General features: G+C 54.3%; 88 protein-coding genes, 3 pseudogenes and 1 riboswitch. Of the genes and pseudogenes, 14 read left to right on the top strand and 77 right to left on the bottom strand.

Going from position 1 to position 87,062, the window contains the following annotated elements:
* Positions 1–48 precede the first annotated feature (48 nt).
* The gene (locus tag CCE92_RS04960) at positions 49–687 is read right to left on the bottom strand and encodes a lytic transglycosylase domain-containing protein (protein ID WP_088006418.1); all 639 of its coding nucleotides are present in this window, start codon (positions 685–687) and stop codon (positions 49–51) included.
* Between the two features lie 99 nt (positions 688–786).
* On the opposite strand from CCE92_RS04960, the gene mscL reads away from it, so the two are divergent.
* Positions 787–1,185, top strand: a complete 399-nt coding sequence (gene mscL, locus CCE92_RS04955) for a large conductance mechanosensitive channel protein MscL (protein ID WP_088006417.1) — start codon at positions 787–789, stop codon at positions 1,183–1,185.
* Positions 1,186–1,218: 33 nt separating this feature from the next.
* On the opposite strand, the gene CCE92_RS04950 is transcribed toward mscL, so the two are convergent.
* The 4 genes from CCE92_RS04950 to CCE92_RS04935 form a co-directional block, all read right to left on the bottom strand.
* Positions 1,219–1,809, bottom strand: a complete 591-nt coding sequence (locus CCE92_RS04950; protein ID WP_088006416.1) for an SCO family protein — start codon at positions 1,807–1,809, stop codon at positions 1,219–1,221.
* A gap of 94 nt (positions 1,810–1,903) precedes the next feature.
* Positions 1,904–2,032, bottom strand: coding sequence for a YvrJ family protein (locus tag CCE92_RS04945; RefSeq protein WP_088006415.1), 129 nt, complete (start codon positions 2,030–2,032; stop codon positions 1,904–1,906).
* Between the two features lie 72 nt (positions 2,033–2,104).
* Positions 2,105–2,320, bottom strand: a complete 216-nt coding sequence (locus tag CCE92_RS04940; protein ID WP_088006414.1) for a DUF2922 domain-containing protein — start codon at positions 2,318–2,320, stop codon at positions 2,105–2,107.
* 20 nt (positions 2,321–2,340) lie between these two features.
* Entirely contained in the window at positions 2,341–2,559 is a 219-nt protein-coding gene (locus tag CCE92_RS04935; protein WP_162287812.1) for a DUF1659 domain-containing protein, read from the bottom strand.
* A gap of 118 nt (positions 2,560–2,677) precedes the next feature.
* On the opposite strand from CCE92_RS04935, the gene CCE92_RS04930 reads away from it, so the two are divergent.
* Entirely contained in the window at positions 2,678–3,112 is a 435-nt protein-coding gene (locus CCE92_RS04930) for a DUF2621 domain-containing protein (RefSeq protein ID WP_088006412.1), read from the top strand.
* Between the two features lie 15 nt (positions 3,113–3,127).
* Here the strand turns inward: CCE92_RS04930 and CCE92_RS04925 are convergent, their stop codons facing one another.
* The 9 genes from CCE92_RS04925 to CCE92_RS04885 form a co-directional block, all read right to left on the bottom strand.
* On the bottom strand, positions 3,128–3,628 hold the full coding sequence (locus tag CCE92_RS04925) for a CcdC family protein (protein ID WP_088006411.1): 501 nt from the start codon (positions 3,626–3,628) through the stop codon (positions 3,128–3,130).
* 27 nt (positions 3,629–3,655) lie between these two features.
* Positions 3,656–4,366, bottom strand: coding sequence for a cytochrome c biogenesis CcdA family protein (locus CCE92_RS04920; RefSeq protein WP_088006410.1), 711 nt, complete (start codon positions 4,364–4,366; stop codon positions 3,656–3,658).
* Positions 4,367–4,505: 139 nt separating this feature from the next.
* Positions 4,506–6,287, bottom strand: a complete 1,782-nt coding sequence (locus CCE92_RS04915; protein ID WP_088006409.1) for an ABC transporter ATP-binding protein — start codon at positions 6,285–6,287, stop codon at positions 4,506–4,508.
* Complete coding sequence (locus tag CCE92_RS04910; RefSeq protein ID WP_088006408.1) at positions 6,287–8,041, bottom strand: ABC transporter ATP-binding protein; 1,755 nt, start codon at positions 8,039–8,041, stop codon at positions 6,287–6,289. Before CCE92_RS04910 ends, CCE92_RS04915 begins: the two co-directional genes overlap by 1 nt.
* 140 nt (positions 8,042–8,181) lie before the next feature.
* The gene (argH, locus tag CCE92_RS04905) at positions 8,182–9,564 is read right to left on the bottom strand and encodes an argininosuccinate lyase (protein WP_088006407.1); all 1,383 of its coding nucleotides are present in this window, start codon (positions 9,562–9,564) and stop codon (positions 8,182–8,184) included.
* The gene (locus tag CCE92_RS04900) at positions 9,561–10,766 is read right to left on the bottom strand and encodes an argininosuccinate synthase (RefSeq protein ID WP_088006406.1); all 1,206 of its coding nucleotides are present in this window, start codon (positions 10,764–10,766) and stop codon (positions 9,561–9,563) included. Before CCE92_RS04900 ends, argH begins: the two co-directional genes overlap by 4 nt.
* Positions 10,767–10,939: 173 nt before the next feature.
* Positions 10,940–11,584: a hypothetical protein gene (locus CCE92_RS04895; protein WP_088006405.1), complete on the bottom strand. Its 645-nt coding sequence runs from the start codon at positions 11,582–11,584 to the stop codon at positions 10,940–10,942.
* A gap of 15 nt (positions 11,585–11,599) precedes the next feature.
* Positions 11,600–12,340 carry an SDR family NAD(P)-dependent oxidoreductase gene (locus CCE92_RS04890; protein ID WP_088006404.1) on the bottom strand — a complete coding sequence of 247 codons (741 nt, stop codon included), beginning with the start codon at positions 12,338–12,340 and terminating at the stop codon, positions 11,600–11,602.
* Complete coding sequence (locus CCE92_RS04885) at positions 12,327–13,274, bottom strand: MBL fold metallo-hydrolase (RefSeq protein ID WP_088006403.1); 948 nt, start codon at positions 13,272–13,274, stop codon at positions 12,327–12,329. Before CCE92_RS04885 ends, CCE92_RS04890 begins: the two co-directional genes overlap by 14 nt.
* Before the next feature lie 204 nt (positions 13,275–13,478).
* On the opposite strand from CCE92_RS04885, the gene proC reads away from it, so the two are divergent.
* Together proC and namA are read left to right on the top strand one after the other, a co-directional pair.
* Positions 13,479–14,282 (top strand): pyrroline-5-carboxylate reductase, encoded by an 804-nt coding sequence (gene proC, locus CCE92_RS04880; protein WP_088006423.1) that lies wholly within the window; start codon positions 13,479–13,481, stop codon positions 14,280–14,282.
* A gap of 1 nt (position 14,283) precedes the next feature.
* Complete coding sequence (namA, locus tag CCE92_RS04875; protein WP_088006402.1) at positions 14,284–15,300, top strand: NADPH dehydrogenase NamA; 1,017 nt, start codon at positions 14,284–14,286, stop codon at positions 15,298–15,300.
* A 50-nt stretch (positions 15,301–15,350) separates the two neighbouring features.
* Here the strand turns inward: namA and rnz are convergent, their stop codons facing one another.
* The 5 genes and pseudogenes from rnz to mce form a co-directional block, all read right to left on the bottom strand.
* Positions 15,351–16,301, bottom strand: coding sequence for a ribonuclease Z (gene rnz / locus CCE92_RS04870; RefSeq protein WP_088006401.1), 951 nt, complete (start codon positions 16,299–16,301; stop codon positions 15,351–15,353).
* Positions 16,302–16,308: 7 nt separating this feature from the next.
* Positions 16,309–17,544 carry a DNA polymerase IV gene (locus CCE92_RS04865; protein ID WP_088006400.1) on the bottom strand — a complete coding sequence of 412 codons (1,236 nt, stop codon included), beginning with the start codon at positions 17,542–17,544 and terminating at the stop codon, positions 16,309–16,311.
* A gap of 90 nt (positions 17,545–17,634) precedes the next feature.
* Positions 17,635–18,750: a M20/M25/M40 family metallo-hydrolase gene (locus tag CCE92_RS04860; RefSeq protein WP_088006399.1), complete on the bottom strand. Its 1,116-nt coding sequence runs from the start codon at positions 18,748–18,750 to the stop codon at positions 17,635–17,637.
* Between the two features lie 21 nt (positions 18,751–18,771).
* A pseudogene (locus CCE92_RS04855) lies at positions 18,772–20,312 on the bottom strand (acyl-CoA carboxylase subunit beta).
* A gap of 5 nt (positions 20,313–20,317) precedes the next feature.
* A complete protein-coding gene (mce, locus tag CCE92_RS04850) occupies positions 20,318–20,728 on the bottom strand; it encodes a methylmalonyl-CoA epimerase (RefSeq protein ID WP_088006398.1) in 411 nt (136 codons plus the stop codon).
* A gap of 137 nt (positions 20,729–20,865) precedes the next feature.
* On the opposite strand from mce, the gene prli42 reads away from it, so the two are divergent.
* Positions 20,866–20,961, top strand: coding sequence for a stressosome-associated protein Prli42 (gene prli42 / locus CCE92_RS15810; RefSeq protein ID WP_155522826.1), 96 nt, complete (start codon positions 20,866–20,868; stop codon positions 20,959–20,961).
* A 77-nt stretch (positions 20,962–21,038) separates the two neighbouring features.
* Positions 21,039–22,916 (top strand): MASE3 domain-containing protein, encoded by a 1,878-nt coding sequence (locus CCE92_RS04845; protein ID WP_088006397.1) that lies wholly within the window; start codon positions 21,039–21,041, stop codon positions 22,914–22,916.
* Between the two features lie 107 nt (positions 22,917–23,023).
* Here CCE92_RS04845 and CCE92_RS04840 read toward each other — a convergent pair whose 3' ends face one another.
* From CCE92_RS04840 to CCE92_RS04780, 13 genes are all read right to left on the bottom strand, one after another.
* Complete coding sequence (locus CCE92_RS04840) at positions 23,024–23,992, bottom strand: aromatic acid exporter family protein (protein ID WP_088006396.1); 969 nt, start codon at positions 23,990–23,992, stop codon at positions 23,024–23,026.
* A gap of 54 nt (positions 23,993–24,046) precedes the next feature.
* The gene (locus tag CCE92_RS04835; RefSeq protein WP_088006395.1) at positions 24,047–24,487 is read right to left on the bottom strand and encodes a BrxA/BrxB family bacilliredoxin; all 441 of its coding nucleotides are present in this window, start codon (positions 24,485–24,487) and stop codon (positions 24,047–24,049) included.
* 78 nt (positions 24,488–24,565) lie between these two features.
* On the bottom strand, positions 24,566–25,639 hold the full coding sequence (gene meaB / locus CCE92_RS04830) for a methylmalonyl Co-A mutase-associated GTPase MeaB (protein ID WP_088006394.1): 1,074 nt from the start codon (positions 25,637–25,639) through the stop codon (positions 24,566–24,568).
* Complete coding sequence (scpA, locus tag CCE92_RS04825; protein WP_088006393.1) at positions 25,639–27,786, bottom strand: methylmalonyl-CoA mutase; 2,148 nt, start codon at positions 27,784–27,786, stop codon at positions 25,639–25,641. The genes meaB and scpA overlap by 1 nt, the downstream gene beginning before the upstream one ends.
* Positions 27,779–29,470 carry a methylmalonyl-CoA mutase family protein gene (locus tag CCE92_RS04820; protein ID WP_088006392.1) on the bottom strand — a complete coding sequence of 564 codons (1,692 nt, stop codon included), beginning with the start codon at positions 29,468–29,470 and terminating at the stop codon, positions 27,779–27,781. The genes scpA and CCE92_RS04820 overlap by 8 nt, the downstream gene beginning before the upstream one ends.
* Positions 29,471–29,829: 359 nt before the next feature.
* Positions 29,830–31,179, bottom strand: a complete 1,350-nt coding sequence (locus tag CCE92_RS04815; protein ID WP_088006391.1) for a dihydrolipoamide acetyltransferase family protein — start codon at positions 31,177–31,179, stop codon at positions 29,830–29,832.
* A 77-nt stretch (positions 31,180–31,256) separates the two neighbouring features.
* Entirely contained in the window at positions 31,257–32,240 is a 984-nt protein-coding gene (locus CCE92_RS04810) for an alpha-ketoacid dehydrogenase subunit beta (RefSeq protein WP_088006390.1), read from the bottom strand.
* Positions 32,240–33,241: a thiamine pyrophosphate-dependent dehydrogenase E1 component subunit alpha gene (locus tag CCE92_RS04805; protein WP_088006389.1), complete on the bottom strand. Its 1,002-nt coding sequence runs from the start codon at positions 33,239–33,241 to the stop codon at positions 32,240–32,242. Before CCE92_RS04805 ends, CCE92_RS04810 begins: the two co-directional genes overlap by 1 nt.
* Before the next feature lie 17 nt (positions 33,242–33,258).
* Positions 33,259–34,686 carry a dihydrolipoyl dehydrogenase gene (lpdA, locus tag CCE92_RS04800; protein WP_088006388.1) on the bottom strand — a complete coding sequence of 476 codons (1,428 nt, stop codon included), beginning with the start codon at positions 34,684–34,686 and terminating at the stop codon, positions 33,259–33,261.
* A 21-nt stretch (positions 34,687–34,707) separates the two neighbouring features.
* A complete protein-coding gene (gene buk, locus CCE92_RS04795; protein ID WP_088006387.1) occupies positions 34,708–35,793 on the bottom strand; it encodes a butyrate kinase in 1,086 nt (361 codons plus the stop codon).
* A gap of 23 nt (positions 35,794–35,816) precedes the next feature.
* Complete coding sequence (gene bcd, locus CCE92_RS04790) at positions 35,817–36,911, bottom strand: branched-chain amino acid dehydrogenase (protein ID WP_088006386.1); 1,095 nt, start codon at positions 36,909–36,911, stop codon at positions 35,817–35,819.
* A 20-nt stretch (positions 36,912–36,931) separates the two neighbouring features.
* On the bottom strand, positions 36,932–37,834 hold the full coding sequence (gene yqiS / locus CCE92_RS04785) for a phosphate butyryltransferase (protein WP_088006422.1): 903 nt from the start codon (positions 37,832–37,834) through the stop codon (positions 36,932–36,934).
* Between the two features lie 137 nt (positions 37,835–37,971).
* Positions 37,972–40,023: a sigma 54-interacting transcriptional regulator gene (locus tag CCE92_RS04780; RefSeq protein ID WP_088006385.1), complete on the bottom strand. Its 2,052-nt coding sequence runs from the start codon at positions 40,021–40,023 to the stop codon at positions 37,972–37,974.
* Positions 40,024–40,146: 123 nt separating this feature from the next.
* Here CCE92_RS04780 and CCE92_RS04775 point away from each other — a divergent pair, with 123 nt between their 5' ends.
* On the top strand, positions 40,147–40,380 hold the full coding sequence (locus tag CCE92_RS04775) for a DUF2627 domain-containing protein (protein ID WP_088006384.1): 234 nt from the start codon (positions 40,147–40,149) through the stop codon (positions 40,378–40,380).
* Between the two features lie 64 nt (positions 40,381–40,444).
* Here CCE92_RS04775 and CCE92_RS04770 read toward each other — a convergent pair whose 3' ends face one another.
* The 19 genes and pseudogenes from CCE92_RS04770 to CCE92_RS04680 form a co-directional block, all read right to left on the bottom strand.
* Positions 40,445–40,807, bottom strand: a complete 363-nt coding sequence (locus CCE92_RS04770) for a DUF2500 domain-containing protein (protein ID WP_088006383.1) — start codon at positions 40,805–40,807, stop codon at positions 40,445–40,447.
* A 145-nt stretch (positions 40,808–40,952) separates the two neighbouring features.
* Entirely contained in the window at positions 40,953–41,714 is a 762-nt protein-coding gene (gene spo0A, locus CCE92_RS04765; protein ID WP_088006382.1) for a sporulation transcription factor Spo0A, read from the bottom strand.
* 15 nt (positions 41,715–41,729) lie between these two features.
* Entirely contained in the window at positions 41,730–43,442 is a 1,713-nt protein-coding gene (gene recN / locus CCE92_RS04760) for a DNA repair protein RecN (protein ID WP_088006381.1), read from the bottom strand.
* A 26-nt stretch (positions 43,443–43,468) separates the two neighbouring features.
* Entirely contained in the window at positions 43,469–43,918 is a 450-nt protein-coding gene (gene ahrC / locus CCE92_RS04755) for a transcriptional regulator AhrC/ArgR (RefSeq protein WP_088006380.1), read from the bottom strand.
* 95 nt (positions 43,919–44,013) lie between these two features.
* Entirely contained in the window at positions 44,014–44,820 is an 807-nt protein-coding gene (locus CCE92_RS04750; RefSeq protein WP_088006379.1) for a TlyA family RNA methyltransferase, read from the bottom strand.
* Entirely contained in the window at positions 44,817–46,721 is a 1,905-nt protein-coding gene (dxs, locus tag CCE92_RS04745) for a 1-deoxy-D-xylulose-5-phosphate synthase (protein WP_088006378.1), read from the bottom strand. The genes CCE92_RS04750 and dxs overlap by 4 nt, the downstream gene beginning before the upstream one ends.
* Before the next feature lie 89 nt (positions 46,722–46,810).
* Complete coding sequence (locus tag CCE92_RS04740) at positions 46,811–47,689, bottom strand: polyprenyl synthetase family protein (RefSeq protein WP_088006377.1); 879 nt, start codon at positions 47,687–47,689, stop codon at positions 46,811–46,813.
* Complete coding sequence (gene xseB, locus CCE92_RS04735) at positions 47,686–47,922, bottom strand: exodeoxyribonuclease VII small subunit (RefSeq protein ID WP_088006376.1); 237 nt, start codon at positions 47,920–47,922, stop codon at positions 47,686–47,688. Before xseB ends, CCE92_RS04740 begins: the two co-directional genes overlap by 4 nt.
* Positions 47,915–49,276 (bottom strand): exodeoxyribonuclease VII large subunit, encoded by a 1,362-nt coding sequence (gene xseA, locus CCE92_RS04730; protein WP_088006375.1) that lies wholly within the window; start codon positions 49,274–49,276, stop codon positions 47,915–47,917. The genes xseB and xseA overlap by 8 nt, the downstream gene beginning before the upstream one ends.
* A gap of 74 nt (positions 49,277–49,350) precedes the next feature.
* Positions 49,351–50,226 carry a bifunctional methylenetetrahydrofolate dehydrogenase/methenyltetrahydrofolate cyclohydrolase FolD gene (folD, locus tag CCE92_RS04725; protein WP_088006374.1) on the bottom strand — a complete coding sequence of 292 codons (876 nt, stop codon included), beginning with the start codon at positions 50,224–50,226 and terminating at the stop codon, positions 49,351–49,353.
* A 109-nt stretch (positions 50,227–50,335) separates the two neighbouring features.
* Positions 50,336–50,725 carry a transcription antitermination factor NusB gene (gene nusB / locus CCE92_RS04720; protein WP_088006373.1) on the bottom strand — a complete coding sequence of 130 codons (390 nt, stop codon included), beginning with the start codon at positions 50,723–50,725 and terminating at the stop codon, positions 50,336–50,338.
* A 119-nt stretch (positions 50,726–50,844) separates the two neighbouring features.
* Positions 50,845–51,243, bottom strand: coding sequence for an Asp23/Gls24 family envelope stress response protein (locus tag CCE92_RS04715; protein WP_088006372.1), 399 nt, complete (start codon positions 51,241–51,243; stop codon positions 50,845–50,847).
* 13 nt (positions 51,244–51,256) lie between these two features.
* Positions 51,257–52,609, bottom strand: coding sequence for an acetyl-CoA carboxylase biotin carboxylase subunit (gene accC, locus CCE92_RS04710; RefSeq protein WP_088006371.1), 1,353 nt, complete (start codon positions 52,607–52,609; stop codon positions 51,257–51,259).
* A 14-nt stretch (positions 52,610–52,623) separates the two neighbouring features.
* On the bottom strand, positions 52,624–53,130 hold the full coding sequence (gene accB, locus CCE92_RS04705; protein ID WP_277621514.1) for an acetyl-CoA carboxylase biotin carboxyl carrier protein: 507 nt from the start codon (positions 53,128–53,130) through the stop codon (positions 52,624–52,626).
* Between the two features lie 44 nt (positions 53,131–53,174).
* Positions 53,175–53,732, bottom strand: a complete 558-nt coding sequence (gene efp / locus CCE92_RS04700; RefSeq protein ID WP_088006370.1) for an elongation factor P — start codon at positions 53,730–53,732, stop codon at positions 53,175–53,177.
* Positions 53,733–53,750: 18 nt separating this feature from the next.
* A complete protein-coding gene (locus CCE92_RS04695) occupies positions 53,751–54,809 on the bottom strand; it encodes a M24 family metallopeptidase (RefSeq protein WP_088006369.1) in 1,059 nt (352 codons plus the stop codon).
* Positions 54,806–55,252 carry a type II 3-dehydroquinate dehydratase gene (gene aroQ, locus CCE92_RS04690; RefSeq protein WP_088006368.1) on the bottom strand — a complete coding sequence of 149 codons (447 nt, stop codon included), beginning with the start codon at positions 55,250–55,252 and terminating at the stop codon, positions 54,806–54,808. Before aroQ ends, CCE92_RS04695 begins: the two co-directional genes overlap by 4 nt.
* Before the next feature lie 170 nt (positions 55,253–55,422).
* Positions 55,423–57,162: pseudogene (locus CCE92_RS04685) on the bottom strand (vitamin B12-dependent ribonucleotide reductase); the annotation flags it as partial.
* A gap of 331 nt (positions 57,163–57,493) precedes the next feature.
* Positions 57,494–58,315 (bottom strand): annotated as a pseudogene (locus CCE92_RS04680) (ribonucleotide reductase barrel domain-containing protein); the annotation flags it as partial.
* A 295-nt stretch (positions 58,316–58,610) separates the two neighbouring features.
* Here CCE92_RS04680 and CCE92_RS04675 point away from each other — a divergent pair.
* Positions 58,611–58,991 (top strand): rhodanese-like domain-containing protein, encoded by a 381-nt coding sequence (locus CCE92_RS04675; RefSeq protein WP_088006365.1) that lies wholly within the window; start codon positions 58,611–58,613, stop codon positions 58,989–58,991.
* A gap of 141 nt (positions 58,992–59,132) precedes the next feature.
* Here the strand turns inward: CCE92_RS04675 and CCE92_RS04670 are convergent, their stop codons facing one another.
* The 12 genes from CCE92_RS04670 to comGA all read right to left on the bottom strand — a co-directional run bounded on the left by CCE92_RS04670 (position 59,133) and on the right by comGA (position 68,440).
* Positions 59,133–59,582, bottom strand: coding sequence for a GNAT family N-acetyltransferase (locus tag CCE92_RS04670; protein WP_088006364.1), 450 nt, complete (start codon positions 59,580–59,582; stop codon positions 59,133–59,135).
* A gap of 295 nt (positions 59,583–59,877) precedes the next feature.
* Complete coding sequence (gcvPB, locus tag CCE92_RS04665; protein ID WP_088006363.1) at positions 59,878–61,350, bottom strand: aminomethyl-transferring glycine dehydrogenase subunit GcvPB; 1,473 nt, start codon at positions 61,348–61,350, stop codon at positions 59,878–59,880.
* Positions 61,343–62,710: an aminomethyl-transferring glycine dehydrogenase subunit GcvPA gene (gcvPA, locus tag CCE92_RS04660; protein ID WP_088006362.1), complete on the bottom strand. Its 1,368-nt coding sequence runs from the start codon at positions 62,708–62,710 to the stop codon at positions 61,343–61,345. The genes gcvPB and gcvPA overlap by 8 nt, the downstream gene beginning before the upstream one ends.
* Positions 62,711–62,724: 14 nt before the next feature.
* Positions 62,725–63,831 (bottom strand): glycine cleavage system aminomethyltransferase GcvT, encoded by a 1,107-nt coding sequence (gene gcvT / locus CCE92_RS04655; RefSeq protein ID WP_088006361.1) that lies wholly within the window; start codon positions 63,829–63,831, stop codon positions 62,725–62,727.
* Between the two features lie 145 nt (positions 63,832–63,976).
* Positions 63,977–64,074, bottom strand: a riboswitch (glycine riboswitch).
* 138 nt (positions 64,075–64,212) lie between these two features.
* Complete coding sequence (locus CCE92_RS04650; RefSeq protein WP_088006360.1) at positions 64,213–64,725, bottom strand: shikimate kinase; 513 nt, start codon at positions 64,723–64,725, stop codon at positions 64,213–64,215.
* The gene (locus CCE92_RS15930; protein WP_162287810.1) at positions 64,634–64,951 is read right to left on the bottom strand and encodes a hypothetical protein; all 318 of its coding nucleotides are present in this window, start codon (positions 64,949–64,951) and stop codon (positions 64,634–64,636) included. Before CCE92_RS15930 ends, CCE92_RS04650 begins: the two co-directional genes overlap by 92 nt.
* Positions 64,926–65,378 (bottom strand): competence type IV pilus minor pilin ComGF, encoded by a 453-nt coding sequence (gene comGF / locus CCE92_RS04645; protein ID WP_088006359.1) that lies wholly within the window; start codon positions 65,376–65,378, stop codon positions 64,926–64,928. Before comGF ends, CCE92_RS15930 begins: the two co-directional genes overlap by 26 nt.
* Positions 65,366–65,611, bottom strand: a complete 246-nt coding sequence (locus tag CCE92_RS04640; protein WP_088006358.1) for a hypothetical protein — start codon at positions 65,609–65,611, stop codon at positions 65,366–65,368. The genes comGF and CCE92_RS04640 overlap by 13 nt, the downstream gene beginning before the upstream one ends.
* Positions 65,612–65,651: 40 nt before the next feature.
* Positions 65,652–66,089, bottom strand: a complete 438-nt coding sequence (locus CCE92_RS04635; RefSeq protein ID WP_162287811.1) for a GspH/FimT family protein — start codon at positions 66,087–66,089, stop codon at positions 65,652–65,654.
* On the bottom strand, positions 66,067–66,393 hold the full coding sequence (gene comGC, locus CCE92_RS04630) for a competence type IV pilus major pilin ComGC (RefSeq protein WP_088006356.1): 327 nt from the start codon (positions 66,391–66,393) through the stop codon (positions 66,067–66,069). The genes CCE92_RS04635 and comGC overlap by 23 nt, the downstream gene beginning before the upstream one ends.
* A 12-nt stretch (positions 66,394–66,405) precedes the next feature.
* On the bottom strand, positions 66,406–67,446 hold the full coding sequence (comGB, locus tag CCE92_RS04625) for a competence type IV pilus assembly protein ComGB (RefSeq protein WP_088006355.1): 1,041 nt from the start codon (positions 67,444–67,446) through the stop codon (positions 66,406–66,408).
* A complete protein-coding gene (gene comGA / locus CCE92_RS04620) occupies positions 67,418–68,440 on the bottom strand; it encodes a competence type IV pilus ATPase ComGA (RefSeq protein ID WP_088006354.1) in 1,023 nt (340 codons plus the stop codon). Before comGA ends, comGB begins: the two co-directional genes overlap by 29 nt.
* A gap of 303 nt (positions 68,441–68,743) precedes the next feature.
* On the opposite strand from comGA, the gene CCE92_RS04615 reads away from it, so the two are divergent.
* Positions 68,744–68,986, top strand: coding sequence for a DUF2626 domain-containing protein (locus CCE92_RS04615; RefSeq protein ID WP_088006353.1), 243 nt, complete (start codon positions 68,744–68,746; stop codon positions 68,984–68,986).
* 146 nt (positions 68,987–69,132) lie between these two features.
* On the opposite strand, the gene CCE92_RS04610 is transcribed toward CCE92_RS04615, so the two are convergent.
* Positions 69,133–69,765, bottom strand: coding sequence for an MBL fold metallo-hydrolase (locus CCE92_RS04610; RefSeq protein WP_088006352.1), 633 nt, complete (start codon positions 69,763–69,765; stop codon positions 69,133–69,135).
* Positions 69,766–69,904: 139 nt separating this feature from the next.
* Between CCE92_RS04610 and CCE92_RS04605 the strand changes: the two genes are divergently transcribed.
* Positions 69,905–70,084 (top strand): DUF2759 domain-containing protein, encoded by a 180-nt coding sequence (locus CCE92_RS04605; RefSeq protein WP_175578066.1) that lies wholly within the window; start codon positions 69,905–69,907, stop codon positions 70,082–70,084.
* A gap of 115 nt (positions 70,085–70,199) precedes the next feature.
* On the opposite strand, the gene CCE92_RS04600 is transcribed toward CCE92_RS04605, so the two are convergent.
* The 8 genes from CCE92_RS04600 to CCE92_RS04565 form a co-directional block, all read right to left on the bottom strand.
* Positions 70,200–72,089 carry an LTA synthase family protein gene (locus CCE92_RS04600; protein ID WP_088006351.1) on the bottom strand — a complete coding sequence of 630 codons (1,890 nt, stop codon included), beginning with the start codon at positions 72,087–72,089 and terminating at the stop codon, positions 70,200–70,202.
* 103 nt (positions 72,090–72,192) lie between these two features.
* Positions 72,193–72,360, bottom strand: coding sequence for a YqgQ family protein (locus CCE92_RS04595; protein ID WP_338152458.1), 168 nt, complete (start codon positions 72,358–72,360; stop codon positions 72,193–72,195).
* A 17-nt stretch (positions 72,361–72,377) separates the two neighbouring features.
* Positions 72,378–72,950: a 5-formyltetrahydrofolate cyclo-ligase gene (locus tag CCE92_RS04590; RefSeq protein WP_088006349.1), complete on the bottom strand. Its 573-nt coding sequence runs from the start codon at positions 72,948–72,950 to the stop codon at positions 72,378–72,380.
* A gap of 60 nt (positions 72,951–73,010) precedes the next feature.
* A complete protein-coding gene (rpmG, locus tag CCE92_RS04585) occupies positions 73,011–73,160 on the bottom strand; it encodes a 50S ribosomal protein L33 (RefSeq protein ID WP_088006348.1) in 150 nt (49 codons plus the stop codon).
* 183 nt (positions 73,161–73,343) lie between these two features.
* Complete coding sequence (locus CCE92_RS04580) at positions 73,344–75,512, bottom strand: peptidoglycan D,D-transpeptidase FtsI family protein (RefSeq protein ID WP_088006347.1); 2,169 nt, start codon at positions 75,510–75,512, stop codon at positions 73,344–73,346.
* A gap of 115 nt (positions 75,513–75,627) precedes the next feature.
* Positions 75,628–76,233: a superoxide dismutase gene (locus CCE92_RS04575; protein WP_088006346.1), complete on the bottom strand. Its 606-nt coding sequence runs from the start codon at positions 76,231–76,233 to the stop codon at positions 75,628–75,630.
* 106 nt (positions 76,234–76,339) lie between these two features.
* Positions 76,340–76,819 carry a DUF456 domain-containing protein gene (locus CCE92_RS04570; protein ID WP_088006345.1) on the bottom strand — a complete coding sequence of 160 codons (480 nt, stop codon included), beginning with the start codon at positions 76,817–76,819 and terminating at the stop codon, positions 76,340–76,342.
* A gap of 472 nt (positions 76,820–77,291) precedes the next feature.
* Entirely contained in the window at positions 77,292–78,923 is a 1,632-nt protein-coding gene (locus tag CCE92_RS04565) for a Na/Pi cotransporter family protein (protein WP_088006344.1), read from the bottom strand.
* A 177-nt stretch (positions 78,924–79,100) separates the two neighbouring features.
* Between CCE92_RS04565 and CCE92_RS04560 the strand changes: the two genes are divergently transcribed.
* The 3 genes from CCE92_RS04560 (at position 79,101) to CCE92_RS04550 (ending at position 81,427) form a co-directional block, all read left to right on the top strand.
* A complete protein-coding gene (locus tag CCE92_RS04560; RefSeq protein ID WP_088006343.1) occupies positions 79,101–79,628 on the top strand; it encodes a DUF1189 family protein in 528 nt (175 codons plus the stop codon).
* A 92-nt stretch (positions 79,629–79,720) separates the two neighbouring features.
* Positions 79,721–80,833 carry a flavodoxin-dependent (E)-4-hydroxy-3-methylbut-2-enyl-diphosphate synthase gene (gene ispG / locus CCE92_RS04555; protein ID WP_175578067.1) on the top strand — a complete coding sequence of 371 codons (1,113 nt, stop codon included), beginning with the start codon at positions 79,721–79,723 and terminating at the stop codon, positions 80,831–80,833.
* A 15-nt stretch (positions 80,834–80,848) separates the two neighbouring features.
* Complete coding sequence (locus tag CCE92_RS04550) at positions 80,849–81,427, top strand: 5' nucleotidase, NT5C type (RefSeq protein ID WP_088006419.1); 579 nt, start codon at positions 80,849–80,851, stop codon at positions 81,425–81,427.
* 33 nt (positions 81,428–81,460) lie between these two features.
* Here CCE92_RS04550 and CCE92_RS04545 read toward each other — a convergent pair whose 3' ends face one another.
* The 5 genes from CCE92_RS04545 to CCE92_RS04525 all read right to left on the bottom strand — a co-directional run bounded on the left by CCE92_RS04545 (position 81,461) and on the right by CCE92_RS04525 (position 85,814).
* Positions 81,461–81,871 (bottom strand): Fur family transcriptional regulator, encoded by a 411-nt coding sequence (locus CCE92_RS04545; RefSeq protein WP_088006341.1) that lies wholly within the window; start codon positions 81,869–81,871, stop codon positions 81,461–81,463.
* Positions 81,868–82,722: a metal ABC transporter permease gene (locus CCE92_RS04540; protein ID WP_088006340.1), complete on the bottom strand. Its 855-nt coding sequence runs from the start codon at positions 82,720–82,722 to the stop codon at positions 81,868–81,870. Before CCE92_RS04540 ends, CCE92_RS04545 begins: the two co-directional genes overlap by 4 nt.
* Positions 82,719–83,483 carry a metal ABC transporter ATP-binding protein gene (locus CCE92_RS04535; RefSeq protein ID WP_088006339.1) on the bottom strand — a complete coding sequence of 255 codons (765 nt, stop codon included), beginning with the start codon at positions 83,481–83,483 and terminating at the stop codon, positions 82,719–82,721. The genes CCE92_RS04540 and CCE92_RS04535 overlap by 4 nt, the downstream gene beginning before the upstream one ends.
* A gap of 124 nt (positions 83,484–83,607) precedes the next feature.
* On the bottom strand, positions 83,608–84,504 hold the full coding sequence (locus tag CCE92_RS04530; protein ID WP_088006338.1) for a deoxyribonuclease IV: 897 nt from the start codon (positions 84,502–84,504) through the stop codon (positions 83,608–83,610).
* Positions 84,505–84,518: 14 nt separating this feature from the next.
* Positions 84,519–85,814, bottom strand: a complete 1,296-nt coding sequence (locus tag CCE92_RS04525) for a DEAD/DEAH box helicase (RefSeq protein WP_088006337.1) — start codon at positions 85,812–85,814, stop codon at positions 84,519–84,521.
* Positions 85,815–85,943: 129 nt separating this feature from the next.
* Between CCE92_RS04525 and CCE92_RS04520 the strand changes: the two genes are divergently transcribed.
* Positions 85,944–86,921: a 4-hydroxy-3-methylbut-2-enyl diphosphate reductase gene (locus CCE92_RS04520; RefSeq protein WP_088006336.1), complete on the top strand. Its 978-nt coding sequence runs from the start codon at positions 85,944–85,946 to the stop codon at positions 86,919–86,921.
* Positions 86,922–87,062 lie beyond the last annotated feature (141 nt).

The following is an 87,062-nucleotide window of genomic DNA, read 5'->3' as shown; positions in this document are numbered from 1 at the left end:
CCATTAATTTAGGTTAGCCCAGTCCTGCTGCAGGACTGGCGGGTTTTTTCAACTGTTCAGCTGCTCTTCGTATTTCCGGTAGAATTTCATCACTTGTTCCACGTATTCTTTGCTGTGGTTATAGCGGAAAACAGCCTGCTCCAATTCCCCTTCCGCAGCGCCGTTTGCAGCGAGGTAATTCGCAGCGCTGTACAGGGCGTCCCGGAGATTGAATGGATCGGCTTTGCCGTCACCGTTGCCGTCGACTCCGTAGCCCCCATACTTTTCAATGACGGCGGGATCTGTTTTTTCTTGGTCGCTGATATCTCCTTCACCCAGTCCGCTGCACGTCGGGTGGCTCCATCCCACGAATGTACAGGGCATGAATTGGAGATGCCCTTCCGCCCCGACCGGCGAGACGAGGGGGTCCATAGTAGAGAATTTAGTCTCCACCCGGTGGTGGGCGGCAAGCAGTGTCCAGGGGATGCCATAGGCATCTGCCGCTTCTTTATACAGCGGAATGTAATCATCAGGAACAGACAGGCCGAAAAATTCCTGTGTCCGCTCTCCGATTTTTTGAGGAATTTCCAGTTTATCGGCAAGCAGGATCATCAGGAGTGTCAGCACCACGAATGTGACGGGCGCAAGCAGCAGCGCTGTCCAGATCCTTGACCGATTAACGCGCCTCTTCTTTTTTTTCTTACCCATATCGCCACTCCGATGCATAATCTTTTTCATTAGTTTACCACAGACTCGCTATTTTTACGCACGCGGCTCCGTTACAATGGAAAACGGAGGTGAAATGATTTGTGGAATGATTTCAAGAAATTCGCCGTTAAAGGCAATGTGCTGGACTTGGCCATCGCTGTTGTGATCGGCGCGGCGTTCGGGAAAATCGTTACATCGCTTGTCGAGGACATCATCATGCCGGTTGCGGGTATCCTGCTGGGCGGATACAGCGTGGCCGGACTTGTTTATACATACGGGGAAACGGTCCTCAGGTACGGTGAATTCCTTCAGGCGGTGATCGACTTTTTCATTATCGCTTTTTCGATATTCCTGGTCATCCGGCTGTTCACGAAGTTCAAGCGGAAAGAGGAAACGCCCGCCGAACCGCAAGCGGAAGAAAAAGCGGTGCTCGACACGAAAGAAGAGCTCCTCACGGAAATCCGTGATCTGCTGGCAAAACAAAAACCCGGTTCCTGACCGGGTTTTACTTATTTATTCGGAAAATCATGTTCAGCCCTGCTCTTCGATCAGCGTCTCTACATCCACTGCAATCATATCGACCGGGACATCCTGATAACCCGGGTAATCTTTTACGACTGTCCCTTCCCCGTCCACAAGATAAAAGGTCGTGCCGTGAATCACTTGATCACTGTTCGGGTCATCCTGTATCAGCGTTTTGAACGAATCCGCAGCTAACCCCTTGACCTCTTCCTGTGTGTACCCTGTCAGTAAATGCCATTTGGACTCGTCGGGCACCGGATATTCCGATAAATAGGATTGAAGCTGTTCCGGGGTATCGTTTTCCGGGTCAGCGCTGAATGCGACGATTTTGTAATCTTCCAGTCCTTTCGCTTCCAGTTCTTTCTGAATATCAGTCAGATTGTACGTCATCGGCGGACAGACGGTCTCGCAGTTCGTGAAGATGAACGCGGCGATCCACGGTGTGCCTTGAAGGCTCTCAAGGGATACTTCTTCACCGCGCTGGTCCATATAGGAGAAATCGTTCACTTCCCAATCCATTTCCGCTTCCAATGCGCTGTCCGAACAGCCTGCCAGAAGCGCTGCCGCTCCGATGGCAAACATCAGCATCAGCTGTTTCATTTCATTCTCCTCCAGTCGTTGCTGACTTCATCTTAGCGAAACGGTGTCCGGAGTACAACCGCCCCGCCGCGGAGTTTGTCACAACTTTGTGAAGTCACGGAGCCTGCAGCCCCAGAAGCGCATCATGGATTGCCTGGAGTTTCGTTTCCACTCTGTGCATCAAATAAAAAGATACAAAGATCGGAAACCCGACTTCCTGGATCAGTCTCATCCACTCTTCCATCTTTCAGCCCCCTCCCATCGCAATCAGATTCTTCAGCAAAAGCCCTCCGGGTTGCCGGAGGGCTCGCTGTCATCAGATCTCGTATTCTGTTACGTTGCGTTCGACAATCCGCGCGCCTTTCGCTGCCGCGAATAGTGAGCCTTCCACCGCAAATGCGCCGAGCGCAATGATGGAATCCATCCCTGTTTTCAGCTCAAGTGCGGTCAGATCCGCTCTCGGAGCATCCACTGTGAATGTCGCTTCTTTGCCAAGCGCCGATTCAAAAGTCAATTCCAGTGTCTGTGCCATCAGTCATTTCCTCCTTCCGCTTATGCGTAAATGTTATGCACTGTCTGTTTCTCTACAGAAATCAGCGGCTTCGTACCGAATCCGGCCAATAACTGGGCGGATTGGGACATGCTGTCGGGTGTCGCTGTTTCACTCGCATGCCGGTACGCCTTCACTTTCTTTTTCTGCTTGCCGTTTTCATCCACTCCGTCATCAAGCGTTACGCGGAGGACGGCTTCACTGAATTCGCTTACTGCCATGTCAATCACCTCCTTCATCCGCTATATAGAAAGAGGGAGAAAAAAAGGATACATTTCCCGTGAATTTTCTCAGCGGAGCTTCTATAATAAGGACAGTTGATGAAATGAGGTGAAGACGATGGCGCTGGAAGGATTTTTTCTTTGGTTCATTCTTTTCTGGGTCGTGGTGTTGGCCGGGTCGTTCGCCATCGGCGGCTTTTTTATGTTCCGCAAGTTCCTGAAACAGATGCCGAAAGAAGACGGTAAATCCGATATGGACTGGGAAGAGTATTATGTGGAGAAAACCATCCATTTATGGGGTGAAGATGATAAAGAGCTGCTGAACGAATTGGTCCAGCCGGTCCCCGACCTGTTCCGTCCGGTCGCCAAACAGAAAATCGCGGGCAGGATCGGCGAGCTCGTGCTCAACGAAAACGCGAAATCAGTCGAGCAGGAGCACATCATCAGGGGCTATATTCTCGCTACACCGAAGCGGGACCATAAGTTCCTCCGAAAAAAACTCGCGGAAATGCAGATTGATGTCGGACCGTATGAAAACCTGTTCGAAAAATGAAAGCGCCGTCCCCGTTTAATCGGGGACAGCGCTTTTTGTTTCGTTCTGGAGTTTTTTAAATTGGATAAACATCGCAATCCGCCATGGAACGATCATGCCGAACGCCAAAATCCAGAACATGCCGCTCAGTTCCCCCACATCCACCGATGTACCGATGATCGCTTTCAGAATCAGCCGGAACAGCAGGAGTCCGATCAGAATGAACAGGAATGCCTTTGACTGTTTCATGTATACCGCATCTCCGCGGACTTCGAACTTCGTCGTCACGATCAGCACGACTGAAAACAGCATGCCGACTGCGAAAGCCTCGACGATCTGTGTGAAACCGACGCGGAAAAACGGGACCGTGAACATCAGCGCACCGGTCGACATGAAAAGCGGCGGCAGGATGATTTTCTTTGCGGTCACCGGGTACTTTGCGGCTTTCGAACGGACAAAAACGAGTAGCGATCCCATGAACAAGGCAATCACCGACGTAGCGACCAGCAGGAATCCCGGCGGTATTTGTTCAAACATCATTTTCCTCCTCTGTCTTCTCCGTTATCACAGACCTTGGAATCCGCCGAAGAACGGACTCACAGCCCGGATAAGGTACGACATTCCATCGAAGAACAGCAGTACGCCCACCGCCACCATAACGGTTCCGCCGGCTTTCATGATCATGCCGCTGCGCCGTTTGATCCAATCCATGCGGGTAATGAAGAAAGACAGGACAAAGAACGGAATGGCAAAGCCGAGAACATAGGCGAGCATATACCAGATGCCCGCGCCGGGATTCGTCGCTGCCAGGCTGTAGACAGCTCCTGTAATCGGCCCTGTGCAGGGTGTCCAGCCGGCGGCAAATGCGATGCCGATGACGAACGTGCCAAGGTAACCGGATGGCCTGTTCCGGAAGGTGATCTTCTTGTCCTGCATCAGGAAGCCGGGTGTGAAAATCCCCAGGATGACCAGACCGAAAAAGACAATGAAAATCGCGCCGACTTGGCGGATCAAATCATCGTACATGACGAACCAATCGCTCACCAAGGATGTGCTGAACCCGAGCGCGATGAATATCGCGGAAAAGCCGGCCAGGAAAAACACGGTATGCAGCACCGCCCGCTGCTGCATCATTCCCCGTTCATTCTTCAGCTCATTGACGCTCATGCCGGTTATATAAGATAAAAAGGCCGGATACAGCGGAAGGCAGCAGGGGGAAATGAAACTCAGAAACCCTGCGCCGAACGCCAGAAACAAAGATAATTCCGCACCCAAAGCCGTCACTCCTTCATTTTTCCTCTCCTCATCGTACCAAATATCCGCCTAAAAGACTCCCTCCTTGTTTGTGAAATCTTTTTGACGGATATCGTCCGCGGGCTCAGGAATCCCGGTGCAGCGAAATAGGTGAATTTTGCTAGGCCTGCTCCGCCACATGGTTCTGGAGAAGGTTCATTTTGTGGTACAGGCCTCCTGTTGCAAGGAGTTCCTGGTGCGTCCCCCGCTCCACGATCTCGCCGTGGTGAAGGACGAGGATCTGGTCGGCATCCTGTATGGTGGACAGGCGGTGCGCAATCGCAATGGTCGTCCGCCCTTTCCTCATTCTTTCGAGGCTGGACTGAATCGCGATTTCAGTCTCGGTGTCGATGTTCGCGGTCGCTTCATCCAGGACCAGGATGCGCGGGTCCGCAGCGATTGTCCGGGCGAATGCAATCAGCTGACGCTGGCCGCTCGAGAACGTCGCGCCTCTTTCGGTCACTTTTTGGTCATAGCCGTGCGGCAGTGAACGGATGAATGGATCCGCCTGCACGAATTCCGCTGCCGCCCTCACTTCCGAATCGGTCATTTCTTTGTTATGGAGGCGAATGTTGCTTTCAATGGTTCCATAAAACAGGAAGGGATCCTGGAGAACGAGACCGGTTTTATTGCGGAATTCTGCCGCTTCAAAATCCCGGACGGACTGGCCGTCGATTTTGATCTCGCCCCGTTCGAACTCATAAAAGCGCATCAGCAGATTGATGATCGAACTTTTTCCGCTTCCGGTATGGCCGACGAGCGCGATCGTCTCTCCCGGTTCGGCGGTGAAGGTGATGTTCTTCAATACGTCCGTCCGGCCGTCGTATGAAAACGAAACATTTCGGAATTCGATTTTCCCTTCAGTGATTTCAGCGCGCTTGCCGCCCTGGCGGGGGACGGTTTCACTGTCGTCGAGCACAGTGAAGACCCGGGATGCCGCCACGATCGCCTGCTGGAACAGAGAAAGGCGGCGCATGACCTGATTGACCGGTTCAAAAAAGCGGTCGATGTATGTCACGAATGCGTAAATGGTACCGGCTTCCACTGCCGTGCCGAAAGATGTGATGCCGAAGTAGCTGAGGAGCAGGATGATCGCCCCTGCATAGATGAGGTCGATTGCCGGATGCAGCATCAGACTGTCCAGCCGGATGTTCCGCCGGCCCGCCCGGTAATGTTCTTTGTTGATCGCTTCAAACTCTTCCTGAAGCCGTTCTTCTTGACGGAACGCCTGGATCATGCCCATTCCCTGCAGAGATTCGGATAATTTTGCATTAAGCTGGCTGAGACGCTCCCGCAGATCCTGATAAAATACCGAACTGTATTTCCGATAGGCGGCCACGATCCAGATCATGACAGGCAGCAGCAGAAGCACAATGAGTGCCAGCCGCCAATTCAGCAGGAACATGGCGATATAGACCCCGGTCACCAGGAAAGCGCTCTGCACGAATCCGGTCAGGACACCGACGAACATTTCCTTGATCGCTTCCGTATCATTCGTCACCCGTGATACCGTACTGCCGGCCGGTGTCCGGTCAAAGTAGCGCATGCCGAGGTGATGGACTTTTGAAAAAACATCAATCCGGAGCTCCCGGATGACATTCAAGGCGACTTCCTGGAACTTCAGCAGCTGGAAATAGCTGACGAATACGCTGATGACCACGATTCCGGCATATGCGGCGGCCAGCCCGATCACTCCAGTGCGGGGGAAATGGCCTGTCGCCAGGTGCCGGTCGATGAACGTCTTGATGATCAGCGGGCCGAGCACATCCCCCGCGACAGTCAGCGCAAGCAGGAAGAGTGCGCCCGCGAGCGCTTTTTTGTGAGGCTTCAAGTATGTAAGGAGCCGTTTGAAAACTTGCCACTGTTCTTTGCCGGTAAGTTTCGGCTGCTGTTCTTGTTCCATTACAATACGCCTCCCTGCTCAACGAGCGCTTCAAGCTGTTGCAGATCATACATTTCACGGTAACGGCCGCCGAGCATCATCAGTTCTTCGTGGGTTCCCGCTTCTTCCACTGTCCCCTCATGCATGACCAAAATGAGATGCGCATGCTGAATGGCGCTCAGCCGGTGAGAAGTGATGATGGTCGTCTCCCCTGTCCGCGCTTTTTTCAGCGATTCGAGGATCGCTTCCTCCGTCCTCGCATCGACAGCGGACAGCGAATCGTCCAAAATCAGGAGCTCCGGTTCCGAAATCAGCGCTCGCGCGATGGAAACCCGCTGTTTCTGGCCACCCGACAAGGAAACTCCGCGTTCTCCGACAACCGTGTCATACCCTTTCGGAAACAGGAGGATATCTTCGTGGATATGCGCCAGTTTCGCAGCTTCCATCACTTCGCTGTCCGTCGCTTCCGGACGGGCGAATGCGATATTATCCCGGATGCTCATCGAAAACAGGAAATGATCCTGCGGCACATAGCCGATCGCTTCCCGCAGCCGCTGTTTCCGAAAATCGGGCAGCGGGACCTTGCCGTAGGTGATTTCGCCTTCATAGCCTTCGAATTCCCGAAGAAGCAGCCGGAGGATCGCGGTCTTGCCGGATCCCGTTTTACCTGCGATTCCGAGCGTTTCCCCTTCTTTCAATTCAAAACGGACATCCCGGAGTACCGGCTCTTCTTCCGGTTCAAACCTGAACGATCCGATATTGAATGAAAGATCGCCAGCCGGCAGCCGATCGATCGCTCCTTCCCGATCTTCGATATCCGGACGGACTGCCAGCAGCTGCCGGATGCGATCATAAGAGGCCCTGCCCCGCTCCACGATATTGAACAGCCAGCCGAACGCAAGCATCGGCCAGACAAGGAGGCCGAGGTATGCAGTGAACGCAATCAAGTCCCCCACGGTCATACCGCCATTAATGACAAAGTAAGAACCGAACCCGATTGTCAGGAGGTAACAGATCCCGATGATCGCTGAAATTGTCGGATCGAACAGCGAATCGATTTTGGCCACCCGGATGTTTTTCTCAACGACATCGGCTGACATCTGCTTGAAATCATCGATATCTTCCTGTTCCTGACCGAATGTTTTCAGCACTTTCACTCCTGAAATGCTTTCTTGCGTTTTATCATTCAAATCCGAGAAAGCTTCCTGTGCTCCGTGGAACCGTTCGTGGAGGAGCCGTCCGTACCAGCTCGTAAGGATGATCATAACCGGAAAAGGCAGAATCACAATCAAAGTTAATTTCCAGTTGATTGTGATGGCCATGGCGGCAATGACGAATCCTCCCGTAACGATGGAATCAACCAGCGTCAGCACACCGGAGCTCGCTGTCTGCTGAACAGCCTGAAGATCGTTCGTTGCGTGCGCCATCAAGTCACCTACACGCCGTTTTTGATAAAACGAAGGAGACATCTGAGTAAAATGCCTGTACAAATCTTTCCGCAAATTCCGCGCAAGGACCAGTGCCGAGCCGAAAATCATTTGCCGCCACCAGTACCGCAGGACGTACATGCCGACAGCTGCAGCTGCCAGAATCCCAAGCCACTTCAGCAGAAATCCTGCCGTCAGCGTGCCCGCCCCGATCGCATCCACTACGAAGCCGATGATTTTCGGCGGCAGCAGCTGAAGAAGCGCAACGAGCAGCAACATAATGACACCGACCGCATACTGCTTTTTCCGTTCCTTAAAAAACCAGCTTAGGTCAAAGAAAACGCGCATAATCAGTCTCCCTCTTTCGGATTTTCCAACTCCCTTATTTTAGCAGAGGGTATCCTGTCCGTCTCTTGTTTCTTTTGTGGTCTTTTGCTTTACCTTGTGTAATTTTTTACTTTAAATTCCCCCTTTAAAAAACGCACCGTTTAATCTCCAGCGGTGCGTTTTTTTGCTTCTTCGATTTGAATTTTCACTTGCCTGAACCCGGTCCCGCCTTCTGAATCCCGTCTTGCGACGGCATTGTACGGATCGAGCGCTTCATATATATCCTCTTCGATCAGCGGACTGGCTTCCTTCAGCTCGGAAAGCGGAAGATCCCGTAAATAAATCCCGCGCTGGATGCAGGCGAACACCAGCCGCCCTGTCACATCATGTGCTTCCCTGAATGGAAGCCCTTTGGCCGCCAAGTAATCGGCAAGTTCCGTCGCATTGGAATAGTCCGACTGGACCGCCTGCGACAGACGGTTTTCTTTTACAGTCATCGTCCGGATCATCCCTTCAAAGATCCGGATAGAGCCTTTGAGCGTGGTGACGGTATCGAACATCCCTTCCTTGTCTTCCTGCATGTCCTTGTTGTAGGCGAGCGGCAGGCCTTTCAAGGTGGTCAGCAGGCTCACGAGGTGTCCGTATACCCGGCCGGTCTTGCCCCGGATAAGTTCTGCCATATCAGGATTCTTTTTCTGCGGCATAATGCTCGAGCCTGTCGAAAATGCGTCATCGAGTTCGATGAAGCCGAATTCCTCGCTTGACCAAAGGATGATTTCTTCAGCGAAGCGGGACAAGTGCATCATCAGAATGGAAGCACCGGAAAGGAATTCAGCGATGAAGTCCCGGTCGCTGACCGCATCGATGCTGTTTTCATAGACGGCAGAAAACCCGAGCAGTTCCGCGGTCTGGCGGCGGTCGATCGGAAACGTCGTCCCGGCCATCGCACCGGCTCCGAGCGGCGATATGTCGATGCGTTTCAACGAATCCTCAAAGCGCTGCCGGTCCCGTTCAAGCATCCAGAAATACGCCATCAGGTGGTGGGCGAATGACACGGGCTGTGCCCGCTGAAGGTGCGTATAGCCGGGAGCGAGCGTGTCGATATGGGCTTCCGCCTTACCGATGATCGCCTCCTGGAAAAGCGTGAGCAATCCGGTGATTTCCTGGACATTCCGTTTTAAGTACAGATGCATATCCGTCGCCACCTGGTCGTTCCGGCTCCGGCCGGTGTGGAGTTTTCCACCTGCCGGGCCGATTGCATCTGTCAGGTGCTTTTCAAGATTCAGATGGATATCTTCGAGTTCCGCAGAGTAGTCGAGCTGACCGGCTGCCGCTTTTTCCTTCAGCTGTTCCAGTCCGGCCAAGATGCTGTCTGCATCCTGTTCCGGCAGGATCCCCTGCGACTTCAGCATCGTGACATGAGCCATGCTCCCTTGAAGATCTTCCTGAACCAGTTCTTTGTCGAATGAAATGGAAGCGCCGAATTCGTCCACCCACTGCTCAGCCGGTTTCTGGAATCGTCCGCCCCAAAGTTTATCCGTCATGCTTTCACCTTATCCTTCGAGTGGACACTGGAATGCACAACGGTCGGCAGGCCCCACAGTTCAATGAAACCTGGAGCGGCATCATGGCTGAACATATCTCCGGCCGAATAAGTCGCAAGTTTTTCATTGTACAGGGAATTCGGCGATTTGCGCCCTTCCGCGATTGCATGCCCTTTGAACAGTTTCACGCGCACAGTGCCATTCACATATTGCTGCGTCTCCTCAAGGAATGCCTTCAAGGCTGGCGTCAATGCAGAAAACCAAAGGCCTTCATAAATCACTTCCGTCAGTTTTTTCTCGATGACCGGCTTGAAATGGGCAAGTTCCTTCACGAGTGTCAGATCCTCAAGTTCCTTATGCGCAGTCAGCAGTGTGACCGCCCCTGGGCATTCATAAATTTCGCGGGACTTAATACCGATGAGACGGTTCTCCACGTGGTCGATTCGCCCGATTCCATGCTTCCCGGCCACACCGTTCAGCGCATGGATCATATCCGACAGACTGTAGGCGATCCCGTTCAATGTAACGGGCACCCCTTTTTCAAAACCGATTTCCACCACATCGGCTTCATCCGGCGTTTCCTCGAGAGGGGCTGTCAGTGCATACGCTTCCTCCGGCGGAGCTGTCCACGGATTCTCAAGGACGCCGCATTCATTGGAACGGCCCCAAAGATTCATATCGATCGAAAACGGGCTGTCGAGATTAATCGGAATCGGAATGCCCTTCTGTTTCGCATATTCGATTTCTTCATCTCTTGTCCATCCCCACTCACGGACAGGCGCCAGCACTTCCAGCGAAGGATTGAGCGCTTTGATGGAGACTTCGAATCTTACTTGGTCGTTCCCTTTCCCTGTACAGCCATGGGCCACCGCGTCAGCGCCATACTCCTCTGCGATTTCGACCAGCTTTTTGGAGATGAGCGGGCGTGACAGTGCGGATACGAGCGGGTACTTCCCTTCGTATAGCGTGTGCGCCTGAAGGGCGATGAGCGCGAACTGTTCTGCGAACTCATCCCGCGCATCGATCATCAGGCTTTCAGATGCGCCGATCCCATAAGCTTTTTCTTTTACTGCGTCCAGGTCCTTCCCTTCCCCTACATCGAGACATACCGCTATCACTTCATACCCTTTCTCGATCAGCCATGGAATCGCCACCGATGTATCAAGGCCGCCCGAGTAGGCCAGCACCGCTTTCTTTTTCATGAATATACAACTCCTTTGGATTTTTATTCATATTCCAGCAATGAAAGCAGTATATCACGGTATATTTAATTATTCAACAGTATAACCATGCGTTTTTCATGTAAGCCTTTTCATAGAAAAAACACCCCCGATACCGGCGCAGGCCGATATCGGAAGTGCTGCTTTTGCTGATCTTATTCCGTTGCTTCCGCTGCTGCAGGTGCTTCCCCGTCGATCGTATATTCATGGGTTTCCAAGTCGATCTGTACTTCACGGATTTCACCGGATTCCATATCCGTGTAAATGAAGCCAAGCATGCCGTCCTGGACGATCGGCCGGCCCAAAATGGACAGATCCCCGAGTTCTTCACTTTCGATGAAAGCGGCGATCGCATCCGCCTGCTCCTGTGCTTCAGCGTTGTTCAGAATCGTCACCGTCCCGGCTTCCGCTTCCAGCGGATACTGTCCGGTCGGCTCGCCTTCATACGATACAACCACTTTCTGTCCGGCCGCGATTTCGCTGATCGTTCCTTCTGCTCCATCTTCGTAAACGACTTCCGTGCCGTCACCGACTGAGAATAAAATACCGTTGACGAGGAAACCTTCCGACTGTACTTGGGAAATGAAGCCTTCCTCCTCGTAGACAGTGGCATCTGCCGGTTCTGCCGGTTCTTCAGCTACTTCCTCTTCCGCCTCGGGTTCCGTCACTTCTTCCGTCTCTTCAGCCGGCACTTCTTCCGTCACTTCCTCCACCGGCGTTTCCTCTTCTGCCGGTTCCGCTTCTTCTGCACACGAAGCCAAGAACACGGCAGAAGCCGCAAGTATTGCCCATTTTTTCATATCGAATCCTTCCTTTCATTTTTTATTGAAAAACCGTTTTCCCGCCCTCTCTATCAGCGAAGGGAGAAGGGCGTGGAGTTTGTGCCCCGCATTCAGTATACGGGGCATATTCACTTCCCGGACCGGCCGGCCGAGCACTTCCATGATTTTCTCCGCGACAGCGTCCGGCTGGAGCAGCATCCGGCCGGCGGAACGGCGATAATTTCCGGTGCTGTCTGCCAGGTCCAGGAATTCCGTATCCACCGGCCCTGTATTGACGACCGTCACTTCCGCTTTCCCGGCAGTCTCCATCCGGACGGCATTGGCATAGCCGAGAAGCGCATGCTTCGTCGCAGCGTAGACGGAAGCTTTGGGCGTCGCCACTTTCCCCGCCATCGACACGACATAGACGAGGTGGAGGCCAGGGCTGCTGTTCAGAAGATGGCGGGTCACTTCCATGACCGAAAGGACATTCACCTCGAACATCTCCCGCATCTCATCGGATGACTGCTCCCCTGCCGGTCTGAAAAATCCGATTCCCGCCGCGAATACCGCAGCATCGACCGGCGGCAGCTGGCCCATGAACCGCTCCGTGTCTTGCCGATGCCGGAAATCCGCTTGGATGGCAACGGCGCCGCGTTCTTCCAGTTCAGCGAGTTTCCCGGTGTTCCGTCCAGCAGCGATGACGCGGTGGCCGTCATTGAGAAGACGGAGGACGAGCAGCCGGCCGATGCCCCCTGTCGCGCCGGTCACAAGGACCGTCTTACGTCCGTTCATAATAAAAGACGCCCCGCCCGTCCGCAAGTTCAGTGATCAGTCCGTCTTCAAGAAGGTAATCAAGCTGGCCGATCGTTTCCGATAAGGTAAGGCCCAATTCCTTTTCGAATTTATGCGGGAACAGCTTCTTGGTCGTTTCGTAAACAGTCAGCGGGCCCTGTTCCAGCATGCCGTAAACTTTCATCGCCCGCTCATGCTGGCTGGCCAGTCTGGCGCCGATCAGCCGGTGCACATTCCGGACATCGATTCCGTGTCCGCTGTAAATGACATCGACCGGCATTTCCAAAAGACGCTTCAGGTTGCCGTTATACTGGATGAGGGATTTCGGCCGTCCGTCCTCGGGATCCAGCGGCGGCTCGATGAGCGGATTCGATGAAACTGTCGCCAAAAGCAGATCGCCTCCGATCATCTCGCCGGTCGCTTCGTTCCAGAACGCCAGATGGCTCTGCGCATGGCCGAGCGTCTCCATCACTTCCCATTCTTCGTGGCCCGGCAGCTTGTCTTCTTCATGAAGAAAAACATCGAGCGGTCTGCTGCCGATCAGCCGGACCGGCCGCTTCATTTTTTCCACCCAATGGAAGGCATCTTCCGGCACACCTTCCTCTTCGAGTCTTGCCCGGTAAAAGGCATCATGGTACGCCAGAAATGCATCATCCCGCTTAAGCCAGACGTCATTGTAGACATGACCGAGGATTTTGGCGTCCGGAAATCCATCGACCCATCCCGCATGGTCAGGGTGATGATGCGTGAGGACCACCTGTTCCACATCTTCCGGCCGGTACCCTGCACTTTCTATTCCCTTTTTCAGGGCAATCCATGCATCCGGGGTTTTCGGTCCCGCATCGAACAGCGTCAGGACGTCCCCATCCATGAGATAAGTATTGACGTCCCCCACTGCAAAAGGTGTCGGGAGAGTGATTTTATGTATAGTCATTGGATCGTCCCCTTTCAGACTGAATGCTTATTCATTCAGTTTACAGTCCGCGGGGCCGTTTGACAATGCAACTGGAAGTCCGTATAATTTTTGTGTCGAAACAATTACGGTGAAACAACTAGAAAAAAGCGGAAACAGAGCGTTTTCGTCCTTGCCAGCAACATGGACGGAACCGCTTTTTATTTTGAAGGAGTGATGGAAAGAATGAAAATTGTTTGTATCGGTGCAGGATCGATGGCGGAAGCGATGATCAACGGCTGGATCCGGAAGCGGATTCTGCGACCAGGTGATATCGCGGTCATGAATAAATCGGACGAGGACCGCCTCGATTACCTCGAACACGAATACGGCGTGCGGAAAGTCGATGACGACCTGTCTGCCATATCCGAAGCGAAGTTCCTCCTGTTGGCGGTGAAACCGAAGGATGTCGGTGTCGCTTTGGCTTCTGTCCGGGAATTCATCCGGAAAGATGTCGTCATCCTCTCGGTCGTCGCAGGTGTGTCGATCGATGCCATCCAGAAAGCGGCGGGCGACCACGCAGTAGCGCGGGCTATGCCGAACACCTCCGCACACGTCGGCAAATCTGCGACCGGTGTCGTCTGGAGTAAGGCGGTCACGAAAGAACAGCAGTATGAAGTCCGCGACCTCCTCAATTCGATCGGCAGCGTGACTGTCGTCGGGGAAGATAAACTCCACGGCGTCACCGGCGTGGCCGGCAGCGGGCCCGCTTACTTGTACTTGATGGCCGAAGCGATGGTCGAAGCCGGGATGGAAGAAGGGCTGGAACACATGGATGCCATGCGCCTTGTCCGCCAGACGTTCCTCGGCGCGGCCGACATGATGCAGCACGACGATTTCAGCGTCCTGCGGAAAAAGATCACCAGCCCGAACGGAACGACACAGGCCGGGCTCAACGCGCTGATCGAGAATGGTTTCAAGGAAGCGGTCCATGAAGGCGTGAAAAGCGCGGCTGCCCGTTCGAAAGAGCTCGGCAAGGAGTTCAGCTGACATGGCGCGGCTATTTGAACCGTTCACACTGCGCGGCGTGACATTCAAAAACCGGATTGTCATGGCGCCGATGTGCATGTATGAAGTCCATAAAGAAGACGGGATCGCCACAGATTGGCACCGGGTCCATTACGCCTCACGGGCGGTCGGACAGGCTGGGCTGATCATTCTTGAAGCGACCGCCGTCCAGCCGAAAGGCCGCATTTCCGCACAGGATTTGGGCATCTGGGATGACCGGCATACCGCTGGTTTAAAGGATGTGGTCAAGCTTATCCAGAACAATGGCTCAAAGGCCGGCATCCAGCTGGCGCACGCCGGACGGAAAGCGACTGTTGACGGGACGATTTATTCATCATCCGCCGCTCCGTTCAGCGAAAAATACAAAACACCCGAAGCGATGACCGCGGCAGACATCCGGGAAACGGTTGATGCATTCAAGGCAGCCGCCGAGCGGTCTTCGAAAGCCGGATTCGATGTTATCGAACTCCACGCGGCGCATGGTTACTTGATTAATCAATTTCTGTCGCCGCTCGTCAATGATCGGACGGATGAATACGGCGGAACGGCCGAAAACCGGTACCGGTTCCTCCGGGAGATCATCGATGCCGTCCGTACCGTTTGGGAAGGTCCGCTGTTTGTGCGGATTTCAGCATCGGACTGGACGGAGAATGGCATGACGCCGGAAAGCTATATTGAAATGACCCGCTGGATGAAGGAGCAGGGCGCCGATTTGATCGACGTGTCGTCCGGAGCGGTCGTGCCGGCGAAGATTGATGTTTATCCGGGCTACCAGGTGCCGTTTTCCGAAACAATCCGTCAGCGGACGCCGATTGCCACGGGTGCGGTCGGCCTGATCACCGAAGGGGTCCAGGCGGAAGAGATTCTTCGGAACGGCCGTGCCGATCTGATTTTCCTCGCCCGCGAGCTGCTGCGGGATCCTTACTGGCCCTACCGTGCAGCGAAACAGCTCGGAATTGAAATCGATGTGCCAAAGCCGTACGAACGCGGCTGGATCTGAATCCGGCAACATGTCGTCAGCATATAAAAAGACTGAATCCGACGCTGGATTCAGTCTTTTTCATTTGACGGAAAGAGACGCTCTCTGTTCCAGGTGAATTCTCTGAAATCTTCGGCAATATAGACCGGACTGAAGACCGATTCCGCTTCATCCAAGAGAAGCCGGTGCTCCGAAGGAAGAAATCGGGCGCTCAAGTGATTGATGATCAGCGCTTTCGCTCCGGCCTCCTTCGCTGTCCGCGCCGCCTCTTCTGCTGTTGAATGCCCGTAAGGCCCTGCGAGATCCGCCGTCCCCTTATTGAACGTCCCTTCGTGGACGAGACAGTCGGCGTCGGTCGCCAGCCGGACAGCCGCTTCCGTAAATCGGGTATCCCCCAGGATCGCGAGAGTAAAGCCGGGCGCGCCCGGTGCCGTGACATCCGCACTCCGGACGACCGTACCGTCTTCAAGGACGATATCTTGCCCGTTTTTCAGCTTCCCGAGGAGCGGCCCTTTCGGCACTCCGAAAGACGCCGCCTTTTCCGGCAGCAGCACAGGCGGCAGCGGCTGCTGGTTGATCCGGTAGCCGAATGTTGGAATGACGTGATCGAGCAGCCGGGCGTCGACCCGGAACTCTCCGTCATCAAAAATCGTCCCCTCATTTATTTCATGGATTTCCAGCGGATACGTCAGATGCGTCCGGCTCAGCCGGAGCGTCGTCTCAATCCATTCTTTCAACCCCGGTGGGCCGTAAATGGCGAGCGGATCGGTACCGCCTAGGAAGGAACGGGAGCCGAGCAGACCGGGCAGACCGAAAATATGGTCGCCGTGCATATGGGTGATGAAGATTTTTTCGATTTTCCGCGGCTTTAGCGTGGTCCGCAAAATTTGGTGCTGCGTCGCTTCCCCGCAGTCGAACAGCCACACTGTCCCCCGCTCTTCCAGCAATTTCAGTGCAAGCGAGCTCGTATTGCGTTCTTTGGAAGGCATCCCTCCGCCAGTCCCTAAAAACAAAAGCTGCATTTCCTACCTACTCCCTCTCATGGTCATCCAGAAAATCCTTGCTGAAGCTTGTTTCCGACACTGATTCGATGCGCCTCCGGCCTGTCCCTTTCCGGAGCACTTGTTTACCATATTTCGATTCAAGCTTGTCCATAAGGCGCAGCACCGGCTCATCTTTTGCATGCTTTTCGAAATCAAACAGGGAAAGCTGCTCAGCGGCCTCCTGCTTTTCGATGACGTTCGAGACTGTGACGCCGACGAGGCGCAGCGGCGTGCCATCCCAGTGGCGGTCAAAAAGGGTGATGGCGGCATCGGCGATCTCCTCTTTCCGGTAAATCGGATTGCGGAGGGTGGCGCTTCTCGACCGGTTCTGCCAGTCGAACGTCCGCATCTGGATGGTGACCGTCGGACCTGACAGTGCTTTCGCCTCTAGCCGGCGGGCCACTTTTGCACTCAGCGACCGGAACGCCTCGTGGAGTTTCCGGTCATCCGTCTCATCGGCGGGCAGTGTCGTGGAAGCACCGATGCTCTTCGTATCGTATACCGAATCAGGATCCACGAGGCGTTCATCTTCCCCATTCGCCCGTTTCCGGAGACGGATCCCGTATTTGCCGAGTCCGCTCTTGATTGTTCCTTCGTCCGCCTGTGCCAGCTCCCCGATCGTCCGGATATTGAGCGATTTTAATTTCCTTGCTGTACTTTCGCCGATTCCGTGCATTTCCAGCACTTCAAGGGGCCAGAGCCTTTCCCGGATATCCCGTTTCCGGAGAACAGTGATACCCATCGGTTTTTTCATATCCGAAGCGGTCTTCGCCAAAAACTTGTTCGGCGCGATACCGATGGAACATGGAAGATCCAATTCATTCCGGATCCGGAGCTGGATCTCCTCGGCGATCCCGATGGCATCCCGTTCCTTCGACAGCGCCGTGACATCCATATACCCTTCATCGATCGATACGGGCTCCACCAGATCGGTGTATGTCCGAAGCAGATCGAACATCGCTTTGGAAGCGGCGCGGTACCGATCGAAATTCGGCGGAAGGATCACCAGGGCCGGCAGTTTCCGTTTCGCTTCGAAGACGGGCATCGTCGTGTAGATGCCATGAGCCCGCGCTTCATAAGAACACGTGACGATGATGCCGCGGCGTTCTTTCGGATTCCCTGCGATGGCCAGCGCCTTCCCTTTCAGTGATGGATCATGTGACTGTTCGACCGACGCATAAAAACTGTTCATATCAATATGGAATATTACCCGTCCCGCCATCGGAATCGCTCCAATGCTCATTTTCTCCAGTTTACCAGAAATGTCCGCCCATTGAAAAAAGAGCAGGTGGCAAGGCACCCGCCCTTTCTGTCATTTTGCCGCTTCCCGGACCACCTCAACAAGCAGTTCCGCCAGTTTTTCCAGCTCCTCCACCGGCATCCGTTCGGATTTCGTGTGGATGTCTTCATATCCGACACACAGGTTGACGGTCGGTATTCCGAATCCGGCAATGATATTCGCATCGCTTCCTCCGCCGCTTGTCAGAATCGGGGATGGCCGGCCGATGCTGGCCGCCGCCCGCTTCGCCACTTCCACCACCCGGTCCCCTTCTTCAAAGCGGAACCCCGGATACATCAACTCCACTTCCGTTTCCGCGCTTCCGCCATGTTTTTCGGCTGTTTCGCGGAATGTATCCACCATGTGCTCCGTCTGCCGGTCGAGCTTTTCCTTGACGATCGACCGGGCTTCCGAAAGGATGAAGGCTTCTTCTGTGACGATGTTTGTCGCCTTTCCCCCTTCGAACCGGCCGATATTCGCCGTCGTCTCGCTGTCGATCCGGCCCAGTTTCATCGCTGCAATCCCTTTTGCAGCAAGCGTGATGGCCGAAATCCCTTTTTCAGGCGCCACACCGGCATGAGCGGTTTTGCCTGTGATCGTCGTATGGAGCTTTGCCTGAAAAGGCGCGGCGGTGACGATTCCGCCGACTTTCCCGTCACTGTCCACCGCATAGCCATAATCCGCGTCCAAAAGCGAGCGGTCCAGTTCCCGTGCGCCGGCCAGTCCGCTTTCTTCTCCTGCGGTGATCACAAACTGGATCTGGCCGTGCGGAATGTTTTGTTCCTTCAGATTCCGCGCCATTTCGAACAATGCCGCGATCCCGGCTTTGTCGTCGGCGCCGAGAATGGTCGTGCCATCCGTCACGACATAGCCGTCTTTGACGGATGGTTTGACGCCTTCCCCCGGCACGACGGTATCCATATGCACCGTGAAGTAGATGGAATCCGTATCTTCCTTCGTTGCCGGCAGCGTCGCGATCAGATTGCCGGATCCGTGACCGTTGCGGCTTGCCGCGTCATCTTCCTGCACAGTGAAACCGAGCGAGCCGAGTTTCTGCTGGAGCACTTTCGAAATCTCCTCTTCATGCTTTGTTTCCGAATCGATCTGCACCAATTCCAGGAATTCCTGGAGCAGCCGTTCCTTATTCACATAATCACCTCTTCTGAAAAGTTAAAGTGGGATGTTGCCGTGTTTTTTATACGGACGTTCTTCTTTTTTATTGCGCATCATTTCGAGCCCTTGAATCAGTTTGATCCGCGTTTCCCTTGGATCGATGACGTCGTCGACCATGCCGCGGGAAGCAGCCACGTACGGATTGGCGAATTTCTCGCGGTACTCCTCGATTTTCTGTGCGCGTGTCGCTTCCGGATCATCACTTCCGGCGATTTCCCGGGCAAAAATGATATTCGCCGCGCCATTCGGCCCCATGACCGCGATTTCGGCGTTCGGCCATGAAAAGACGAGGTCCGCGCCGATCGATTTCGAGTTCAGCGCGACGTAAGCTCCCCCGTATGCTTTTCGGAGAATGACCGTCATTTTCGGTACAGTCGCTTCCGAGTACGCGTACAGGATTTTCGCTCCATGCCGGATGATGCCGCCGTGTTCCTGTTTGATCCCCGGGAAGAATCCGGTCACATCTTCGAACGTGATGATCGGCACATTGAATGAATCACAGAATCGGATGAATCGGGCTGCTTTGTCTGAAGAATCGATGTCCAATCCGCCGGCCATCACTTTCGGCTGATTGCAGACGAGCCCGACTGTCTCCCCTTTGATGCGGGCGAACCCGACTACGATGTTGCGGGCGAACTCCGGCTGCACTTCCAAGAAAGAGCCGCTGTCCGCCACTTCTTCGATCACTTTCCGGACGTCATACGGCCGTGTCGCTTCAAAAGGAACGATGTCCGCAAGGTCCGGCCGGTAATCGTCCCGGTCGCCGCTGTCCAGTCTCGGCGGTTTTTCTTCGTTGTTTTGGGGCAGGTAGCCGATAAGCCGGCGAACCTGCTCCAGCACTTCTTCTTCCGATTCGGCACGGAAATGCGCGTTACCGCTGATCGAATTATGTACTTTTGAACCGCCCAGATCTTCGGAGGAAATTTTTTCTCCGGTCACCGTCCCGATCACTTTCGGTCCGGTGATGAACATCTGGCTTGTCTTATCCACCATGAAAACGAAATCCGTAATGGCCGGTGAATAAACCGCGCCGCCCGCACAAGGCCCCATGATGACCGAGATCTGCGGGATGACGCCGGAATAGATGGCGTTGCGGTAAAAGATATGGCCGTACCCGTCAAGCGACAGGACGCCTTCTTGGATCCGGGCCCCGCCAGAGTCGTTCAGGCCGATGAACGGCGCGCCGTTTTTCGCCGCCAGATCCATGACATTGGCAATCTTCTGCGCGTGCATTTCGCCGAGGGCGCCGCCGAAGACGGTGAAATCTTGTGAAAACAGATAGATCGGCCGGCGTCCACTTTGCCGTAACCGGTCACCACTCCTTCTCCCGGCCCTTCGCCCAGTCCGAAATCGGTCGTCCGGTGCTCGACAAACGGATTCAGTTCGATGAATGAACCTTCATCGACGAGCAGATCGATCCGCTCCCGGGCAGTCAGTTTCCCTTTGTCGTGCTGTTTTTCAATCCGGTCATCACCGCCGCCGAGTTCAATTTTTGTTTTTCGGTCATACAGTTCATTGATCTTCTCGTAAATGTCCATTCCTTCTACTCCTTTTTACCGCTTTTGTCGCACAATTCATATAGCACGCCGTACGAGGATTTGGGATGCAAAAAAGCGACTTGTGCACCGCCCGCCCCGGGTTTCGGTTCCTCGTTCAGAAGCCGGACGCCGTGTTCCCGGAGGTCGGCCATCCGTTCTTCGATCCCGGAAACGCCGAATGCGATGTGATGGATGCCTTCGCCTTTTTTATCAATGAACTTCCGGATGGCACTGTCTTCCTGCATCGGTTCCAGGAGTTCCAGTTTAATGTTGCCGGCATCGATAAAGGCGACCCGTACGCCCTGAGAAGGCACTTCTTCCACTTTCATGAGCGGACAGCCGAGTGTTTCCGTATAATACGGGAGGGTCCGTTCGAGACTCTCCACTGCGATGCCGATATGATCGACCCGTTCCATAATCACTTGCACCTCCTGCTGTTGTCTTCTTTCATTGTACTGATTCCCTCGGCACTTCGCCACTGCCGCTTTCCCAAACGGGTTTTTAATGCTATCATTCTAGTTAGTAAACCGAGCGCAAAGGAGAAAATCATATTATGAGAAACAAGAACTTCCGCACATTCATCGTTTATATGATGATCGGCATCATGGTTCTGTCGAGCCTGCTGTTTGGAATCAGCTTCATCCTATAAATCAATCACGTATAGTCTAAAGGCAGCGGCGCTATCATGCCACTGCCTTTCAATTCGACTGCCAATGGGAGGATCAGATGCAATTGCTCATGCACCGCCTGTCAGCTTTCCGGACGGCTGGCGCAATCCTGCTCCTGTCCGTCCTGTTCTTTCTCATTTTGTTTGTTCCGCAGCTTTTTGAACCGGCGTTCCTATTGATCAAGGACAGCTTCATTTCCATCCACCTGCTGTTCGAGATGGCTGCGATCTTCACATCGCTGAGCATAGCGCTGTACGGGTGGGTGTCGCTCAGGCACGGAAGCCAGGAAGTGCCGGCGCTGCTGCCCGCTTTTTTTCTCTCAGTCGCTGTGTTCGATCTGCTCCATGTCACCACGTTCCCGGGAATGCCTGAGTTCTTCGGACTCGTCTCCATCCAAAAAGCCGTCTGGTTCTGGTCAGCAGCCCGCCTGACTGAAGGATTCATTTTCCTGCTGAGCGCATTTCTGCTGAATAAAGCGGCAAAACGGTTCCGGCGGGAGCTTTTCTTCGTGGCTGCCGCCTTTGCCGCATCCGTTTCCGCTCTCGTCATATCCGATTCCTTTATCCTGCCGCCGCTCATCAGCGGCAGTTCGCCGAACGGGCTGAAGGTCACGATCGAAACGGCGGTCGTCATCCTGCATCTTACAGCGATCACCGTTCTCCTTTGGGAGAGGAAAGACAGGGACAGTCACGTGCCTGGTGAATTTTTTGTGGCCTCTGTCGCCATCATTTTCGCCTCGGTCTTCTTCATGGCCTACAGTACGCCGACCGATATGATTAGCTTGGCAGGGCACGTATTCAAAGCAGCAGGGTACTTGGCGATTCTGCGCCTCGTCTATTTACGGAACATCGAAGCGCCGTTCCTGAAAATCAAGCTGCTTCATGACCGGAATCGGTCGATGCTGAATACCGTTGACATCGGTATGCTCGAAACCGATTCGGGGGGAATCATCCGGTTCATGAACATCCCGGCCCGGCTTGCCCTACTTTCGCCAAATGAAAACGGAGTGGGCCAGTCGATTTATTCCTTCCGTTCTGAAGAAGGGGAAGGCCATGACTTCTCGGAAATGAAACGGACGAATGGCGATACCTTCCCGGCGGAGGTCGAACGGTTTCCTCTTATGGAAAAAGGCATGATCACCGGGTATGTCTACACGATGCGGGACCTTACGGAAGCGATCCGGCAGGAAAAAATGGAAAAAGAGCAGCAGCAGCTGGATTTTGAATTGAAAGCGGCGGCGAATGTCCAGAAATCGCTGCTGCAGTCAAGCAACAACAGCGCCCATCCCCATATCGGCGTCATCAGCATCCCGTACCGGCAGCTGAATGGGGACTTCTACGATATCAGTGTCACTGATGAATTCACGCTGTTTTCGGTGGCGGATATCAGCGGAAAAGGGATTCCGGCCGCCATTCAGATGTCGATGATCACGTATGCCATGGGGCAGAGCGATCCGCTGACCGAGAAACCGCACGAAATTCTGGCTTCGCTCAACCGGTTCGTCAATCGGTATACCGCTGACACGAACTTCATCACGATGTTCATCTGTTTTTTCAATGAACGGAACGGAGAGCTTCTGTACAGTTCAGGCGGCCACGAGCCGGCACTCGTCTACCGGGCGGCAACCGGTGAGATCGAAGAGCTCCGGACAAAAGGGGCGGGGCTTGGGTTCATTATGGAGTCCACTTACGAAACCCGCCGGACAGTGCTGGCAGACGGAGATTTCGCAGTGCTGTACACGGACGGCATCTCGGAAGACCGCGGCCGCGAAGATGTGGATTCACCGGATACGCTCAAAGCCGCCATGCTGCAAGCCGATCCGGGCCGGACTGCTGAACAGATGGCCCGGCAACTGCTGGAGTATGTCCAGAAGCACAAGATCATAGAGGCCACCGATGATCAGACCATCGCGGTGCTGAAGAAAAACCCGAACTGAAGAAAAGAGCGGCAGCCTGTCATGAGGCTGCCGCTCTTTTACTTTTTTGGTTTTTGGCACGTTCCGGATCGGCGTCCGGAATCCGCATCGCCGGATCTTTCGGCCGTTCATTTATGCCGGAATCCCTTGTAGCTTTGTTTGATTTCCAAATACTCTTCCATTTCGCCGATAAACTGATAAAGCGCCGCCATTGACCGGAATTTCTCATGATTGTCCGGCAGCGGCATGTCCGCAAACTCCTGCTTGACCCGATCCAGTTTTCCTAAATAATGGCCAGCGGTGTTTCCGGAATGGACATGGTCCGCCAAATCCTCAAGGAATTCAGCGATAAGGCCCGATTGATTTACCGTTACGGGAAGCGCGGTAATTTGCGGCAGCACCCGCTCGATGATCTCGAATTGCCGTTCCCGCATATCAAAGTACTGATAATAGCGGTTTTCCTTCCGGGCGAGGTGATTCTCAACGTCCTGATAGGCGAGCGCTTTCGCTTTCGGCAGCAGCTGAGCGGCTTCCGTCAGTTCCCGGCCGGTCCAATCCGATTCCCCTTTTCTCAAGTAGCTGGCCACTTCCTTGAAAATGGCTGATATGCACTGTTCCAGGCGGACCCGGTATTCATCAAGTCTCCGGTCGATGCTCGGCATATAGACATTCACTAGAAGCGCCGTTCCGAAGCCGACGGTCATCAGAAGCAATTCATTGAAGAAAAATCCCCAAGTCAGCATGCCATAGTCCAATATATGGAGAAGGATGACCGTACTGGAAACGAACCCGTCGGTGAGCCGGAAGGAAACAAGTACCGGAATGAACAGAATCAGCACGAAACCGAGGACCGCCGGCTCATATGTGAATCCTTCAAAAAATGCGAACGCGAACAAAATGGCGATGAGGGACGCCACAAATCTGGAAAAGGCCGCTCTGACCGATTTCCGTTTCGTCGGCTGTATGCACAAAATCGTGAGGATCCCCGCGGAAACATAGTAATCGAGGTCCAGCAGCAGGGCGAGGTAAATGGCCACCGGGGCACCGATGGCTGTCTTCAGCGTCCGGTAACCGATTGAAAAGCGTCTGAACTTCATATTAACTCCCTTCCGGACACAAAAAATGCCCCTCGGAAAGGGGCATTCGCTCTGTTAAATCTCTTCGCAGTGTTCTTCCATCAGCGACTGGAGATGCGTAATGACAGACATCGGATCATGTCCTTCAATCTCGTGGCGGCCGACTTCAGCCACAAGCTGTCCGTCCTTGAGAAGGGCGAACGAAGGCGATGACGGGAGGTGATCTTCACCGAACAGATCCCGCGCCTGCGCTGTCGCTTCTTTATCCTGGCCGGCGAACACCGTATACAGATGGTCTGGCCGCTTGTCATAGTGGAGAGCATGGAGCGCAGCGGGACGGGCGATGCCACCTGCGCAGCCGCACACCGAATTGATCATGACGAGGCTGGTGCCTTTTTCAGAAAAAGCATTCTGCACTTCTTCCGGTGTCCGGAGTTCTTTATAGCCGCCGTTCACGAGTTCCTGACGCGCGTTTGTCACCAGGTCGTTCATGAACAGATCGAAATTCATATTCATTTTTGTCACTCCTTAGGATTTCATGAGTTCATCATACCAGTTCATGGGAGTTTTCGCAAAGCAGCCGACCAGGTTTTTTCAGTCACTTGGGAACAGCTGTTCAACCGCCTGTGCGACGGTCAGCCGGTCCGCCAGCAGTTCCTGCTCGAGGTTTTTCACTTCAGCAAGCCTGCCTTCTTCGGAATAAAACCTGCGCTCCAGTTCATTCTGGATCATGGAATGGAACCATTCTTTCGTCTGGCGTTTCCTTCTCTCAAAAAAGCTTCCGTTCTCTTTGCCCGCCTCGCAAAACTGCAGCGCCAGCTCGCGGATCTCCCGAATCCCTTTTCCGGTCACTGAAGAGGCGGCAAGCGCCCGTGTCTCCCAACCGGGAGTCGCCGGCTGGAGCAGCTTTAGCATTTGCTTGTATTCCGCCACGGTTTTTTTCGCTGTTTTTTCGTTGTCTCCGTCCGCCTTATGGACAATGAGGGCATCCGACAATTCCATAATGCCTTTTTTCATTCCCTGCAGTTCATCCCCAGCGCCGGTGAGGACGAGGAGAAGGAACAGATCCACCATTCCCCGGACGATCGTTTCGCTCTGCCCGACCCCGACTGTTTCGACCAGGATGACATCATATCCTGCCGCTTCACACAAAAGCATCGTTTCACGCGTCTTTTTGTGGACGCCTCCGAGCGTGCCGGCGGTCGGTGACGGCCGGATGAACGCCTTCGGGTTACGGGCGAGCTCTTCCATCCGGGTTTTGTCGCCAAGGATGCTGCCGCCGGTGACCGTCGAACTCGGATCGATGGCCAGGACAGCCACACGGTGGCCTTCTTTCGTCAGCAAGGTGCCGAATGTCTCGATGAATGTGCTTTTGCCGGCTCCCGGCACGCCGGTTATGCCGATTCGGATGCTGTTGCCGGTTTCGGGAAGGAGACGGTTCAGCAGCTCTTGGCTTGTCCGCTGGTGCCCAGGATTCGCGCTTTCAATGAGTGTGATCGCCCGGCTCAGCTCCTGCCTGGAACCGGCCAGCACGCCCTGTGCCAGCTCCTCCGCGGAATAAGAACGGGCTTCCGGTTTTCGGAACCGGCGGCGGGGACGCGCGCCCATGCCGTCATGCGCGTCGCTGACCCCTTTCATCACCTGTCGTGAACCGTTCCTCTTTTCCATCAGCCCTCCACTTCCTCGTATCCGAGTTTTTCATAGATCTCTTCGATCACTTTCTGCGCGGCCACCGGGATGACCGTTCCCGGACCGAAAATGGCCGATGCGCCGTTCGTCCGGAGAAACTCGTAATCCTGCGCGGGTATAACACCCCCGACGACAATCAGAATGTCACTCCGCCCGATTTTATCCAGTTCTTCACGCAGTTCCGGAACGAGCGTTTTATGACCCGCTGCCAGCGAGCTGACACCGATGACATGGACATCATTCTCGGCCGCCTGCTGCGCCGTTTCTGCCGGTGTCTGGAACAGCGGTCCGATGTCGACATCGAAGCCCAGATCCGCAAATGCCGTTGAAATGACTTTCGCCCCCCGGTCGTGCCCGTCCTGCCCCATTTTGGCGATCAGGATCCGCGGGCGCCGCCCTTCGTTTTCAAGGAATTCTTCCGCCATTTCCTTGACTGTCCGGATTTCTTCCTGATTCGAGAAGTTCGAGCTGTAGACGCCGCTCACAGAGCGGATCACCGCCTTATGCCGGCCCGAAGCCGCTTCGATGGCATCCGAGATTTCCCCGAGTGTCGCCCGGTGTCTCGCCGCTTCCACTGCCCGTTCCAGCAGATTTTCCTCCGTTCCTGAAGCGGCCTGCGTCAATTTCGCCAGCGCTTCCTTCACTTTCTCATCGTCCCGCCCGGTGCGGGTCATTTCGATCCGTTCGATTTGTTTCCGGCGGACTTCAGTGTTGTCGATGTTCAATATCTCGATCGGATCTTCTTCATCCAATCTGTACCGGTTGATTCCGATGATGGTCTCTTTACCGGAATCGATCTGTGCCTGGCGCTTCGCTGCCGCTTCCTCAATGCGCATTTTCGGCAGGCCGGTTTCGATCGCTTTCGCCATTCCGCCGAGGTTTTCCACTTCTTCGATGAGTTTCCACGCTTTCTCGGTCAGCTCCTCAGTGAGGGTTTCCACGTAATAGGAGCCGCCCCATGGGTCAATGACTTCAGTCATGCCGGTCTCTTCCTGGAGGAAGAGCTGCGTATTGCGGGCGATGCGCGCCGAAAAGTCAGTCGGAAGCGCAATCGCTTCATCGAGCGCGTTCGTGTGGAGTGATTGGGTGTGGCCCATGGCCGCAGCATTCGCTTCAATCAGTGTCCGTGTCACATTATTGAATGGGTCCTGCTCAGTCAGGCTCCAGCCGGACGTCTGCGAATGGGTCCGGAGCGCCAGCGATTTAGGATTTTCCGGTTCGAAGGAAGCCATCATCTTCGCCCAAATGCCGCGGGCAGCCCTCATCTTCGCGATTTCCATGAAATAATTCATTCCGACTGCCCAGAAAAAAGACAATCGCGGCGCAAATGCATCGATCCCGATTCCGGCGGCGAGTCCCGTGCGCACATATTCCAGCCCGTCCGCAAGCGTATAGGCCAGTTCGATGTCAGCGGTCGCACCGGCTTCCTGCATATGGTAACCGGAAATCGAAATGGAGTTGAACTTCGGCATACGGCGTGAAGTAAAGTCGAATATATCCGCGATGATCCGCATCGACATTTCCGGCGGGTAAATATACGTATTGCGGACCATATATTCTTTTAGTATGTCATTCTGAATCGTTCCGGCGAGTTTTTCCGGCGCTACCCCTTGCTCTTCCGCAGCGACGATATAGAACGCCATCACAGGAATGACCGCTCCGTTCATCGTCATCGAGACGGACATCCGGTCGAGCGGGATGCCATCGAACAAAATTTTCATGTCTTCCACAGAGTCGATGGCGACGCCCGCCTTGCCGACATCCCCTTTTACGCGGGGATGGTCGGAGTCATAACCTCGGTGGGTCGCCAAGTCGAATGCAACGGACAGCCCTTTTTGACCCATCGCCAGATTCCGGCGGTAAAAAGCGTTCGATTCTTCCGCTGTCGAAAAACCGGCATACTGGCGGACCGTCCATGGACGGGTCGCATACATGGTGGGATAAGGGCCGCGGACATTCGGTGCGCTCCCCGGCATTCCCGTGTCCGGCTGGCCAGCCGGGTATTTATCGTAGTGTCGGGCGATGTCGATTCCTTCGTTCGTCCGGAAACTTCCTTCTTGCTTTAGTCCAGGGACCGTGACGGGGAAATCTGATAAATTTACGTTTCTGAAGTCCGGTTTAGCCATTGTTTCCCCCTCCTTCCACTGCCTTTGAAAGCCATTCCAGCTTTTCCAGGATATTCTGTCCGGCATGCACAGTGCCGGACAGGCCGGATCTTCTCCATTTGGACAGCTGTTCTTCATCATGCCTGCCGGCCGCGTCGATTACCGTATCGGTCTCCGCGAGATCCGGCAGGGCAGCTGAAATGCTGTCGGGATTCCCGACGAGGACAGCGTACTGGACGCCATGCCGGCGAATAAATTCCGCAGCTTTTTCCGGGCGGAGTTCACCGCTCTGTTCCGGGATAAGACCGCCTACAGCCAATAATCCGCTGACAAAATCGGATGCGGGCTTCACTTCTTTGAGCGGACCGAACTGAAGAATCGCCGTGGTCACACCTTTGGCCGTGAGCTCTTGGCGGATCTGCTCGAACGGTTCCGCCAGCCGTTTCGCCGCCATGACTTCCGCCCGCTCGTTCAACTCGGAAGGCAGTTTTTCTGCGGGATCCGCATAAATGTTCGTCCCGATCAGTTTCTTCTTCCGGACAGCCGCATCCGCCGCCCGTTTCTGCCACGCCGTCTGCAGTTCGTCGGCAAGCCAGCCGTTCCGGACCACTTCCGAGTAGCCGCCCGCTTCTTCAATGGCAAGGAAGAACGACCATGCCGCTTTTGTGTATTCGTGTGTCAGCTGCTCGATAAAATAAGAGCCGGCGGAAGGATCGGTCACATGGCGCACATGAGTTTCTTCTTTTATGACAAGCGACACATTGCGCGCAATCCGCCTGCCGGAAGGCGTGGTTCCGCTCAGTACATTATGAGGCAGCACGGTATGTACGTCTGTCCCTCCCAGCACAGCAGAAAATGACGCGTTTCCCGCCCTCAGCAAATTCACGTAAGGATCGGCTTTCGAATAAGAGCGGAGAGACGTTTCCGTATAAACGGGCACTTCCGGTATATCCTCGCCGTAAGCTGAACAAAACGCGCGCCATAGCGTCCGGAATGCCCGGATTTTGGCGATTTCCGGAAAGAAGGCTGTATCGACTGCGAACCGGACCCAGAATTTCTCCGCCTTGCTGGCAAACTGATCAGTATCCGCCTGTTCGGCAAAATAACTTAAGGCGACGCCCAATTCATGGACAGCTGTTCCGCCCGCCAGATGGACCGGCACTGTATCGGCACAAATCGTCCGGACACCCGCCGGCGCGTCCGTCGGGGTTTCCGATAAAATTGCGCCGCTGACTTTCTCCAGCTGTTCCGGCGACATCCGGCTGAAGACGTTCTGGATGCCGGTTTTTCCGGCATGGAGTTTGAAAATGAATGGATTCCCGGACAGGATTTCCGCCAGTTCATCAAGCTCAGAACCGGTCCATTCCGGCTCCCCGCTTTCCCTGTAGACAAAAATTTCGTTGCCCCGGTTCAGCCCATCCCGCGCATCATCGAGGATTTCCCGGGCCGATTTCCCTTCCGCTTCCTGCGCGACAGCGAAAGCGCTTCCGTTCCGGCTGCTGTTCGCCCGGATCTGTCTTTCCAAGGCATCCCCCAGCTTCTCCAATGTTTCTTCTGTGTAGAGCGGCTGCAGGACGATGCCTTCCGCTGTCTCTTTCAGGAGACTGTCGAACGGCTTCCCTTTCAGTGTGTCCTCGGCATGCTGCTTCCATTCTTCGTAAGAGACCGTTTTAAAATGCTGCTGTCTCATCGGCTGTGCTGTCATGTGGACCCCCCTCAGTATCGCTTTCCATTCTGATTCATTCCATTCTATTTTATCCGAATACTCTGCCTGATGAAAGGATTAGAGGACCGGCAACCGTCGGCATCTGTTTCGCTCCGGACCTGCTCGCTTGCTCCTGCGGTTACTCGTCGCATTAAAACACTTGCTCCTGTTCAAGCTCGTCGCAGTTAAAACCATTTGCGCGGGCCCGCAGGATGCGGGTCTTGCGGAAAGGGTCGGGTTCCCCCTTTTCTGGACCGGCAGATTTTCCTGAAAACCAGGCAGAATTGAGGATGTAAAACAGTCATTGCTTCATTCTCGACAATTAGAGGACCGGCGGCTGCCGGTCCTCTCGTTTGTCATCAGTATACGGATGTGTTTTCTTTTGATATGTTTTCCAAAATCTCTTTGACCCGGGCGAGGAAACGGCCGCAAACGAGGCCGTCCAGTACGCGGTGGTCAAGAGACAGACACAGGTTGACCATGTCGCGCGGCGCCATCATGCCGCCTTCGAGGATGACCGGGCGCTTCACAATCGACTCAACCTGCAGGATCGCCGCCTGCGGATAGTTGATGATGCCCATCGACTGGACCGAACCGAATGAACCAGTATTGTTGACAGTGAATGTGCCGCCTTTCATCTCATCGGATGTCAGCTTTCCGCTGCGCACTTTCGCTGCAAGCTCATTGATTTCGCGGGCGATGCCTTTTACGGATTTATCATCCGCATTTTTGATCACCGGCACGAAAAGCGCATCTTCTGTCGCTACCGCAATTGAAATGTTGATGTCCTTTTTCTGGATGATCTTATCTCCGGCCCACATGGAATTCATCATCGGGAACTCTTTCAGCGCCTGGGAAATCGCCTTCACAAAAAACGCGAAGTACGTGAGGTTAAACCCTTCCCGTTCCTTGAATTCTTTTTTCAGCGAATCCCGGTACTGGACGAGGTTCGTCACGTCGACTTCCACCATTGTCCATGCGTGCGGAGCTTCCTGTTTGCTTTTCAGCATATTGGCCGCAATGGCTCTCCGGACACCGGTGACCGGAATTTCTTTATCGCCTGGAGCGGCTTCTGCCGGCGGCGCTTCTTTCCGTTCAGCGGATTTCGGTGCCGGCTGCGGAGTTCCCTGGGCACCTGCCTCAGGTTCCGAAGCCGGCTGTGATGCGGCGGGTGCAGTGCCTTCTTTCGGAATGGATCCGCTGTCGATCAGCTGCTGGAGGTCTTTCCGGGTGATTCTGCCGTCACGGCCGGATCCTTCCACCTGATTCAAATCAATTTCGTGTTCCTGCGCGAGTCGCAGCACTGCCGGTGAGTATCGCCCTTTTGCCCCTTTTTGGGCAGCAGGTTTCGCTGAGCCTTGTGTCCCGCTCAGTTCCATTTCATTCTGGCTTCCGGCAACCGGCGACTTGTTCGCTTCTTCGCCTGCCGCCGGTTTTGCCTCTTCCACAGCCTCTCCGCCGCCTGCGCCTTCGGTTTCGATCGTGCAGACGAGGTCACCGACAGACAGCGTGTCGCCTTCTTCCGCTTTCAGTTCTTTGATCGTGCCGGTGAAAGACGAAGGCACTTCCGCCGTCACTTTGTCCGTATTGACTTCGGCCAGGGGATCATACTTGTTGACGTGGTCACCCGGTTTGACAAGCCATTTCTCGATCGTGCCCTCTGTAACGCTCTCACCGAGCTGGGGCATGGTGATATTTTCAATCGCCAAAGGATTCGCCTCCCTGTCTTAGTGAAATGTATGCCGGCCGCTCTGCCGGAGCAGTGCAGCCGGGTTTATTCAATCCATTAGAATTCCGCAAGATCGCGCATCGCTTTTTCAACCTTATCCGGGTTGATCATGAAGAACTTCTCCATAGTCGGGGCATAAGGCATCGCCGGCACATCCGGTCCGGCCAGGCGCTGGATCGGCGCATCAAGGTCGAACAGGCAGTTCTCTGCGATGATGGCCGCCACTTCACCGATGATGCTGCCTTCTTTATTATCCTCCGTCACAAGGAGAACTTTGCCGGTTTTCTTGGCGGCTTCGATGATCGCTTCCTTGTCGAGCGGGTAAATGGTCCGGAGGTCGAGCACATGTACCGAGATCCCGTCTTCAGCGAGCCGTTCCGCTGCCTGAAGCGCGAAGTGGACAGCCAGTCCGTAGGTGATGACCGTGATGTCTTCCCCTTCCCGTTTCACGTCGGCTTTGCCGATCTCCACCGTATAGTCATCTTCAGGAACTTCACCTTTGATCAGGCGGTAAGCCCGTTTATGTTCGAAAAACATGACCGGATCCGGGTCGCGGACCGCGGCTTTCAAAAGGCCCTTCGCATCGTAAGGCGTCGACGGAATCACGATTTTCAAGCCGGGCTGGTTCGCGAAAACCGCTTCCACCGACTGGGAGTGATACAGTGCGCCGTGGACACCGCCGCCGAATGGAGCCCGGAAGACGATCGGACAGGACCAGTCGTTGTTCGAGCGGTAGCGGATCCGTGAGGCTTCCGAGATGATCTGATTGACCGCCGGCATGATAAAGTCGGCAAACTGGAACTCGGCGATCGGCTTCATGCCGTACATGGCGGCACCGATACCGACTCCGGCGATGGCAGATTCGGCAAGCGGGGTGTCGATGACCCGGTTTTCGCCGAACTGGTCATACAGACCCGCGGTCGCCTTAAAGACGCCGCCTTTCTTTCCGACATCTTCCCCAAGTACGAACACTTTTTCATCCCGTTCCATTTCTTCCTTCATGGCAAGCGTGATGGCGTTGATATAGGACATCACCGGCATTATTCTTCTCCTCCTTCCGCATAGACGTATTTCAGCGCAGATTCCGGATCTGCATAAGGCGCGTTCTCCGCATAGTCCGTCGCTTCATTGACGATTTCCATGACGCGGTCGTTGATTTCCTTTTCCAGGTCATCATTCAGCACGCCGTTTTCTTTCAGATAAGCACCGAACGTCAGGATCGGGTCCGTCGATTTTTGCGCTTCCAGTTCATCCGCCGACCGGTACGCCCGGTGGTCATCATCGGATGAATGCGCTGTCATCCGGGATGAGACGGCTTCGATCAGGCTCGGCCCTTCCCCGTTGCGCGCCCGGTCAGCGGCTTCTTTCACCGCTTTGTATACTTCGAGCGGATCATTGCCATCCACCGTCACTCCTGGCATCCCGTAAGATGCCGCGCGGTCGGAGACCTGCTTGGCTGCGACTTGCCGGTCCAGCGGGACAGAAATGGCGTATTTATTGTTTTCGACGACTGTAATGACCGGCAATTTATGGACGCCTGCGAAGTTGAGCCCTTCATGGAAATCCCCCTGGTTTGAGGAGCCTTCCCCAAGCGTAGTGAACGTGATGAAGTCTTCCCCGGACATCTTGCCTGCCAGCGCGACGCCCACAGCGTGAGGAAGCTGGGTGGTGACGGGTGATGAGCCGGTCAGGATCCGGTTTTTCTTCTGCCCGAAGTGGCCCGGCATCTGTCGGCCGCCCGAATTCGGATCTTCCGCTTTTGCGAACGCCGAGAGCATGAGTTCTTTCGGTGTCATGCCGAAATGGAGGACGACCCCTAAATCCCGGTAGTACGGGGCGATGTAGTCTTTCGTGTTATCCAGCGCGAATGCGGCGCCGATCTGCGTCGCTTCCTGTCCCTGACAGGAAATGACGAACGGGATTTTGCCCGCCCGGTTCAGAAGCCACATCCGTTCGTCCACCCGACGCGCCATCAGCATCGTTTCGTACATGTTCAGCAGATCATCATTTGTCAGGCCCAGTTTCTTGTGGCGGTTTGCCATAGCATTTCCTCCTTTATTTACATATGGATCGCTTTGCCGTCGACTGCCAGCGCGGCTTCACCGATCACTTCCGTGAGTGTCGGATGCGGATGGATCGTTTCCGCGATTTCCCATGGCGTCGCATCCAGCACCATCGCGAGACCCGCTTCTGAAATCATGTCGGTGACGTGCGGGCCGATCATGTGGATGCCCAGAATATCGTCTGTCTTTTTATCAGCCACGATTTTAACGAAGCCGTCCGATTCCCCGTATACGAGCGCTTTGCCGATCGCAGCGAACGGGAACTTGCCGACCTTCACGTCAAAGCCGCGCTCTTTCGCCTGCTGTTCAGTGATTCCGACACTCGAAGCTTCGGGGCTGGAATAAATGCAGCGTGAAACTTTTTCGTAATCGATCGGATGGACGTTACCGCTGTGGATGTGCTCGACTGCGGCAATCCCTTCATGGGAAGCGACATGGGCCAGCTGGAGGCCGCCGATAACATCACCGATCGCATAAATATGGGATTCCTTCGTCTGGAAGGTCTTCGAAACTTGGATGAATCCGTTTTCCTTCTGGATGTCGGTATTCTCGAGCCCGATATTCTCGACATTCGCCTGACGCCCTACTGACACAAGCATCTTTTCCGCTTGGAATTTTTCCGTCTTCCCGCCGAGTTCCGCTTTAACCGAAATGCCTTTATCTTCTTTTTCCAGCGTATCGCCAAGGACTTTGGCACCGGTGGCGAATTTGATGCCTTTTTTCTTGAGAAGCTTGGTCATTTCTTTCGAGATGTCTTCGTCTTCTGTCGGGAGAATGCGGTCCGCGTACTCGATCACGGTCACTTCGACTCCGAAATCATTCAGCATGGAAGCCCATTCGATCCCGATCACACCGCCGCCGACAATCAGCATCGACTGGGGCAGCTGTTCAAGCTGAAGCGCTTCATCCGAACTGAGGATCTTCTCTCCGTCGATGTCGAGACCCGGGAGCGTGCGGGGTCTGGAACCAGTGGCGATGATGACATTTTTCGGGATGAGCATCTCATTCTCCTCCCCGTTCGTCATTTCGACTGAAATCGTACCCGGGTTCGGAGAGAAAATGGAAGGGCCGAGAATCCGGCCAAAACCGTCATACACATCGACCTTCCCTTTTTTCATGAGCGCTTGGACACCTTTGTGGAGCTGGTCCACCACGCCTTGTTTCCGCTCCTGTACCCGTTTGAAATCAAGCGATACTTTCCCGGTTTTCACCCCGAAATCGGCCGCGTGGTTCTTGGCTGTCGAAAACACCTCTGCGCTCCGAAGCAGTGCTTTGCTCGGAATGCATCCCCGGTGAAGACAGGTGCCGCCCAGTTCTCCTTTTTCGACGACTGCAGTCTTCAGGCCGAGCTGGGCAGCGCGGATCGCCGCCACATAGCCGCCTGTGCCGCCGCCCAGAATGACCAGATCATATTCTTGCGCCATCTGTTTCGTCCTCCTTTTTCATCAAGTGCCTGGATATGCTTTCGCTTTTTCTTCTCCGTTCAAAACGCGGATCGCCCCTTCGGCGAGTGCCTGAAGTTCGTTTTCTCCCGGCAGGACCACCACATCCGCGATCCAGCTGATCTGCCGGCTGATCGCTTCCGTAAATCCTTTGCCATAAGCAAGGCCGCCGGTGAGCAGAATGGCATCGGTTTTTCCCGCAAGCACCGCAGCTGCCGAACCGATTTCTTTTGCCACCTGGTAAGCCATCGCCTCATACAGCAATTCCGCTTCTTTATCGCCTTTTGCAATCCGCTTTTCCACAGCCACCGCATCGTTCGTGCCCAGGTAGCCGACCAGGCCGCCTTTGCCGACGAGCATGCGCATCACTTCCTGCCGGTAATACTGACCCGAAAAGCAGAGCTCGACGAGGTCGCCCGCCGGCACGGTCCCTGCCCGTTCAGGACTGAACGGGCCATCGCCATGGAGTCCGTTATTCACATCGACCACCCGGCCCTCTTTATGGACACCGACCGTGATCCCGCCGCCCATATGGGTGACGATCAGGTTGAGGTCCTGATACCGCCGTCCGCGGGAAGCGGCATACCGGCGGGCTACCGCCTTCTGGTTCAGCGCGTGGAAAATGGATTTCCGTTCGATGAGCGGAAATCCGGATACCCTCGCAATCGGAGACAGTTCGTCGACGACGACAGGATCCACGATATAAGAAGGGATATTGAGCGCTTCTGCAATCTCGAAAGCGATGATGCCGCCCAGATTCGAGGCGTGCTGGCCGGAATAGCCGATGCGCAGATCCGCGAGCATGGCGTCATTCACGGCATACGTGCCGCCTTCTATCGGACGGAGCAGCCCGCCGCGGCCACAGACCGCAGAGAGCTTTGAAATGTTGAAACCTTCTTCATCCAGCGCTTCAAGAATCATTTGTTTCCGGTACTCGTACTGATCGATGATGGCAGGGAACCGGCCGATCTCTTCTGAAGAATGTCGGATGGTCTGTTCCATGATCATCGATTCATTTTCAAACACCCCGATCTTCGTCGATGTCGATCCGGGATTGATGACGAGAACCCGGTATACGGTTTCCTGCATCTCCGATTTCTCCTTCCGGCCCCTTAGCGGCGGCTAAGAATGTTGTGTTCGTTCCGAAGGAACTGGCTTCTCGACCGGCGGATGCGCTCGATGCGTTCTTCCGCCAGGCGGTCCGCCGCCTGATAGCTCGGAATGCCGTCCCGTTTGGAAATCGCGAAAATCCGTGTGATGCTGTCGTAAATCGTCTCGACCCGTTTCATCGCCCGTTCCTGGTTATAGCCGTACAGTTCATCTGCGACATTGATCACGCCGCCGGCATTGATGACGAAATCAGGAGCATAGACTATACCTCGTTCTTCGAGCATATCGCCGTGCCGCTCTTCTTTAAGCTGGTTATTGGCAGAACCCGCGACGACTTTCACTTTCAGCTGCGGGATCGTTTCGTCGTTGATGATGGCTCCGAGGGCACACGGCGCGAAAATATCCGCTTCCTGTGAATAGATTTCATCCGGCTCCACTGCAGTCGCGCCGAATTCTTCCACTGCACGCTGGACGGCTTCTTTATTGATGTCCGTAACGATCAGTTTCGCCCCGTCTTCATGCAGGTGGCGGCAAAGCGTGAATGCGACGTTTCCGACGCCCTGCACCGTGACGGTTTTCCCTTCGAGGGAATCATCGCCGAAGGCTTCTTTCGCTGCAGCTTTGATGCCGAGGAAGCAGCCGTACGCTGTGACAGGGGACGGGTTGCCGGACGAACCGAATGCTTCGGATACGCCTGTGACAAAATCCGTCTCTTCGTGGATCAGGTCCATATCGGCCACAGTCGTCCCGACATCTTCTGCCGTTATGTAGCGGCCATTCAGTCCTTGGATGAACCGTCCGAATGCCCGGAACATCTCTTCGTTCTTGTCCTTGAGCGGATCGCCGATGATGACCGTCTTTCCGCCACCGAGGTTGAGGCCGGCCGCCGCGTTTTTGTACGTCATTCCTCGCCCGAGCCGGATGGCATCTTCGATCGCTTCTTCTTCGGATTTATAGTTCCACATGCGGGTGCCGCCGAGAGCGGGTCCGAGTGTCGTATCATGGATGCAGATGATCGCTTTCAGGCCGGATGTCTTATCCTGGCAGAAGACGAGCTGTTCATAGTCTTGGCTTTCCATTCTTTTGAAAATTTCCATGTTCTTTTCCTCCTTGATTGTCAATGCCTGGCGGTGTGGAGTGCCAGTCCGAGTGAATACAATTTACTTTGAGAGCTGTCGGAGCGGGATGTCAGCACGATCGGTGCTTTTGCACCGGCGATGACGGCACCCACTTTCGCTCCGGCGAAATACACGAGTGATTTATAAAGGATATTGCCCGCTTCGATATCAGGCACGAGCAATATATCCGCTCTGCCTGCCGTCTCCCCGGTGAGCCCTTTGTGAGCCGCCGCCTCCGGGGATATGGCGTTGTCCAGTGCAAGCGGCCCGTCTACGATGCAGTCTTTGATCTGCCCTCTCGCGTTCATGGCCACGAGAGCCGCAGCATCGAGTGTCGGCTTCATCTTCGGGTTCACCACTTCAACGGCGGCAAGCGGTGCTACGACCGGCAGGCTGACGCCTGCCGCTTTTGCCACTTGGACCGCATTCCGGATGATCTTGGCTTTGTCAGCCAGGTCCGGTTCGATGTTCATCCCGGCATCCGTCACGAAAAGGAGCCGGTCGAAGCCCGCTGTCTCAAAAGCGGCCACATGCGAAAGCACGCCTTCCGAGCGGAGACCGTATTCCGGATTCAGCACGGCTTTCATCAATACAGCGGTCGGGACACGCCCCTTCATCAAAACGGTCGCCTCACCGCTATGGACAGCCTTCACTGCTTTGACAGCCGCTTCCTGCAGACTGCCGGCAGGCAGAACCCGGACATCGGCGCTGTCCTTCAGTTCTGGAAATTCCTCCAGAAGCCGTCTCAGCTCCTGTTCATCGTCCGCCAGCAGGAAAGAGGACAAGCCCTTTTCGGCCGCCATGCTGACCGCCTGCAGAACTTCACGGTCCGCGGCCGCCGCTACAGCAGTCACCGGCTTCCGTTGTTCCGGGTCCGGAACGAGCAAATCATCCAATCTCATCATCGCAACTCCCTTCTTCACTTCTAATTTAATCAGACAATGACCGTATGAATAAAGAATGAAAGCGCTTTATTTTGCCTGTACAGGGAAACTGACCGTGCAAATAACTGCAAAAACGTGCAGTTATTTGCACAGAATCACGACAATCCGAATTTCTCCAGTTTATAGTAAAGCGACCGCAAGGAGATTTGAAGCTGTTTTGCCGCTTTTGTTTTATTCCCTTCGCATTCCGCCATGGTCTGTTCCAGAATCCGCTGCTCCACCGTATCCATCTGTTCCTGGAGTGGGAGCGCTGTCCCGAAGCGGATCGCCGCTCCGGGCTGGTCTTCTGTACTTTTGATCATATTCATCGGCATATGGCGATCGGTCATCACCGTGTCCTGCGCCTGCATGAAAATCATGGCCCGGCTGAGGATGTTCTCGAGTTCCCGGACGTTCCCCGGCCACTCATAGACTTTGAGGAGCTGCAGCGCCTTGTCTGTGATCACTTGGATATTCCGTCCGTATTCCTGGTTCAGCTTGACAAGCAGCCGCTCCGCGATTTGGGGGATGTCCTGTTTCCGCTTTTTCAATGGCGGAAGATGGATCGGCATCCGATTCAGCCGGTAATACAGATCTTCCCGGAACGCCCCGTCAAGGAGCGCTTTCTCCATGTTGATGTTCGTCGCGGCGATCACCCGGACATTGACCGGAATCGGTTGCGTGCCGCCGATCCGGAGGACTTCGTGCTCTTCCAGCACCCGCAGCAGTTTCGCCTGGGCGGCTAGAGACAGCTCCCCGATTTCATCCAGGAAAATGCTGCCATTGTCCGCTTCCTCGAACAGCCCTTTCCGGCTGCCGCTCCGGATGTGATCGAACGCCCCTTCCTCAAAACCGAACAGTTCCATTTCCAGCAGCTCTTCTGTGAGCGCCGCGCAATTGACGCGGATGAATTTGTTGTACTTCCGGCCGCTCGCTGAATGGATCGCATGGGCGAAAAGTTCTTTTCCGGTGCCCGATTCTCCCCGCAGCAGGACGATGGCTTCCGTTTCAGCGGCAAGTTTCGCCTGCTGCACGGACAACTGGATTTCCGCCGACTGGCCGATGATATCGCTGAAAGTATATTTCGTTTCCAGCGTCCGGATAATGCTGCGGGCGCGGTCCAGCTCTTTCATGAGCGAGCGGATTTCAGTCATGTCATGGATGACGCCAACGCTTCCCTTCAGCTTCACTCCCACGATGATCGGGGCGACATTGACAATCACTTCCCGCTCGGCTGGCCCCACCTTCAGATTCACGCCTCTGAACGGTTTCCGCTGCTGCAGCGCTTTCATATGGATGCTTTCGCCTTCCGATATATCCGCGGTCGCCGGTTTTCCGATGACATCTTCTTTCGACAGTCCGGTAATGCGGGTGTAGGCCGGGTTGATCATCAGGCCGTTTCCGTTTTCATCGACGACAGAGATGGCATCATCACTGGAATGGATAATCGCCTCAAGCATCGTCTGGATCTCTTTCATGTTGGTGATTTCCTCAGCCAGGCTCACCACTTCGGTGATGTCTTTAAAGACCGCCAAAGCACCGAAGATCTTCCCCTGCTCATCGATCATGGGGATGCGGGAAGAAATGATGCTGATGCCTGTCCCGAGCTGAAGCTTCCGGTTGAACTCGGTCCGGCCCGATTCCATGATCCGGGGCAGTCCGCTCTCCGGAATCACTTCGTATATCGGCTTTCCGTGCGCTTTTTCCGCCGGCACACCGATCATGCGGGCGGCACTTTTGTTGATGAACGTGATTCTCCTTTTCCGGTCGATCCCGATCATGCCTTCTTCGACTGAATTGAAAATCGTGTTCGTCTTATGCGCTTCTTCGCTGAGCCTTGAAATGAAATGCTCTTTTTCTTCGAGCAGCCGGAACAGGATCGTCGCGACACTCCCCGGGATGATGACCGTACCGTTCGGAAATGAAGCCAGCAGGCTCCGCTGCACATCTTCACTCCCTGTGACATTAAAAACGATATCAGGCCTTGCGTTTTCGAATTCTTTTGCATCGCCGGCAACCGGAATTCCCAGTTCCGCCGCTTTCCTTAAAGCCGGAGCATCCGGATCGATGTCGGCGACGCCCCGCACTTCCAAGTAATCCGAATCCAGGAGAAGATCGAGAATGGCCATTCCGCCTGTCCCGCCGCCTACTATGATGACGCTTTGCAATTCGCTTCAAACCTTTCGTTATCGTGTGCAATTCCATGCAATCCTTCTTCAGCATAGCGCAGGAGGCAGTTGCTTGACAACTTTCACGGAAGAGGAACAATAAGGTCAGTAAGGAGGAGAAGCATGGCACGATTCATAGCGTTTCTCGTACTGCTGGTGCCCGGGATTATGGCGATCGCCGGCATCAAATTCATGCGCGATACCCTTTTCAGCAGACTCATCGCCCCTTTTCCCGAGCTTTGGATGCAGTTCGCCGCCGGCTTCGTTTTGCTCGCCGCCGGCATCTGGTTCTTTGCGGGATTTCTGCTTCACCGTGACCGCAAGCGCGGAAAAGTCCAGCAGCGGTTCAATAAATGAAAGAACCTGCAGCAAATGTGCAGGTTCTTTTTTCGTTTCCGATGATTTTCCATATGTACTGGGATTATGTCCTGTTCCGGTCGAACTGCAAAAAGCGCGTTCCCTGAAAATGCAGTTTGCCGACATCCCCTTCCGTGATCTGCCCCATCGTCCTTCCATCCACCCGGAACTCCGTCCTGTCACCGTTAGGAAACTCGAACGTGATGAAGTACAGGCTTCTGGCACGGGTTTCTCCGCCGCCGCGTATATCCGTCCGCTTCGAAATGGCACGCGCTTCCTCTTCCCTTCGGGGCTGGGAATTATTACGGGCCCAAACCGAAATCCCTTTGACCGCCGTAAAGATGATGATCCCCGCGACGATGAGAAAAACGAAGCCGATGAAAATCGGCACTATCCTGAATAAAAGGTCTCCTCCTGGATCCAGCAATCTTTCACCTCCCTATATCTGGAATAATTATACCGCACTTCCGCTTGTTTGTTGTTCCAGTTTTTTGTTTTTTATTTGCCTTAAGTAATTTTTTACTTCTAGAATTTTTCCCGAAAAAGGGCCGGGGAACTTTCCGGCCGCTTTTTCAGTATTTCTGATTCCCGAATTCCTGCGCGATCTGGTCAGTGACCATCGCAATGAACTCCGAATTTGTCGGTTTATTTTTCAAATGGACAGCGTCGTACCCGAATAAGTGGGAAAGCCGCTCTGAATCCCCGCGGTTCCATGTCACTTCAATCGCGTGGCGGATTGCCCGCTCGACCCGCGGCGGCGTTGTGCCGAAGCTTTCCGCGACAGAAGGATACAGCACTTTTGTAACGGAATTCAGTTTTGCCGGATCCTCCAGCCCCAGCTCGATCGCTTTTTTCAAATAAGCGTATCCTTTAATGTGCGGCGGAACTCCGATGTCCTTCACCCGCTCGGTAATCAATTTTTCCGCCGGCGAGACAGCAGGCTGCCTGCCCTTCTGGTGATCTTTCATCGCCTGCTCGATCTGGATTTTCAGCTGCTCCATCTCGAACGGTTTCAGCATGAAATACGAAGCGCCGTTCTCCGCCGCCTGGCTCATGACACTTTCCTGGCCGAAAGCCGTCAGCATGATCACCCGTAAATCCGACAGCGTTTCCGACGACTGGATGGCGTCGAGCACGGCCATGCCGTCAAGATACGGCATGATGACATCAAGCAGAAGCACATCCACCTCTGTCTCTTCGAGCTGCTTGATGCATGATTTTCCATTGTGGGCCGTGAAACCGACTTCCATGTTCGGCTGGCTGTCCAAGTGCTCTTCGATCAGCGATACCAGTTCCCGGTTGTCGTCAGCGATTCCAATTCGTATTGTGCTCATTCAATTCCTCCAAATTCAGACCGTACCGGCTCCGCGCATGCTGGCTTTCCGCTCTTCGGCCAAAGTCAGCAGTTCCTGCGCGTGCTGCAGCGTCAAATCCGTCACTTCCGCTCCCGAAAGCATCCGGCTCATTTCGTTCGTCCGTTCCTTGCCGCCGAGTTCTTCGACCGTCGTAACGGTCCGTTCCCGTTCGACTCGTTTTTCGATGAATAAATGCTGGTCCGCCATGGCGGCGACCTGAGGCAAATGGGAAATGCACAACACCTGGGAATGCATGGAGATCGCAGCGATTTTTTCCGCGATCGCCTGTGCCACACGCCCGCTGACCCCTGTGTCCACTTCATCGAAAATAATGGATGTGATTCCCTGGTGCTTCGAAAAAATGGTTTTGAGCGCCAGCATCATCCGTGAGAGTTCGCCCCCTGAAGCGACTTTCGTCAGCGGCTTCAGCGGTTCACCGACATTCGTCGAAATCCGGAAGAAGACCGCGTCCCGGCCGTTCCGGTCGAACTTCCCTTCCCCGAGTTCTTCGATTTCCGTCTGGAAGGCGGCTTTCCCCATGTGAAGTGCCGCCAGTTGGTCCATAATGGCGGATTCCAGCTTTTTTGCGGCCTTTTTCCGATGGACGGTCAGCTCTTCCGCTTCCACTTGCAGATCCGCCCGGAGCTGATCCAGCTTTTCCTGATCCAGCTGCAGCCGTTTGTCCCTATTGATGAGCCGGTCCAGTTCATCTTCCTGTTTTTTCGCATACGCCAGAATTTCACTGACGGAATTGCCGTATTTCCGTTTCAGCGACTGAATGACGGAAAGCCGGTCCTCGATCTCATTCAGCCGCTCGGGATCGAATTCCATCGAGTCGACGGACCGCTTGATGACCGAACCGATGTCCTGGATCTGGTAAAAAGCGCCGGAAAGCGATTCTGCCGTTTCCTGATACTCGTCATCGATAGCGGCCGCGTGGTCCAGCTCCGTCATCGCTGTGCCGATCCAGTCCAGCCCCTTCGACTCCCCTTGGATCGCTTCGTATGCCTGCGCCAGCCCCTCATAGATCCGGGTAAAGTTCTGGAGCCGTTTCCGTTCCGCCTGAAGGGTCTCCTCTTCTCCCGGCTGCAGATGGGCGGCGTTGATTTCATTCAGCTGGAATGTCAGCAGATCGATCCGCTGTGCCGTCTGCTGCTCGTTCTCATTATAGGAGGCGAATTCCCGCTTCAGTTTCATGTAATTCTCATACGTCTTTGCATAGCTTTCCTTCGCTTTTGCAAGGCGGGATCCGGCGAATTGATCCAATAGCCGGATGTGTTTTTTCTCATCCATCAGTTCCTGCGTCTCGTGCTGGCCGTGGATGTCGATGAGCGAAGCGCCGACTTCCCGCAGGATGGCGATCGTCACCAATTTCCCGTTAACGCGGCATACCGTTTTTCCTTTGTCGTTGATTTCCCGGCGGAGGAGGACATCGCCGTCCTCGGACGGGATACCGAACTCTTCCAGTTTGCCGAAGACGGGATGCCGGCTGTCGTCAAGCGAAAAAAGCCCTTCGATTTCCGCTTTTTTCGCACCGTGCCGGATGAATTCCTGGCTCCCGCGTCCGCCTGCGAGCAGCTGGACGGCATCGATGATGATCGATTTCCCCGCTCCAGTCTCGCCGGTCAGGACGGTCAGTCCTTCAGAGAATCCGACCGACAGCTCCTGTATGATTGCGAAATTCCGGATATCCAGTTCTCTGAGCATGAATCCCTCACCTTTCCTGCTTACAGTTACAGCATTTCCAGCAGCCGCTGCCTGAGCGGTTCCCGTTCTTCCTGCGTCCGGCAGATGATCAGGCACGTATCGTCGCCGCATATCGTCCCGAGAATCTCTTCCCATCCGAGCAGGTCGATCAGTGAACCGATGGCGTGCGCGTTCCCCGGCAGGGTCTTCATGACAAGAAAATGATTGGCGCCGTTAATGCTGACAAACGCATCCGTCATCGCCCGGTGCAGTTTCTGTTCCGGATTGAACCGCTGATCGGCAGGCAGGCTGTATTTGTACCGGCCGTCCTGGAGCGGCACTTTCACCAAATGCATTTCCTTGATGTCCCTGGATACGGTCGCCTGTGTGACATCGTAACCTGATGACTTGAGCTTATGGACGAGGTCGTCCTGTGTTTCGATTTCCATATTGGAAATGATGTCGCGAATTTTAATGTGTCGCTGTCCTTTGTTCATCGAAATCCCCCGGTAATGAATAATTATACAATCATTTATTCATCTTAACGCGAAAACTCCCGGAACACAAGAAAACACATCCATTTCGGATGTGTTCAGAGGGCTTCATGCGCTTCCCGCACGAGGGCCGGAAAGTCGATTTCCCGGCCGGCTCCGATGCCGCGCTTCAAATGGAACAGGAACTCGATATTCCCTTCCCCTCCTGTAATCGGGGAATAAGAGGCGTTTTCAAGCCGGAATCCGCTGGCGGAAGCGAACTCTGCCACATCCGCCAGCACGTCCTCATGGACGCGGGGATCGCGGACGATCCCTTTTTTGCCGACCCGCTCCTTCCCGGCTTCGAACTGCGGTTTGACGAGCGCGATTACATCCCCTTCGGGAACGAGGATACCGCTAAGGACCGGCAGGATAAGTTTCAGTGAAATGAACGACACATCGATCGTGGCGATTTCGGGCAGTCCTTCGGTGAAATCGGCGGCTTCCGAATGCCGGAAATTAACGCGCTCCATGACTGTGACTCTCGGATCCTGGCGAAGTTTCCACGCCAGCTGGTTATAGCCCACATCGAGCGCATAGCTGTGGCGCGCGCCGTTCTGGAGCGCGCAGTCGGTGAATCCGCCGGTGGATGCCCCGATGTCCAGCAGGAGTTTCCCATCAATCGTGATATCGAATACTTCCAGCGCCTTTTCAAGCTTGAGGCCGCCCCGGCTGACGTATTTGGACGCACTGCCTTTAACGGTAAGGGGCGTGTCCGCCGGGATTTTCACACCCGGCTTTTCCAGCCGTTCAGAAGCCGTATAGACGATTCCGGCCATAACGGCCCGTTTCGCCGCTTCCCGTGTCTCACACAGGCCGCGCTCCACGAGCAGCACATCGACCCGTTCTTTTTTCACTTTGTTCACAGCACTTTCATACCCGGCTTGCTGTCCTGCCGGACATGCCTGCGGATCCGGTCCGCAGCACCTTCAGCGGTCAGTCCGATTTCCGCCAGCAGCTGGCCGACATCTCCGTGTTCGATGAATTCGTCCGGAATGCCCATCCGTTCGATCACCGCATTCCGGTATCCGGCGTCTGAAGCGAATTCCAGCACGCCGCTCCCGAAGCCGCCGTCGAGCACGGCTTCTTCGATCGTCACGACCGGGATATTGCGGCTGAAAATGTTCCGGAGCATGTCCGTATCCATCGGTTTGATGAACCGGGCGTTTACGACTTCCGCGCTGATCCCTTCTTCCCCGAGGATACGGGACGCTTCCTCGGCCAGCGGAATGGTCGTACCGAACGTCAGGATGACCGCATCCTTTCCTTCCTTCAGCACTTCCCAAGAGCCGATCGGCAGGCTTTTGAGCTCGCTGTCCATTTCAACGCCGAGTCCGTTCCCTCTCGGGTAGCGGAGGGCGATCGGCCCGTCATCATACTCGATGGCCGTCTTCACCATATGCTGCCCTTCGTTCTCGTCTTTCGGCATCATGATGACCATATTAGGCAATGGGCGGAGGAACGCGATATCGAATACCCCCTGATGGGTCTCGCCGTCCGCGCCGACGAGTCCTGCCCGGTCGATCCCGATGAAGACGTTCAAGTTCTGCCTGCTGATATCGTGAAGCACCTGATCATACGCCCGCTGTAGAAATGTCGAATAAATGGCGAGGAACGGCTTCATGCCCTGCGTCGCCAAGCCTGCCGACATGGTCGCGGCATGCTGTTCGGCAATCCCGACATCGAACATGCGGTCAGGGAATTCCGACGCGAAGCCTTCCAGCTTGGAGCCGACCGGCATTGCCGGTGTGATCGCGGCAATCCGCCGGTCATTACGCGCAAGTTTCCGGACGGTCTCTGCGACCAGTCCGCTCCACGACGGTGCGGTTGCGGAGGATTTTTTGAAATCGCCGGTTTCCATCTTATACGGGCCGGTTCCGTGCCACGTGCCGATTTTGTCTTCTTCCGCCGGCCGGTACCCTTTTCCTTTTTTTGTAATGACGTGAAGCAGGACCGGTCCTTTCACTTTTTTCGCATATTCCAGGTTTTCTTCGAGGTCTTCGAAATCATGGCCGTCGATCGGACCGAGGTACGTGAATCCGAGTTCTTCGAAAAACACCCCGGAGACGAGCAGGTACTTAAGACTGTCCTTCACGCGTTCCGCTGTCTGCGCAATTTTCCCGCCGACCGCCGGCACCCGTTTCAGGAGGTCTTCGAGCTCGTCTTTGGCTTTGTTGTACTTTCCGGCTGTCCGGAGGCGGCCCAGCACGTTATGGAGCGCGCCGACGTTCGGGGCGATGGACATCTCATTATCGTTCAGAATGACGGTCATGTCCGTCTGTTCATGGCCGATGTGGTTGAGGGCTTCCAGCGCCATCCCGCCGGTGAGGGCGCCGTCGCCGATCACCGGGATGACGTAATTCCGTTCCCCTTTAATGTCGCGGGCGGCAGCCATGCCCATCGCCGCGGACAGCGAAGTGGAGCTGTGCCCGGTTTCCCAGACATCATGGTCACTTTCATTGCGCTTCGGGAATCCGCACAGTCCCTTGAACTGCCGGAGGGTATCGAACTGGCCGGCCCGACCGGTGAGGATTTTATGGACGTACGCCTGGTGGCCCACGTCCCAAATGATTTTATCCGCAGGGCTGTTGAATGTCCGGTGAAGCGCCAGCGTCAGTTCGACCACCCCGAGGTTCGGTCCGATGTGGCCGCCGGTTCTGGAAAGGTTTTCTATGAGGAAAGCGCGAATATCTTCGCTGAGCTGTTCCAGCTGTTTTCTGTCCATATTCTTCAGAAATGAAGGACTTGTAATCGAATGAAGATCCATCGCTGTCACACACCTTTTACTAAAAATTTACCTTGATTTCATTGTACTCATTATAACAGCGATTTCGGATAGCACAAACGGGAGCGCCGTCAGTGGGTCCGCTGGGCGATAAGATCCGTCAGTTGTTCCAGCAGCGGGTGGGGACCGTCCAGCTTTTCGAGCGCTTCCTTCGCAGCGCGTGAATGATAGCCGAGTTTTTCCCTGGCCCCTTCCAGCGTCAGCAGTCCCGGATAAGTGCTCTTGTCACTGGCGGCGTCTTTCCCGGCCGTTTTCCCGAGTTCTTCGGAAGAGCCAGTGACGTCCAGAATATCGTCCTGGATCTGGAACGCCAAGCCGAGATGGCGGCCGAAATCCGTATAGTGCCGCATTTCCTCATCCCGGCAGCCGGCAAGGATTGCGCCTGCGACGGCGCTGAATGTGAGAAGGGCGCCGGTCTTCATCCGGTGGACTTGTTCCAGTTCCCCGATCGTGAGCGCCCGTTCCTCGCCTTCCATGTCGAGCAGCTGGCCGCCGACCATCCCTTCAGCGCCGGCCGCCGTGCTCAGCAGGTCGATCAGCAGGAGGCGGTCTTCGCCCCGGATTCCTCCGAGCCGCGCAATCAGCCCGAAACTGTAGGTCAGTAGGGCGTCGCCAGCAAGCACTGCAGTGGCTTCACCAAACACTTTATGGTTGGTCGGCATGCCGCGGCGCAAATCGTCATCGTCCATGCAAGGCAGGTCGTCGTGGATGAGGGAGTATGTGTGGATCATTTCCACTGCACAGGCCACTTTGATCGCTTCGGGGATGTGCAGCCCTTTTTCGGCGATTACGGCCAGGAGGAGTATCGGGCGGATCCGCTTTCCGCCTGCCTGCAGAGAATAATTCATAGACTCCTTGAGGCCTGCCGGGATATCAAGCGAAGCGATGAGTCTTCCCAGTTCTTCCTGTACAGCCAGTTCCTGTTCCTTCCGGAATTGTGAAAGGTTCATGTGTCCTGACCGCCCGTTCCGGATTCGAACGGCACTTCCCCGCCGTCCTCCATCATGGTCACCAGCTGTTTCTCGGCGTGCTGCAGCTTGTCGTGACAGACTTTGGACAGCTCCATTCCCCGCTGATACAGTTTCAGTGATTCCTCGAGCGGCACGTCGCCGTTCTCGAGCCTCCGGACGATATCCTCAAGCTGTTCCATTGCTTCATTGAATAGCAGTTCTTTTTCAGTCATTCCCGTCTTCCCCTTTTTGTCGGATTGTCTTGTTTTTCACTTCCGTTTTCAGCGTGCCGTCGTGGAGATGGATCTCTATGCTGTCGCCTTCCGTCACTTGGGCGGCGGATTTTACGATATCCCCGTCCCGATAGGCGATCGAATATCCCCGGTCCATGATTTTGAGCGGGCTGAGGGCATCGAGCGTCCGCATCGCGCCGGTCAGCTGTGCTTTCCGCTCCCGCTGGAGGACAGTCATCTGCCGGACCATCCGGTTTTCCAAATAAACCAGGTCTTGCCGGAGGCGGTCGGCGCGCACCGCGGGCGACCGGCTCTCGAGCTGGTACTTCAATTCCGTGTATTGTTCGCGGCTGTCCGACAGCGTCTGCTGCATCGCCCGTTTCAGCGCGTCTTCCGCGCGGGCGGCCCGTTCGATGAACGGCCGGTACAGGCGGTCTGGATGCGCAAGCGGAAACGACCGCCGCAGCCGGTCGAGCGCGTTCTGCTCTTTCTCGATTCTGGCTGCGGCCTGCCGGTAGAGCCACGTCCTTGCACTCAGCATCCGTTCGATGAGTTCCTGTTTGGCGGGAACCGCAAGTTCCGCGGCGGCTGTCGGGGTCGGCGCCCGGAGGTCCGCCGCAAAATCGGCGATGGTCGTATCCGTCTCATGACCCACCGCGCTGATGACAGGAATGCGGGAGCCGGCGATCGCGCGGGCGACCGGTTCTTCATTGAACGCCCACAGATCCTCGATCGAACCGCCCCCCCGGCCGGCGATGATGAGATCATGGCCGTTGCGGTTCGCGCCCTCGATCGACCGGACGATGGACGCGGCGGCTTGCGGTCCCTGGACAAGCGTCGGATAAATGATGACTTTGGCGAGCGGGTAGCGTCGGTCGAGCGTCGTTACGATATCCCGGACCGCCGCACCGGTCGGCGCTGTCACCACCGCGATTTCTTTCGGGAAGCGCGGAAGCCGGCGTTTCCGTTCCTGACTGAATAGTCCTTCTTTCGCCAGTTTTTCTTTCAGCTGCTCGAACGCAAGGTAATAATCGCCGATCCCGTCCGTCTGCATGACTTGCGCATACAGCTGGTACTGCCCGTTTGCCTCGTACACCGTGACATCTCCCCGGATCAGGACCGTCATGCCGCTTTCGGGGCGGAACTTCACTTTATTCGCATAAGCGGCGAACATGATGCCGGGAATCCGCGCGGATCCGTCTTTGAGGGTGAAGTAAATGTGGCCGCTTGAATGGATCTTGACGTTCGACAGCTCGCCTTTTATATGGACATCCCGCAAATAAGGATCTGCATCGAACTTCCGTTTTATGTATTTCGTCAGCGCCCTGACGGTCAGGTAAGAATCAGCGCTCAAGACGTCAGCCCCTTCGGTAGAATTGGAAAAGCTGTCTTTCTCTCGAAAAACAGCCTGTTTCTTCTTATTTTATTTTACATGGTCTCCGCCTGTTTGTCTTTCAGCAGGCTGTTTTCGGCGGACCGGACGGTATTCGCCATAAGCATGGCGATCGTCATCGGCCCGACGCCTCCCGGAACAGGTGTGATGAAAGATGCTTTCGGTTCCAGTTCGTCGAATGCCGCATCTCCGGTCAGTTTGCCGTCGGGCTTCCTGTTGATGCCGACATCGATGACAACAGCCCCTTCTTTGATGTCGTCTCCCCGCAGCATTCCCGGGCGGCCGGCCGCCGCGATGATGATATCGGCCTGCCGCGTGATTTCCTGGAGGTTTTCGGTCCGGGAATGACAGAACGTCACGGTGGCGTTCTTTCTGAGCAGCAGGAGCCCGGCCGGCTTGCCGACGATGTTGCTGCGGCCGATCACCACCGCGTTTTTCCCCTCCACTCCGATACCGTAGAACTCCAGCAGTTTCATGATGCCGTTCGGCGTACATGGAATAAACCCTTCCCCGCCGGTGAGGAGCCGCCCGGCATTGATGGGATGGAAGCCATCGACGTCCTTCTCCGGGCGGATGGCATTGATGATGGCTGTTTCATCAATCTGCCGGGGCAGCGGCAGCTGGACGAGGATGCCGTGGATGCCCGGATCTCCGTTGAGCCGGTGCACCGCTGACAGAAGTTCGCTTTCTGTCACTGTCTCCGGGTATTCGATCAGGTCGGAGCGCATCCCGAGTTTCTCACAAGTACGCTTCTTGCTGTTCACGTACGTCCGGGATGCCGGGTCATCACCGACCAGGATGACCGCGAGCCCCGGCTTGACACCTGATGCCGCAAGCTGGTCCACCCGTCTTTTAACGTCTTCCCGAATCGTCTGTGCCACTTTTTTTCCATCCATCAGTTTCGCTGTCATGCCTGTTCCTCCTTCGGATTTTCGTCTGGTTCGGAGAGGGGTTTCCGGCTGCCTGGTTGTTATACGGACCGGAAACGGCTGGAAGCCGGCGGTAAAACCGGCAGGATCATCATTCGCCTTTTCGGTCCGTGAATTTCGAAAGGACACCATTGACGAATTTCGGCGATTGGTCATCGCCGTATGATTTACTCAGCTCGATCGCTTCATTCAAAATGACGCGGTCCGGCGCGTCATCAAGGTATTCGAGCTCGAATATCGCGATCCGGAGAATCGTCCGTTCGGTTTTCGGCAGCCGGTCAAGCGACCATTTCTCCAAGTTCTGTTTCAGCAGCAAGTCGATGTCTGCCCGGTTTTTATGTGTCCCCTGGACGAGCACATCGTAGAAAGCGTCGGTTTTGCCTTCCATGATATACTCGATCGCTTCTTCGACGGTCATATCCGTGCTGTCCAGCTGGAAAAGCGTCTGGAACGCTTTCTCCCTTGCTTCATGTCGTTTCATAACAAAGCCTCATTTCCGTTCATTTTGTCTCATTATAACGTTAAATGTTCGGTTTTTCCAAGTACAGATTGTTCCGTCAAAAAGGCACCGCCGAATGGCAGTGCCGATTGATCCGGAATTTATTCAGCCGGCGTATGCTCGAACTGGATTCCGGTGATATGGACATTCACTTCCTGCGCTTCCAGGGCCGTCATGTTATATAAAGCCTGCCGGACCTGTTTCTGTACTTTCCTGGCGGTTTCCGGTATGGACACGCCGTAATTGACAACGAGATGGATGTCGACAGCCAGGCTGTCCTCATGCAGTTCGGTTTTGACCCCTTTGCTGTGGACTTTCTTGCCGAGGCGTTCTGCCACACCGGAGGCGAAATTGCCCCGCATCGATGCGACCCCTTCGATCTCATTCGCAGCAATTCCGGCGATGATTTCCAGCACTTCCGCAGCGGCCTCGATGCTGCCGATTTCCTCTTTGCCTGCGGGCGGCTGCATCCGTACATATGCCAATCCTTTTTCTGCCATCGGTCTTCCCCCTTTACGGATTCAGGACGTCGTACTTCTCCAGGAACTTCGTATTGAACTCACCCGACTGGAATACGTCGTGGGACATGAGGTTTGAATGGAACGGAATGGTTGTGAAGACGCCTTCGACGACGAATTCATCCAGTGCCCGTTTCATTTTCGCCACCGCCTCTTCGCGTGTATCCGCATGGACGATCAGTTTCGCCACCATGGAATCGTAATAAGGCGGGATCATATAGCCTGGGTAGACGGCGGAATCCACGCGCACACCGAACCCGCCCGGCGGAAGGTACATGTCGATCTTACCTGCCGATGGCATGAAATTCTTCGCTGGGTTTTCCGCGTTGATCCGGCATTCGATCGCCCAGCCGCTATAAGTGACATCCTCCTGGCGAAGCTCGAGCTTCTCACCCGAAGCCACTTTCAGCTGCTGCTGGATCAGATCGACCCCTGTGATCATTTCCGTCACTGGATGCTCGACCTGGATCCGGGTGTTCATTTCCATGAAATAGAATTTCTTTTCTGCCGCGTCGAAGATGAATTCGACGGTCCCCGCTCCGCGGTAATCCACCGCGAGCGCTGCTTTCACTGCCGCATCGCCCATCGCGCTCCGCAGGTTTTCGTCAAGCGCCGGCGATGGCGCTTCCTCCACCAGTTTTTGCATGCGCCGCTGGATGGAGCAGTCCCGCTCGCCGAGGTGGATGGCGTTGCCATGCGAATCGGCCAGCACCTGGATCTCGACGTGGCGGAAATCCTCGATGAACTTCTCGAGGTAAACACCCGGATTCCCGAATGCCGCCGCCGCTTCCTTCTGCGTCACTTGGATGCCTTTGACCAGTTCTTCTTTGGAACGGGCCACCCGGATCCCTTTGCCGCCGCCGCCGGCCGTCGCTTTGATGATGACCGGATAACCGATTTCTTCGGCGATTTTCATCGCGTCCTCGACACCGTCGACGACACCTTTCGACCCCGGGACCACCGGAACGCCCGCTTCGCGCATCGTTTCCCGCGCCACATCTTTTGTCCCCATTTTGGAAATGGCGGATGATGACGGGCCGATGAATGTGATATCGCACTGCTCACAGAGCTCGGCGAAGCTCGAATTTTCCGCCAGGAACCCGTATCCGGGATGGATGCCGTCGCAATTGGTCAGCTTTGCCACAGAAATTACATTCGAGAAATTCAAGTAGCTGTCTTTCGAAGCAGTCGGGCCGATGCAGTACGCTTCGTCCGCCATCTGCACGTGAAGCGCTTCCCGGTCCGCTTCGGAAAAGACGGCCACTGTTTTTATATCCATTTCTTTGCAGGCCCGGATGATCCGGACTGCAATTTCACCACGATTCGCAATCAGTACTTTTTTCAGCATGCCAGCATCCCCCTTTAAGTCGTTTTGACTAGGAACAGCGGCTGGCCATACTCCACGAGCTGCCCGTCTTTTACGAGGATTTCTGCGATTTCCCCTTCTGTCTCCGCTTCGATTTCGTTAAAGAGCTTCATCGCTTCCACGATGCAGACGACGCTTTCCTTGGAAACTTTGTCGCCCACTTGAACGAACGCTGCTTCTTCCGGTGAAGGCGCCTGATAAAATGTGCCGACCATCGGTGAAGTGATTTCATGAAGGGAAGAATCGGCCGATGGTGCCGGCTTTTCCGCAGGTTTTTCTACAGCCGGCGCAGGCGCAGGCTGTGCTGGTGCCGCGGCCGGTTTTTCCGCAGGAGCGGCCGGTTTTTCCGCAGGTGCAGCCGCTTCTGCCGGTGCTGCTGCAGGCTGGACCTGCCCGCCTTTTTTCTTCATCTTCACTTTAGTGCCTTCATTTTCATACGTGAATTCTTCGATGGAGGACTGATCCACCAGTTTGATCATTTCTCGGATTTCCTGAATCTTCAACTCATCCCACTCCTAATAAACGATTTTCGGTTACGCGCGCGACACTACGCGCGCGACACATAAGAAGCATCTGTCGTATTGATGATGAGGACATCGCCTTCATTGACAAAAAACGGCACTTGGACTGTCAGACCGGTCTCGAGCGTCGCCGGCTTGGATCCGCCGCTTGCAGTATCCCCTTTGATGCCGGGATCCGTCTCCGTCACTTCCAGTTCCACTGTGTTGGGCAATTCCACACCAAGCACTTCGCTCTCGAACTGAATGACTTGCACTTCCATGTTTTCCTTCAGGAATTTCAGCTCGTACTCCAGGTTTTTCTGCGGGAGTTCGATCTGATCGTAAGTTTCCGTGTCCATGAATGTGTGCATGTCCCCGTTCGCGTACAGGTACTGCATCCGGCGATTGTCGATCTGCGCTTTCGCCACTTTTTCTCCGGCGCGGAATGTTTTCTCGTTCACGGCGCCTGTCCGGAGATTGCGGAGCTTCGAGCGGACGAACGCCGCCCCTTTGCCCGGTTTCACGTGCTGAAAATCCATGACGCGCCAAATGCCGCCATCCACTTCGATTGTCAGCCCCGTCTTGAAGTCGTTTACTGAAATCATATCGGTTCCTCCGTTTTCTTATAAGATGAGCAGTTCTTTTGTCGAATGGGTCAATCGTTCGTTGCCCGTTCCGGTAATGATTATATCATCTTCGATACGGACTCCGCCAATGCCGGCCAGGTAAATGCCCGGTTCGACCGTCACCGCCATATTCTCTTCCAGTTCCGTTTCGGCGGCATAGGACAGCGTCGGGCCTTCATGGACTTCCAGACCGATGCCATGACCGAGCGAATGCCCGAACGCGTCGCCGTAGCCTTTGGCTTTGATGAAATCCCGCGACACCGCGTCAGCTTCCTTTCCGGTCATGCCCGGTTTGATCTGCTCTAATGCCGCCACTTGGGCTTCCAGGACGATTTCATAAATCTCCTTCAGTTTAGCTGACGGCTCCCCGACCGAGACGGTGCGGGTGATGTCCGATACATATCCGTTGTACAGCGCACCGAAATCGAGTGTGACAAAATCCCCTTTTTCGATCACTTTGCCGGACGCCACTCCATGCGGAAGTGCCGATCGGATGCCCGAAGCGACGATGATATCGAATGAGGATGACGTTGCCCCTTGTTTGCGCATGAAGAATTCCAGTTCATTCGACACTTCAAGTTCCGTTTTGCCCGGCTCGATGAATTTGATGATATGCTCGAACGCGTCGTCCGCAATCTTCGCCGCCTGCCGGATCACCTGGATTTCGTCCGGTGTCTTGACCATGCGGAGTTTTTCGATCACTCCCGATACCGGCACCAGTTCCGAATCGATTTTTCCGGCGAATTTACCATGCATGGCGAAAGTCACATGGTCCTGTTCAAATCCGAGCTGTTTGATATCGAGCTCTTTTGCAACAGCGGCGATTTCATCGAGCAAGCCTTTATCCGCCTGCCGGACTTCATAGCCCTTTGTCTGCTTTCCGGCCTGTTCGGTGTAGCGGAAATCCGTTATGAATACCGCCTTGTCCGCGGTGATGACCGCCGCGCCGGAAGAACCGGTGAATCCGGTCAGAAAACGGACATTGTATGTACTGGTCACCAGCATCGCATCGATCCCAATGTTCCCGAATTCTTTTCTGAGTCTGTCCAATTTCATCGCTGATCCCTCTTTCGTTTTAAAATAAACGCCTGGAGCGCCAACTCATATACGTCCTGTCCGAACCCGGTGATCTGTCCTTCGGCGACCGGGGCGATGAACGAATGATGACGGAACTCCTCCCGTCTGTACACATTCGAGATGTGCACTTCGATGACAGGGACTGTGACGGAAGCGATGGCATCGCGGATCGCCACACTTGTATGGGTGAAGGCCCCTGCATTGAGGATGATGCCGTCCGCCTGTTCCTCTTCCGATCCATGGATCCAGTCGATGAGTTCCCCTTCGTGATTCGACTGCCGGCATTCAAGCTCGATGTCTTCCGCTTCCGCTGCAGCTTTCAGATCCTGTTCCACTTCCGCGAGTGTAAACGTGCCGTACGCTTCTTTCTCGCGCTTGCCCAGCCGATTGAGATTCGGCCCATTCAGACACAATATCCGCAAAATGCACACCTCCCTGTCAGGTTCTTTTCCATTCTAGCATAACGGAGCCGCGGGGCAATGCGCAATCTGCTGCCGCTATTTTAGTTTACATAATAAAATTACATTAAATATTCCTGTGAACGGGAAAACCCGGCCTGCATGATGCCGGCCGGGTCTCCTGTTTTATTCGGTTAAAGCCCGCATTTCAGCTGGGCGTTGCAGTTCGTGCAGGTGTTGCAGCCGCCGATTTCCTTGACGGTCCCTTTCCGGCAGACCGGGCAGGTGTTGCCGACTTCGGATCCGATCGTAACGTTCGTCGACCGGAGATCCTGGATCGTATCGACGAGAACGACCGGACGTTTTTCAGCGACCGGCTCTTCGACCGCATCGTCGAAAGAATTCTCTTCCGCTTTCAATGTCAATACTTGTGCATCACGCGAGCCGTCCACATAGACCGTTCCGCCTTTCGCGCCGCCGTTATAGAGGCGCTCGTAGATGCCCTGCACCTGATCGACCGTATAACCGCGCGGCGCGTTGACCGTCTTCGAGATGGATGAATCGATCCAGCGCTGGATGACGCACTGCACATCGGCGTGGGCTTCGGGCTCGAGATCCATCGCTGAGACGAAGTATTCAGGCAGGCTGTCCGCTTCCGCTTCCGGGTTGTGCTTCAGGAACTCCTGGACGATATCGGCTTTCACTTCGATGAACTTGCCGAGACGGCCTGAGCGGTAGTACGTGAACGAGAAGTACGGCTCGAGTCCTGTGGACACCCCGACCATCGTTCCGGTCGAACCGGTCGGCGCGACTGTCAGGAGATGTGAATTGCGGATCCCGTTTTCGAGGACCGCTTCACGGATGTGCGCCGGCATTTTCTGCATGAAGCCGGTTTCCGTGAACGCTTTGCGCAGCGCTTTCGTCTCTTCTTCCGTTTCGCCCTCGAGGAACGGGAAGCTGCCTCGTTCTGTTGCGAGTTTCGCCGATTCCTCGTAAGCCGCGACTGCGATCGTTTCGAAGATTTTGTCGACAAGCTCGTTGCCTTCCGGCGAACCATATTTTTTGCCGGTGTGGATCAGAAGATCGGCAAGACCCATGACGCCGAGTCCGACACGGCGTTCACCAAGCGCCTGGACACGGTTCTCTTCCAGGAAGTAAGGGGTTGCGTCGATGACGTTGTCCTGCATGCGGACGCCGATGCGGACGGTTTCCTTCAGTCCTTCGAAATCCACTTCCTGTGTCTTCATGTCTGCGAACTTGGCCAGGTTGACGGCTGCGAGGTTGCAGACTGAGTATGGTGCAAGGGGCTGTTCACCACACGGGTTCGTCGCTACAACTTTCTGTCCGTACGCTCTCGCATTCGTCTGTTCGTTGGCATTATCGATAAAGAAAATTCCGGGTTCTGCAGAGTAAGTCGCACACACGTTGATCAAGTTCCACAGTTCGCGTGCTTTCATCGTCCGGTAGACGCGCACTTCGTGGCCTTGCCGTTCCCACTCGCGGACGTCGCCCACTTCATGCCATTCTTTATTGTAGACCGCCATCTCCTCAGGCGAGTAGTTTTCGACTGCTGGGAAACGGAGGTCGAAATCGGCATCCGCTTCGACAGCTTCCATGAAGTCTTTCGTGAGCGTCACGGAAATGTTGGCGCCTGTCAGGAACTCCTCGTTATGCACGGAGTACGTCCCGCCATCGCGCAGCTTCGTTTCCGCATCCCGCATGATCGCTTCATTGAAGCCGCCCATGCCCGGAATGCTGCGGTAGTTGAGAAGCCCTGTGTACATCGCTTCTTCCTGCTCGGTCAGCGGTTTGAATTTCAGTTTGTCGTTCGCAAGTTTCTTGATCGTCTCGTCTTCCGTGTTTTCGACGAGGTAGCGCAAGATGCGCGGGTTCTGCATCTTGGAAATGATGAATTCGCAAATGTCAGGATGCCACACCGATACCGTCCTTTTCAGGATATTTCGCTCTGCTCTCAGCAGACGGGTTAGACTATATCATCACCCTCAGCTTGACCTGGGAGGGGCCGGGCACTTCGGGGATCTCTCCCCTACTCTACTTCCGTTCTTCTCAGAACGTTTTCGATAGTCGTTGGACCTTCACCTGAACGGTGCTTGGCTGCGGATTGTCCAATGCCATTAATTTTTGAGCGTTCACGCTCACCGTTTCCAGTCACGTTGTCGCTTAATGGCCTCTAAGGAGTTTCCCGCAATTCACCCGGTTTTCTAGCCGTCCATTGTCTGGACGACGCGGACTAGCATTTTCTTAATCCGCCAGCATGATCATTTGAGCCCCGCGCCGGCTTCCGCCCTGTTCGACGAGGTGCGTCAGTTTCGCGATGTCATCCAGCCATGACACCGACCCGGACGATTTGCCGTTGACGCCGCGCGCCAGTGTATTTCTCGGCCGGAGCGTCGATCCGTTCGTTCCGACACCGCCGCCGCGGCTCATGATTTCCATGACCTGCTTCCTATGTTCTGAAATGCCTTCCCGTGAATCCGCGACAAACGGCATCACGTAGCAATTGAAGTATGTAACATCGGTGTCTGCACCAGCTCCGTAAATGACGCGTCCCGCCGGGATGAACTTCAGGTCGGCCAGCTGCTGATAGAACTTAGTGAACCACTCATCGCGTTTTTCCGGTGTCTTCTCGATCGCAGACAGGCCGGTGGCATTCCGTTTCGCAATCTGCTCGTAGAAAACCTCGAGCGGTTTCTCGATCACGTCGAGCGGCCGGCGGACGACCCCTTTTTCCTGTTCTGCCGGATCATCGATCGCCGAGCGGTAATCCTCTTCGATCCAGACCTCCGCTTTGTTCGCGTCTTTATCGATCGATTTAATGAACCCGAGCCCGCGTGCCGGGAATTTCGGGTCCTCCTTGACTGTCAGAACGACAAAATCCCCTGGTTTCAGCGTCTTCTTTTCGGTATCCTTGAAAGAGTACCGGTCGATCATGACGAGCCGGGATACGCCTTTGTGCACCGTCTTCATATCGTCGGTAATGGCGTGGACTTGCGGAAACTGACGAATGTCCTCGTTGAGCGAAGAAACATCAAGTGTCGGTTTCTGGTTTTGTGAAACTAGAACCATTGACAAATCCTCCTTTTTGATTTATGGGAATAACACAACATGTTGTATTATCTATAGTTCCCACCATACTATATCTTGAAACATCCAGTCAATCCGTTTTTTCTGTTCACAAGGAGGCAAGGGCTTTGGAACCTTGTCCTGACGCCGGAAATCCGCTGAAAAAATTTTTGCGGTTTCACATAGGGAAATCAGACGTTGAAGTGCGGAACGGAAATCTTTTATAATGAATGATGGCAGAAGGTGTTTACCGTGCTTCTGCGCCTGATCTTCAGGCATAAAGAAAGGGGCAGTACGAGTGGAATTTTTGTATGTAATTGCAGGATTTTTATTCATCCTGACAATCGTGATCCTGGTCAACTACTTCCGGACGAAAAACACGGTCACCCCGCTGACACAGGAACAGTTCATTGAAGGCTACCGGAAAGCCCAGCTCATTGATGTCCGTGAATCGAAGGATTTCAATGCCGGCCATATTCTCGGGGCACGTAACATTCCGCAGTCACAGCTCCGTCAGCGCTATAAGGAAATCCGGCCGGATAAACCGGTGTACCTGTACGACCAGAATGGCATCAACAGCCCGCGTGTGGCGATGTTCCTGAAGAAAAAAGGCTATCATGACCTGTACCAGCTCAAGGGCGGGTTCAAAACGTGGACCGGGAAAGTCAGATCGAAATGACAGCAGCGGCTGTACAAAAAGCCCCTCTGAAATTAAAAACAGGGAGAGGATAACCAAGCGGTTATCTCTCCCTGTTTTTTGCAGTCTCTTCAAGGAAGTGCTGCGGCCATTTATCGCTGAATGCCTGCATAACGATCCTTCTCAGGACCGGATCACTTTTCGTTCGTGCGTGTACTCCGGATGGCCTTCTACCGGCAGGAATCCGTTTTTGCGATAAAAGGCGTCAGCATTCGCCGAATCAGTCCGTAACACCAGTTTTTGAAAATCCGTTGACCGACTGACGATGGCATCCAGCAGCAGACTGCCGATTCCGTGCCTTCTGGAATCAGCGGAAACATAAAAACGCCGAAGCCGTCCGATGTTTTCATCTTCTGTAAATGGATCCCGGTTCAGGCCGCCGACCGCTACCAGCCTGCCGTTCGCCTCCCATACACCGAGAAGGATTTCTCCTTTTTCACCGAACCGGTTTCGGCCGCTTTCAAAATCGTCGATCAGCCGTCTGACAAATCGATACCCTTCTGTTTCGCTTTCTGCCGCGAGCTTTTCAATTCCGGTGCCTTCAAGCTGGTGGATCCTTCTGATTTCAGTCATATTTCCGGCCCCCTTTTTACTCAGTTTACGCTGACCTCCCTAAAAAAGAAACTTGCCGGAACAAGTTTCTCTCCAAGCTGCAGAAAGACAGGGGAAAGGGAGTTTATTAGATTAGTGGAATTCAGCCCTCAATTAGTGGAACTCAGCCATCAATTAGTGGAACTCAGCCATCAATTAGTGGAACTCAGCCATCAATTAGTGGAACTCACACCAACATTAGTGGAACCCAGCTCCGACCGACGATTCCGCCACACCTCAAAAAAGAGACACGCCTCTCACGGCGTGCCTCTTCCCCTTATTCCGCTTTCTCCTTCTGATACCGCAGTACCGGCTTGCGTGCGGCCTGCGCTTCATCCAGACGGCTGATGACCGTCGTATGCGGCGCTTCCTGCACAGTCTCCGGGCTGTTCTCTGCTTCTTCCGCAATCTGGATCATCGCGTCACAGAATGCGTCGAGCGTCTCTTTCGATTCGGTTTCCGTCGGTTCGATCATCATGCCTTCCTCCACATTGAGCGGGAAGTAGATCGTCGGCGGGTGGTACCCGAAATCCAGAAGCCGTTTCGCCATATCGAGCGTGCGCACGCCGAGCTTTTTCTGACGGCGGCCGCTCAGCACGAATTCGTGTTTGCAGTGGCGGTCATACGGCAGATCGAAGTATGGCGCAAGGCGCCGCATCATGTAATTCGCATTGAGGACCGCATATTCGGACACGGCCTTCAGCCCGTCCGGCCCCATGGAACGGATGTACGTGTAGGCGCGGACGTTGATGCCGAAGTTCCCGTAGTACGGCTTTACGCGGCCGATCGAGTCCGGGCGGTCGTCATCGAATGTGTAGCCGTCTTCGGTCTTGATCAGAACCGGTTTCGGCAAGTACGGAAGCAGGCTCTTCTTCACGCCGACAGGACCGGATCCCGGACCGCCGCCGCCATGCGGGCCTGTGAAGGTCTTGTGCAAGTTCAAGTGCACGACATCAAAGCCCATATCCCCAGGACGCGCCTTGTTCATGACGGCATTCAAATTGGCGCCGTCGTAATACAGTTTGCCGCCCACTTCATGGATGATGGCCGCCATTTCGAGAATATTCTCTTCGAATAAACCAAGCGTATTCGGATTCGTCAGCATCAGCGCCGCCGTATCCGGACCCACGACACGCTTCAGGTCCTCAAGATCCACAAGCCCGTTTTCATCCGATTTCACTGTGACAGTATCGAAACCGGCAACGGTCGCAGACGCGGGGTTCGTACCGTGCGCGGAATCCGGCACGATCACTTTCGTGCGGCCGAAATCGCCGTTTGCTTCGTGGAACGCGCGGATCATCATGAGACCTGTCCATTCTCCGTGCGCGCCGGCAGCCGGCTGAAGCGTCACTTCGTCCATTCCAGTGATTTCCTTCAGATGTTCCTGCAGGTCGTACATGAGTTCCATTGCACCCTGTACCGTCGATTCATCCTGAAGAGGGTGGATATCAGCGAATCCCGGGAACCGCGCGACGGATTCATTGATTTTCGGATTGTACTTCATCGTGCATGATCCGAGCGGATAAAAGCCGGAATCGACACCGTGGTTCCGGTTCGACAGCGCGGTATAATGGCGCATGATATCCAGTTCCGCCACTTCAGGCAGATCCGGGTCTTCAGCGCGGATCAGGTCAGCCGGAAGAACATCTTCCAAGTCGACTTCCGGCACATCGAGTACCGGCAGGCTGTAGCCGATCCGTCCTTCTTTTGACACTTCGAAAATTAGCGGCTGGTTTTCGTCCTTACGCATGAGCAGCCTCCTTCTCCTGAACAAATGCAGCCAATTCCTGCACGAACAGGTCGATTTCTTCTTTTGTCCGCTGTTCTGTCACAGCCACGAGAACATGTCCTTGCAGCCCGTCATATGTGCGGCCAAGATCGTAGCCGCCGATGATGCCCTGTTCAAGAAGACGGACGTTCAACGCTTTCACTGATTTCCCGAGCTTGACGGTCAATTCATTGAAATGCGCGCCGCCGAATTCGACCGAAAGCCCCGCCCCTTCGAGCTGCTGTTTCATATAGCGGGTCTTCGCGATGTTCTGCACCGCCATTTCCCTGACCCCTTTTTTGCCGAGCGCCGTCATCGCGACAGAAGCGGCAAGGGCATTGAGCGCCTGATTGGAACAGATGTTGGACGTCGCCTTGTCCCGGCGGATGTGCTGCTCACGCGCCTGCAGTGTCAGAACGAAGCCGCGCCGGCCTTCTTCATCGACCGTTTCCCCGACAAGACGCCCCGGCACCTTGCGCATCAGCTTTTTAGAGACCGCGAAATAACCGCAGTGCGGGCCGCCGAACGCTTCGGGAATACCGAATGGCTGGGCATCACCGACTGTGATGTCCGCTCCGAAGTTTCCAGGTGCTTCTAGCGCCCCGAGCGCCAGCGGATTCGCTGAGACGACAAACAATGCACCGCTGTCATGAATGACCGGTTCCAATGCTTTCAAATTCTCGACTTGACCGAAGAAATTCGGATACTGGATCATGACGGCTGCCACGTCCCCGTCCAGAAGTTCCTTCAGCGCGCCCGCATCCGTCACGCCGTCTTTCAGCGGCACTTCCTCCACTTCAATCGACTGCCCGAGGGCGTAAGACCGTACAACTTCGCGAGATTCCGGGTGGACAGCCTGGGAGACAAGGATTTTCTTCCGTTTCGTATGGCCGGCCGCGAGCATACCGGCTTCCGCGAGGGCTGTGCCGCCGTCGTACATGGACGAATTCGCAATTTCCATTCCGGTCAGTTCCGCGATCATCGTCTGGAATTCGAATATCGCCTGCAATTCGCCTTGGGAAATTTCCGGCTGGTATGGCGTATAAGCGGTATAAAATTCCGACCGGGAGATTACATGGTCAACGATGACCGGCTTATAGTGGTCATAGACGCCGGCTCCGAGAAATGAGGCGTAATTCCGGTGATCCGCATTTTTCGCAGCCAGCCGGCTCAATTCTTTCAGGAGCGCCGATTCCGATTTCGCCGGTTTGAGATTGTACTCGCCTTTAAAACGCACTTTTTCAGGGATATCCGAAAACAGTTCCTCGATCGAATCCACGCCGATCGTCTTAAGCATCGCTTCTTTATCTTGTGCCGTCATCGGCAAATAGCGGTGTTCCATCCTGTCAATCTCCTTTACGAATTAGTTGGGCGCTTATAAAACGGCGTTTCCACCGTTACAGCGTTCAGCCGGCGGTTCCGGACTTCCACTTCCACTTCAGTGCCGGGTTCTGTATGTTCTATCCCGATCAGCGCGAGTCCGATGTTCTTTTTCAATGTCGGTGACTGGGTCCCTGAAGTGACATGGCCGATCTCCTTGCCGTCCTTGAACACTTTATAACCGGTTCTCGGAATGCCTTTGTCGATCATTTCAATACCGGTCAGCTTCCGTTCCAGGCCGTTTTCCTTTTGAGCAAGCAGTGCTTCTTTCCCAATAAAATCGGCATCCTTTTTCAGCTTGACCGCAAATCCGATACCGGCTTCCAGCGGAGAAATATCCTTTGTGAGTTCCTGGCCGTACAATGCGAGACAAGCTTCAAAACGGAGAGTGTCCCGGGCACCGAGACCGACAGGCACGACTCCGTCATTCCTGCCTTCCTCAAGGATCGCATCCCAAAGCGCCACGATGTCTTCCGGTGACCCGTAAATCTCGAAACCGTCTTCCCCCGTATAACCGGTACGCGAGACGAGGACCCGTCTGCCGTCCACAGGAACTTCTTCACGGAAACGGAAGAACCGGATTTCCGAAAGGTCGGCATCAGTAAGCCGCTGCAGGACCGTTTCAGCAGCCGGTCCCTGGAATGCCAGCTGTCCGTATTCTTCTGAACGGTCCACAACTTCCGCGCCGTCCTGTGCATGCGCTTTCAGCCAATCAAAATCCTTTTCGATATTCGCGGCATTCACGACGAGAAGATACCGGTCATCCGAGCGTCTGTAGACGAGCAGATCGTCGACTGTGCCGCCATCTTCATAGCAAAGCGCCGTATACTGCGCCTGTCCATCCTTCAGTTTCGACACGTCATTTGTCAGCATGCGCTGGAGATAATCCACACTGCCAGGGCCTTCGACTGTGATTTCACCCATGTGGGACACGTCGAACAGGCCGGCCTTTGTCCGGACAGCTTCATGTTCGTCTTTAATACCAGAAAATTGCACAGGCAGCTCCCAGCCGCCGAAGTCGATCGTTTTCCCGCCGTATTTTTTGTAAGATTCGAAAAGCGGCGTGCGTTTCAGTTCACTCATATTGTGCCATTTCCTCCTTTATGCTGTCGGTTCACAAAAAAGGACAGAGTATCCCCGCTGTACGGGAATTCTCTGTCCTGGAGCCTGAAAGTTTACCGTTCGGCTTTCCTCGTTGGCAGCTGCTGCGCAGCATTCTCCAGAGATGCGTCCTGCGCGAGTCTTTTTGCCTGAGAGATTCATAACAGCGCGCTGCTACTTGCTCCTTCGGCGACGCCGGATGGCGTTCTCTCCTCACACATTCATCCGCCCATTCATTGAAATGGTCCTGACCGTTATGGAAATACTCAATTCTTTGACTATATCCTAACATTCAGTACAGATACGCGCAATCTTTTTTGATGCCGGGCAATAAGCCGAACAATACTTTAGTTCTTCTATTTTTTATTCGCCTTTCAGACGTTCCACTTGAAACGCGACAAACTCGGTAATCTGGCGGAGGGACCGGTGTTCGGTCCGAACGCCGATATGGGCGGCCCGCTTATACAAGGGATACCTCTTGTTGAAGAGCGCTTCGATTTCTTCCCTCGTTGACCGCTGGACGATCGGCCGGTTCGGGTCCCGGTGGATCCGCCGCCAAATATCCCGGAAAGGGGCATCCAGGAACAGAACGAGTCCGGTCTCCCGCATGATTCTCCGGTTGCATTCGTTGATCGCCGTGCCGCCGCCGGTCGAAATGATGCAGTCGGTGCTCTTGAATTCCTTCAAAAATTTAGCTTCCAGTCTGCGGAAATGTTCTTCTCCGTATTTTTCGAAGATTTCCGGGATGGTCATGCCTTCCCTCCGAACAATTTCTTTGTCCATGTCATAAAAAGGAAGCTTTAAAAGGAAGCTCAGCCTCCTCCCGACCGCGCTTTTTCCGCTCCCCATAAATCCGATTAAGTAAATGCGTCTCATCCGACCACCCGCTGCTCTCTTGTTCCTGTGTGACTGTATTAATTTCTGCTTGTTCCAGTAACAGTATCGTAGCACGACGGTACGCATTTTCCAAACTATCATTTGTCCTGTACTGTACGGCTGCCATCGCTGAACTGTGTACAATCAGAGCTGCCGCTGCCAGAAAAAAGACAAGTACTGCCGGATAAACCGCCCCTTTTTCATTGAGAAACCGGCGGAACCGCATAGGTTTCCTCCTTTTGGATACCACTCGTGAATTCGGCGGCAATGGTGATTTTATTCCCTGACAAAGCGAAATTGACCGTCTTCAGGCCGGTGAGCATAATTTCATGGCCTTGGCCCGCCCGCTGTTTCCGGATGACCGGCGAGTAAAGTTCGACGGATAAATCGCCTTTGCTGTCCGTCATGCGGATCCCGCGGCCGTTATTGATCACGGAGACGCCTCCTGAATTTTGAAGATAGCTGCGTAGCTCGTATGTGAATAGCTCCCACTCGGCGTGTTTCGGATTTACGTCTTCCACGAATTCTGAACCGGACCGGAAAAACAGAGCGAACAGAGGGGCGATGGCCAGAAAGATCAGCAATCCGAACAGGGCGCTGATGTATGTCATGCCCCGTTCCTCTCCGAGGATTCCGATTCTCAACTTTCGCATACGGCAACCTGCTTTCCGCTGTAGGACTGATATTCCACGCAGAGCGAGCCGTCGTATTTCCAGCGGTAGGTAACGCCCCCCGACATGCGTTCTCCCCAGGTAACGCCGAAGCGGAGCATCGATGCAGCTTCGTACAGCGTCTCAGCCGCTTCCAGGCGCTCTTTCTTCATTTCGACCGATGATTGGATTTGCTGGTGAAGCGGCAGCAGCGATCCGGACAGCAGCATCACCATGGCGATTGCCGCTATGGATTCCGTGTATGAAAACCCCTGTTCATTCAGAAAGCACCACCCTCCCTTTCCCTAAATGGACGGTCAGGACACGGACACCGCCAGACGAAGAAAAGCGGATCGTACCTGCCGCTTCCACGTTCCCCTGCGGGCTGAAGCGAATGTTTTTCAAATAGCTCGTTTTATCCATCCTGACAGTTGCGGGCATCTGACGGGTGACCAGGACGGTGCTGTAATTTTTCGAAACCGTGTAGGAACCGCCGTCGGTTCCGAAATGAAGCTCGGTCCATTCGCCGTTCCTGTAGCTTTCACCTTGCATGGATAGGATATCGCCGATCAGGAGGTCGAAAAACCGGGTTTCCTCCTGCTTGGCCGCCTGTCCGGCATAAACAGGCACACCAAACGACACAGCCATCAGGATTGTCAGCACGAGCAGGGTCTCGAGCAGCGTAAATCCCCTATTGCACCGCTGGTGCTGCAACAGAACTCACCGTACCGTCGGCCGCGATGGCAATAGCATCCCCGTTCGGGCAGCTTGTTTCGGCGGATTTCAAGTATCCTTCCGTCACCAGGTCGGTGACCGCCGGGATTCTCTTTTCTTCCATACGGAATGCCTCGACCTGTCCTTGCACCATCTGCACGAAAGCACGGCAGCCCTTCTCATCGACCGAAGCGGTCTGCTTTGTGACATTCGGTATCGCGACAGCCAGAAGGACGGAAATGATCAGCAGGACGATCAGCATTTCAATCAGTGTAAATCCCTTTTCGTTTTTTATGGACTTCAAGACAATTCCTCCTCAAATAGTATGGACCAAGTTGTACATCGGAAGCAGGATCGCCATATACGCGCCGATGATACAGGCGGCGATCATCAGGAAAAACAGCGGCTGAATGAATTTCAACAATGTATGGAGCAAATTCTCGATCCGGACGGAAAGCACTTCGCTATAGAGAATCAGTTCCTTGCCGAGGTGCCCGGCAGCTTCCCCATGGGCGGCGAACAGGCTGAAGTCCCCGGTGAACAGCTTCTCCCGGCTCACTGCATCCGACAGCTGGCTGCCCGTCATTATATGGAGCCGGACTTCTTCCGCCAGGCAGCCGACCCACCTGTCATGCTCCTGTGCGGCCAAGTAACGGAGCGCTTCCTGCATCGATATACCGCTGTGGAGAAGCGATCCGAGCTCCCTTGCAAACAGATACGTCCAATACAGCCGGAAGAACCTTCCTGCACCCGGGAGGCGGGCTACTGCAGCTGCCTGCTGTCCGGCTGACCGATTCTTGATTCTGAGTAAAAATACGATGACCGCCGCCGCAGCAGCCAGAAATAGCGCGGCGAATAAGTCAGGCAGCCGCAACAGGAGGCCGGCTGACTGATTTCCCTGTTCTTCCCCGACCGCCGCTGCGAGCTGCTGGAGTTCCGGAATGTAGTGGGTGCGGAACATGGAAAACAGCACGAGCGTGAATGCGAGAAGGGAAAGCGGATACAGGAGAACACCGGTCAGTTTCCGGCGGACGGCTTCCGTCTTCTCGAAATCCGCTGCGATGGTACCGAGTGATTGAGCCAGTTTCCCGTGACGTTCAGCGATCTCGGCCGAAAACAGCACGCTTTTCCGGAAGCCGAGCAGCCGGAGAATATCGGCAGCACTGCCGCCGCCGCTCAGAATCACATGGACGCCAGCGGAAGCCGCCGCCTGATCGGCTGCATGGATCGGCAACAGAAGGGAAAGTGCTTCGGGAAACAAGTACCCCTCATTCATCAATTTCGATAACCGGGTCAGGAAAGCCGACCGGTGACGGAGCCTGCAGCTGTCACGGTCGGATAGCCGGAGCGATAGCACCGATGATCACCCCTTCCCTTTTTTGCCCCTCGAGGGTCTCGTTTTCCGGCAGCCGATATGAGCCCCCTTTCCTGACAGTTTCAATAGCCGTCTCCAGCATGCCGTCGGTCAGGAGTTCGAATAATGCGGCATGCCGGACAGCGCTGCCTCCGCCGAAAAATGCAGGAACCAGTTCCTGGGCGGAAACCGCCACTAGCGTCTGTGCCATATCTTCAAACGGAATGCCTAAATCATGGAGCCGATGGAGGCTGCCGGCCGCGTTTTTCGCATGGATGGTCGAAAAGACGAGATGACCCGTAAGGGCAGCCCTGACTGCAATTTCTGCAGCTTCCGCGTCCCGGATCTCGCCGATCATGATGATGTCCGGATCATGGCGGAGAATCGCCTTCAGACCCGTGGCATAACTTAAACCCGCTTTTTCATTCACTTGGATCTGAAGCATCGTCTCGTTTTTCCGCTCCACCGGATCTTCGAGGGTGATGATGTTCCTGTTCAGCTGTGAGTTGCAGTAATTCAGCAATGAATAAAGAGTGGTGGATTTACCGCATCCAGTCGGTCCTGTCAGCAGGAACAGCCCTTGCCGGGCGGCCGCAAGCTTCTTGAGCCGGCGCGCCGAATCCCGGAATACGGCCAGTTCCTCGATCGGCAAAGCCGTCCGGTCGGAAACGATCCGAATGACAATCGCTTCCCGGGAAAGGATGGAGGGCAGGGTGGATATGCGAAAAAAACACGACAGCCCGCCGACGGTTTCCTGAAAGGAACCGGTCTGCGGTTTCCGTTTTTCGCTCATGTCTAAAAGGGAAAGGTATTTGAAGTAAGCGATCATCCGATCGCCGAGATCAAGGGGGAGGGATAAAACTGTCTGCATTTCGTGCAGCAGCCGGAACTGGACGGTATACTGGCCGATTTCCGGCTTCATGTGAATATCTGTCGCTTCTCTGTCGACCGCCATTTTCAGGAGACCGGCACAGCGCTTTTCGATGATCGCCTGCATACGCACCTCCGGAGGTAGGATGCAAAGACCGCCACTTTGCTCCTCATCAGTATAATTCTGAATACGCTGCTTGGGAATACTTATCGCGAAACCCGCAAATTGAGGGGTGCCGATGCCCCAAAACCTTACTTTTGGTCCGGCGGCATCCCCGATTCACCGGTTTTTCCGCTGAAAACCCCACTTTTTCCCGGTCATTTCCACCGCTTTGTCACAAAAGAAACCGAACTTTTATTTACACTCTTGTTGTCTTTCTTATATAATGGGAATGAGATAATTGTGCTTGTCGTAAAGGAGGGACACCCTATGGATAATATGTTCAAACTAATGGGCTTCTGGACTGGGATCTTCGCTGTCATGTTTTATTTAGGTGATATGCCGGAAGCTTCACTGCTCATGCTCGGAAACACCGGCTTCTTCATTCTTTTCGGGTTCTTGAACCTTTCAGAGCGCATGTATATGTATGTATTCGGAGCTTACCTGACTGTATTCTTTGTTGGATTCACTTATTACTCGACGTTCATCCACATTCCTGGCGGAGGACATTGATCGCGGATCCGGCCGTCAGCCGACAGACTGGGCTGGCGGAATCAGCCTGAATAACACCGAATCAAAAAAGCGGCCGCTGTCGGCCGCTTTTTTGATTTCGCTATACCCTCTTTACTTCTGCCGACTGCCGAATCTGCAAGGTCCGCTTACAGAAACGGATTAGTGCGGCTTTCCGCTCCGGCTGTCGTGACCGGTCCATGGCCGGGATAGAGCGGCATATCCGCCGGCAGTGTGAGCAGCGAGTCACGGATGGACGCAAGCAATGTCCCATGGGAGCCACCCGCCAAATCCGTCCTGCCGATGCTTCCGCGGAACAGCGTGTCCCCGACCACAGCCAGTGCCTCTTCACGGAATACATAAGTGATGCTTCCCGGCGAATGACCGGGTGTATGGAACAGGTCGATCCGGAAAGGGCCGAGCTCCAAGTTCCGTTCGCTGCCGCTGATCAGGAAATCGGCCCCATTCACTTTCAGATCAGGCAGCATCGGGTACTTCCCTGAACCATTCAAGTTCGGTTTCCCGAGCCAGTCCTTTTCGTGTTCGCTCAAGTAAACAGGAACCCCGAACCGTCCCCTGACAGCATCGACTGCACCGATATGATCGAAATGCGCATGCGTCAGAAGGACCGCAAGCGGCACCCGCTTGTTTTCTTCGATCCGGGCGATGATTTTTTCCGCTTCCGCTCCCGGATCGATGATCACACAGCTGCCGTCATGATGGGTCAAGATATAGCAGTTCGTCTGGACGGGGCCGAGCTCGAGTGTTTCGATTGTCTGCAAAATGATCACCTCGGGTCAATTGTAGCACAGCACTGTTCAAGAGAATGACAATAATGCCACTCGACAAAAATCACGGCTTTCTTTACAATAGAAGAGAATGGAACTGCACGAAGCGTACTTGTCGAAGGGAGTGTCATACTTGAATTTACTGATGGTCATTTTCGGACTGGTTGCCATCTTTGCAGCAGTCGGGGTTGTTCAGACGCTAAAGCATAAGCAATTTTTAGGATTCATTTTCAACTTGCTGACGTTTTTGGTCTTCGGTGGTTTTACAGCCGCTACAATCATTTTCCAAGGCTATCCGCCAAGCCTCCACTGATCTACAGGAGCCGGTGCTTTCCGAAGCGCCGGCTTTTTTATGTGCAAAACAAAAAATCCGTCCTTAAAGGCGCTTTCGCACCCTATAAGGACGGATCCAATTCAACTTGCTTATTTTATTCGACCGGCTCAGTCAGCTGGCCCGTCTGTTCATCGTAGAATCGGAGCAGGTCTCCGTTGATGATCGCATCGGAGTAACCCAGTTCTTTGTAAGCCTGATCGATATACGGTTTGCAGCGTTCGCTTTCGGTTTCTTCACCGGTTTCCGCATCATAGCACGTGCTGCCGGCATAGACGACCTCTTCCGTCACAAATCGGCCATCCCGGAAAATGACGAATTCCTCGTGCTCTTCCGAGAACAGATCACCGCCGAACTGAAGATCTTTTTCCGTATCCACGCCAAGAAGGTTCAGGATGGTCGGACGCAGATCGATCTGTCCGCCGATTTCCTCATCGACATGCCCTTCACCGTATCCCGGGATGTGCACGAAGAGCGGCACCTTCTGAAGATTCGCCGATACATAAGGCGTCACTTCTTCACCGAGATATTGGGACATCGCAGCGTTATGGTTTTCTGAAATACCGTAATGGTCCCCGTACATGACGATGATGGAGTCCTCGTACAGCCCCTGCTCTTTCAATTCCTCGAACATGACGCGGATGGACTCATCCAGATAACGTGCTGTCTGGAAGTAGCGGTTCAGGGTCTGGGAGCCCGAATCGTATTCCGATATGAACTTATCCTGTTCATCCAAGTGGAACGGGAAATGGTTGGTGAGCGTCAGCAGGCGTGTGTAGAACGGTTCCGGCATTTCCGTCATCTGTCCGACGGACTGTTCGAAGAACGGGATGTCCTTCATCCCCCAGTTCACCGCTTGGCCTTCCCCGATTTCATAGCTTTCCACGTCATAGAATTTTTCGATGCCCAGCGACTTATACATGATATCGCGGTTCCAGAAGCTCTTGGAGTTGGCATGCTGTACAGCTGTGAAATAGCCGTTCTCCCCCAGCTTTTCCGCCATCGAGTTGTACTGGTTTCCGCTGTGTGTGAAAAACACTGCGCCTCCGCCGAGCGGGTAAAGGGAGTTCTCTGTCAGGAATTCCGCATCCGATGTTTTCCCGAGCCCTGTCTGATGATAGAAATTCGGGAAGTAGATGGTATCCTTATCCTTTGTCAGGCTGTTAAGGAACGGTGTCACCGTCTGGCCGTTCATTTCATTATTGATTACGAACGATTGAAGGGATTCCAGCGAAACGACAATCAGGTTGCGGCCTTCCGCGATCCCCGCCATCTCAGCCGATGGTTCGGGTTCCGTGGAACGGGCGTAGCTGCTCGCTTCCACCAGTTCGGAACCGTTGGCCAACGCCCGCTGCGCCTGGGATTTCGACTGGATATACACATCATATAGATGGTAATTGTACGTTCCGATATTTTTGACGAGCATTTCCCGGTCAAAACTCCGCGTCAGCAGCTGCGGACGTTCCGTTTCAGCAAGTCCCAAGTTCAAAAACAGCACAGCCGCCGTCATTACATAATAAACCCGGCGATACAGCCGGCGCGTCTCCCCTTCTGCAGGACGGACGTTCAAGTAACGGACAGCGAGCACAATGAGAATGACATCTATAAAATAGAAAACATCAGTAAAAAAGATACTTTCTGTCACACTCGTGCCCAAATCGCCGAAATTGCTCGTCTGGAATAGGACCGGCAAGGTGACGAAGTCACTAAAAAAGCGGTAAAACGCGACATTGCCGTACAAAATCAATGCGAGGACCGTACTTACCGCAATGAGGTAGCGGTTGCGTCCCCGTTCGCTTTTAAAGAACAGCGACAGCCCGTAGACCGCCAGCAGGAAGCTGAGCGGATTGATAAACAGGATCAGTTCCTGCATGATATTCTCGATTTTCATGTTGAAGCTTGTTTTGTAAGCTGCATACGTCTTCAGCCAGGTGGCAATGATCGCGACCGCCAGGATCGTGTGCCTTGGCCAAGTTTTTGTTTTCATTTTCGCACATCCTCCGATTACTTAAAAAAAGCGTTTTTAGCATCTTGGCTATAATTTGGACGGATGGGACAGACAAAAGTTTCCGCGAATCAAAAATGCTCTCTCACATTCTGTTCCGTTCGCTCCTGAGTATGAGGAGCGCTGCACTGAATTCTTCAGGGGAAATCAGGCCGGACTTATACAAGTCGCGCAATTCATCTTCCAAAAGATCAATATCTGCAAGTTTTTTGCCAGTATATACGAAAACCCCATACCTTTTCAACAATTGCATCACGTCATATAAGGTTTTCAGCGGAATTCCTCCGTTCTGATCATCCGGCTTTCTGTGATAATCGAACCAACCGGAACATCGTGCGGTTCGTTTGGCATATTTTCCACTATTTGGCGTTCAAATGCAAGCGAATAAGTGCTCCCCGTGAATCCTTCCAAAAAACGGTCATAATAGCCGCCGCCGAAACCGATCCTGAAACCCGCTTCAGAAAACGCGACGCCTGGCACGATCATCAGCTCGATCTCCTCCCGGTCAGCGGGCTCACACAGTTCCGGAACAGGTTCTTTCAATTCCATGTACACAGTCTCAAGCTGGCCGAAATGGCGGATGATATAGAAATCCATCTCTCTCGTGTCGGGCAGACATTTGGGGACTGCCACGCGTTTTCCGAGCCGCCATGCCGCTTCAATAAGCTCCAGCGTATCGATTTCAGGAAAAGCCGAAACCGTGACGGCAAGCAGATCCGAACTTTTGAAGACCGGGTCAGCCAGCAGACGGTCTCTGATTTTCCTCGTTTTAAGGAGCCGCTCCTCAAGTTCCATTTCCTTCAGCGCGCTGAGCATCCGCTTCCGGATCTCTTTTTTCTCCATATCATTTTCCCCCTTCCGGAAAGAAAAAAACCAAAACCTGAATCGGTTTTGGTCAAACAATTACTTCGTTTCGCGGTGAACAGTCATTTTCTGTTCACGTGAGCAATACTTGTTCAATTCAAGGCGCTCAGGATTGTTACGCTTGTTTTTTACAGTGCTGTAATTGCGCTCTCCGCATTCGGTGCACGCAAGTGTAATGTTGACACGCATCTGTATCCCTCCCCAACTATATAGGATCAAGCAAATATAAGCGGTATTTATACGACTTTCCTATTATAGCATAACAAAATGAAAAATCCACTAAGAAATATCGCTTTCGCCGCAGTTTTTCCGCTTTTAAATTCAGCTGAACGATCTTCCCGGCCGCACTGCCGGAAATCCCCGCACCCACCTTCATTCGGCTGCTTCTTCCGGCCGGTAAGGCGGCTTGATCGTCAAGTCATCACCGCCGTCCCGTTCCGCTTTCAGCTTGAAATACGTATCCGCCGCGGCCCGTGCAATTTGGCTGTTCGCCCCGATTACGTATTCTAAATCCGTCGTAATATAAGGAATGACCACTGCGTATGCGATTTCGGGATTCTCATATGGTGCAAATCCGACATGTGTCAATGTCAGGGATTCCTCTTGATAAAAAGGGCTTTCCGGATCGTCATAGTAGATGACTTGCGCTGTTCCGGTCTTTCCGGCAGCCGTATAAGGCGCATCCGCAAAGTAGCGGGCAGCGGTGCCTTGCGGCGACGTGTAGGCCATCCGCATCCCTTCCTTGACCTGCTGGATCTCTTCCTGCGTATTATCGATGCGGTTGAGCACTTCCGGCTGGATCACAGTTTCAATTGGCCCGAGCGTTTCGCCGTCCAGTGAGGGACTTCTGATTTCCTTCACGATGTGCGGCTCCATCCGGTAGCCGCCATTGGCGATCGTCGAAATGTATTGCGCCAGCTGAAGAGGCGTGTACGTATCGAGCTGGCCGATCGCCTGGTACATGATACTGCCGCCCTGCGGATCCGCACTTGCCAAACCATCCGCTTCCCCCGGGAGATCGATTCCTGTTTCGACACCGAGGCCGAACTGGGCGAACGAATTCCTGATCTTCCGGAAATCTTCAGGCTCAATGCGGATTCCGGAATTGTAGACGTACTCTTCCCCGGCGAGCCGGAGCGCGATCTTCGACATATAGACGTTCGAGGACCGGGCAATGGCTTCTTTATCGGTCAGGGGAATGCGGGTGCCCATTTCCTTATTGAAAACGGAGTTCATGACCGGCGTACTCTTCAGTTTCATCGGCTCATCGATGATCACTTCACCGACATCCACAACATCATGGGCATAGCCCGTCAGCAGGGTCGCGCCTTTAACGGCCGATCCCATTTCATACGCAGCCGTGAACGTCCCGAATGCATGGTCATAGACAACCGGCTGGCCGTTGTCACCTTCACCGACACGCTTGCCCACCAAGGACAGCACCTCACCCGTCTTCGGATCCATCATCACGAGGTAGGCGTCTTTCAGCAGTTCCGAATGGGGGCCTTTTTTCAGTTCGATCAGTTTGTCCGTTACGATGGTCTCCAGCTTCTTCTGCAGTTCGCTGTCCAGGCTCAGAACCAGATCCTGTCCGGCTTTCCCTTCTTTTACGGTGATGGTATCGGAAATGCGTCCTTTCGAATCTGTCACTTTTTTCACCACAGTTTTTTGCCCCTGAAGCACACTTTCGTACTGTTCTTCAAGGAAGCTTGTGCCGACCCGGTCATTTCGTGAATAACCGCGCGCAAGGAAATAATCGAGTTTGTTCGCCGGAATCCCTTCTGCCGGAGTGGTCGTGCTGCCGAGGATGGTCAGGTCGGTCATTTTTTTCCGGCGCCAGTCGGTGACCGTGTTGACTCCCGGCAGTTCCGAGAGGCGTTCGGACACGCGGGCGAATTCTTCCTCCGTCAGTCCGTCGCTTTTGATGATTTGCGGAGAAAGCGCGTATCCCGAAGTCATTTCCCGATAAATCGCCAAGACTTCCAGCTGATCTTGAGTCAGCTGCGCGAGGACTTCGTCGGTGAGCTGCTCACGGACCAGACTGTCCAGCTGCTGCTGTTTTTCCTGCTGTGTCCCTCCGCCTTCCAAAATGGCCGTCCGCTGTTCTTCTGTCACAAGTCCTGCGGCTTTTTCCGGATACAATAAAATATAAAAATCCTGTTTATCACGTTTTGTCACACGATCAGCGGGCTGGTCGATAAGCGCCGCCAGTCTGCTGGCCGTTTCCAGCATTTCCTCCCGGTCCGCTGAACGCATCGCGGTATAGGTGATGGCGTTGACCGGGTCGTTGTCCACTAACAGACGCCCTTCGCTGTCGAACATGCGCCCTCGCGGCACGCTCGTGTTGACCGGCACTTCCTCCCGCCGCTCGATCGCCCGGACAAAATCTTCCCCTTTGACGATCTGCAGATAGCCGAGGCGGAAAATGAGCAGCGAAAAAAGGATGAATATGACGAAAAACAGAATGCTCAGCCGGAATGAGGAATTGCTCTTCATCTTCAAATCCGTCTGGGAAGCTCTCCTGCTTTTAGTTGGTTTCATAATTTCAGGATGTCCCCTCTCTACCTTATCTGCCGTGTTAGTATATCATCCGGCGCAAAAAAATACACACACTTTTTCAGACGAAAAAGTGTGTGCAGAAGTTCATTCTGTCAGGTTATTTTGCGTCGCTGTAGCGTTTCGCCACTTCATCCCAATTGACGACGTTCCAGAATGCGCTGATGTAATCAGGGCGCTTGTTCTGGTATTTCAGGTAATACGCGTGCTCCCAGACATCCAGGCCGAGGATCGGTGTTTTGCCGTCCGTCAGCGGGGAATCCTGGTTCAGCGTGCTTGTCACTTCCAGTTCGCCATTGTTGACGACGAGCCAAGCCCAGCCGGAACCGAAACGGGTTGCACCGGCATTCGCGAATTCTTCCTTGAATTTATCGAAGCTTCCGAACTTCTTGTCGATCGCATCGGCAAGCTCACCCGAAGGATTGCCGCCGCCGTCCGGAGAAAGGACTTCCCAGAACAGGGAATGGTTGGCGTGTCCGCCGCCATTGTTACGCACAGCAGTACGCTTGTCTTCCGGCACATCATTTAGGTTGCGGATAACTTCTTCGATCGGTTTCGAAGCGAGGTCAGTGCCTTCCAGCGCGGCGTTTGTCTTATCGACATAAGCCTGGTGGTGCTTCGTGTGATGGATGTTCATCGTTTCTTTGTCGATGTGCGGTTCGAGCGCATCGTACGCATAAGGAAGTTTTGGTAATTCGTAAGCCATGAATGAATTCCTCCTTGAATCAATTTTTCTACTATTCCAGCGTATCAAACTTGCATATCCCCATCAAATGAAACGCACGCAGCGAGGCGCGGTCCTGAAAGTTACATCAAACTGCTACGAAGAAAATCACAATCATGACAATTTGAATAACCCCTTTCGCGGCGACAGAAGTGAGGAACCCGACGACAGAGCCGACCCCCGCCTTCACGGATTGCTTGAATCCGGTTTTATTGAATAAAAGCTCCGCGCCGATCGCACCGATGAATGGGCCGATCAGGATGCCGATGACCGGAATGATGAATGGACCGATCAGCAGCCCGATCGTACTTCCCCACAGGCCCGCTTTCGATCCGCCGAACCGCTTGACGCTGAACGCATTGGCCATCAGGTCCGCACTGAACAGCAAAATGACAAACAGCGCTTCAATCGCCCAAAACCACCAGGAAAGTTCCGCGAATCCGAAAAACAGGCCGTACGCGACAAAACCGCCTGCCAAAAACAGAACACCCGGAATGATCGGATAAACGAGACCGATGAAACTGATTAAAAACAACACCCAAATGACTAGCCATCCTGCGATTTCCATAATTTCCTCCTTCATCAATCTTTTATTAAATTAACATTTTTCTTTTAAGCAACGCTGAGAAACACCACTCTAATTTAATCGAATGAAGAGAGACAGCGGCAGAGTTTCAGAAGAAGGAGCGCAGGCGGCGACTCCAGAGGGATCAGCGAATGAATGGGCAAGAGGATCTTGACCATTCATTTGCGACGAGCACGCGGAGCGGCGCAGGAGCACAAGGTTTTTCTTTGCCAAGTGAGACCCCGCTAGGCGAAGCCGAGGAGGCTCACGGACCGCCCCTGGCAGCCAGCACCGCGACGTCCTGTCGCGCTGGCTGCATTCCTCACATCATGTGGGTAAGAAAACGTCCGCCTGAAGTGATTTCTTCGGGTTAGGAGCAAATTCTGGTGTTGCCTCCTTCATTCATAAAAAAATCCCTTTCCACCATCTTGCCCGACTTTGAGCCGAAAAGCAAAATGATGAAAAGGGAAATGGATCACGCCCGGTTTCCGAGGACCGCTTCCGCGATGTTCACGGCGTGGTCACCGATCCGTTCGAGGTTGGAGATGATGTCGACGAACACGATGCCCGCCTGACCGGTGCACTGGCCTTCATTGAGGCGCTGGATGTGCTTTTTGCGGAACTTCCGCTCCATCCGGTCGATCAGGTCTTCCTGTTCCGCGACTTCACGCGCGATGTCGTGGCTTGTCGTATTCAGGGAATCGAGCGCTTTCCGGACCGTCCCGATGGTGAGCTGGAACATTTCGTCCAAATCTTCCATCGCGTCCGGCGTCAAGTTTACGCGGTTATTCTCCTGGTAATCGACCAGTTCGATGATGTTCTCGAAGTGGTCGCCGATCCGTTCGATATCCCGGACCGTCTCCATCAGCATCGTATGGCGTGTAGAGTCCGCGTTGGAAATCGATTCCGCGGAAATCATGACGAGATAATCCGTGATCTTATTGTCAAGGTTGTTGATTGCATCTTCGAGCTGGTAACCCATCTCCGCATGTTTCTTGTTTTTCGATTTCAAGTACTCGTATGTCTCTTCAAGTCCCTTTACCGAAAAATCACCCATGCGGAGCACTTCTTCTTTCGCCTGTCCGAGCGCGATGGTCGGCGACTGTTCGATGAAATGCGGGTCGAGGTGCTTCGCTTTGAATTCGATAGTGACATCTTCCCCCGGAATGACTTTCGTCACCAGGTAAGCCCACAGTCCGATGAGCGGGAACTGGATGATCGTGTTGGCCACGTTGAAGGATCCGTGCGCAAATGCAATCTGCATTTTCTCATCCAGATTCAGTACGACCGCGAGCCATTCGACGTACGCAGTGAACGGGATGAGCAGGATCAGAAAGATGACCGAGCCGATCACGTTGAACAGGACGTGGACGGCAGCTGCGCGTTTCGCGGCGACCGATGCGCCGAGAGCTGCGAGGACAGCCGTGATGGTCGTCCCGATGTTATCACCGAACAGAACCGGCAGAGCGGCGCCGAGCGTCATGAGCCCCTCATCGTAAAGTCCCTGCAGGATTGCGACCGTCGCACTGGAACTTTGTACAATGACGGTGAAAATAGTTCCCGCGAGGACGCCGAGGACCGGAATATCCGCCATCGTCAATGTCAGATCGACGAAAGCTTCCAGTTCCCGGAGCGGTTTCAGCCCGCTGCTCATCAGCTCGAGTCCGAGGAACAGTCCGCCGAAGCCGAAAATGACTTCCCCCATGTTCTGGATGGCATTTTTTCTAAAGAAGAAAATCAGGAACGCCCCGACTGCAAGAATCGGAAGGGCATATTCCCCAAGGTCGATCCCGACAATAAACGCCGTGACGGTCGTCCCGACGTTGGCTCCCATGATGACGCCGATCGCCTGACGGAGCGTCATAAAACCGGCGCTGACCAGACCGACCACGATGACGGTGGTCCCGGAACTCGACTGGATCAGGATCGTGACGATGATCCCGACGAGGACACCCATGAAGGGGTTCGTCGTAAACCGGTCGAGTATGCTGCGCAGCCTGTCCCCTGCCGCCTTCTGGAGAGCATCCCCCATAAATTTGATGGAAAACAGGAAAATCCCTAATCCGCCAATGAATCCGAACAGGACTTCTTGCCAATTCACTTCCACGATGCAAATTCAACTCCTAATTGGTTCAGTATCATTTTCACACTTCGTCTATTATGAAGAATTCGCGTTGTTATTGTAAATACCTTTATTTAAAATTTACAATCTCTTAACAATCGGTTTTCTTTCATTGATTATAATCGCAGTGCTACTATGGAAGCAGAGAAAGGAACGATCCCTATGACCATGTATCAGTTATTCAAAGCCGCACTGAAGGAACCGAAAAAACAGGCGGCCGCCCGCGTCCTGCCGATCGGGAAGGTGCTGAAGTTCGTCTTCCTGTTCATCGCCATACTGACCGCCGCCGCTTTTATCGGACTGGTCGGCGGTCTGTCCCGTGCGGGGTCAGGAATGGAAGGGTATGCCGAATTCACCAGCGGTATCGGGTGGCTCCTTTATCCTTTCGCACTGTTCATGCTGTTTGTGACGACGACTGTCTACCACTTCGCCAAAATCAGCATTTTCGCGCTGTTCGGCCTCGGCTTTTTGAAAGCAAGGAGGAGAAAAGGGGAATACCGGCATGTGTGGCGGACCGCATCGCTCGCTGTGACCGGCCCTACTTTGCTGTCCGTCCTGCTCGATCTGGCCGGATTCGGGTTTTGGGCGTCGGCTGCCATGGTTTTGCTCACCTTATGGCTTTTATGGCAAGATGCGTCTTTTTATCCGAAAATGCCGCCTGGCCCCCCTGCTTCATCCCCTGTGCGGTGAACCGTTTCCTTGTATTTTTGAATGATTGACTGATAAAATGAAGTCTAGCATCGGTTTTATTGATGAAAAGGAGAGAGTTGTTCATGAGTGGAATTATTCACCGTTCAAATACGCGTCCTGTAAAAGTCGGAGATCTGACGATCGGAGGAAGCGACGAACTCGTCATCCAAAGCATGACGACGACGAAAACGCATGACGTGGAAGCGACCGTCGCGGAGATCAAGCGGCTGGAGGAAGCGGGCTGCCAGGTCGTCCGCGTGGCATGTCCGGATGAACGCGCTGCCGACGCGATCGGCGAGATCAAAAAGCGCATCAATATTCCGCTTGTCGTCGATATCCATTTCGATTATAAGCTTGCCTTGAAAGCGATCGAGAACGGCGCGGATAAGATCCGGATCAATCCGGGGAATATCGGCCGCCGCGAGAAAGTGGAAGCGGTCGTCAATGCGGCGAAAGCGAAAGGCATTCCGATCCGCATCGGCGTCAACGCCGGCTCACTCGAACGCCATATCCTCAAAAAGTATGGCTATCCGACGGCTGATGGAATGGTCGAGAGTGCACTCCACCACATTAAAATCCTGGAAGACCTCGATTTTCACGATATTATCGTATCCATGAAAGCATCCGACGTGAAACTCGCGATTGAAGCCTATACAAAAGCCGCGCAGGCTTTCGACTATCCGCTCCATCTCGGGATCACGGAATCAGGCACGCTGTTCTCCGGAACCGTCAAAAGCTCTGCGGGGCTTGGGGCTCTCCTGAGTATGGGCATCGGCAACACGATGCGGATTTCGCTCAGCGCCGATCCGGTCGAGGAAGTGAAGGTGGCGCGTGAACTGCTGAAAGTATTCGGCCTTTCATCCAATGCCGCCACACTGATCTCCTGCCCGACATGCGGACGAATCGAAATCGACCTCATCAAAATCGCGAACGAAGTGGAAGAATACATTTCGACCATCAAGGCGCCGCTTAAAGTCGCGGTACTCGGCTGTGCGGTCAACGGACCCGGCGAAGCGCGGGAAGCGGACATCGGCATTGCCGGTGCACGCGGTGAAGGCCTCCTCTTCATGAAAGGGAAAACCGTCCGGAAAGTCCCTGAAGAAACGATGGTCGAAGAACTGAAAGTTGAAATCGACAAGCTTGCGAAGGAATACTTCGAGCAGCAGGAGCTTGAGAAGCAGGAAGCTGACAAACAAAATGTCTGATTGGTTGTGATCGCGATGAAATACCGCTTCGGTATCGATATTGACGGGACGGTGACGTGCCCGACTTCCCTCATTCCTCATATCAATGAGCAGTTCGGCACCGCACTGACGCTCGATGATATTAAGGAATATGATCTGACAGCCGCCCTTCCCCATCTCCAGCCAGGCGAGTTTTACCGATGGTACCATACGGCGGAGGCGAAGATCTACGCCTCTTCCCCGGTTTCCGACTACGCCAAGCAAGTGCTGGACAAGTGGAAGGACCGGTATGAACTTTACTACATCTCGGCCCGTGCCGACGACGTCATGGACGTGACCTCCGGCTGGTTCGCCGAGCAGGCCATCCATTATGATCATATCGAACTGATCGGCACCCACCATAAAATCGAGGCGGCGCGCCGCCATAACGTGGATTTGTTTTTTGAGGACAAGCACGACAACGCTGTCGGCATCCACGAAGAACTCGGCATCCCGGTGCTGCTGTTCGATACGCCTTATAACCGGGAATCCATTCCGGATGGCGTCATCCGGGTGAAGAACTGGCTGGAAGCGGAAGACTGGGTCAAAAATGAATTTGCCACACAAAAAGCGTGAACGGCCGGAGCCGTCCACGCTTTTTCTTTGTTTTTATTGGCATTCCGGACAGGTGCCGTATATTTCGAATTTGTGGCTTTCCACTTTATACGCCGGAAGCGACTCTGTCAGCATTTCCATCGGGCAAAGCAAAATTTCCTTCGCTTTGCCGCAGTCCGTGCAGATGAAGTGATGGTGATGCTCTGCGCTCTCGCACTGCATCCGGAAATGGCGTTCACCTGAGAGTTCGGTCTCTTCCAAAATGCCGAGTCCTGTGAATGTCGCCAAATTCCGATAGACCGTGTCATAACTGATGCCCGGATAATCCTTCTGCAGCACATCGAGCAGATCCCGGGCAGTCAGGTACTTATCATTGCCGCTGAACTGACGGAGGATGCGATCCCGCTTCTCGGTTTCTTTGAATCCATTGTTTTTGAGAAGCTTCCATGCCTTTTCCAGATTCATGTTACCACCTCATTTGTTTTGGTACGGACTGATTTGCTGAAGGCAATGACAAGCAGCAAGACGACGATTGACGTGACGACGATGGTCCCGCCCGGCGCCAGATTGAAATAAAAGGCCATGACGAGCCCTGCCAGGACAGAAAATTCCCCGAACAGGACCGACCAGAGGATCGTCCCTTTGAAGCTTCCTGAAATCCGCATCGCCGCGGCCACAGGAAGCGTCATCAGCGAAGACACGAGCAGAATGCCGACGATGCGCATCGACCCGGCGATGACGAGGGCGGTGACGATCATAAAAAGGAAATGGATCCATCTCGACGGCAAACCGGAGGCTTTCGCGAATTCTTCATCGAATGACAGGACAAACAGTTCCTTATAAAACAGGAGAATAAACAAGACGACCACCCCGGCGATGGCGGTGACGATCCACAAATCCTGCCGGCTGACGGCCGAAACCGAACCGAACAAGTAGCCGAAAAGGTCGGTCTGGAATCCTTGCGCGAGTGAAATGAAGATCGCGCCGAATCCGATGCCCGCGGATAAAATGATCGGAATCGCAAGTTCTTCATAATGCTTATAGAGGCGGCGGAGCCGCTCGATCATCACTGAACCGGCGACGGAAGCGGCGATCCCGAGATAAAGCGGGTTCAACGCTGCGAGCGCCGCCACGCTCTGGCTCAGGAACAGGCTGCCCGCGATTCCTGCGAGTGTCACATGGCTGAGCGCGTCGGCGATCAGTGACAGGCGCCTCACGACGATGAACACACCGAGGAGCGGCGCGATCACACCGATGATGAGACCAGCGGCGAAGGCGTTCTGCAGGAAATCATACGTTAAAATGGCTTCGATCATCGGACCGCACCCGCATGATGGACTTTCCGAACAGAATGGCCATACCAGGCTTCGAGCTGCTCAGCACTCATCCGTTCCATTTCGTTTTTGAATCCGTGGAAATGCATCGTCCGGTTGAGGCAGGCGACATGGCTGATCCGGTCGGATACCATCTCGGCATCATGCGTCACCAGAATGAGCGTGATCTCCTGCTCTTTATTCAAGCGATCCAGCATATCGTAGAATGATTGGACATTCTGTTTATCCACACCGACGGTCGGTTCATCCAGAATGAGGACTTCCGGCCGGCTGACAAGCGCGCGTGCGATGAACACCCGCTGCTGCTGGCCGCCGGAAAGTTCCCCGACCAGCCGTTTCCGGGAAGTTTCCATCCCGACAGCCTTAAGGGCGCGTGTGACGTCCTCTTCCGCTGATTCCGGAAACCGCCTGAACAGTCCAGTCTTTTTCGCCAGTCCCCCTTTGACCACTTCTTCAACAGTCGCTGGAAAACCGGAATTGAACGAATTCGCTTTCTGAGAAACATAACCGATCCGCTCCCGTTCCCGGAAGTGGCGGATGTCTTTCCCGAACAATCGGACCGTACCTGTTGTGGGTTTAATGAGCCCGAGAAGAATTTTGAGCAACGTGGATTTGCCCGAACCGTTCGGGCCGAGTATTGCCAGGAAATCACCTTTCCGCACGGTCAGCGTAATATCTTCAAGTGCTTTTGTCTGTTCATAGCGGAAACTGACGTGTTCCATTTCGATGAGCGGTGCACCCATGCTTCCGCCTCCTTCCATTTTCATACGTGATTCGCTCCAATTCAGAATGATTACGATTTACATCCGTCTATTAGTATAGCACGGCACACAGAAAAGTAAATCAATCCGGCATACAAAAGACCCCTCATGCCTGAGGGGTCCGGAGTGCATCTATTTTTTCCGGTGCAAAAGCGCCGGCACGGAACATGTCGATTTCATGCTGGTATGGCGGTTTTTTATTCTTGGCGTCGGAACCGACGTACGGGGTTTCCAAAATCTTCGGCACATGCATCAAATCCGGGTGATGGACGATGCCGTGCAGCGCATCGAATCCGATTTCCCCGAATCCGATATTTTCGTGTCTGTCTTTGGCCGCCCCGCGGACGTTTTTACTGTCGTTGATATGCAAAACCTGCAGCCGGTCGATGCCGATGATGCGGTCGAATTCTTTCAGGACACCGTCGAAATCCTCTTTCACATCATAGCCGGCGTCATGCGTGTGGCATGTGTCGAAACAGACCGACAGCCGCTCGTTATTCTTGACCCCATCCATGATCCGCGCTATTTCATCGAAACTCCGGCCGATCTCCGATCCTTTCCCAGCCATCGTTTCCAGTGCGATGTTGACCGGATAGTCCTCAGCCAGTACTTCATCCAGCCCTTCGATGATTTTCGCGATGCCGACGTCCGCGCCTGCACCGACGTGCGCGCCGGGATGAAGCACGATCTGCTTTGCCCCGAGCGCTGCTGTGCGCTGGATTTCCTTCTGAAGGAATTCCACGCCGAGCGCGAACGTCTCCGGTTTTACGGAATTTCCGATATTGATGATGTATGGCGCGTGCACGATGATATTGGACAGTCCATTGTCGCCCATATGTGCCTGTCCCGCTTCGATGTTCAGTTCTTCAATCGGTTTGCGTCGCGTGTTCTGCGGCGCCCCTGTATAAATCATGAATGTGGAAGCCCCGTACGAGGCCGCTTCCTCGCTTGCGGCGAGGAGCATTTTCTTTCCGCTCATGGATACGTGCGATCCTAACAGCAATGGTGAATCCTCCTTTATTTCTTCCGGTTGATGCGGCGTTCCCGCTTTTTGATCTGTTCTTGCTCGTAGTTCATCTTTTTCTTATAGCCCGGTTTCACTTTTTTCGGTTTGCGGACGAGCGATTTCGCTTTCAGATCGGCCTCATCCTGCGTTTTCTGTCGGTTCTTGCGGCTGTGGCGCTCTTTCAGGTCGACGAATTCGCCGTCTTTGATGTCCTTACGCTGGAACGGGATGCCCATTTTCTCGACCTTCACAAGCGCATCCTCGTCCTCCGGATTGTACAGCGTGATAGCCAGTCCTTTATTCCCCGCGCGGGCAGTACGGCCGACCCGGTGAATAAAAAATTCGAGATCTTCCGGAATTTCATAATTGATGACATGGCTGACACCCGGAATGTCGATTCCGCGGGCCGCCAAATCGGTCGCGACGATGTACTGGAATTCCAGATCGCGCACCTGTTTCATCATTTTCGTCCGCTCGCGCGGCGTGAGATCGCCGTGGATTCGGCCGACGCGGATGCCGGCCTGCGCAAGACCATTCGCCACGGTTTCCGCTGTCTGTTTTGTGTTCGTGAAGATGATGGCGAGGTATGGATTCAAGGTGCTCATCACTTCCTGGAGGCGTACAAGTTTCTGCTTGCTGCGGACCGGTACGAGATAAAAATCCAGCCCTTCCGCCGTCGGCCGCTTGTCGCCCATGTTGATGTGGACAGGAGAAGACATGTACTTCTTCAGGAACGGTTTCAGTTTTTCCGGAATCGTCGCGGAAAATACGTACATTTCAAGAGACTCCGGCATGCGGCCCGCCACCTGGTCGATTTCTTCGATGAACCCCATATCGAATGCGAGGTCCGCTTCATCGATGACGAGGATTTCCGCCGTATGGACAAGGAGCGCCTGTTCATTGACGAGGTCCTTCAGCCGCCCGGGTGTGCCGATGACGATGTGGGGCTGCGTCTTCAGTTTATCGATCGCTCGCTGCTTGTCGGTACCGCCGATCAGAAGCTTCGAAGTGATCTCGGTGCCTTCGGTCAGCTTCTGCAGCTCGTTGTAAAGCTGCGTGCCGAGTTCGCGGGTCGGTGTACAGATCACCGCCTGGACATCCTGCCGGGACTCGTCGATCCGTTCAGTGATCGGAATCAGGAAACTGTGCGTCTTTCCGGTACCGGTATGGGACTGTCCGATTGCGCTTTTGCCTTTTAAAATGAGCGGCATGATCTCTTTCTGAATCGGCGTCGGCTCATGGAAGCCTAGTCTGCCGATCGCCTCTTTCAGGAATGGTTTCAGTGAATAGTCTTGAAAAGTTGTCATGGGAATCGTTTCCCTCCTTAGCTTGTTTTATTGTAACACGAAAAGTGCCCCTTTTTCTGTCTGAACTTTTGTCATAGGCCGATGCGTCCGTTATAATGAAGGTATCGTTCTTGAAAGGAGTGCCGATTCGTGAAAGTAATGAAAATATCGCCAAGGGGCTACTGCTACGGAGTCGTGGACGCGATGGTGATCGCAAAGAACGCGGCCATGGACCCGAACCTCCCCCGGCCGATTTACATTCTCGGCATGATCGTACACAATAAACACGTCACAGACGCATTCGAACAGGACGGCATCATCACTTTGGATGGTGAAAACCGCCTCGATATTCTCAATAAAGTGGAAAGCGGCACTGTCATTTTCACCGCACATGGCGTTTCCCCGCAAGTGCGGGAACTGGCCCGCAAAAAAGGGCTTGTTTCCATCGATGCCACGTGTCCGGATGTCACCGTCACCCATGACCTGATCCGTGAGAAGACGGCGGAAGGTTTCGATATCATCTACATCGGCAAGAAAGGCCATCCGGAACCGGAAGGCGCCATGGGCATCGCACCCGGCAAAGTCCACCTCGTCCAGACGATGGAAGACGCGGAAGCGCTGGATTTGTCGAACAGCAAAATCACCATCACGAATCAGACGACGATGAGCCAGTGGGACGTCAAGAACTTGATGGAGCGCCTGCAGGAACGCTTCCCGCAGGCCGAAGTGCACGAAGAGATCTGCCTGGCGACACAAGTGCGCCAGGAAGCCGTCGCAGAGCAGGCCGGTGATGCAGACCTCCTGCTTGTGGTCGGTGACCCAATGAGCAACAACTCGAACCGCCTTGCCCAAGTATCCCAGGATATCGCCGGCACACCGGCGTACCGCATCACCGATCTGTCCCAGCTCAAGCTCGAATGGCTTGACGGCGTGGAGACCGTCGGCGTCACAGCGGGCGCATCGACACCGACGCCGATCGTGAAGGAGCTGCTGAAGTTCCTCGATCAATATGATCCCGAAGATCCGGCGACACATAGCCTGGAGCGGACAGTCACGCTTGATAAGATTCTCCCGAAAATCAAAAAACCGAAACCGGTGGAGCGGATTGAACCGTATCCGTCGAATTAAGCAGAAGAGCGGCACAGCTGATGTGCCGCTTTTTGTTTTTGGGGGAAGAGTTGGGATAGGGTGCCGCAGAGTCGAAATGCGGTGCTCCAGAGTCGAAATACAGCCCCGCAGAGTCGAAATACGGCGCCGCAGAGTCGAAAT

Source organism: Indiicoccus explosivorum, assembly GCF_002167005.1.
GTDB lineage: Bacteria > Bacillota > Bacilli > Bacillales_A > Planococcaceae > Indiicoccus > Indiicoccus explosivorum.
The sequence above is the reverse complement of the archived record's forward strand: the minus strand, read 5'-3'. Positions and strand labels throughout refer to the sequence as shown.

Excerpts from the sequence above, each read along its gene's own strand:
- rpmG (WP_088006348.1), bottom strand. The coding sequence starts at position 73,160 with ATGCGTGTCAACATTACACTTGCGTGCACCGAATGCGGAGAGCGCAAT.
- gcvPB (WP_088006363.1), bottom strand. The coding sequence starts at position 61,350 with ATGCGTAAGGACGAAAACCAGCCGCTAATTTTCGAAGTGTCAAAAGAA.
- CCE92_RS04595 (WP_338152458.1), bottom strand. The coding sequence starts at position 72,360 with ATGCAATTGTTGAAAAGGTATGGGGTTTTCGTATATACTGGCAAAAAA.
- argH (WP_088006407.1), bottom strand. The coding sequence starts at position 9,564 with ATGACGGATAAACTTTGGGGCGGACGATTCCAGAAACCGGCTGAGCAG.
- CCE92_RS04580 (WP_088006347.1), bottom strand. The coding sequence starts at position 75,512 with ATGAAACCAACTAAAAGCAGGAGAGCTTCCCAGACGGATTTGAAGATG.
- lpdA (WP_088006388.1), bottom strand. The coding sequence starts at position 34,686 with ATGGCGCAAGAATATGATCTGGTCATTCTGGGCGGCGGCACAGGCGGC.
- bcd (WP_088006386.1), bottom strand. The coding sequence starts at position 36,911 with ATGGAAATTTTCAAAAGAATGGAAAGCCAAGACTATGAACAGCTCGTC.
- buk (WP_088006387.1), bottom strand. The coding sequence starts at position 35,793 with ATGCAGGAAACCGTATACCGGGTTCTCGTCATCAATCCCGGATCGACA.
- CCE92_RS04535 (WP_088006339.1), bottom strand. The coding sequence starts at position 83,483 with ATGGGTGCACCGCTCATCGAAATGGAACACGTCAGTTTCCGCTATGAA.
- CCE92_RS04900 (WP_088006406.1), bottom strand. The coding sequence starts at position 10,766 with ATGAAAAAGAAAGCGGTGCTGGCCTACTCGGGCGGCCTTGATACATCG.
- CCE92_RS15930 (WP_162287810.1), bottom strand. The coding sequence starts at position 64,951 with ATGCGGTTCCGCCGGTTTCTCAATGAAAAAGGGGCGGTTTATCCGGCA.
- nusB (WP_088006373.1), bottom strand. The coding sequence starts at position 50,725 with ATGAAACGACATGAAGCAAGGGAGAAAGCGTTCCAGACGCTTTTCCAG.
- proC (WP_088006423.1), top strand. The coding sequence starts at position 13,479 with ATGAAAATTGTTTGTATCGGTGCAGGATCGATGGCGGAAGCGATGATC.
- meaB (WP_088006394.1), bottom strand. The coding sequence starts at position 25,639 with ATGGAAAAGAGGAACGGTTCACGACAGGTGATGAAAGGGGTCAGCGAC.
- CCE92_RS04950 (WP_088006416.1), bottom strand. The coding sequence starts at position 1,809 with ATGAAACAGCTGATGCTGATGTTTGCCATCGGAGCGGCAGCGCTTCTG.
- comGF (WP_088006359.1), bottom strand. The coding sequence starts at position 65,378 with ATGCGAAAGTTGAGAATCGGAATCCTCGGAGAGGAACGGGGCATGACA.
- CCE92_RS04650 (WP_088006360.1), bottom strand. The coding sequence starts at position 64,725 with ATGAGACGCATTTACTTAATCGGATTTATGGGGAGCGGAAAAAGCGCG.
- recN (WP_088006381.1), bottom strand. The coding sequence starts at position 43,442 with ATGCTCAGAGAACTGGATATCCGGAATTTCGCAATCATACAGGAGCTG.
- CCE92_RS04935 (WP_162287812.1), bottom strand. The coding sequence starts at position 2,559 with ATGGCAGTAAGCGAATTCAGTGAAGCCGTCCTCCGCGTAACGCTTGAT.
- dxs (WP_088006378.1), bottom strand. The coding sequence starts at position 46,721 with ATGGATCTTCATTCGATTACAAGTCCTTCATTTCTGAAGAATATGGAC.
- CCE92_RS04615 (WP_088006353.1), top strand. The coding sequence starts at position 68,744 with ATGGATAATATGTTCAAACTAATGGGCTTCTGGACTGGGATCTTCGCT.
- CCE92_RS04545 (WP_088006341.1), bottom strand. The coding sequence starts at position 81,871 with ATGAATCTGGAAAAGGCATGGAAGCTTCTCAAAAACAATGGATTCAAA.
- gcvPA (WP_088006362.1), bottom strand. The coding sequence starts at position 62,710 with ATGGAACACCGCTATTTGCCGATGACGGCACAAGATAAAGAAGCGATG.
- CCE92_RS04560 (WP_088006343.1), top strand. The coding sequence starts at position 79,101 with ATGACCATGTATCAGTTATTCAAAGCCGCACTGAAGGAACCGAAAAAA.
- accC (WP_088006371.1), bottom strand. The coding sequence starts at position 52,609 with ATGCTGAAAAAAGTACTGATTGCGAATCGTGGTGAAATTGCAGTCCGG.
- CCE92_RS04915 (WP_088006409.1), bottom strand. The coding sequence starts at position 6,287 with ATGGAACAAGAACAGCAGCCGAAACTTACCGGCAAAGAACAGTGGCAA.
- CCE92_RS04550 (WP_088006419.1), top strand. The coding sequence starts at position 80,849 with ATGAAATACCGCTTCGGTATCGATATTGACGGGACGGTGACGTGCCCG.
- CCE92_RS04600 (WP_088006351.1), bottom strand. The coding sequence starts at position 72,089 with ATGAAAACAAAAACTTGGCCAAGGCACACGATCCTGGCGGTCGCGATC.
- CCE92_RS04575 (WP_088006346.1), bottom strand. The coding sequence starts at position 76,233 with ATGGCTTACGAATTACCAAAACTTCCTTATGCGTACGATGCGCTCGAA.
- CCE92_RS04695 (WP_088006369.1), bottom strand. The coding sequence starts at position 54,809 with ATGAAATTGGACAGACTCAGAAAAGAATTCGGGAACATTGGGATCGAT.
- CCE92_RS04775 (WP_088006384.1), top strand. The coding sequence starts at position 40,147 with ATGGCACGATTCATAGCGTTTCTCGTACTGCTGGTGCCCGGGATTATG.
- CCE92_RS04930 (WP_088006412.1), top strand. The coding sequence starts at position 2,678 with ATGGCGCTGGAAGGATTTTTTCTTTGGTTCATTCTTTTCTGGGTCGTG.
- scpA (WP_088006393.1), bottom strand. The coding sequence starts at position 27,786 with ATGGCTAAACCGGACTTCAGAAACGTAAATTTATCAGATTTCCCCGTC.
- CCE92_RS04865 (WP_088006400.1), bottom strand. The coding sequence starts at position 17,544 with ATGGCGGGACGGGTAATATTCCATATTGATATGAACAGTTTTTATGCG.
- CCE92_RS04715 (WP_088006372.1), bottom strand. The coding sequence starts at position 51,243 with ATGGCAGAAAAAGGATTGGCATATGTACGGATGCAGCCGCCCGCAGGC.
- CCE92_RS04890 (WP_088006404.1), bottom strand. The coding sequence starts at position 12,340 with ATGAACGGACGTAAGACGGTCCTTGTGACCGGCGCGACAGGGGGCATC.
- CCE92_RS04805 (WP_088006389.1), bottom strand. The coding sequence starts at position 33,241 with ATGGCAAACCGCCACAAGAAACTGGGCCTGACAAATGATGATCTGCTG.
- CCE92_RS04845 (WP_088006397.1), top strand. The coding sequence starts at position 21,039 with ATGCAATTGCTCATGCACCGCCTGTCAGCTTTCCGGACGGCTGGCGCA.
- CCE92_RS04885 (WP_088006403.1), bottom strand. The coding sequence starts at position 13,274 with ATGACTATACATAAAATCACTCTCCCGACACCTTTTGCAGTGGGGGAC.
- CCE92_RS04570 (WP_088006345.1), bottom strand. The coding sequence starts at position 76,819 with ATGGAAATCGCAGGATGGCTAGTCATTTGGGTGTTGTTTTTAATCAGT.
- CCE92_RS04910 (WP_088006408.1), bottom strand. The coding sequence starts at position 8,041 with ATGCGCGTTTTCTTTGACCTAAGCTGGTTTTTTAAGGAACGGAAAAAG.
- CCE92_RS04740 (WP_088006377.1), bottom strand. The coding sequence starts at position 47,689 with ATGAACCTTTCACAATTCCGGAAGGAACAGGAACTGGCTGTACAGGAA.
- CCE92_RS04670 (WP_088006364.1), bottom strand. The coding sequence starts at position 59,582 with ATGACTGAAATCAGAAGGATCCACCAGCTTGAAGGCACCGGAATTGAA.
- CCE92_RS04540 (WP_088006340.1), bottom strand. The coding sequence starts at position 82,722 with ATGATCGAAGCCATTTTAACGTATGATTTCCTGCAGAACGCCTTCGCC.
- rnz (WP_088006401.1), bottom strand. The coding sequence starts at position 16,301 with ATGCAGCTTTTGTTTTTAGGGACTGGCGGAGGGATGCCTTCCAAAGAA.
- mce (WP_088006398.1), bottom strand. The coding sequence starts at position 20,728 with ATGGAACGGGTCGATCATATCGGCATCGCAGTGGAGAGTCTCGAACGG.
- namA (WP_088006402.1), top strand. The coding sequence starts at position 14,284 with ATGGCGCGGCTATTTGAACCGTTCACACTGCGCGGCGTGACATTCAAA.
- CCE92_RS04835 (WP_088006395.1), bottom strand. The coding sequence starts at position 24,487 with ATGAATATGAATTTCGATCTGTTCATGAACGACCTGGTGACAAACGCG.
- efp (WP_088006370.1), bottom strand. The coding sequence starts at position 53,732 with ATGATTTCAGTAAACGACTTCAAGACGGGGCTGACAATCGAAGTGGAT.
- CCE92_RS04940 (WP_088006414.1), bottom strand. The coding sequence starts at position 2,320 with ATGGCACAGACACTGGAATTGACTTTTGAATCGGCGCTTGGCAAAGAA.
- gcvT (WP_088006361.1), bottom strand. The coding sequence starts at position 63,831 with ATGAGTGAACTGAAACGCACGCCGCTTTTCGAATCTTACAAAAAATAC.
- xseB (WP_088006376.1), bottom strand. The coding sequence starts at position 47,922 with ATGACTGAAAAAGAACTGCTATTCAATGAAGCAATGGAACAGCTTGAG.
- ahrC (WP_088006380.1), bottom strand. The coding sequence starts at position 43,918 with ATGAACAAAGGACAGCGACACATTAAAATTCGCGACATCATTTCCAAT.
- prli42 (WP_155522826.1), top strand. The coding sequence starts at position 20,866 with ATGAGAAACAAGAACTTCCGCACATTCATCGTTTATATGATGATCGGC.
- yqiS (WP_088006422.1), bottom strand. The coding sequence starts at position 37,834 with ATGAGATTGGATGATTTGCTCGTTCCGGACCCGGAACAACGGAAGCCG.
- CCE92_RS04895 (WP_088006405.1), bottom strand. The coding sequence starts at position 11,584 with ATGAAAAAATGGGCAATACTTGCGGCTTCTGCCGTGTTCTTGGCTTCG.
- CCE92_RS04820 (WP_088006392.1), bottom strand. The coding sequence starts at position 29,470 with ATGACAGCACAGCCGATGAGACAGCAGCATTTTAAAACGGTCTCTTAC.
- CCE92_RS04640 (WP_088006358.1), bottom strand. The coding sequence starts at position 65,611 with ATGGTGATGCTGCTGTCCGGATCGCTGCTGCCGCTTCACCAGCAAATC.
- CCE92_RS04810 (WP_088006390.1), bottom strand. The coding sequence starts at position 32,240 with ATGCCGGTGATGTCCTATATCAACGCCATCACGCTTGCCATGAAGGAA.
- CCE92_RS04525 (WP_088006337.1), bottom strand. The coding sequence starts at position 85,814 with ATGACAACTTTTCAAGACTATTCACTGAAACCATTCCTGAAAGAGGCG.
- CCE92_RS04925 (WP_088006411.1), bottom strand. The coding sequence starts at position 3,628 with ATGTTTGAACAAATACCGCCGGGATTCCTGCTGGTCGCTACGTCGGTG.
- CCE92_RS04840 (WP_088006396.1), bottom strand. The coding sequence starts at position 23,992 with ATGAAGTTCAGACGCTTTTCAATCGGTTACCGGACGCTGAAGACAGCC.
- CCE92_RS04590 (WP_088006349.1), bottom strand. The coding sequence starts at position 72,950 with ATGGAGAAAAAAGAGATCCGGAAGCGGATGCTCAGCGCGCTGAAGGAA.
- comGA (WP_088006354.1), bottom strand. The coding sequence starts at position 68,440 with ATGCAGGCGATCATCGAAAAGCGCTGTGCCGGTCTCCTGAAAATGGCG.
- folD (WP_088006374.1), bottom strand. The coding sequence starts at position 50,226 with ATGACAGCGAAACTGATGGATGGAAAAAAAGTGGCACAGACGATTCGG.
- CCE92_RS04960 (WP_088006418.1), bottom strand. The coding sequence starts at position 687 with ATGGGTAAGAAAAAAAAGAAGAGGCGCGTTAATCGGTCAAGGATCTGG.
- spo0A (WP_088006382.1), bottom strand. The coding sequence starts at position 41,714 with ATGAGCACAATACGAATTGGAATCGCTGACGACAACCGGGAACTGGTA.
- CCE92_RS04945 (WP_088006415.1), bottom strand. The coding sequence starts at position 2,032 with ATGGAAGAGTGGATGAGACTGATCCAGGAAGTCGGGTTTCCGATCTTT.